Genomic DNA, 112,964 nt, shown 5'->3' with positions numbered 1-112,964 from the left:
AGTAAAGTTTGCGCACCAAATGACGGCACAGCGAGTGTTTGAGACCCCCCGTGTCACAAAACCATACAACGATGCACAGTGGGAGAGCATTGATGCGCTGGGCGCACAGGTGGATGCGCGACTAGTGGCGCAGGACGTTCGACTTACGATGGGAGGAGAGCCAACCTTTGTTTCTGCTCTTGATCGAGATGGCGCGGAGTGGAATACGGATGCGCTAGGTCCGACCAAGCGTGGTTTGGGGCTTGCCTTGATGGGGCGGCTGCAACAACAGTATGGCGCAACGGGCTTTCTTCATTTTGGGCAGGGAAAATGGTACCCCGGTGAGCAACTGCCTCGTTGGACCTTATCGGCATATTGGCGCGCGGATGGCCAGCCGTGCTGGCAGCACCCTGAGCGCTTTGCAGACGAGCGAGAGCCATATCATTACACCACTGCAGATGCTCAAGCGTTTTTGCACATCATTGCGGATCGATTAGGTGTGAGCCGCCAATACATTCAAGCGGGCTACGAGGATACTTTCTACTATTTGTGGAAAGAGCGAACGCTGCCAGTGAATGTGGATCCTTTTGACTCAAAGCTTGATGATGAAATGGAGCGCGCACGCTTGCGTCGCGTATTCGAACATCGTCTTGATGCGCCAGTGGGTTATGCATTACCCCTGTCACGAAAAGAATCCGTCAAGGACGGTACGCAACACGACGTTATGCGTTGGGAGTCGGGGGCGTGGTTTTTGCGCGACGCGCGTTTGTATTTGATTCCAGGCGATTCTCCAATGGGTTATCGGTTGCCATTGGATTCCTTACCGTGGACCAAGCCAATAGATCGACGTTATCCGATTGACCGTGACCCCTTTGAGCGGCGCGATGCCTTGGACGCAGCGCAGCCGTCGACTTCTATCACCCATCAGCAGCGACCCGATCAGCTGGGCACAGACACTGTTGCGCCAGAAAGGTTTGAGTCACGCGCCAACCTGATCCGAACGGCCTTGTGTGTCGAAGTGCGTAACCCAAATCGAAGTAATGGGCCCAAGCTTGAGTTTGTAGGGCCGGAGAGCGCGTTGCTATATGTTTTTATGCCGCCGCTGACGCATCTTGAAGACTATCTTGAGCTATTGAAAATCGTTGAGCAGACAGCTCTGCAACTTGACGTTTGCATCGTACTCGAAGGCTATCCGCCTCCGCGTGATGTGCGCATGATGTTGTTGCAAGTCACGCCTGATCCTGGCGTTTTAGAGGTCAATATTCATCCAGCAAAAAACTGGTCAGAACTTGTTCAACACACTGAATTTTTGTATCAGGCCGCTCATGAAACGCGCCTGAGTTGTGAAAAATTTATGATGGACGGTCGTCACACTGGGACGGGCGGGGGTAATCACTTTGTGATGGGTGCAGCAAGCCCGGGGGATAGTCCATTTTTGCGACGCCCGGATGTATTAGCAAGTTTGCTGACGTTTTGGCACAACCACCCTGCGATGTCTTATCTATTTTCCGGGTTGTTTGTCGGCCCGACAAGTCAGTCGCCGCGTGTAGACGAGGCGCGAAACGATCAAGTGTACGAGTTGGAAATCGCGCTAAAAGAAATTGATATTCAGATGAGCCGTCCTGGCGGGTGCTCGCCGTGGATGATTGATCGGGCACTGCGAAATATTTTGATTGATGTGACGGGCAATACGCATCGTGCCGAGTTCAGCATCGACAAGCTTTATTCGCCAGACGGGCCGACAGGCCGTTTGGGTTTGCTTGAGTTGCGAGGTTTTGAAATGCCTCCTCATGCGCGTATGAGTCTTGTGCAGCAGCTCCTCATCCGGGCGCTCGTGGCATGGTTTTGGAAAACGCCGTACAGACCGTCAGGAAAGACGCGTCTCACACGCTGGGGCACGCAACTCCATGATCGTTTTATGTTGCCCACTTTTATCTTGATGGACTTTCAAGATGTTTTGTCCGAGCTGGAGATGGCAGGGTTTTGTTTTGATATGAAATGGTTTGCGCCTCATGCCGAGTTTAGATTCCCTCTGATTGGTGAGACAGATCTCCGAGAGGTGCATTTGAGTTTGCGTACGGCCCTTGAGCCCTGGCATGTGATGGGCGAAGAAAGTGGCGCAGGAGGAACTGTTCGTCTGGTCGATGCGTCTGTTGAGCGGCTTGAGCTAAAGGTTTCCGGTTATGTGGATAACCGCTTTTCTATTGCCATCAATGGCATCGTGCCGCGTCTTCAACCGACAGGAATTGAGGGTGAATATGTGATCGGAGTGCGCTATCGCGCCTGGAGTCCTCCTTCGGCGTTGCATCCGACAATTGGTGTGCATGCGCCCTTAACATTTGATTTGGTCGACAATTGGCTCTCACGTTCAATGGGAGGGTGTCGTTATCACGTCGTGCATCCTGGTGGTCGAAATTATGACTCGCTGCCCGTCAATTCTTTTGAAGCGGAAAGTCGCCGGCTAGCGAGATTTTCTCGGTTGGATCACACCCCCGGTTCAGTTTCGTTTGAGCCATGCGCCACTGAACCTGAGTTTCCTTATACACTCGACTTGCGGCGCCACCATTGATTGAGTGTTGAATAGTCCATGTCGTTAGAGTCCTCTTCCAAGAAAAATACAGATCACGCCGTCCATGACTCGCTTGAGCGGGTCTTTGCGTCAGTGTGTAGTCTCACCGCAAAAACAAAAGTGGGTCATTACGATGAACTGCGTGATCAAGCAGGAGGCTTGCGTAAGCCATGGAAAACATTTTTTGGCTATCTTGGCGAGACCGGTATTGCTGGCTTGCCCGCAAGTAGCGATACGATTGCGAGACTGATTCAACAAAACGGTATTTCTTATAACGTTTATGCGGACAACCAAGACCAAGCACGACCGTGGTCGCTGAATCCTTTGCCCTTGTTGATTGAGCCTGCCGAGTGGCGTGGCATTTCAAGTAGTCTGGCTCAACGCGCCAAACTTTTAAATGCCATTGTGCAAGATGTCTACGGTCCTCAGACGTTGATTCGTGGCGGTTATTTGCCGAGTGCACTGGTGCTGGGCCATCCTGGTTATTTGCGTCCGATGCAAGGTGTACAGCCGCCAGGCGGGACCCATTTACATGTTGTGGCCTTTGATATTGCTCGCGGACCCAACGGGCGGTGGTGGGTGATTGGACAGCGGACCCAGTCTCCTTCTGGACTGGGATATGTTCTTGAAAATCGGTTGATTGTTTCGCGCTTATTCCCTGAAGCGTATCGTGAAATGCGTGTGCAGCATATCGCTTCGAGCTATAAGCGCCTGCTGGATTCAATGACTGCAGCGGCTGCGCTGATTACGCAAGACACGCCTCGTTTTGCTCTGTTAACACCCGGCCCGTATAGTGAAACGTATTTCGAGCACGCATACTTGGCGCGTTACCTTGGCTTGCCTTTGGTAGAAGGCGCCGACCTCACTGTTCGTAATGACAAGTTGTACTTAAAGACGCTGCATGGCTTACAGCGGATTCATGGTTTGTTACGCCGACTGGATGATGATTTTTGTGACCCTTTAGAGTTGCGTGCAGACTCGAGTCTAGGTGTCCCAGGTTTGTTGCAGGCCGTACGAGCGGGCAATGTTGTGATGGCAAATTCGCTTGGCACGAGTTTTTTAGAGTCCCCCGCAGTGCAGGGCTTCCTGCCAGCAATATCTGAATACCTTTTGGGTGAGCCGCTCAAGATGCCTTCGCTCAACACATGGTGGTGTGGTGAAATCGCAGCGTGGAAAGATATTGCACCCGATTTAGACACACAGGTCATCAAGCCAACATATGCGACGAGTCCCCGCACGAATTTTCAGCCCGCCATCGCAAGTGTATTGAGCGAGCAAGAGCGTAAAAAGTGGCAAGACAGAATTGATCAGCAGCCAGATTTGTACACCACACAAAGCTATTTGCCGTTTTCCCAAGCACCAACGTGGGAGGCCGATTGTTTCACTCCTCGCACGGCAATGTTACGCGTTTACGCGATCGCTTCAGGTAAAGGGGAGTGGCAAGTATTACCTGGTGGAATGACAAGGATTGCGACGCTGGATCCGCACATTGTTTCTATTCAGAGCGGGGGGAGTACGCAGGATACATGGGTCATGACGGAGCAACCCGTTGACACATATTCAATGCTCCCGAGCCGAGAAAAAATTCAGCGCTGGACAGCCTCTGAGCAGCTCGTATCGAGCCGTTCAGCTGAAAACCTTTTTTGGCTTGGGCGATATACAGAGCGCTGTGAGTCGATGGTGCGTCTCGCTAAAGAGGCTTTGGTGCTCGTCAGTACGAATCAACAAGATAGCTTGCCAGTCTTAAACGATGTCATGAGTACGCTGGGCGAGTTGCATAAGCTCATCCCCAAGGAGACTCCGGGCTTGACTGAGTCAGCCGCAGCATTTGGGCGAACGCTGATTAGCGGGCTGGCAAAAAAAGATGAAGGAGGGCTGATCGATAATATTGATGCCCTTGAGCACGCACTGAAGGCTGTCAGAGATCGTCTGCCATCTGAACATGCTGAAATCGCACAGACTATGCGAAAGATGGTGTTAAAGACGCCTGCGAGCACGCCGATCGATACGATCGAAGTGCTTGATGCACTCAGTATCCAGTTGGTAGCACTAGTAGGATTTCAATCAGACCGGATGACACGTGATTTAGGTTGGCACATGTTGACAGTGGGGCGGCTCATTGAGCGGCTAATCAGTTTAAGTGAGGTGCTTTGCGCGTTCTTTTCAAATGCCGCTGTTTATACCCCGCGAGGTTTTGAAACCCTTTTGATTTTGTTTGATAGCTCGATTACTTACCGTACGCGCTATCAGAGGCAGCAAGATGTTTATGCGTTGATGGATCTGTTGGTGACCGATGAGACGAATCCGAGATCGTTTAACTGTATTTTGCGCGGGTTGGCGGACGAGCTTCGACATTTGCCAGATAGTGCAACGTTGATGGAGATTGTTCCCGCCTTTAATCCACACGAAGAAAATATCCTTAAGCAGGTGGACACGATTCGTGCCTTAGGATTGTTTGGCGCACAGCTTTCCGATGAAATTAGCCGTCGATTTTTTGCGTTAGCCGTTGAGAGGCATTTGGCATCATGACGCAAACAACCCTGATTGAGATCGATCACGAAACACGCTACCAATATCAAACAGACGTTGAGTTGGCGCACCATATCGCCTATCTGCGGCCGTTAGACTCGGATTGGCAAAAGGTCTTGAGTACGGAGCTGTTAATTACGCCTTCCCCTGATAATCAGGTTGAGGGAAGAGACGCGTTTGGAAACCAGCGAACATTCTTTACGCTTTCTACTCCGCACAAGGCCTTGGTAGTCAAAGCAAAATCGAAAGTTCAAATTAAAAACAGATACGTTAAGTTTGATCCAAAAGCGACCCCCTCGTGGGGCTTGGTCGCAGAGTCTTTGGCGTATGCACTTGATCGCCCCTATTTAGCTGCAAGTGAGTTTTGTTTTCCAAGCCCGTATGTGCCACGCTTACATGAACTCAAAGAATACGCTCTTGAGTCCTTTACGCCAGGCCGCACGATTGGCGAGGCGAGTGTTCATTTATCGACCCGTATCCATCGTGATTTTGAGTACTCAGCGGCTGCGACGGAGATTCATACTCCGATGTTAGAGGCCTTTGAAAAACGGGCAGGCGTGTGCCAAGATTTTTCGCACATCTTTATTGGTTGTTTGCGGGCGATTGGGTTGTCGGCGCAATATGTGAGTGGCTATTTGTTGACGCATCCAGTACCGGGTCAGGAAAAGCTGCGAGGAGCCGATGCCTCGCATGCTTGGGTATCCATCTACTGTCCCGGGGCACCGGGGCATTGGTTAGAACTTGATCCTACCAACGATCAGATCGTGGGCTTGGAGCATGTGAGTGTTGCTGCGGGCAGAGATTTTGGAGACGTCTCGCCCTTGCGAGGGGTGATCCGAGGCGGCGGCGAGCACACCTTGGATATTGCTGTGACGTCCGAGCGGATGAGTGAGCGCCAATCAGCTTAAGCGCGCCACATTAATAAAACTTTCCTCACGTGCATAGTGTCCAAGATTTTCAAGAAACTTTTCAGCCATACGCTGAAGAATAGCGTCTGAAAAACCCGCTGTATGAGGCGTTGCAATGACGTTGGGCATGTCCCAAAGTGGGGAGTCTGCTGGCAAGGGCTCTTGCGCAAACACATCAAGATATGCACCTGCCAAGCGCCCGCTTTTCAGTGCGCTAATCATCGCAGGCTCGTCGATCACTGCCCCGCGAGAAATATTGACGATGTGTGCAGAGGGCTTCATACGACTCAGTGCGTCAGCGCTGACTAGGTTAGTTGTTTGAGCCGTGAGTGGGCAGGCGAGTACTAGCCAATCTGTTTCTGGAAGAATACTGCTGAACTCGTTGAAGGACACTACGCGGGTGTCGGGGATGGTTGAGCTCGCGGCTTGACGTACGACAATAAGGTTTAGACCAATCGCCTTTAACCATGCGGCTAGTTTTTGACCAATCGGACCCCAGCCAACAATCGTGGCGGTCTGACCTTCGAGATCTGGAGGAAGTCCGACCTTGAAAAAGGGTGCCCAAACATGAGCCCGTTGCGCAGCAGCGAGTTGAGGAAAGCGCCGTGATAGCGAGAGCAATCCTGTCAAGGCCGTTTGCGCCACCAGACTCGCGCTCGCGCCGGACGAACTTGTGACGGTCACGCCTCTTGCCATTAAATCGAGAAAAATTTGTCGATCTACACCAGCCGAGTGTATGTGTACCCATTGCAGCGCTTTTGAGTTTTTAAGCGCATCGTAGACATATTGCGTCTCTGGAATGATGTTCTGCTTGGTCGATGTCGAGGTGATGTCACGCGAAACAAAACAGAAATCGGCATCCGCAATGCCCTCATGCATTTGTTGAGCGGTCACGCGGACGTAGCCATCCACCCCTAGGATTGCCTCAATTTTAGGGGCAAGTTCCTCTGCAGTTTTGTCTGAGAGCAGAATGCGCGGTGGATGACTGAGCTTTTGAATGGACACGTTGATGACCTTGGCAAATACGGAGAGGATGCGTCAAGACTGCGATTGACGTACCTAGAGGTGCGTCAATCGCGTAGGTTTAGTTGCGATAGGAAGTATCTGTGCGATCAAGCTTGCGCAGCAGGGCGGGCCACTCCATCACACCATAAGGACGGCGCGTGCCGGGCTGGTAGTTGTTCCATGTCTCATCCAAGACTTTTTGCGAGACCTTTGACATCGGCGAGTTGCAGGACATCGCACCGATTTGTGCCCGGCAGGACAATTCGAGACGGTGCATCCAGTTGAATGCTTCGCCAATGGTGCGTCCCACAGTCAATGCACCATGGTTGCGTAGAATCATGGCTTCACTATTGCCCAAGTCCTTACACAAAGACTCCTGCTCGGCCTCATCGAGCACGACACCCTGATAGTCGTGATAACTGATCTTAAGAAACCGCATCGCTGTTTGCGTCAAGGGCAATAGTCCGCATTCGAGTGAAGACACGGCCATAGAGGCCCAGCTGTGTGTATGAATCACGCAGCCGACTTCTGGACGCGCATGGTGGACAGCACTATGAATGACAGCGCCCGCTTTATTGATGCCGTAATTGAGATCACCAAAATCTGGTTTGGTCAGGATGTTGCCTTGATGGTCAACCTTCAGCAGGCTGGACGCGGTGATTTCTTCGTACATCAAGCCATAGGCATTAATGAGGTAAGTACCTTCTTCGCCGGGCACGCGGGCTGAAATATGGTTGGCGATCATGTCTGCCATGCCATACATCTCGACGAGCCGATAACAGGCGGCTAAATCGACACGCGTTTGCCACTCAGCATCTGAGACTTTGCCTTTGAGTGAGGGAATCTGCAGTACGCCTTCTTTTGCCATGAGTATGTGCCCCTAAAGTTTTTGTAAGAATAAATTCTATAAGACTAAAGATACCAAGCCGCGTACGTTTTCGCGAGTGGTTCCGTTCGGAATACTCAAAAAATAGCGTTATGCTTAGAGTTGAAGCTGTTTTGTTTGTGTCGATATCAGAGAATATAGATGAAAATGTTGCCCTTTGTCGCTCTTGTGGCTGTTGCTAGCGCTCTCGTTGGCTGTCAGGGCAGTGCTGTCTATTATCATCGCGATCCTGCACGTCAGATCATCGTGCTTGATCAGCGAGAAATCAGCATCATTCCGCTTGGCAATGACAAATGGGAGGCGTTCGGCGGAAAACAAGGCGGCTGGATTAATACAGATTATGACAAGCAGAAAGCGAGACAGATCGAGGCCATAGAAAAAGCCACGGGCTGCAAAGTCATTTCGACAGAGTTTCCTGCAATCAACAATGAAAATAAGTTGTTAATCCACGCAATGGTTGATTGCACTGGGCAACCTGGTCGTTAGTCGCGACCGACTCCTTTACCCGTACGGATGATTTGACTCATTCGCAAGTCTCTTTTAGCGGAATCCGCGACGCTCAAACCTTGCGCAACGCCAGCGCGATCAGCGAGGTCGCGGTTTTGGCTAACCTTCCATTTCGCTTGAATGCGCGTAATCGTCAGCTCAATCCCTACGATGGCATTCAGCATTTTTTCAATGTAATCGGCAGGGGCATCAGAAATTTTCCAGGTACTTTGCCTCGCATTCTCCATGGTCTGAGTCAGATCGGCGACGATCTGTCGCTTGATCGCCTCATCATGCGTCACAGACAATACGCCGTACACATGCACCACGGCGTAGTTGTAGGTGGGCACAACCTGATGGTGAACGTGTTTCGATGGATACCAGTTAGGGGTGATATAGGCTTCAGGTCCTTGAAATATCACTAAAGACTCTTGTGCTGTTAAGTCATTTTTCCAAACGGGATTTCCCTTGGCAACATGGCCGATGAGCTTGCCACCAACCGCGAGGTCACCTTGGACTAAAAAAGGAATGTGGTTGGCTTCAAGGGCGCCGTCTTGATGTGTGACGAGCGCACCAAGAGGATAGGCCTCAAGCAGAGACTTTAATGACTCAAGGTCTTGTTGTTCGAAGTGCTTGGGTAAATACATGTTCAACCACCTGCAATGGCGTCACCGTACGGCGACATAATTTCAGTACATCCCATATTCATTTCTCCGTCGCGCATGACGCCTGCCGGACAAGCAAAAGAATAAGGATAAATATTGCGACGCGTTTGAATCACGGGCATTTCTTTTTCCAACGCAGCAATGATGTCAGGAGATAGCGTTTGATCGGCGGTGATTTTCCCGCTACCGCTGACATCAATACGGGGTGTATGAAAGGCTTCTTCGAGGTCGAGACCATGATCGATCATGAAAGAGCTCAACTGCATCACGGCACCCAGGATTTTCCGTCCACCCGAGGCCCCGATCGCAAAGCGACGGCCTGCAGCATCCTCACCGATCACAGGCGAGTAGTTTGCCAAACACCGCTTGTTAGGACCAAGGGAGTTGGGTTTGCCAGGCTCGGGATCGAACCACATGATGCCGTTGTTGAGCAACATGCCTGTTGAGGGAGACACCACACGCGAACCAAAAATGGAGAGTAAGGTTTGCGTCACCGCACACATATTGCCTTCACGATCAACAACGCTAAAGTGCGTGGTGCATCCGGGCGCAGTGGGCGATTCATGATCACCCATATTTTCAAAGCGCAATTTAAAGGCCGCGTCGAGTGCGCGCGCAAAACCTGCGTAAGTCGCGGCGTCAGGTTTTCCTTTGCTCGGCGAAAGTTCACGCGCGAGTATTTCTAAGGCTTTGCCAAATGTTGGGCCGCCCGTGAGCCCTGGCGTTGCATACACTCGACCACCACGGTAGTTGATCGTCAGAGGTTCGACGATAGACGCCTGATAGTCGTGCAAGTCTTGCACGCTTAAACAGCCGCCTTTTGCGCGAACATCTTTAGCAAGTTGAGTGGCAATGTCGCCTTTATAAAAAGCGTCAGCACCACCTTCGGCAATTTGCATCAGTGTTTGTGAAAAGGCTTTTTGATTGAGATGCTTTTCGGTCAGTGAGGTCCACTCGCCGGCGATCGGCCAATGCCCGTCATCCAGAAACATCTTGGCTGTATCTGTATCTTTGCTGAGTACGCGCGCGTTTGCTGCAGTCACGAGCGTGGTGTACCAGTCGACTAACAATCCTTCGTCTGCGAGCTTTGCTGCAGGCGTGACGAGGTCTTTCCAGGGCATTCGACCAAAGTGTTTGTGGGCGAGGTCCATGCCCGCAACCGCACCCGGCACTGCGACAGCCGTCGCACCCATGACATTACGATCCTCGACTACCGCGGGCCAAGGAAACAAATCTGAAGACTTTCCCGCACCACTTAGCGGGTAGTTGGCTGGATTGAGCTCGCGGGGTGATCGGCAACCAAAATCGATCACGTGCGCTTTGCCTTCTTTGGCGCGCCACACAACCATGGTCCCGCCTGCTGCAGGACCGCTCATCCAGGGCTCTACGACCCCAATGGCAAACGATGTTGCGATGGCCGCATCAATGGCGTCGCCACCCGCATCGAGCACCGCAGCGCCCACTTTGGCGGCTCGGCGGTGCTGCGCGGCGACAACGCCGGCTTTGGTGGCGATGACAGCTTTACGCGTAATTTGTGAACTGGAAAAGTTTTCAAGCATGAGAATTCCGTTAAAGGTGACGTGTGCGCAACCACTCTATGACAAGCGGAACAAAAAGATTCGTACGGGTAACAGGAAAAAAGTGTCCGCCGTGCTCAAACAAATGCAAATCTGCATGATCAAGCATGGTGACGAGCTCTTCTTGCAAAAATGAAGGGACAATCAGGTCGTCACGCGCGCCTACGACAAGTTTTGGGACGGTGATGCGATGTACATCCGCGCTTCGATCAAAGGCAATCAGTGCGTCTAATCGTTCAGAAATAATGTGTTGCGCCTCAGGTGTGACAGGCGCATTGGCGCGCGCGTTCTCCAAAACTTTCCAGTTGTGATTGAGCCAATTCGCATCGTGCCCCATAAAAACGGACGAACAGGCATAGCCAACTGGATCTCTAAAGAGCATTTCGCGGCGCGTTGAAAAGAGTTCTTGTCGGTGTCGGCTGGATTTTCCCCAGGTCGCGCTAAAGATGCAGGCACGTATGCGCTCCGGTGCGATCAGGGCCATGGTTTGAGCGATACAGCCGCCTGTTGAGTGCCCCACAACGATCGCCTGATTCACATCACAGTGATCCAGAACGGCAAGACAGTCTTGCGCCAGTTGATCGATCGTACAGGGGGCCGTGCCACGAGAGCTTTTGGCGATCCCGCGCTGGTCGAGCCTGATCACCCGGTAATGTGCCGCCAGTGCAGGCACACAGGGATTCCAAAAATTTGCTGTGCCACCCAAGCCGCTGATCAGTAAAAGCGTGGGTCCTGTCCCGTCATCAAGGACGTTTAAAGACGCATTATCGTGGAGTGCCACAGTGTGGCTTCGAGAGTGGCTCATTGGAGTTGGCATGGTGTGCGCTTTAAAAATCACCTATGCTGCGTAGTATCGTGTAAACACTGACACTTGCCAACCTAGGATTTCATATGACGCAGAAATTTGCCCTGTTGCAGCGCAGCGATGAGTGACGGCAACCAGATCATTATTCCACCCACATTTATCGCGTTGTTCGTTGAACCTGGTCGAAGCAAGCCAAGTGCGACGCGAGAGCAGATTTATGAACGCTATGACTTGTGTGAGGACTTGGCTAACTTGTTGACGGAACAAGCGTCCAATAAGCTGTGGGAGCTAGGCATTACCGAAGCCGATGTGCTGGAGAGAATTCACCAGGGGCTAGGTGATGTGGATATTGGCTTGTCTGTGGCGGAAGCGCAGTGGGTAATCTTGCGTCTGGCAGAGATCCTTGGCTGGCAGGAAATGTATCCGCCAAGCCAAGGCGAAGTCAGTCAAAAACCTTAGGCTTTGTTTTCTTCTTGGTAACGCTTGAGGCCAGTCAGGATTTCTTGATGCGCCTCAGAGACATCGCCCCAGCCCTGTACTTTGACCCATTTTCCTTTCTCGAGGTCTTTATAGTGCTCAAAGAAATGCTGAATCGCATTCAGACTCATCGGATGAACATCTGACACTTTATTCAAATGATCGTAAAGAGGAAGAATTTTATTTTCAGGAACGGCTAAAAGCTTGGCGTCTTCACCACCCTCGTCTTCCATATTGAGAACGCCCAGTGCACGACAACGTACGACAACACCGGGAATCAGTGGAAAGGGCGTAATCACCAATACGTCGACTGGATCACCATCGCCAGCGATGGTCTTGGGGATATAGCCATAGTTGCAGGGGTAATGCATCGAAGTACCCATAAAGCGATCAACAAAAATCGCGCCTGATTCCTTGTCTACTTCGTATTTGATCGGATCAGCATTCATTGAGATTTCAATGATGACGTTAAAAGACTCGGGAAGATTTTTTCCCGGGCTGACTTTGTCGAGACTCATGTTGACTCCAGATGGACGAAATTGATAAGTAGATACCCTAATCTTAACAAAAATAGCCCCAATCGTATTGGCGACAGCACGGGTTTAGGCCTGAACGGTTAATGCATGACTTCATCTATCGGCGCTGGTTTTCCAAAGAGATAGCCCTGATAGAGCGTGCAGCCTAACTCAAAGAGCTTAGAGCGTTGCGCTTCAGTTTCGACACCTTCGGCGATCACCGAGAGCCCAAGGCTGTTGCCAAGCGTCACGATTGTTTGAGCGATTGCAGTGTCACTCGCACTCGTCACAATGTTGGTGATAAAGCCTTGATCAATTTTGAGTTGGTCCAAGGGTAGGCGTTGCAGGTATGACAAGGAAGAAAAGCCTGTGCCAAAGTCATCCAGAGAAAAGCCGATTCCATGGCCTTTGAGAATCGTCATTTTTGTAATGAGACTTTCAATTTCGCTGACCAGTACGCTCTCTGTCAGCTCAAGCTTGAGGCGATGGCCTGGTGCGCCAGTTCTTTTCAGTGTCGAAAGCACTTGCTCAACATAATCTGTTTCATGGAATTGCATGGCGCTCACGTTTACTGAAATCGTGAGGCGGGACGTTTTGGGGTCATTCGCCCAGCTCGCAAGTTGTTGACAGGCGGTTTCTAATACCCATCGTCCAAGAGGAAGCACTAAGCCACATTGCTCTGCAGCAACAATAAAATTTCCGGGAGAGACTATTCCCCGGGTAGGATGATTCCATCGTATGAGCGCTTCAAAGCCGGTCAGCTGATTGCGAGCATCCATTTGCCGCTGATAGTAAAGAACGAATTCGCCTTTCTTGAGTGCATCGCGTAAATCAGCTTCGAGAGCGACACGCTCACTCACGAGCTCTTGCATCGTTAAATCAAAAAACTTAAGCGCGCCACGGCCTATTTTCTTGGCGTGATACATGGCGAGCTCTGCATGTTTCAATATGGAAGCGCCATTTTCTTGTTCGATGTTCAAGAGTGAGATGCCAATACAACAAGAGCTGTGGTGCTCAGTCTGATGGATATCAAACGGCTGATGAATCGCACTGATAATTTTTCGAGCAATCATCTCAGCCGTACGCGCAGCCTCATCTGGTTGCACACTCAAGCCACTTAAAATAACAGCGAATTTATCACCGCTAATTCGTGCGACGAAATCACTTTTAGGAATAGCATCTTTGATTCTTTTTGATACTTCTTTGAGCCACAGATCACCATTGTCATGACCAAAGGAGTCATTCAGTGTTTTAAAATCATCCAGATCGATGTGAAGCAATGCTCCCAGATAATGAAGATTTTTACGCTCTTCTATCGCAAGGTTTAAGCGTTGCATGAGCAAGCGTAAATTGGCTAAACCTGTGAGAGTGTCAAAGTATTCAAGGTATTCAATTTGATCCGAGGCAATTTTTTTCGCAGTGATATCTTGTGTGACAGATAGAACGCAGACTTCCCCATTGAGGGATATCGTGTTGGCTGAAACAAGCGCATACACAATTCGACCCGTATGTGTCACAAAACGCGTTTCAAAGTGCTCACAAGAGCGGTGTGATTCAAGAATATGCAGGAATGTTTCGCGCTCTGACCAAGACACCCAAATGCCCATATCAAGAGAGGTTTTTCCAATGATATCTTGGCGCTCCCAGCCGAACATCTTGGTGTGTCCATCATTGATGTCGAGAAACCTACCGTCTGCGAGTCTCGTCAGGCTGACCGCATCGGGACTCGTACGAAAAATCGTGCGATAACGCTCCTCGCTTTCTTTGAGCGTCTCTTGTCGAACAGTCAGCTCCTCTAACAGTCTATTAAAGCCGCCGATGAGTTGTCCGATCTCGTCTTGACGGCGGACAGGTAAGGCCTCAAGTTTGGACTCAGGATTGGCAAGCTGTGCAAGTTTGTGAGCGGTTAACTGTAGAGGCCTGAGCTGACGAACAAGTACCCACCAGGTCAGACTACCCGTCAAAAATGTCAGGAGTAATGCCATAAAAAATATACGCCGCTCCATGTTGGCGATAGGCGCGAATGCAATTTGTGTTGGCAGGGCTACCGCGACAAACCAGTTGATACTACTGAGGTGTTTAACACCAGTAATGACTTCGAAACCGAGAGGATTGATAAAAATATCAATCCCTTCAAATCCAGCGACAAACTTATCCAGACTGGCATTCATACGCGCTTCAGGTAGCGATGTCATCTGAAGATTTTTATCGGAACTTGTAACGACAATGCGATGCGTTGCATCAATTAAGCGATAGCTACTGGAGGCATTGACATGATTGCGCTCAATTCGATCAATAAAGTTTGATTCATTCAGATTAATAATCCCTGCAAGTGCCGCAATCACGTTCCCGCCTGGACTTTTGATCGGTACGCCGATGCCAAAGATAGGCGCGTTCACTTGTCGCCCGATGACTGGCCGCCCGATGGTGGGTTCGCCATTTTTTAGGGTGTTGGCGATGTAGTCTCGATCTAGAAAATTGATGCCTAAGCGCTCTAGGTCGACAGGAACAGACGCGAGCGTTTGTCCGTTGCGATCAGTGATGAAGGTACCACCATTAAACATCCCTTGGAAAATCTTACGATCTTCTAGAAATCGCTGGAGTTCGGCCGAGGAGCTAATGTTTTGCTTTTCGATTATTTGTACGATTTGCTGCAACGCTGCAATGCGATTATCAATTTCATCATTGACTTCGGAGGCCATCAAGGCCGCAAAGGCGTATTGCTGCTCGCCTAAAACACGCTGCATATCATGGCGCAAACTATGGCTGATTGCGTAACCGAAAGACCACAGGCTCACTATAAAAATGAGCAGCATTAAAAGAGTAATACGTGTCTTAAGCGAGTTTTGTTGAAAATGACTCTTGTTCATCATGACGCTAACCTACGGTTTTGCTTGGTACAGAATACACCTTATGGGCTATGCGCGCTAAGGTTCAATAAAACTTGACCCTTAAAACTCCGAGTCAGTATTGACCGATAAAATGTAGAGATGTCGAACATTACAAAATCACAGAGGCGCAAAAGCTGATGGCATATTTAAAATCATTCCGTTTATTGTTCGTCTCTATTCTGGTGACTGTCATGCTGACGACTCAGGCAGCAGCACTTGGAGTGGGCGACAATATAAAAATTGATAAGCTTTTGCTGTTGGATGGTCGGCAACTTAATGCTGCTGATATCAAAGGAAAGTATTTGGTTGTACAAGTATGGGCAACTTGGTGTCCATACTGTCGCCGACAAAACGTCAATCTAAAAGAACTTGTCAGGCGCACGCAAGGGGGAAACTTGCTGGTCGTTGGTTTGTCGGTCGATCAGGCACAAGATACTGTTTTGAATTACGTCAAACAAAACGACATTAACTTTCCTATCGCAATGATGACACCAGAACTTGATCGCGCAATTGGCAAGCGTCGAGGCATACCTGAGTTGTATGTGATTGATCCATCTGGTCGTGTGCTGCAAAAAGATGTTGGTCAGATGGTTGATCTGGATGTGTATGAGCTCGCGAGATTTAACCGTCGTTAAGCGACTTACTCGTTTTGAATCGAGATATAGATGTTGTACGCATTCATGCGATTGGCAGCATTAAAAAGCGGTATTTTTGCGTAGCGTGACCAGTCTGTAGCGGCATAGGCTTCATCAAAGGGTTCTAAGTCCCTAGCGGCCTGTTGCATCGCCTGACGAACATAAACAAGATAGTCACGCGTGAACTGTAAGTCTTCTTTTGCCGAGGTGGAGGAGGGACCGTGTCCTGGAACAATGACCTGAGCATCGCGCTTAAGTAATTTGTCCAAGGAGTGGATCCAGCCCAGACTATCTGCCTGTCCAACGTAGGGAATGCGTCCTCGAAAAACAAGGTCACCCGCGAAAAGCACACCTTCGGAAGGAAAGTAGATGGCAAGGTCGTCGGGTGTATGCGCCGGACCCATTTTGATTAAATCCACATCAAGTCCACCTAACGTCATTCGAGTGTCTTCGACAATCCATCTTGATGCAGGTACCAGTCGTGTTTGGTCATTAATCCAAGGCGCAAGCTCAGAACGAGAAGCTTGAAGGCGGAGTTGAGCCGTATCTGAATTCAAATAATCTTTCGCACTCTCTTGCGCGATGACGGTTGCACCGATATCGATAAAGCTCTGAAGTCCGTAAATGTGATCCGCATGATAGTGCGTCGCGATGACAAATTGAATCGGCTTATTCGTGAGTTTGCGAATTTCGTCGATCAGTTGTTGGCCAAGTGTAGGCGAGCCTAGTGCATCGATGACAACGACACCTGTCGGACCAATGACAACGCCTGCATTAGAAATAAAGTTTTTGTTGAGGGGTGAGCCAAGCGCCGAGACACCTTCGGCATAGTAAGCATTTTTGCTGACTTGCGTCAGCGTCAAGACACGTTCGGCTGCATGACTGCTCACGCTCAGCAGAATCAGGCTGAGGGCAAGGGCAAGCAGACGCAATGATTTCGTCATCGCGGTCAACGTCAAGGCTTGATATAAGCGAACTTTTGCTGTGCTTGCAGATCTGCTAGACGAGCAACTCCCGAGGGAGTAAACGTTGCCTCAAGTACAAACTGATCTTTTTTGAGATTTCTATTTTTGAGTGTGATCTCGCACACCTCAAATACCACACCACGTGAGACAAGTGCGGACACGAGTGGTGCGTACTCTGCCTTGGATTTTTTATCCTGTGCACCATCCATCACAAGATCAACACCATTGGCGTGCATGACGACAGTAATTTTGGTGCTTGGCGCGACATCAAGATGATTGCGAATATTTCTGAGACCTTTGAGTCCTTGTGCTTCAGCATCATCAACGTGGTAGACGACCTTGTTTGGCTCAGGGGTATAAGCTTTCTGGGCAAAGATAGGCGCTGACGTTAAACCCAGCACGATGCTGATGCAAAGCGAGAAGAGTGATTTTTTCATGAGTTATCCTGCCATGCCTGGGTTATTGGATGCGCCTTTGATCACAGGCGTGTTGGGCGCTTTTGCTGCGACAGTTTTAATTTGTCGAAGATAAGTGGCCATGACATCCCAGATGGGCTCGCCGCCAGCGTCACGTGCAGCTTCGGAGACAGGTGCCCAGCCAGCAACTTTGTATGTTTTCGAAGCCTCAATTGGCTTGTCACCCAAGCGCATATCCGAAATCCGGTTGCCAGCAGAGGCGGTAGGATCAATGGTGTATTGCATGCCACCGACACGGACCATGTCGCCGCCCTGCTGATAATAGGGGTCTGGATTAAAGAGATTGTCTGCAACGTCTTCGAGTACGGTCTTGATCATTTCGCCACTCATGGGCGTCATGGTGGTGTATGGATAGGTGATGGCTGTCTGATCGAGCAAGTGCTCCATCGTGATCGCTTGCCCAGGCAAAATCGAGGTGCCCCATCTAAAGCCTGGAGAGAACGCGATCTCCGCGCCTTTCATGTTGATCAGGCCATCCACAATCAGTTGATCAAAGGTTCCGTTGAAATTGCCACGGCGATATAAGGTGCCCTCAGCGGTAGCAAGTTTTTCATTGAGCTTGGTTTCAAAGGGGGCACGAATTTTGGTGATGAGCGCATCCATCGGCTTGTCAGCAGGGATGAGATCTGCGAAAACAGGCAAGAGGCGGTATCTAAAGTCAGAGACTTTGCCGTTTTTGACGTCGAAGTCGAGCACGCCTAGGAACTTGCTATTCGAGCCTGCATTGGTGACGAGCGTCACGCCGCCCGGATTGGTGACCTTGACGGGAACGGGGACGCCATCGTGGGTGTGGCCACCCATAATCGCGTCAATGCCGCGGACACGACTCGCCATTTTGAGGTCTACATCCATTCCGTTGTGAGACAGCACGACCACAACTTGAGCACCTTTGGAGCGCGCAAGATTGACCGTTTTTTGCATGTTCTCTTCGTCGATGCCAAACGACCAGTTTTCAACGAGGTAACGTGGGTTGGCGATCGGCGTATATGGGAAGGCTTGTCCGATAATTGCGACAGGGATCCCATTCATTTCACGCATGACAAAAGCATCAAAAACAGGATCTTCAAAATCCGTGGTCTTGATATTTTGCGCGACAAAATTAACTTTGCCGGCGAAATCTTTTTCGACAATTTCCTTTACGCGTTCTTCGCCGAGTGTCATTTCCCAGTGTGCGGTCATGATGTCTACGCCGAGTGCGAGACACGCGTCGACCATGTCCTGACCTTTGGTCCACAGGGCGGTGCCAGAACCTTGCCAAGTATCGCCGCCATCCAACAGAAGCGCTCCGGGACGACTGGCACGGACTTGTTTGACTAAGGTCGCTAAATGCGCAAAACCGCCAACTTTTCCATATTGCAACGCTGCTTTGTCAAAGTCGAGATAGGTCAAGGCATGGGCTTCATGTGTGCCAGGTTTGATGCCATAAAACTTTAGGAACGCATCGCCCACGAGGTGAGGAGGTTTACCAAATTGTGAGTCAAACCCTAAATTGACATTGGGCTCACGAAAGTAAATGGGTTTGAGTTGTGCGTGGCAATCAGTAAAGTGCATCAGATGTACGTTGCCGAACTTCGGCAGGTCATACAAAGTCGTTGCCGCTTGTGCACGACTTGTTCCAGACCCCAGCGAAAGGCCCGCAGCAGATGCGATGGCCATTAGCTGGACAAATTCACGACGACTCATACCCATTTTGTGCTTCCTTGTAGCGTAATACTTGCGAACTCTTTTGTTACTTGTTAACGGGAGAGGCGGGATCTAACAAAAGTGCCATCACGTCTTTCATTTGTTGTTCCGTCAACAAATTGAAATGCGCCATGCGAGGCATATTGCTACAAGCGTTATAGGCTTTCGAATTGTTGATCCGGTTCCAGGTGTAAACCAAGATGGGCTCACTATTGCCACGTGTTTTACCGTAGGCCAAGAGTGAAGGACCAATAGTGCCGTAAGAGATTTCTTCTTTTGTGATTTGGTGACAGTTGTAGCAACCCCCGCCATTCACTGTTTTCAGAGTGTCACTCCACGTGGCACCTCGACCGCTTTGGGCAACCTTTTCGCCTGCCTTCCAGTCTCCGAGATACTTGCCATCCGAAGGTGGTTTGATCTCAGCTAGAGCTGCTTTTTGCAGTGCTTCCGCTTTCTTTTGGCCTTCTGCACTCGTGCGGAATTTCTCATCCGAGCATAACGCCTGGAATTCATCTTGCTTGATGCGATCCAGTTTGGCGATGCCTTGTTCGCGGAAACTGCGATCCATCACGGCTTGTACAGCAGGGTCAATTTGTTGTGCAAAGCTTGCGGGAGCGGCTGATAGCATCAGCAAGCTTGTTCCAATGCTTAGGCCGAGTGTTTTAAATGTTATTTTCATTTCTGTGCTCCCTCGATTAGCGCTTCAAACCGGGCGTCTGAATCGTGCCGCCGTTCGCAGTGTTCGCCATAAAGACCGAAAGTGCGATGGTGGCATCAGAGCCGTAGATTGGGAAAGGCATGCGTTGCTGACGGTAGCAATCATTCAGTCGTTGTTGCATAGTCCAAAAAGTACCACTTGAAACACGGTAGGCAGGCCAGCTACCCCAACCCTCTGCAGCACCTTTCTGTTTGGTCAGGTTAGGCAAATCTTGCATACGGATACGTTGATTGTCGACAGCGTGGCAAGAGGCACAAGAAAAGTCCATAGGACCGCCTTGAAGATAAAAAATCTTTTCGCCTAGTGCGAGCATTTCTTTTTCTTTTGGATGCGTCGCGGACACATTGATTTTCATCCCTTTCGATTGCGTCACGACGTAGGCGACGATTGCCTCGAGGTTTTTGCGAACCCCTTTGCCAAATGAGCCTTTGACGATATCCGCTTCGGGGATACCTTGGAGCGTACTCATGCAAGTCATCAGGCGAGACTCGAGATCCTGTACCCGATCGGTATCTTTAAAGTAGCGCGGCAGCTGAGCAGAGGCGCCGCTGACTACACCTGGGCCCAAACCTAAATCGCACTTTTCTAAGCTGGCATTTTTAGGACCTGCCGGTTTTGCCCACAGCTCTTCGCCTTCGGCTTCGTAAAGCTCAGAAGGATTGCCGTCCGCAAGCATACGACGATACTCAGCCAGCTGGTCAGACGCTGATTGCGCGTAAACAATCGATGTCGCACCGATTAGGCTTGCTAAAAGCCCTGTAAGTACATACCGTTTCATGGAGTGTCTCCTGTATCGCCAACATGCAAAGGATGGCCTCAAGGCTCCTCCTTTGCATCGGCGCATTTGTTATTTGATATCGGTTTTGTCGGTACGGGTTTCGCCCTTGTTATCGACCCAAGTCACGCTCATAGCGTCGCCTTTCTTTGCGGAGCCTTTAAGTTTGAAATGTAGGAAGGGATCTTTTGACACTGCAGGTCCGAACTGTGCGCTGTAAACGACTTTATCGCCAATTTTTGCTTCGACAGTTGAAATAAACCATGCAGGAATGGTGGTGCCTTCGGGTGTCTTGCGTTGACCTGTTTCCATGTCATGTTTCATCAGAACACGGACGTCAACAACGCCATCTTTTTCTGTTGCACGTATGCGCATTGGACTTGCCATGATTAATTCTCCTAGACTATTTCTGTGCCCAGCTTGGGCGAATTGATTTCAATGAGGATGGAATATCAGAGTGGGATGAAAGCAGGTTTAACCGCCACAACCACCAAGAGTGACCTTGACTTCTTTTGAAGCCATCAGCCATTTACCATCAACCTTAGCTAGGGCGTATACGTTTGAAGTTTGTCCCATTTTCACGCGTGTTGAAGCAAAGGCTTCAGCGCCGGCAGGCACAATAAACATTGCAGCCATTGCACTCGGATTTTTTTCAACCAAGATAGCCATTTCCGTTGCTTTCAAGTCTGTCTCCACGCCAACAGGCACGACGGCGCCGTTCTCAGCGATGTCAGGTGCACGCAAGATGACTGCATCAGATTTTTGTGGCGCACCACCACCGAGTACTTTCATGACATCATCAAGTGTCTTGGCTTCGAATGCGGCTTTATTCCATGTCGCGGCTTCAGCTTCGGTCATCAATCCTGCGCTAGCCATTAAGCCAACCAAAGCGGTCATTTGCAGGAGTCTGCGTCGTTGTACGTTCATCATTATTCCTTTGCGGATAGAAATTTAAAAATGTGTTTTTTTATTAAATGGATACTGGATGTTGAGTTTAAGAGCCCGTTAGCATCCATTGCACCAGACGATTGATTTCGGCATCTGGAATTTGGGAATGCGGAGGCATGGGTATTGCGCCCCAAGCACCTGAACCTCCATTTTTAACTTTTGCACTGAGCTTGGCAAGTACATCTTGGTCTTTATACTTTTTGGCTATATCGGCAATCGATGGTCCGACACCTTTTGCTACGGGTGCATGGCAGGCTGCACAATTGTTTTTTGTGAACGCTTGTTGCAGCGCTGCTGAGTCACTTGCTGCCGCAGGTTTTGCTGAAGTTGCCGGTGCAACACCCGTTTGAGCACTCGCCACTTTGGTGACGTAATTCGCGCCTGGTAATGCTTTGAGAGGTGGTTGTGTTGAATCAGCGCCTCGGAAGGGACCAAAAGTACGATTCTGCTCAGCAATATTGTCGTGCGCATTGCGCGCAAAATCAGGCAAGGTCGAGGTGATTTTGACGTCTGTTGCGCAGTTTGTCATGCAAGCTGTGGCCTTGACATCTGGCGTTCCAGAGACCAACCACATGCCATGCTTGGTGGTCATACCGTTGCGATTCGGCATACGCCCTTGAACCTCAGCGATATTTTTGTCGCTGAGTGTGAAGTCCTCAGGCACGATTTCTCCAAGCGCCAAAATATATGCAACAAGCGCATACGTATCATCGGCAGAAAGCGTGCGAGGTGCGTTCCAGGGCATCGCGCGATAGATGTAGTCGTACAGTGTCGAAACAGTCGGGACCTTCATGAGCGTTGTGCGCTGGGGCTGATTTTGAGACGTCAGCGAGGCCACGCGACCTGTTTCTATATCTTTTGCAGATGTCCCGCCAACAATGGGTGTAAACACCTCGTTGGACTCACCAAAAGCGCCGTGACAACTCGCGCATTTTGCTTCCCAGATTTCCTGACCCTGGTCTGCGGTGCCTGAGCCTTTGGGTAGACCTTTGAAGTCAGGTCTGACGTCGATATCCCATGCGGCAACTTCTGCTGGAGTTGCGACGCGGCCAATACCTGTGTATTGAGAAAGATCCTGTGCGTGTACCAGTCCACTTGCTAACGCTAAGGCAGCAAGGCTGGTAATGTTTTTAACCAACTTGTACATTGCTAACCTCTCCGTTTGTGTCGACTTTCCAAGATTGAATGGCATTGTTGTGATAGATGGAGCGTGTGCCGCGCACTTCTCGCAACATTCGAATGGGTGGCTGGACGTACCCTGTTTCATCGATTGCGCGGGATTGCAGGATTGCAGGCTTGCCATCCCATACCCAGTTAATGTTAAAGCGCGTCAGTGCTTTACTCAGGATGGGTGCTTCCATCCGTGCTTCTCGCCAGTTGCGGCCGCCATCGACTGATACATCGACACGTTTGATTTTTCCGCGTCCGGACCACGCAATGCCGCTGATGTTGTAAAAGCCTGTGGTCAGAAGCTGTTGGCCACCTGAGGGGGTGGTGATGACGGATTTGCATTCTTGGATGGAGGTGTACTGTCTGTGCATGCCATCGGGCATGAGATCAATGTAGTGAACCGCCTCATCTTTAGCCGCATACGGCATGTCACCGACTTCAATCCGACGCAACCATTTGACTGAGCTGACACCCTGTACGCCAGGGACCACCAGACGAAGCGGATAGCCATTTTCTGGGCGCAACATTTCACCATTCATCGCCCAAGCAACGATGACATCGTCGCGTGCGATTTCCATGGGAATGGTACGTGTCATGCCTGAGCCATCACCGCCTTCAGCCAGAACGTATTTACCTTTGGTGAAATCCGCGCCGACCATATCGAGCAGTAACGAAAGAGGAATGCCTGTGAACTCACAACAAGAAATCATGCCATGGGTATATTGCACCGTCGGGACGGCAACGTTGCCCCATTCCATACCTGTATTTGCGCCGCACTCAATAAAGTGAATGCGTGAAACAGAGGGCAGGCGCATGAGATCTTCCATGGTAAAAACCATGTCTTTTTTGACAAGACCATTGATCATCAAGCGGTGCTGCGCGGGGTCGATGTCATACCAACCTTGATGATGCCGTTCAAAGTGCAAACCGCTAGGCGTAATCATGCCAAACAGTCCTTGCAGCGGGGTGAAGGCAACTGATGCGGCAGACACGCGTGTCAGTCCTGGTGACTCACGACGTTGCAGATTGGCTTCATATTTTGATGGCATGCCATAAGGCTTGGCAGCAACTGGCTGACCCAGCGTGGTTTGCCAGGGTTGTTTTTGCAAAATGGCTGGGTCGCCTTGTGACGCACGCGCTTGTGGCGCAAGGCTCGTTGCAGCAACGCCCGCAGCCACGGCACCAAAGAAACTATTTCGCAAAAATCCACGACGTGTATCGTCCATGCCTTGCTCTGTCAGTTCAGAAGCAAAGTCCCGCGATAAAAAGTTTTCCGGTGCTTTTTGGAGCTTTCCGGGTTGGAGCGCTAGGTTTTTCGGATTCAGCATAGTGCGTGTTCGCCTGAAACTTTGGTTGGAGTAGGTGTAACCCATTAGCGACAGTCTTATATGGTCTTGTTATAAACTAATGTCGCAAAGTAATAAACAAGTTACTTAATTTTTACTATTAAATAAACTCAGGCATACCCTAATATAGGGAGCAAATAATAGAAATACGCCTTGACAGTAGATAAATATATAACCTTAGTTATAATAATTTAGGAGAGAAGAATGGATTTCGACCATATTCGTGATGTCGAGGCGTTGAGTGGCGTGACACTCCGGACTCGCAGAGAGTTTTTGCGCAACTCCTCTGTTATTGGCATAGGCCTCGGTTTTGCTTCGGTTGCACAACCAACATTTGCTCAGGTTATACAAACCGACTTCACTGGCATCAAAGCAGGTGAGGAAACGATCAAAGATGGGGATATTGAACTATTCGCCTATGTAGCAAGACCGACAAGCAATGCAGATAAATTACCCATTGTCATCATCGCTAGTGAAATTTTTGGTGTTCACGAGCATATTGCGGATGTTGCAAGACGTTTCGCGAAGCTAGGTTATCTTGCGATTGCGCCAGAGTTTTTTACACGAGCGGGTGACCCGACAGCATTGGGCACCATGGCAGAAATCATGACCCAAATCGTTGCTAAAACGCCAGATAAACAAGTCATGGGCGATATTGACATAGCGCTTAAGTGGGCAGGCACCCATGGCGGCGACTTGGGTAGAGTAGGTATCACAGGCTTTTGCTGGGGTGGACGGATCACCTGGCTGGCGTGTGCAAATATTCCACAAATACGTGCTGGCGTTGCGTGGTATGGGCGCCTAGTAGGTGAAAAAAGTGATAATTTTCCAGTCCATCCCGTTGATTTGGCAGCACAAATGAAGGCGCCAGTATTAGGCTTATATGGCGGAAAGGACACAGGGATTAGTTTAGAAACGGTTGAGCAAATGAAAGCTGCTTTGGCTGCAGCAAAAGGTAACAAAGCAGCTGCGGCAAGCAAATTTGAAATCTACCCAGATGCACCACATGCCTTTCACGCAGACTACCGTGCGACGTATCAACCCGGACCGGCCAAAGACGGATGGGCGAAATGCGTTGAATGGTTCAAACAAAATGGTATTTAGAAAAGTCAGATAACGATGTTAAAACGTTAAAAATAAAATGTTGAGGAGTTGGACAATGCGAAAAAAACTTTCACAATCAATCCTGCTGTCTGGCTTGATGGGGCTAGCGCTAAGCGGAGTAGCACAAGCACAAGACATACAAGCCCAGCGTTTGTATAACCAGAGTCTTGCGGCAACGTGTGCAAATTGTCACGGAACGAATGGCGTCAGTGTTCCTGGCGTCACGGTGCCCATGATTAATCAATTGCCTGAGTCAGTCATGTATGAGCGTTTAATGGAATACAAGGCTGGCACACGGACTGGCACAATCATGCCCCAACTCGCCAAAGGCTATACCGACGAACAACTGAAAACGATTGCTAGCGTTCTCGGCAAGAAAAACTAAAGGAGCACAAACATGAATCGTCGACATTTTCTAGGACAAAGCGCAGCGGTTGCAGGTTTGGCTTTTGGTTTAAATGGACAAGCTCAAGCAAGCTCCCTTAAGAGTGCACAGATTGTTGTTGTGGGGGCGGGCTATGGGGGGGCGACTGCTGCCAAGTATCTGAGACTGCTGTCAAACAATACGGCGCAAGTCACTTTGATTGAACCCAATCCCCAGTTCATTTCATGCCCAATGTCCAACTTGGTCGTGGGCGGTTCGCGTCAGTTGAGTGAGCTCTCAGTTCAATACGCGGGCCTTGAAAAAAATCACGGTGTGAAAATGGTCAAAGACTCGGTTGCGAGTATTGATCGTGAAAAGAAAACTGTACAACTCGCTTCAGGCCAGACGGTGAAGTACGACAAGCTTGTTCTGTCACCCGGCATCGGCTTGATGATGGATAAAATCGAAGGTCTCGATGCCGCTAATAAAGCCGGAGTAACACTTCAGGCATGGAAAGCGGGTCCTGAAACTGTCGCATTACATAAACAAATCGCAGAGATGAAAGATGGTGGTGTGTATGCCTTGAGCATCCCGCTCGCACCGTATCGTTGCCCTCCTGGACCCTATGAGCGTGTGTGTCAGGTTGCAAACTATCTAAAGAAAAACAAACCTAAATCAAAGGTGTTGGTGTTCGACGCTAACCAAGACGTGACATCAAAAGGCAAGTTGTTTAAAGAGGCTTGGGCAAAGCTTTATCCAGGCATCATTCAATATATGCCTGAGCACAATGTGACAGCGATCGATGCAAAAACGCGCACCATTAAATTTGAGGTGCAAGATGATGTAAAAGCCGATGTGCTAAATATTTTGCCTCCAATGAGTGCAGGAGACTTGGTTGTAAAGTCAGGCTTGGCTGATGCGAATGGCCGCTGGTCAAATGTCAATTTCTTGAACTTTGAATCTGTTGCCGCAAAAGATATTCATATCATTGGCGACTCTATACAGATTGCACCTGCGATGCCTAAGTCAGGGCATATGGCGAATCAACATGCAAAGGTCACGGCTGCCGCAATCATTGCGGAGTTGAGTGGTTTTGCGATTAATCCACAACCTGTGCTGACCAACACTTGCTACAGTTTTGTCAACGATACAGATGTTGTGCATGTGGCGAGTGTTCACCAATATGTTGCGGCTGAAAAAACGTTTAAAACCGTTCCTGGTTCAGGTGGTTTGTCGCCTGCACCAACCGCACTTGAGGGAACTTACGCCTGGGGTTGGGCAAAAAATATTTGGGCAGATAGTTTGGTTTAAAAACAGACACTTTTAAACCGAAGCCTAAAAAACAAAAAAGCTGTCAGGTGAAAACCTGACAGCTTTTTTAATCTATGGTGCCGGAGAAAGGAATCGAACCCTCGACCTTCTCATTACAAGTGAGCTGCTCTACCAACTGAGCTACTCCGGCATTCAGACCTAAAGGTCAAAAACTTCAACAACGGACAGAATTATAAATGATTTGTGGAAAACGTTCTTGAGATATTCACTATTTGACGATAGAAAGTTTTGGACGCTTATTTTCAGGTGGTTTTGGTCCATCTGTGTCAGGCGAAACAGTCTCGTCTTGTCGAGCAAGATCGAAGCTTTCTGAGGGCTCTATAGATGAAGTTGAAGGTTCAGCTTCAAAGCCCATCCCCGCACCCGTTTCGCGCGCATAAATCGCTACGATATTTGCGATCGGTACGTAGAGATTTTCGGTGATACCACTAAATCTGGCCTGAAACTCAACAGCCTCGTTACCGATTACAAGTCGATTGGTTGCCAGCGCACCAATATTGAGCGTGATCTGTCCATCGCGCACATGTGCGGGCGGGACCAGGGTGTTTGCATCAACCTGCACAACAATCTGGGGAGTGTAGCCATTGTCCGTACACCATTCGTGCAAAGCACGAAGCATGTACGGTTTCGTGGATGATTCAGCCATGATGGAGGCGCTTAACGGCGCATAACCTTTTCAGACGGTGTCAATGCTTCGATGTAAGCCGGGCGGGAAAAAATACGCTCGCCATATTTTTGGATGGGCGCAGCTGTTTTAGGCAACTCAATGCCGTAATGATCTAAACGCCACAAGAGCGGGGCCATAGCCACGTCAAGCATCGTGAACTCTTCGCCGAGCATATATTTGTTTTTGAGTAACAATGGCGCGAGTTGTGACAAACGATCGCGAACAGCGGCGCGTGAGATATTCAGGCGTTTCTCATCACCACGGATAGATCTGTCTTCGAGTGCGGCAACGTGAACAAACAGTTCTTTTTCAAAGTTATACAAGAACAGTCTCGTCCGAGCACGCATCACAGGATCAGCAGGCATCAGCTGGGGGTGAGGAAAACGCTCATCGATATATTCATTGATGATGTTTGACTCATACAAAATCAGGTCGCGCTCAACCAAAATCGGCACCTGACCATAAGGATTCATGACAGAAATGTCTTCGGGCTTGTTGTACAAGTCGATGTCACGGATTTCAAAATCCATACCCTTTTCGAACAACACAAAGCGGCAGCGATGTGAGAAAGGGCAGGTGGTTCCGGAGTAAAGGACCATCATGATGGATATCCGTCCTAAAAATTAATACTGATAGAAAAAGCAAAAAGCCAGCGTCTACGACTGCAGACGCTGGCCCAAGTCAACAACTTATTTAACGTGTTTCCAGAACGAAGCGTTCAGGCGCCAAGCAATCAAGAAAAAGATTCCGAGGAACAGCAACACCCAGACACCAATCTGTTTGCGCTTTTGCTGGATAGGCTCTGCCATCCAAGTCATAAAGCCGGTCAGATCAGCCATGTCACGATCATAGGCGGCTGCACGCTGTGGATCTAGGGGTTTAAATTTGTGCTCAACCGATGGCTTACCAGTGTAATTGGCGAGCGGCTCCGCCTTGGAGGCAACATAACCTGCTGCATCATAGGTCGTCACAATACGCTCCCAGCCTGCTGGTTTGCCAGCTTGTGCAGGTGTTTTGTGTGTGGTGGTCACTGTCATTTCGCGCTGGCCCTGACGCTCCCACAAGACGTGGGGCATGCCTGCATTGGGGAAGGCTAAGTTGTCCCAACCCGTTGGCTTGCTCGTGTCACGATAAAAAGTGCGAAGGTAGGTGTAGATGTAATCAGAACCTGTTGGTCCAGCATTGATGGATTTAGCACGTGCCATCAAGGACAAATCTGGTGGCGCTGCGCCGAACCATGTTTTGCCATCTTTGACAGAAACTGAACCCATCATTAAGTCACCAACTTTTTCACCAGTGAACAACAAGCTTTCACGGATCTGTTGGTCAGTGAGACCAATATCCTTGAGCTTGTTGTAGCGCATGGCGGAAGCGCTGTGACAGTTTAGGCAGTAGTTCACGAATAGCTTCGCACCGTTTTGGAGAGAGGCAACATCGTTGATGCGATCTGGTGCGCGCTCAAGCGGGAAGTCTCCGCCAGCGGCGGAGGCGCCAGTGCATGTGATCACTAGGGCAAGAGCACAAAGCAGCTTCTTGATCATGGTCATTCCGTAAATAAAGTTAAGCTCAATGTGCGTGGAACGTGACACGGTCAGGGACCGGTTTGAATGTTCCAAGGCGACTCCAGACAGGCATCAGCAAGAAGAAACCCAAATAAATGAGTGTTCCGATTTGCGACATCAAATTAAAAATGTCGGTCGGAGCTTGCGTACCCAAATAGCCCAGCACAATAAAGTTTACAAAGAAGATGCCGTAAAGCACCTTGTGCCAGCTAGGACGATAGCGAATCGACTTGACTGGGCTGTAATCGAGCCAGGGGAGGAAGAACAGCAGGACAACAGCGCCGCCCATGGCAACAACACCCCAGAACTTGGCATCGATCGCGCGCAGCAAGACTGCTACAACGAGTAACGCAACTGGAACAATCAGTTTGGCTAAGCCCTTGGTTTTGAAAAACATCACAATGGCTGCCAGAACAGCGGCACCGGCCAGCACCCAAGTAAAGTCGTCCGTTGTCGCACGCAACATCGAATAGAAAGGCGTGAAATACCAGACAGGTGCAATGTGCAGCGGCGTCTTCAGCGGATCAGCAGGCAAGAAGTTGTTGAACTCCAGGAAATAGCCACCCATTTCAGGCGCAAAGAAAATAATCGCCATGAAAATAATAAAGAAACCAGCCACGCCCAAAATGTCATGAACGGTGTAGAAAGGATGGAAAGGGATGCCATCCAAAGGACGGCCATGCTTGTCCTTTTTGGCTTTGATATCCACGCCGTCGGGGTTGTTGGAGCCCACTTCATGCAAGGCAATCACGTGTGCAGCTACCAATCCCAACAGCACCAGAGGAATGGCAATAACGTGAAAGGCAAAGAAGCGATTCAGTGTGGCATCGGACACAACATAGTCGCCGCGAATCCAGATTGAAAGCTCAGGGCCAATAAAAGGGATGGCTGAAAACAGGTTCACGATCACCTGAGCACCCCAGAAGGACATTTGTCCCCAAGGCAGGAGGTAACCAAAAAACGCTTCGGCCATCAGGCACAAGAAAATGCCAACACCAAAAATCCAGACGAGTTCGCGGGGCTTACGGTATGAGCCGTAAATCAGCGCGCGGGTCATGTGCAGGTAAACCACAACAAAAAACATTGAGGCGCCTGTTGAGTGCATGTAGCGGATAAACCAGCCGCCTGGCACTTCGCGCATGATGTACTCGACGGACTGGAATGCAAACTGGGCATCAGGCTTGTAGTGCATGACGAGGAAAATACCCGTCACAATCTGCATGACAAGCACCAGCAGAGAGAGTGAACCAAAGAAATACCAAAAATTGAAATTTTTGGGTGCGTAGTACTCGGACAAATGTGCTTTGTAGCTAGACGTCAGCGGAAAGCGACGGTCTATCCATCCTAGCAGTCCGGTCGTTTCGACGGTTTTTTCGCCAGCCATGAAACGGCTCCTTTACTTAATCAGTGTCGCGATGTGCGTTGTTAATCAAAGACCGATCAGGCCTTGTTGCTTTCGTCCACACCGATAATGATTCGGGTGTCGCTTAGGTACTGGTAGGGCGGAACTTCGAGATTGTCTGGAGCCGGTTTGTTTTTATACACACGACCGGCCATATCAAACGTCGAACCGTGGCATGGGCACAAAAAGCCACCATCCCAGTTGTTGGGCAGGCTGGGCTGCGGGCCCGTTTGAAACTTCGGCGTAGGCGAGCAGCCCAGGTGCGTACAAATGCCTACTGTGACGAAAAGTTCAGGCTTGCGTGAACGCCACTCATTTTTCGCGTAAGGCGGTGTAACGCCTGGACGATTGGAGTCCGGGTCGGCAAGATCTGGGTCGTTTTGCTTGAGCGTACCAAGCTGCTCTTTGGTGCGGTGAATGACCCAGACGGGTTTTCCGCGCCATTCAACTGTACGCATCTCGCCCGGGGCAATGGAGCTGATGTCGAGCTCGACAGGAGCACCAGCAGCGCGGGCCTTTTCAGAAGGCGCAAACGTGCTTACGAAGGGAACAGCTAACGCAGCTCCGGCGACACCACCTACAGCACAGGTTGTGCCGATCCAGAAGCGGCGCGAAGGGTCGGAGGGCAGGGTTGGGGGAACCGCACCATCGTCATCATGCACAATCGAATCCTGACTCATCTTGCTATCCTTATTGCAGCCAACGCGGTCGAGTGCACGCGTTGCAGACTGGTTTACACCAAACTTGTTACAAATTTTCTAACCTCTTATTATAGCCCCACGACGAACACACTTCCATCAGGGGAATCAAGAAATGAGTCAAGCACGTGGATTTTTAAAGGAATTTCGGGCCTTTGCCGTCCGTGGCAACATGGTAGACCTCGCAATTGGTGTCATTGTGGGAGCTGCCTTTAGCAAAATTGTTGATTCTTTAGTCAAAGACATCATTATGCCGATCGTGAACTTTCTGGTCGGTGGCGCGATGGATTTCAGTAATAAATTTTTCGTCCTGTCACGGCCAGCGGACTACGCAGGCCCAGAAACGTACGCGGACTTGACCAAAGCGGGTGCGACTATTTTCGCTTGGGGAAATTTTGTCACGATCGTGATTAATTTTGTTTTGCTCGCATTCGTGATTTTTTGGATGGTCAAAGTCATCAATAAGGCGCGTAGCAAAATGGACCTGGAGGCAGAGGCCGTGGCGCCTAAAATCCCGGAGGATGTCCTACTTTTGCGCGAAATTCGCGATTCTTTAAAGAAATAGGTGGCGGACGGTCTAATTTAGACTGGATTGTCGATGTCTACAAAATCGACTCGAACGCCAAACTCTTTTTCGATGGCAGCGCCGAGCGCTTGCACACCGTAACGCTCAGTGGCATGGTGACCGGCACTGATAAAGCCGACACCTGCCTCGCGCGCCAAGTGCACGGTTGGCTCAGAGATCTCGCCGGTAATAAAGACTTGGGCACCCGCATCAATGGCATGGGTCATCATGCTTTGGGCTGCACCCGTGCACCAGGCGAGTCGATGCGCAGGCATATCAGGGTCTCCGATGATTTGGGGCGTGCGACCTAAGGCGCGTTCAACATTCGCCGCTACCTCTCCAAGGGTCGTGGAGCCGTGCATCTGGCCTAACCAAATCAGGTTGCCAGGTCCAGCGGTCGCTGGCGTAGGGGTGAGCTTGAGAACGCGCGCAAGTTGAGCATTGTTTCCAAGTTCAGGATGGGCATCGAGCGGCAGGTGAAACGCAAGCAAATTAATATTTTTTGACATTAAGCTCGCGAGCCGAGTCTTGCGGATACCTGTAATGCGCGTGTCTTCGCCTTTCCAGAACCATCCGTGATGGACGAGCAAGGCATCTGCCCCTCGCTCGATTGCAACATTGATCAAGGCTTGGCTAGCCGTCACTCCCGTCACGATATGGGAAATCGACGCTGCGCCCTCAACTTGTAAACCATTAGGACAGTAATCGCTAAAAGACGAAACATTGAGCTTGGTATCGAGCCAAGCACAGAGCTCGCGAGTTGCAATCGATTTCATATCATCTCAAATGCAGCAAATGCGAAAGCTTACCCTTGTGTGGGTGAGCCGTCCAATGTTGCATTTGAAGTTTCTTTTGAGTCGGCTGGATGTGCGACAAAAAGATTTTCGGCTTGCGTCAAAAGGGGTTGGCGAATCGAAGGCTGTAAATGATAAAAAACCTCTTGGAGTCGCGCCTCATCCTCATCGGCAGTGTAAAACCAGCTGACAGGCATTTTTAGAATTTCGGCGACTCTACACATGAGCTGGTAGTCAGGGGAGTGTTTGCCCCGCTCGTACTGGTTCATTCGGGCGCTGGCAGACATTGGATCAATTCCGGCCAGCTTGCCGAGTTTTTCTTGCGATAGTCCTGCACGGAGGCGGGCTTGTTTGAGACGGTGAGCGAGCACAGTGGTCCCTTTGGAGTTCTTGCGAAAAGAATATAAAAACAAAATTACAGTTCTACAAGAGATGAAACCCGTAGTGAATGCAAAATTGTTAAATTTGGAATCGCCAAAAGATATACCTTTCCACTCTCCTTCACAACATATTTGTTGTAAGTAAAGTTGAGTACCCATGGTAGGAAAAGGTAAACAAAGGTACTAAACCACACAGATACATACGCTTTAGGCACTATCTCGCGTATGTTTGCAGGAGATAGCAGATCAAACTATTTCAGCTTGTGGAATCAGGGGTATCGGTTTTTGTTTCTTCGGAGCGGGGTTTGATGCCACGCGCCAACAAAATGCCTACTTCGTACAGGACACACAAGGGAACAGCGAGTAAGAACTGGCTGACGACATCTGGCGGTGTCACTACAGCGGCGATGATAAAGGCACCGACAATGACGTAACCACGGGACTGTTGAAGCTGGGCAATCGTGACAATTCCCATGCGGACTAGCAAAATGACAGCGACAGGGACTTCGAAAGTAATGCCAAACGCTAAAAACATAGTCATGACAAAGCCAAGATAAGCTTCGATATCAGGCGCTGGCGTGATGGACTCTGGTGCAAACGAGGCAATAAAGCTGAAAACAGTTTTGAAAACGACAAAATAACAAAAGGCCATGCCCGCTAAAAAAAGCAACGAACTGGAGATAATGAGCGGGAGGGCAAGTTTTTGTTCATGCCGGTAAAGACCGGGGGCTACAAAAGCCCAAACCTGATAAAGCACAACAGGTAAAGAGATGACAAAGGCCGCCATCATTGTGACTTTGACCGGCACCATAAAGGGCGTGATGACCCCTGTTGCAATCATGCGCGTGCCTTCAGGTAAGGAGGCCAGCATCGGGGCAGCCAACAAATCATAAATCACGGATGCGCCGGGATAGATAAAAAGGGCAATGAACACAACCAGCATCGTGCCAACCGCGCGCAAAAGGCGTGAGCGCAGTTCGATGAGGTGTGACATAAAACTATCACCGCCTTGGGCGGTTTCGTGCGATGGGTCTTCAGTGCTCAAGATTTTGATCCGGGCGAAGTCTCTGGAATGGCTGCGCTCGCCTTAGGAGTGACCGAGGTTAGTTCATTTGCGCGCACAGCATCGATTTCAAGTTGAGCAGGTTGCTGTGGAGGCGCGGACACAAGAGGAGTCGAAGCGACCGCAGTCGCGGCAGAGTCGGGATTTGGGAGCGGCGTTGTACCGGGGTCAGGAGTACCGAGTGGTGTTTTGAGCTCGTTGAAGGTCGACATGGTCGACTGTTCAAAGGCTTCAAGCGGTTGGCGCAAGGCGGTCTCAGTATTTTGCAGACTTGACTGAACGCTTTGCGCAGCATCTTGCATCTGCTCTTTGAGTTTGCGCAACTCATCGAGCTCGACCTCGCGTTGAATATCTGACTTGATATCGCCGACATAACGCTGCGCGCGGCCAACGAGGTGGCCGATTGTGCGAGCAACTTTTGGTAAGCGTTCAGGGCCAATCACGACGAGCGCAATCACCCCGATCACGAGTAATTCAGTAAAGCTGATGTCAAACATGGTAGTAACAGGGCCAGATGGACTCAGCTAAAAGGAAAACAAAAGAGGCGTTCAATGTGAGCTAGTTTTTTCTTTAGCTTGCACATCAATCGTTTCGTTTGAAGCCACGCGTTGGGCAGGCGCTGCTTCAGCAGCCGTTGTGGTGGCGTCAGCTTCTTTAGCGTTAGGGTCTTTCATCCCTTCTTTAAAGCCTTTGACAGCACCACCGAGATCAGCACCAATGTTGCGAATCTTTTTGGTGCCAAACACCAACGCAACGATGACTAAAACAATTAACCAATGCCAGATACTAAATGCGCCCATGACGGTTCTCCGAATCAGGCAACGGTAGGTGCAGGCCCTTTCCAAGGCCGACTTCCACCGTAAATATGAAAATGAAGGTGTAAAACCTCTTGACCACCCTCGACACCAGAATTGGTCATCAGGCGAAAGCCGCCAGACGGTCCAGGATTACAACCATTGTCGAGTGCAATTTGAGGCACCTTTGATAGCATTCTACCTAACCAAACGCTATCTTCGGGATTAATCTCTTGCATTGAGACAATATGACGTTTCGGGATCATCAGCAAATGGACCGGCGCTGCTGGGTTGATGTCATGAAAGACCAAGCAATCCTCGTCCTCATAGACGATTTTCGCTGGTAATTCGTGCCGCACAATCTTGCAAAAAATGCAGTGTTCGCTCATGAAATCTTTAGGTCCTCAAGGGGTTTTTAGGCGCGAAGCTTTTTCTTGCAGCCCAGAGATGCCTTCGCGACGTGCTAATTCTGCCATGACTTGCTCAGGACGGAGTCCATTTTCAGTCAACACAACTAAGCAGTGAAACCAGAGGTCTGCCATTTCAGACACAATGCGCTCTGGCTGCTGATCTTTGGCTGCCATGACAAGCTCTGTTGCCTCTTCGCCGATCTTTTTTAGTGCGGCATCAGGACCTTTGGAGAACAGTTTCGCGACATATGAGGCTGTCGGATCACCCCCGCGACTCGGCAGGCGTGTTTCTAAAAGGTCGGATATGCGAGCAAGCACAGCCTCTGAAGCATCAGTCATGGCGTGGTCTTTATTCATTTGTAAATGAGTTCGGGGTCTTTGAGAATAGGATCCACCACGACCCACTGTGAGCGTGGTTCGGCTCCTCGGTCTGAGACACTATCCAATCGACGATAGAAACAACTCGCTCGCCCTGTGTGACAGGCGATGGCACCAATTTGCTCGACCTTCAAGAGCAGGACATCGCCATCACAATCTAAACGTAGCTCCAGGAGTCGTTGAACGTGTCCAGACTCTTCGCCTTTACGCCATAAACGGCTGCGTGAGCGAGACCAAAAAACAGCTCGTCCAGTCGAAACCGTCTCGGCAAGAGCGTCCGCATTCATCCACGCGACCATCAAAATATCGCCAGTTTGCGCATCTTGGGAAATAGCGGGAATCAGGCCTTGTGCGTCAAAGTGTACTTCTTGAATCCACGCAGGCAGTTGAGGTGTGGTCATCTCAGCACATCCTGACAGGGATGCCCTGACGCGCCATGAATTCTTTTGCTTGTCCCACGGTGTATTCGCCGTAATGAAAAATGCTCGCGGCCAGCACAGCACTCGCACCACCCAGGGTGACGCCATCTGCAAGATGCTGGAGATTGCCCACGCCTCCTGAGGCAATCACAGGAACGGAGACGGCGTCCGAAACTAATCGAGTGAGTTCCAGATCAAATCCTGATTTGGTCCCATCGCGGTCCATGCTAGTCAGTAAAATTTCACCTGCGCCGTATTCGGCCATCTTGCGTGCCCATGCGACCGCATCTATGCCAGTCCCACGGCGCCCGCCGTGCGTAAAGACTTCCCAGCGTGGCGTTTCACTGTCGGCCACGCGTCGTGCATCGATGGCCACCACAATGCATTGCGAACCATGGTAATCCGAAGCAGCGCGCACCAGATCAGGATTGGCAACAGCCGCGCTATTCATGGAGATCTTGTCGGCGCCTGCGCTCAGGAGTCGCTGAATGTCACTGACTTGACGCACACCACCGCCAACTGTCAAGGGAATGAAAACTTGCGAGGCTACTTTTTCAATAATCGGGAGGATCAGATCACGGCCATCACTGGTGGCGGTAATATCCAAAAAGGTCAGCTCGTCGGCGCCCTGCTCGTTGTAGCGATGCGCGATCTCCACAGGGTCGCCAGCGTCCATCAGTTGAACAAAGTTCACGCCCTTGACGACGCGACCTGCCGTCACATCCAGACATGGAATGATTCGACGTGTCAGTTCGCTGAGTGTGTTGGGCGTTTGCAGAGCGGTCATGGCTGGAGTTCGTCCGCTCGCTTTTGCGCCGCTTCAAAGTCGAGCGTACCTTCGTAAATGCTGCGCCCTAAAATGGCGCCTTCGACGCCTTCGTCCTGAACGGCGCAAAGCGCATCAATATCACGCAAATCTGTGACACCACCAGACGCGATCACGGGAATGCGCACATGCTGGGCTAAGCGCACGGTGGCTTCGATATTGACGCCAGAGAGCATGCCATCACGACCGATGTCGGTGTAGATGATTGCTTCGCAGCCATAATCTTCAAACTTTTTCGCAAGATCGCTGACATCGTGTTTAGTAAGTTTGCTCCAGCCGTCTGTCGCGACTTTTCCGTCACGCGCATCAAGGCCTACGATGATGTTGCCAGGAAACGCTCCGCAGGCATCATGTAAAAAGCCTGGGTTTTTGACCGCAGCGGTGCCGATGATGACGTAAGAAATACCAAAATCTAGGTAGCGTTCGATCGTATCAAGATCACGAATACCACCGCCGATTTGCACGGGGATATCGTCGCCTACCGCGGCGACGATTGCCTTGATGAGTGCTTCGTTTTTGGGTTTGCCAGCGACTGCGCCATTGAGGTCGACCAAGTGCAGGCGTCGGGCGCCGCGCTCAAGCCAGTGTGTGGCCATTGCTGTCGGGTCTTCGGAGAAAATGGTCGCATCATCGAGATCGCCTTGGCGAAGTCTGACACATTGTCCGTCTTTGAGATCAATTGCGGGGATCAGCAGCATATCGTTTGTGATCAGTCACTGTTAGGTTGTTAAGGTTGCCAGTCTACAAAATTCCTGTAAAGACGCAAACCATGGTCTGCACTTTTCTCAGGATGAAACTGTACGGCAAAGATGTTGTCTTGGGCGACAGCGCAAGTGAAGGGCCCGCCATAATGGCTTTCACCTACTGTTAGCGCAGCGTCAGTTGGTGCTGCGTAATAGCTGTGAACAAAGTAAAAGGGCGTTGCATCAGGAATACCTGCCCATAGTTTGTGCGCGCGCACTTGATGAACAGGATTCCAGCCCATGTGAGGGACTTTTAAGCGATCGGCATGGTCGTTGGCGCCAGAAGTGGGGGCGTCGAACGCAGGCCCTTTAAAGCGGCGAACTTCGCCTTTGAAGAGGCCAAGACTCGTGGTGTTGCCTTCTTCGCTGCGCTCAAACAACATCTGCTCGCCAACGCATACGCCGAGAAGTGGTTTGTTGGCGGCGGCACGTAACACTGCTTGACGCAAACCTGCTTCGTCCAGTGTGCGGATGCAGTCCGCCATTGCGCCTTGCCCTGGAAAGACGACGCGATCGGCCGCGTCAATTTCAGACGCGAGCTTACACAGGCGAATATCAGCTTCTGGAGCAGCATGACGCAGCGCGCGCTCAACAGAGTGATAGTTCCCCATGCCGTAATCGACAATGGCAATCGAGGTCATGACTTAGAGCACACCTTTGGTGGAGGGCACAATACCCGTGCTTCGCGGATCAAGCTCAAGCGCCATACGAAGTGCGCGACCCGTTGCTTTAAAGATAGTTTCACACTGGTGGTGCGCATTGACGCCACGTAAGTTATCGATATGCATGGTGATCAGGGCATGATTGACTAAGCCTTGAAAAAACTCAATGGTCAGATCGACATCAAAGTCGCCAACGCGTGCACGCGTAAAAGGGACATGAAACTGCAAACCGGGACGCCCTGAAAAATCTACGACGACACGAGAAAGTGCTTCGTCCAGTGGAACGTATGCGTGTCCGTAACGACGCATGCCAGCCTTGTCACCGACCGCTTTAGCAAGCGCCATACCCAAGGTAATGCCAACGTCCTCGACAGTGTGGTGGGCATCAATATGCAGATCGCCCTCGGCGTGCACCTCAAGATCGATGAGGCCGTGACGTGCAATCTGGTCCAGCATATGGTCCAGAAAAGGCACGCCCGTATTGAGTTTCTGGACGCCTGTGCCGTCTAGATTGACCGCAACGCGGATACGCGTTTCGTTGGTATTACGGATAATTTCTGCGGTACGCATGATATGGACTCGGATGTACTCAGATCGTAGGAGTGTCTATTGTATGTTGGTCAAGCGATAACGGGCGCTGGCAGCATGCGCATGCAGACCTTCACCAAGCGCCAGTTCGTTTGCCACTTTGCCAAGCGTTTGCGCGCCGGCAGCAGAAACATGAATCAGGCTTGAGCGTTTTTGAAAGTCATAGACGCCTAACGGCGAGGAAAATCGCGCTGTCCGCGAGGTGGGTAAGACGTGATTCGGACCCGCACAATAGTCGCCGAGGGACTCGGAGCTATGTCGCCCCATGAAAATAGCACCCGCGTGACGCAGTGAGGGCAACCATTCATCTGGATGCTCACAGGAGACTTCAAGGTGTTCAGGAGCAATGTTGTTGCTGATCTCGCAGGCCTCTTGGAGGTCACGGACCAAAATCAAGGCGCCACGGTCACGCAGGCTCGTGCGGATGATATCGGCGCGAGGCATGGTCGGTAATAGTTTTTCAATGGAAGCCTCAACAGCGTCCAAATATTGAGCGTCAGGACATAAAAGGATTGCCTGTGCGAGTTCATCGTGCTCGGCTTGCGAGAAAAGATCCATCGCAATCCAGTCTGCAGGCGTTTTGCCGTCGCAGATGACCAAAATCTCACTGGGGCCAGCAATCATATCGATGCCAACCGTCCCGAAAACACGTCGTTTGGCTGCGGCGACATAGGCATTGCCGGGACCAACGATTTTGTCGACCGCTGGGATGGTCGCCGTACCGTAAGCAAGCGCACCAACTGCCTGCGCGCCGCCAATGGCGAAACAGCGGTCTACCCCAGCAATCGCGGCTGCAGCGAGCACCATGGCATTGCGTTGGCCTCCGGGTGTTGGCGTGACCATGATGACTTCGCTGACGCCGGCAACCTTGGCTGGAATGGCGTTCATTAGAACGGAAGAGGGGTATGAGGCTTTGCCACCGGGCACATATAGGCCGACGCGGTCAAGAGGGGTGATTTGTTGACCAAGGCGCGTGCCGTCAGGTTCAGTGTAGGACCAGCTTTCTTGTAATTGGTGCGCGTGATAGGCCCGCACCCGCTGTGCAGCGATTTCCAACGCCTCGCGCTGGGCGGCTGGTAATGTTGCCAGCGCGGACTCCCAGTCGCGGCGAGGAATTTCTAACTCAGGCACGTGATCGACCATCACCTTGTCAAATTGGCGCGTATATCGCAGCAAGGCGGCATCGCCTTCGCGGCGCACCTGTTGCAAGATGCTCGCGGCTGCGGCATCGATGGCGTCATCTTGCTCGGCATCGAAAGCCAGCAATTTGGAAAGGGTAGCTTGAAACTCAGGGTCGCGTGAGTCCAGACGGGTGATTGTGCGCATCATCAAAGAGCCCCTCTTTTGAAGGGGTCATCAAAACAAGTAGGTCACTATCATGCCACAGAGCTTGCGCTTGCACGCTCAAAGGCATCCAGCAAAGGCTGTAATTCGGCATGGCGGGTCTTAAGGGCGGCGCGGTTGACGACCAATCTCGAGGAGATCGGCATGATGTCTTCAACGGCGACTAAGTCGTTGGCTTTAAGCGTATTGCCAGTCGATACTAGGTCCACGATTGCATCGGCCAGACCAACCAAGGGCGCAAGCTCCATGGAACCGTAAAGCTTAATCAGATCAACGTAGACACCTTTTGCAGCAAAGTGCTCCCGGGCTGCAGCCGTGTATTTTGTCGCAACCCGAAGGCGCGCCCCCTGTTTGACCGCCGCAGCATAGTCAAAGCCATTGCGAACGGCTACGGCAAGACGGCATTTGGCGATATTGAGGTCAATGGGTTGATACAGTCCGCCTGGATGTTGAGCGGCATGTTCAATCAGTACATCCTTGCCAGCGATACCGAGATCGGCCGCACCATATTCGACATAGGTTGGCACATCAGAAGCACGCACGATAATTAGGCGCAAGCTCGGATCACTTGTACCAATAATCAGTTTGCGCGACTTTTCAGGATTTTCACTGACAGTGATGCCAGCCGCTTCGAGTAAGGGCAGGGTTTCTTCAAAAATGCGCCCCTTGGACAAGGCCATGGTCAGAGGGCGCGAACGTGCGTCGGTGCTCATGCGGATTCCTTTAGCTAGAGATTCTTTCGATTTGAGCGCCGAGAGCTCTAAGTTTGTGTTCCATGCGCTCGTACCCGCGGTCAAGGTGATAAATCCGCTCCACCAAGGTTTCGCCCTCGGCAGCCAGACCGGCGATGACAAGACTGGCGGAGGCCCGCAAGTCTGTGGCCATCACAGTCGCACCAGAAAGCTTGTTGACGCCGCGCACGACTGCGGTGTGACCATCGATATCGATGTTGGCGCCTAAGCGCAGCAGTTCCTGCACATGCATAAAACGATTTTCGAAAATCGTTTCAGCAATCACCGAGGTTCCGTCAGCGAGGGTATTGAGTGCCATGAGTTGTGCTTGCATATCGGTGGCAAAGCCTGGGTACTCATGGGTGCGGAAGTCAACGGCTTTTGGTCGCGTGTGCATGCTGGCTTGTATCCAGTCTTTGCCTGTTTGAATCGTGAGCCCTGCTTCTTGTAATTTGGATAACGTGGCACCCATCGTGTCGGGGGCGACGCGCCGCAGCATGATGTCGCCGCCAGCGGCACCGACCGCACACAAAAAGCTGCCTGCTTCGATCCGATCAGGAATGACGTCGTGGCTTGCACCATGGAGCGTGGGTACGCCATCAATGATGATGCGATCTGTACCGTGGCCCTTAATGCGAGCACCCATTTTGATGAGTAGCTCGGCGAGATCGACCACCTCGGGTTCACGCGCAGCATTTTCTAAAATCGTCTGACCCTCGGCCAGTACTGCCGCCATCATCAGATTTTCTGTTCCAGTGACGGTCACCATGTCTGTACGAACAAGAGCACCTTTGAGTTTTTTGGCCTTGGCGACGACGAAACCATGTTCGATTTTGATATCTGCACCTAATGCTGCCAAGCCTTGGATATGCTGATCCACAGGTCGCTGACCAATGGCACAGCCACCAGGCAGGCTCACTCGCGCTTCACCAAAGCGCGCCAACAATGGACCGAGCACCAATATCGAAGCACGCATCGTTTTGACCAACTCATAAGGCGCTTCAAGCGCAGTGAGCTGGTTGGCTGTGATGCTGACGGTGTCGTCACTGGCGCGCTCGCAACGAACGCCTAGCTGTCCAAGAAGCTTAAGCGTTGTCGAGATGTCATTGAGCTTTGGGACATTGGTGAGCGTCACGGTGTCCGCTGTCAGTAGACCTGCGCACAAAATGGGTAGCGCAGCATTTTTCGCGCCAGAAATATTGATTTCACCTTTGAGCGCACGGCCACCCGTAATAAGAAGCTTATCCATTTAGCGGTTTCCGTTGAACTCTTCTGGGGTCAAGGTGCGCATAGAAAGTGCGTGAATTTCTTGTTTCATGCGATCGCCCAAAACGCCGTAGACGAGTTGATGCCTGGCGATGGGTCGTTTGCCTGCAAATGAGGCACTGACAATCACGGCCTCAAAGTGCGAGCCGTCGCCCGTGACCTCAAGATGTTCGCAAGGCAGCCCGGCAGCAATGTAGGCACGGATGTCTTCTGGAGTGGGCAACATGGTGAGATCTTTCCTTGGTCTGGTTGTAAGTACGCGGTAATCGTAAAAAAATTGCAGTGTGCATCAGGTTCTAAGCTTGTAGCCAGTTCCAAGCAGGCGCAGGGCGAAGAGGGTGAGGATTATAAAAACGCCACCCACCACGGCTAAGCTCTGCCAGGGTGACACATCGGCGACACCAAAAAATCCATAGCGAAAACCATCAATCGTATAAAAGAGCGGATTCCAATGGGAGACTTTTTGCCAAAACGCAGGCAGTGTGTGCACAGAATAAAATACACCGGATAAAAAAGTGGCCGGCATAATCAGGAAGTTTTGGAACGCGGCAAGTTGATCGAATTTTTCAGAAGTCAGACCTGCAATCAGGCCCAAGATCGCCATAATGCCGCAAGAGAGTACTGCAAACACGAAGGCCCAAACCGGTTCTTTCATACCCAAGGGTACAAAATATAAAGAAACGAGCCAAACACAGGCGCCGACGGCAATGCCGCGCAAAATGCCAGCAAGCATATAGGCACTGAAAAACTCACGGTGTGAAATGGGTGGCAACAAGACAAAGACCAAGTTACCTGTTACCCGACTTTGAATCAGCGAAGAAGAGGGGTTGGCAAAAGCATTTTGCAACATGCTCATCATCATGAGTCCGGGGATGAGAAATGCCGTATATGGAACAGAACCGTAGACCTGTATTCTGTCTTGCAGAACTTGCGCAAAAATAACCAGGTACAGCAATGCTGTGATGACGGGTGCAGCAATGGTTTGAAAGCCAACCTTCCAGAAACGCAGAAGCTCTTTACCTAAAAGGGTAGGAAAGCCAGAGCCTGCGCCGGGGCGAGCGGTCAGTAGGGCGCGAGTCATGGCTGGGTCTCCAGTGTTGTGTGGGTTGGCGCATTCATAATTTGAACAAACGCTTGTTCAAGACTGCCACCGGTCCTCGCAAGGAGTGCCTGTGTGGATTCAAGCGCAACGATTTGTCCACGTTTGAGCATGGCAATCCTTCCACAGAGCGCTTCAGCCTCTTCGAGGTAGTGCGTCGTCAACATGATGGTGTGGCCTTCGCGATTCAGTCGGGAAATAAACTCCCAGAGACTGCGACGCAGATCGACATCCACCCCCGCGGTTGGCTCATCGAGCACAATGACAGGCGGACGATGGACAAGTGCTTGCGCCACCAATACGCGACGTTTCATTCCGCCAGAAAGCGCGCGCATATTTTCATCAGCCTTATCTGAGAGGCCGAGGTGAGCAAGGATCTCATCAATCCAATCGTCATTTTTTCTAAACCCAAAATAACCAGATTGAATACGCAACGTTTCTCGCACAGTAAAGAATGGGTCGTAGACCAGCTCTTGCGGTACAACGCCAAGTGAGCGACGGGCGGCTTGATAGTCCGCCACCACATCATGACCACACACACTGGCCCGACCACTGCTCGCACGACAAAGCCCTGCTAATACGGAAATAAGCGTTGTTTTACCTGCGCCGTTTGGACCCAGCAAACCAAAAAACTCTCCGTGTTCAATGGTGAGCGACACATCGTTCAGCGCTTGAAAGCCTGGACCTTGGGGTTTTTTAAAAAATCCCGCCCAACCGGCGGCACGTGGAGGAAATATTTTTGAAACGTGTTCGAGCGAAACGGCAGACATGATGTTTATTGGGCTCGCTTGTTAAGCGCGGCGATTAACCCGTCGATGCCGTTCTGATTAATCTGCTGCGTAAATTGGTTACGATAGTTTTCAATCAACCACACATTTTCGACATTGATGTCGTAGATTTTCCAGCCTTGCGGTGTTTTTTCGAGGCGGTAGTCCAGAGTAAAAGGTTGCGAGTTTGCACGCTGAGTGACTTGGGACCTCACAACAACATCGTTGGCATTTAAATCACCTCTGAAGGGGAGCGTTTTGATGCTTGTTGAATCACTCACGCGGGTAAAAGCACCGCTGTATGTGCGCGCCAAGGTGCCGCGAAAAGCATTGCTCAGGCTCGCCTTTTGTTCCGCAGTCGCTTCGCGCCAATTGCGACCTGCTGCAAGGCGTGTTGTTTTTTCAAAATTAACGTAGGGCAGAATCATTTCGTCCACGATCTGATTGATACGTTTGATATCACCAGCCCTTGCGGCCGTGTCATTTTTGAGTGCGGCTAAAACTTGATCCGCGACTTGTTGCACGAACTCGTTGGGGGATGCCATTGGGTCCGGTTTTTGTTGTGCCTGAGCGCCAACGGAGAGACCAAAAGCCAGGGCCAGCATGAGATTGAGGCGTACGATCAAACCTAACATCTTTTAATTCCTCGTTAATTTTTAGAAGGGATGCCGAGTGCCTTGCGATCGGCTGGCGCGGCTTCAACGTCTTCGTAACTAGGCAAGCTTTCTGCGTCGGTCAGTGGGCCATTAACCTGAACCGCACGTCGCTTTAAATAGGCGTCTCGGATAAAACTGTAGCGATCCAGTGCTGTGCGATCAATCGTGTCACTCACGGCCAAGAGTGCTTCGCGACGTTGCACAATCTCGAGTCCATAAATTGAGTTTCGGACCGCGATATCGTGCACCTGTTGACCGTAACCAAATTGATTGACATATGCGTCCACGATCAGTCCAGAACCATCTCGCATGGTGCTCGCGCCGAGAATAGGTAGAACAATATATGGGCCTGAACTGATCCCCCAGACGCCAAGTGTGACGCCAAAGTCATTGGGGATGCGCTTGGCGCCTGTTGTGCTGGCAAGGTCAAAACAGCCACCGACACCCAAGGTGGTGTTGAGCATGACACGACCGAATGTATTGATCGCGTCAAGATGACGACCTTGGAGTGAACTATTGACACCTGCCCAGATGTCGCCAATATTGAAAAATATGTTGTTAATGCAAGACCGCACAGGCTGGGGGGTCACGTAGGCATATGCTTGCGCAACAGGTTTAAACACAGCTCGGTCAATCGTGTCATTAAATTCAAAAACAGCTCGGTTAGAGCTCTCCCATGGATCTGCCGCAATAGGCGTTTTCACGGCCTGGGTAGCACAGCCTGCGAGTATCGCAAGCAAGACCAAGATCAGAGGCCTGTAAAAATTGTGCGCGTTCATTTTAACCATCGTCATTAATTTTTGGGCTGATCCGAGGTTGGGGTGGATGGTGTTTCGCTTCCCTGTTTTTCGGCAGTATTAAAGAGGAATTTACTGATGAGGGTCTCAAGGACAATGGCGCTTTGCGTAAACTGGATCGTGCCATGATTGGCTAAGTTAGTTTCGTCTCCGCCCGCCTCAAGCCCAATATACTGCTCTCCCAACAATCCTGACGTCAGAATTTTCGCAGAGGAATCAAGCGGAAACAGAAAGCCTTTTTCCATGTCAAGTTTGACAACGGCTTTGTAGGTTTGAGTATCCAGAGCGATCGATGACACTCTGCCGACGACGACACCTGCGCTTTTGACGGGAGCTCTAACTTTGAGACCGCCTATGTTGTCGAAGATGGCCGAGAGCGTGTAAGTTTGCGCAAAAGAAAAGCTGCTGAGATTGGCTGCCCGAAGCGCCAAAAATGCCAAGGCGATTGCGCCTAGCAGTACAAAGAGCCCAACCCACCAGTCTGTTTTTTCAGTAGACATTTCTATTCCGATATCAGTTGCTGAACATTAAGGCAGTCAGCAGAAAATCAAGACCCAGTACGGCAAGTGATCCTGCAACCACAGTGCGGGTGGTTGCGCGCGCAACGCCTTCGGGCGTTGGGCGGGACTGCCAGCCCTCGTACAGAGCGATTAGGGTAACGGCGACGCCGAACACAACACTTTTTATCACTCCGTTCATGATGTCTTTCCAGACATCTACGCCGCTTTGCATTTGAGACCAGAATGCGCCGGTGTCGATGCCAATTAACAAGACACCCACGATCCATCCACCAAGGATGCCCACCATTGAGAAGACTGCAGCCAAGATTGGCATAGCGATGACGCCACCCCAGAATCTAGGTGCCAGCACCCTGCGGACGGGGTCGACAGCCATGACCTCCATTGCGGCGAGTTGCTCGCCCGCCTTCATCAGGCCAATTTCGGCAGTCAGAGACGTGCCGGCTCGTCCGGCAAAAAGGAGTGCCGTGACAACGGGTCCTAGCTCGCGGGTGAGCGATAAGGCGACCAGTAGCCCAAGCGCTTCTTCAGAGCCGTAGCGGTTAAGTGTGTAGTAGCCTTGGAGGCCCAGCACGAAGCCTACAAAGAGCCCCGACACGGCAATGATCAGTAATGAATAGTTGCCAATGAAATGAATTTGCTGTGAGACAAGTCGTGGCCTGGATAATACGATGCTGCTGCGTTGAAGAAGTAACCAGAAAAATCGAGCAAATGTTCCGAGACCGCTGATGCGGGCACGAACGCTGCGGCCGATGCTTGAGAGAGAAGCGTTCATGGTCATCTCTTACTCTCTTGCTGTGTTAACCAAGCGTCGAATTTCGGCGAGTTGGGATAGTCAAAAGGGACCGGCCCATCGGACTCGCCCTTGAGGAACTGTTGGACATAGGGGTCGGAAGAGTTTCCAAGCGTATCAGGTGTCCCATGCGCCTTGATCACACCTTGACCAACCAAATAGACATGATCTGCGATGGCAAATGATTCGGTGATGTCATGTGTAATGACTACGGAGGCGCAGCCTAAGCGATCTGACAGACTACGAATCAAGCGAGCAGTAATGCCCAGCGAAATTGGATCTAAGCCTGCAAATGGTTCGTCATAGAGAACCAACTCGGGCTCAAGGATCACCGCGCGCGCGAGCGCGACCCGTCGGGCCATTCCGCCAGATATTTCCGAGACCTTGAGGTGAGCAGCAGCGCGCAGGCCGACAGCTTCGAGTGTGTCGAGTACACGCGTCAGCAACTGAGGGAACGCAAGATGAGCGTGTTCGCGAAGGGGAAAGGCAACATTTTCAAATACGTTGAGATCTGTGAAGAGCGCACCTTGTTGAAACAGCACACCCATTTTTTGGCGTAGCGATTGGAGAGCATAACCATCGATGCGAGCCAGATCTTTGTTAAACAAGATGACTTGACCTGCGCGGGCCTTAATTTGGCCGGTTGCTGCGCGAAGCAAGGTCGTTTTGCCAGAGCCAGAGCCTCCCATCAAGGCGATGACTTGTCCGCGTCGAACATCCAAAGAGATATCGCGCAAGATATCTACGTCTCCATAGCCTAACGAGACACCGGTCAGGCGTAAAACAAGATCGTCAGGGGCGGAGGAAAGCGAGGGCATGAGAAAGCCGGTCAGGTCATCGCCAAAAGGCTGGGACGGGTAGGGTTATACCCGGATCCTGCATTGTAGCGCTCGCTGCTCGCCGAACGTGACAGATTGGAGCGTTGCGATGAATAGAGCTTTAATTTAGCTTGATGTCAGCAGATTGAATGACTTTTGCCCACTTTGCTGTTTCAGAGGCAATAAATGCACCGAATGCCTCGGGCGTACCCCCTACAGCTTGGCTGCCGACGCTTGAGATCGCTTTGGCCACATCAGGGTCTTTGAGAATTTCGTTAAATGCCTGATTCAGTTTGGTAATAATAGCGGTGGGTGTCCCTGCCGGCACGATGATCCCTTGCCAGTTGTATGACTCAAACCCTTTTATGCCAAGCTCAGACATGGTCGGCACTTCTGGAAGCACGCTAATGCGCTCCGCTGAAGTGACTGCGATGGGGCGTACGCGTCCTCCCTGAATGGCAGGAAGAGCGGCATATCCCATTTCAAACATCATGTTGAGATGCCCGGCCATGAGGTCTGTCGCAGCCGGCGAGCCACCCTTGTATGGCACATGGGTAATTTCGATCTTGGCAGAGTCACGAAACATTTCGCCCGAAAGGTGGTGAGCGCCCCCTACTCCCGAAGAGCCAAAAGTGAGCTTGCCAGGTTCTTTTTTTGCCAGCGCGATCAGATCACCTAAGGTTTTGACAGGCATGTTGTTGGACACGCTTAAAACAAGAGGGCTGTTCTCAATCAAAATGACGGGCGCCAGGTCTCGGGCGACGTTGTAAGGCAACTTTGGCATGAGGCTTGGGTTGACCGCCAAAGGAGCCAAATTCCCTGAGCCGAGCGTATAGCCATCTGCTGCCGCTTTGGCGACCATCGCAGTGCCAATCACACCACCTGCGCCTCCTTTGTTTTCGACCACCACAGGCTGGCCAAGCTTTTCGGACAGTTTGCGCGCCAAAAGACGCATTCTGGTGTCAGAGAAGCCGCCTGGCGCGTAGGGCACAATCAATGTCAGTCCCTTGCTAGGCCAATTGTCCGCTGTTTGAGACTGTGCTGTGACAGGCGCAAGAGTGAGGGCAGCAAGAAAACTAGCCGTTAAAACGTGCAAGAAGCGTGACATTTTTTTCATGAGTATTCACCGATACCTGTTTAACGTGGAAGTTCGCTGGAACCCATCAAGAATTCATCGACGGAACGTGCACACTGACGTCCTTCGCGAATCGCCCAGACGACGAGTGATTGACCGCGTCGCATGTCGCCTGCTGCAAAAACCTTGTCTACGCTGCTCTTGTAGTCATCTGTATTTGCGCGGGCATTGCCTCGTGGATCCTGGTCAATGCCAAAGGCGGTCAACACATTGCTGACGGGAGCCACGAAACCCATTGCCAACAGTACCAAGTCGGCTTGAATATCGAACTCTGAGCCTTTGACTTCTTGCATGCGCATCTGACCGGTGGCTTCATCTTTGATCCACTCTACGCGCGCAGCGACGAGTTTCTCGACTTTGCCATTTTTGCCTGCAAGCGATTTGCTTGTGATCGCCCAATCTCTCTCTGCACCTTCTTCGTGCGAAGAGGAGGTACGAAGCTTGGCTGGCCAGTATGGCCAGGTCATGGCTTTGTTTTCGCTTTCTGGCGGACGTGGCATGAGCTCAATTTGAGTGACTGATTTGGCGCCATGGCGATTGCTGGTCCCCACGCAATCTGAGCCTGTGTCACCACCACCAATGACAACAACGTGCTTGCCTTTTGCCAAGACTTGGCTGCTAAGCTTGTCACCGGCAACAACTTTGTTTTGAGGCCGCAAAAAGTCCATGGCGTACATCACGCCATCAAGTTCGCGTCCGGCGATAGGCAAATCACGCGGGGTTTCGCATCCACCTGTCAGCACGATCGCATCGAACTCTTTTTTAAGCGCTTCAGGTGTTTTAACAGTGAGACCTTTCTCGCTGATGTCGCTTGCCTGACCTACGTAATGCGAAGGTTTGAACGTCACGCCTTCGGCTTGCATCTGCGCAATGCGCTGATCGATCAGATGCTTTTCGAGTTTGAAGTCTGGAATGCCGTAGCGGAGCAAGCCACCAATGCGGTCACTCTTTTCAAAGACGGTGACATCGTGTCCAACACGAGCCAATTGTTGAGCACAGGCCAATCCTGCTGGACCCGAGCCGATCACAGCCACTTTCTTGCCTGTTTTTTGAGCCGGAGCCTGAGGAACGACCCAGCCTTGTTCCCAACCTTTGTCGATAATTGCGTGCTCAATGGATTTGATGCCGACGGCGTCATCGTTAATGTTGAGGGTGCAAGCAGCCTCGCAAGGGGCGGGACAAATACGACCCGTAAATTCGGGGAAGTTATTGGTCGAGTGCAATACATCTAAGGCACCGCGCCAGTTTTGGCGATACACCAACTCATTCCAGTCAGGAATGATGTTATTCACGGGGCATCCGTTATTGCAGAACGGAATGCCGCAGTCCATGCAGCGCGCGGCCTGCTTGCCTGCTTGCTCGTCATTTAAATGAAGTACAAATTCTTTCCAGTGCTTGAGTCTATTGGCGGGAGGCTCGGAGGCCTCTTGCAAGCGTTTGACTTCGAGAAATCCAGTAATTTTTCCCATCATGATTCCTTAAGCAGCTTTAGGCTGGGGGTTTGCAGCGCGCCACATTTCGCCGAGGGCGCGCTTGTAGTCAACGGGCATGACTTTGATGAATTTAGTGCGAGCACTTTCCCAGTTGCTGACCAGATCGCGCGCGCGGAAGCTGCCTGTGTAACGGAAGTGGTTTTCAATGAGGCGCTTCAAGATGACTTCATCAGTTTCGCGCTCACCACTCCGCGTCATACTGTGCCAGACATCGATCCCTTGTTCTTTGGTTTGAGCGGCCGTGGACAAAACAGGCTCAATCGCCACCATTGTCATGTTGCAACGCTCTGCAAAAGTACCTTCGGGATCCCAGATGTACGCGACACCGCCCGACATGCCGGCTGCGAAGTTGCGGCCGGTGTCGCCCAACACAACGACTGTTCCGCCTGTCATGTATTCGCAACCGTGGTCACCCGTGCCTTCTACGACAGCGGCTGCGCCCGAGTTACGGACTGCGAAACGTTCGCCACCCACGCCATTGAAATAGGCTTCGCCACCGGTCGCACCGTACAGGACGGTATTACCAATGATGATGTGATCGGGTCCAAAACCGCGGAAATCGTTAGGCGAGCGAACAATAATGCGTCCGCCCGACAAGCCTTTACCGACGTAATCGTTGCCTTCGCCTACCAGATCAAGGGTAATACCACGCGCCAGGAATGCGCCAAAACTTTGACCCGCTGTGCCATTGCACTGAATATGAATCGTGTCATCTGGCAAGCCTTCGTCACCGTAGCGAGAGGCCACGCGACCAGACAGCATCGCACCAATCGTACGGTTGCGGTTTCGGACGGGAACGATAAAGGAGACTTTTTCACCGCGCTCGATCGCGGGCAGACTGCGCTCAATCAACTGATGGTCGAGTGCAACATCGAGTCCGTGATCCTGACCTTCGGTGTGACGGCGAGGACTTTCAGTTGTGGGTTGGTAAAAGACACGTGAAAAATCTAAACCGTGCGCTTTCCAATGATCGATACCGGAGCGTGTGTCGAGCATATCAACGCGGCCCACTAAATCATCAAAGTTGCTAATGCCGAGTTGTGCCATGATTTCGCGAACCTCTTCAGCGACAAAGAAGAAGTAGTTCACAACGTGCTCTGGCTTACCCTGGAATTTCTGACGCAAGACAGGGTCTTGTGTGGCAACGCCAACAGGGCAGGTATTGAGGTGACATTTGCGCATCATGATGCAGCCCTCTACGACGAGCGGGGCCGTGGCAAAGCCAAACTCATCCGCGCCGAGGAGCGCACCAATCACTACGTCACGACCTGTCTTCATCTGGCCGTCTGCTTGTACGCGAATTCGGCTGCGAAGCTGATTGAGCATCAGTGTTTGCTGTGTTTCAGCGAGACCAAGCTCCCAAGGTGTGCCGGCATGTTTGATAGAGGAGACAGGCGATGCGCCAGTTCCACCGTCATGGCCAGAGATCGTCACGTGATCAGCCTTGGCTTTAGCGACGCCAGCGGCTACGGTGCCTACGCCCACTTCTGAGACCAGTTTGACGGAAATCGAAGCGCGATCATTTACGTTTTTGAGATCGTGAATCAGCTGGGCCAAGTCTTCGATAGAGTAAATATCGTGATGAGGTGGTGGCGAAATCAGACCCACGCCCGGAACAGAACAACGCAGTTTAGCGATGTATTCGGAGACTTTGTGACCCGGGAGTTGGCCGCCCTCGCCAGGCTTGGCGCCTTGGGCCATCTTGATTTGGATCTGGTCTGCGCTGGAAAGGTATTCTGCGCTGACACCAAAGCGACCTGAGGCAACCTGCTTGATCTTGGAGCGCATGGAGTCACCCTCTTGCAAGGGTACGTCAGCAGCAATGCGATCAGCGCCTAGTTCGCTGGCCAACGTGGCGCCAGCTTTGATGCCACTCTTGCCCGTGCGTAATTCGCTGCGATAACGCAGCTCGTCCTCGCCGCCCTCGCCGGTGTTGGATTTGCCGCCAATGCGATTCATGGCAACAGCGAGTACCGAGTGCGCCTCTGTCGATATCGAGCCGAGTGACATTGCGCCCGTTGCAAAGCGTTTGACGATTTCTTTTGCGGGTTCTACTTGGTCCAAAGGAATGGCGCGTGCTGGGTCGACCTTGAACTCGAATAGGCCACGCAACGTCATGTGACGACGACTCTGATCGTTGATCAGCTGGGCGTAATCTTTGTAAGTGCTGTAGTTGTTGGCGCGTGTGGCGTGCTGTAACTTGGCAATCGAGTCAGGTGTCCACATGTGCTCTTCGCCGCGCACACGGAAGGCGTATTCGCCACCGGTTTCAAGGGCATTTGCCAAGACAGGATCATTACTAAACGCAGCGCGATGCGTGCGCAAAGCTTCTTCGGCTACTTCGAAAATACCAATACCTTCGATTGTGCTCGCTGTGCCTGAGAAGTATTTGCTAACGAGGTCGGTGCGTAAGCCAACAGCTTCGAAAATTTGTGCGCCACAGTAAGACATGTAGGTCGAGATGCCCATTTTGGACATGACTTTGTTGAGACCTTTACCAATAGCTTTGACGTAATTTTTGACTGCTTTTTCTGGATCTTTGCTGATCGCAGCGATACTTTCGATGGCCAGGAAGGGGTGGATGGCTTCGGCACCATAGCCACCCAGCAAGGCAAAGTGGTGGACTTCTCGCGCAGAACCCGTTTCAACAACCAAGCCGGTGTTCGTGCGCAGACCTTCGCGAATGAGGTGCTGATGTACGGCTGACGTCGCGAGCAGTGCAGGGATCGCGACATGATCACTGTCGACATTGCGATCAGTCAACACCAGTACGGTATAGCCACTCTTGACGGCATCCACTGCGCGAGCACACAACGCAGCGAGGCGCGCCTCGATGCCATGGGCACCCCAAGCAGCTGGGTAGCTAATATGGAGTTCAAAGCTACGGAATTTATCGCCAGTCAGCTCCGATATGCCGCGAATTCTTGCCATCTCCTTGTCATCCAGCACGGGTTGATTGACTTCAAGGCGCAGCGGCGGATTGACGTTGTTGATATCAAGCAGATTGGGCTTGGGGCCGATAAAGGACACCAAGGACATGACCATTTGTTCACGGATCGGGTCAATGGGAGGATTGGTGACCTGAGCAAACAACTGACGGAAATAGTTGTAAAACGGTTTTGCACGGTTCGACAGCACGGCAAGTGGTGCATCGTTACCCATGGAGCCGATTGCTTCTTCACCTGTTTCTGCCATCACATCAAGCACAAACTTAAAATCTTCTTGTGTCCAGCCAAAAGCTTGCTGGCGATCAAGCAAGCTAGTGGTCACAGCAGGGAGCGTCGACGTGGCGGGTGCAGGCAGGGACTCTAGCTTGACGCGCAACCGATCAATCCATTGGCGATATGGGCGTGAGTTGGCCAGTTGCGACTTGATTTCGGCATCATCAATGATGCGACCTTGTTCGAGGTCGATCAAGAACATTTTGCCAGGCTGCAAGCGCCATTTTTTGACGATTTTGTTTTCTGGAATTGGGAGCGTCCCGGCCTCGGAGGCCATGATAACCATGTCATCATCAGTGATCAGATAGCGGGCAGGACGTAGACCATTTCGATCGAGTGTCGCGCCTATTTGGCGGCCATCTGTAAACGCAACTGCGGCCGGACCATCCCAAGGCTCCATCATGGCGGCGTGATATTCGTAGAAGGCACGACGGCTTGGATCCATGTGGGTGTGCTGTTCCCAGGCTTCAGGAATCATCATCATCATGGCGTGGGCAAGTGAATAGCCTGAGTTAACTAAGAGCTCCAGACAGTTATCGAATGTTGCAGTGTCGGATTGACCTTCGTAAACGATTGGATAGAGCTTCTTGAGGTCGTCGCCCAAGACTGCTGATTGCATCATGCCTTCGCGCGCACGGAGCCAGTTAAAGTTGCCCTTGACGGTGTTGATCTCACCGTTGTGGGCAATCATGCGGTAAGGGTGGGCGAGAGGCCAGGCCGGGAAGGTGTTGGTGGAGAAGCGTTGGTGTACTAAGGCAACCGCTGAAACAGTCAGTGGGTCTGCTAAGTCGCGATAATAGCGACCGACTTGGTCGGCCAGCAGCAAACCTTTATAAACGATGGTGCGGACTGACGCCGAGGGTACGAAATATTCTTTGCCGTGAGCCAAACCCATGGCCTGGATCGCATGGCTCGCAGTTTTACGGATCACATAAAGCTTGCGCTCTAAGGCGTCAGGCACCATCACATCGGCACCGCGACCAATAAAAAGCTGACGGATAACAGGCTCACAGGCGCGTACGGCGGGCGACATCGGCATATCTGCATCAACGGGAACATCACGCCAGCCAAGCACAACTTGACCTTCGGCGCGAACGGAGCGCTCAAGCTCCTGTTCGCAGGCCAGGCGTGAGGCGATTTCCTTGGGCAAAAACACCATCGCGACGCCGTACTCCCCAGGAGCGGGTAATGTGATGCCCTGCTTGGCCAGATCTTCACGGTAAAAAGCATCTGGAATTTGAATCAGAATGCCGGCACCATCGCCCATCAGCTTGTCGGCTCCGACAGCACCACGGTGGTCGAGGTTTTCGAGAATCTTGAGGCCTTGTTCAATGATGGCGTGGCTTTTTTGACCCTTGATGTGCGCAACAAAACCTACGCCACAGGCGTCATGCTCATTAGCAGGGGTGTAAAGCCCTTGGGCTTTTGGGAGGCCGCCGACTGGCACCGAAGGCGCGGATGAGGCTTTGGACGGATGAAAATTTAGCGGGAAAGTCGACATGTCGTGCTCCAGGAACTGGACTGCTAATGTTGCAGCGCAAGGGCGTAACAATACCCGTGAAAACCCGAGCATGCAAGAAAATAAAAAGGGGTGCGTCCCTATTTAAATGGCTATATTTTTTTATTAAAATTTAATGGGGACGGATCATTTTTCTTTGGGCGTCCACGCGTGCCTGGGCTCACTCGCCGAGTCGCAATTTTTTGTAGCTCGGCAATAAATCCTTGATCGCCGAGTGCCCATTGTCCTCTCAGAGAAAAGGCGATTAGTCGTTCAGAAGAAGTCGGTAGGCCCGCTGTCAACATTCGACGATAATTGGCTTGACGATCAAAGGGGGTATTGCCGCAGAGCCAATAATCAGGATGGGGCTGTAGCCAAGTCAGCGGCGTGCTGGGCACTCCAGTATGCAAGCGGGCAGAGGACCATAGCCATGCTTGGGCATCGTCAACCAAGTTGTCGCGTAACGGTTGCTGTTCAAGCCAAATTAAAGCTGGCAGTACCCAAAGGCCTGGTTGCGGAATCGTGGAGTGGTATCTGCCAGAAAAAACACTACCAGATTGAAGTCGAGCCGCAAACTTACGCCCAAGTGCCTGAACCAAAGAAGGGAGACTGTCTTCTTGTTCGGGCGTGGCGAGAAGGTTAAGCGCGCGAGGGCATATCGACCATCCATGGACTGCAACCTTGTAGGTGGATGCTGCTTGACCCAGCCACAACAACAAATCATGAAAAGGAGGCTCACCGGGCGACTGAAAGGAACGCTGAGCAGGCTCAGAAAAGTCAATGCTGAGAAGCTGGGCATAACCCGCTGCGTAAAGCCGGGGTTGTCTAGCCATGATCGTCCATCAAACGAAAACTCAGGGCTTTTTAAGCCGATAAAAAAGGTTAGGTTCGCTCACGATGTAGAGATTGCCAGCGTCATCTGTGGCAATCCCCTCGGGGCGCGGCATCGGTTTGAGCCCTTTGGGAGAAAGGGAAAGCATGCCACGGCCCTGGCCGCTATCTCCATCTAGCTGAACAATCATTTGAGATTCTTCACTCAGAAGATACACGCGCCCATTAGAAGGATCCGCCTCAACAGAAGACAGGTCGGTCGCAAAAGGAACGTCATCCAACCAATAGCTGATGTTCTCAATTCTAAGGCCGCGGGAGTCAGGTGCCTGAAGATAATTCAGTCCGCTGACTCGATAAAGCGTTCTCGGACTGTGTTCTTTGGAGATATAGAGTCGGTCGCGTTTGAGATCGTAACCAAGGCCGTTAAAACCTTGGTTGGCGTCTTCACCTTCACCAAAGCGTAAAAGTAAGGCAAATGCACGAGTGACATCGAGCGTTTGGGCCGTCGTGGGAATCTCTGTCAATACAACACGGTTACGCTTGCCATTGACAAGCGCAATGCGATTGCCCCCCATCCAGGCAATGCCATTCACATCAGACATGCCTTTGAGAGGATAGGTTGCGAGTAATTGACCATCAATAGAAAGCGCAACGATGGCCGTTGGCTTGTTCACAACGCCTAAAAGTCGCTTTTGAAGCGGGTCATAAGTGAGGCCCGCGAACTTGCCCTCAAGCCCCAGAACAGGGCGAGGTTGATCGGGGGTTGCAAAGCCTGTCAGCGTGTTGCCACCCTCAGCCGTAATCTTCTTTTCCCACTCTGCCTGCTTGGCTGCAAGACCTGAAATCCAGCGATACGCCACTTGTTCGGCATGGTAGTAGCGCACGCCGATGTAGGTCGACCAGCCCACGGCAATGACCAGTAGGCAGGCAAGCAAAATTTTGGAGAGAAACTTGACTAAGTCGGACATACCCAAATCCAGGGACAAACCATGTGGCGAGAAACGAATAATGGCCACGCAAAAACTACCCCTCAGATTAACACTCTAGCGAACAATACGGAACTTTTGACATATAAAACCGTCATATTGGCACTCGCAGCGCTCGAGTGCTAATATCAAGCTTCAGATGGCGCCTCGAATACAGGAGTCTATGTTCATGACAAATACGGCAGCTTTAACCTTGCAACCCAGTCAAATCGCAATGGCCATTTCCAATCCCGGTTCGCTGGGAACGATTGAGGCCTATATTTCGACAGTCAATCGCTTGCCCGTGCTGACGCCGGAGCATGAGAGCGCGCTTGCCCGTCGTTTACGAGACGAACAAGATATTTCTGCGGCGCGTGAGCTTGTGCTGTCGCATCTGAGACTTGTGGTGTCCGTTGCCCGCCAATACCTCGGCTACGGCTTACCTCACGCAGACTTGATTCAGGAAGGTAACGTTGGTTTGATGAAGGCAGTCAAACGCTTTGACCCAGAACGTGGAGTCAGGCTGGTTTCATTTGCCGTTCATTGGATTAAAGCTGAAATCCATGAGTACATCGTGCGTAACTGGCGCATGGTGAAGGTCGCCACGACCAAAGCCCAGCGCAAGTTGTTTTTTAATTTACGCAGTATGCGTCCAGATGGTCAGACGCTTGATTCAAAACAAGTCGATGAGATCGCGGCGCATCTGAACGTGCGTTCTGAAGACGTTCGGGAAATGGAAGTGCGTCTTTCTGGTCGAGAAATGTCTCTCGAAAATCAGGATGATGATGAAGATTCCTATGCGCCAATCGCCTACTTGTCTGACGAGGGACATACAGATCCGACACAGGTTCTCGAGCGCCGCGCCGAAGACTTGATGCGCGGTGCGGGTTTAGATCGTGCCCTGGATGCCTTAGATCCTCGTTCGCGTCGCATCGTTCAAGCCCGTTGGCTGCAAGACGAAGGAGGCGCCACACTGCATGAGCTGGCCGCCGAGTTTGGCGTTTCCGCAGAGCGTATTCGTCAAATCGAAGTCGCCGCCATGAAGAAAATGCGCTTGGCCTTAGCAAACTAAAGTCAAAAATTCGTCAACATCCCTTACCATAAGGTTCTGACGGAATCTGACGGTATGGATATCAATTCATTTGTATTTGGGCTCACGGGGCTACTTGCCCTCGTGTGCTTCATGCCGCCCCTAGCAGGGCGGGTCAAACTCCCTTATTCCGTTTTTCTTGCAATTGCTGGTTGCGTGCTGGGTTACGTCTCGCATGTTCATCAATGGGCACCCCCCGTTTTAGGTGAATTTCTCTCTATTTTGAGCACGTTTGAGGTGTCTTCCGAGACCTTTTTGGTCGTATTCCTGCCAATTCTGTTGTTTGAGGCAGCGCTTGCGATGAACGTGCGCAAATTACTGGATGACTTAGGCCCTATATTGATGATGGCGGTCGTCGCGGTCATTATCAGTACCGTCTTTGTGGGGGCGGTACTTTCCCAAGTTTCTGGCTTCAGTTTGGTGGTTTGCCTGTTGCTCGGCTCAATCGTTGCAACAACAGACCCCGCAGCTGTGATCGGGATATTTAAAGAAGTGGGCGCGCCTGCAAGGCTCAACACACTGGTAGAAGGCGAAAGTTTATTGAACGATGCGGCAGCGATTGCGCTGTATGCAGCATTAATGGGCGTTTTGTCCCACTCGACCGAATTGAGCTTTGGTTCGTTGTCGCAAAATTTCCTATATTTATTCTTAGGCGGAGGGTTGACGGGGTTTCTACTTGCGCGGTTGGCTTGCCTGTCTTTTCCATTGTTGCGCGGTTGGCCTGCTGCAGAAATTTCATTAACGATCTCTGTGGCTTACCTGTCTTATTTTGTCTCTGAACATTACCTTCATGTCTCAGGCGTGGTGGCAACTGTCGTGGCGGGTTTAGTGGTGGGCTCTACGGGCCGAACCCGTATGGCACCTACGACTTTTGTGACGCTGTCTCAATCCTGGCATCAGTTTGGCTTTTGGGCAAACTCACTGATTTTTCTGTTCGCGGCGATGTTGATTCCAAAAGTCATGGAACAGGCGACTTGGATTCATCTTTTTTATGTGCTTTTAGTCTTTATCTCGACGCTGTTGGCGCGGGCGATTGTTGTGTTTGGTTTGGTCCCTCTGCTTTCTTTTTCAGGTCTAGGCGCAAGAATCGGTACCCGCTTTAGAGTGGTGTTGTGGTGGGGAGGTTTGCGAGGCGCTTTGTCGCTTGCACTCGCATTGGCTGTCACTGAGCGAACGAGTTTGCCTATTGAGGCGCGAGAATTTATTGCCATCACGGTCACAGGCTTTGTGCTGGCGACACTTTTTATCAATGGTCTCTCGCTTCAGCCCGTTATTAAAATGTTAGGGCTGAATTTACTGACAAAAAAAGAGCGGGCGCTACGCAATCAGGCTGTCATTGTGGCGACGGCAATGATTCAGCAGGAGACCGACGAGATCGCGCGCGCCGAACAAGTCTCAAGCGCTGCCCGAGAGAGAGTCTATTCCGCGTTTGATAAAAGCATCGAGGAGGGGAGCGATTTACACATCGAACACTTTTCTCTCAAAGAGCGCATTGATCTCGGCCTCACGATCTTGGCCCGCAGAGAGTATGAGCGCTATTTTGATGTGTTGAAACATCAAATTATCGATCGCAACATGGCCGAGCGTTTGTTGGGTCGCGCCGAGCGACTCGAAGAGTCTGTGCGTCTGAGAGGCGTGAGAGGATTTGAATCAAGCACTGTGCGCGCGATGCGGTATCCACGCCGCTTCAGGCAGGCAATGCGCGTGTATGAGATTTTTGGTGTGCAGCGTTGGCTTGCCTATGAGTTGAGTCAACGTTTTGTCGCACTCATGTGTATGCGATCAATCTCGCAGCAGCTGCTGGACTTTGTTGGCAAGAAGCTTCCTGAAATTTTAGGGGAGGAAGCCTCTGCGCGAATAACGGAGCTGCATGCTGAGCGTCTCTCGCAGATTCGCGAGGCCTTGCAAGCACTGGCCCTACAGTATCCAAAGTATTCACTCTGGATGCAGGAGCATTATCTAGGGCGAATCGCCAGACGGTTGGAGCGTGAGCGTTACGGCGAAATGTTTGATCAATCGCTCATTAGCGGTGAGGTCTACGAAAGCCTGTCCGATCAAGTCACCAAGCGATGGGCATTTCTGGATCATGATGCGCCGCTTGATATCGAAATGGGGGCCTCCGAGCTCGTCGCGCGCGTGCCGCTTTTAAGTGGCCTGCCTGTCGATGCGCAGCGTGCGGTGACCAAGATGTTGACGCCGCGTTTATTTTTGCCAGATCAGCTGATTTGGGGCCAAAAGGCACCACCCTTCGGCTTGTATGTTGTGGCCTCCGGGGCGGTCACTATTTTGCTGCCGGATGGTACGCATGTGGAGCTTGGCTCCGGTGAGTTTTTTGGCGAAATGTATTTGCTCAACCACGATGTGCCGGAAAACTTTGAGGTCCGGTCCCTCGGTTACAGCAAAGTATTGTGCTTGCCCGCCAAGGACTTTGATCAGCTTCTGTTGCAGGATCCCGCTATAAAAGATGCGATCGAACTCGTTGCCAAACAACGTTTACGCGCGCTTGAGGTTTGGCGAGCGCATCAGTCTAGTCCGCCGCCCGATTCAGCAAGTCCTCAGTGATGACGATGGACGCCTCAAGAGTAAACGCGTCCTCTTTGAGTAGTTTGTAAAGAGTCTCAGTGTCGAGCAGTTGTATATCCATCACTTCGCCATCGCGGTTGCGTGGTGTGACATGGGGTGCCAGCACGCACTCGCAGGTGAGGACGGCCTCTAGTTGAAAGCCTTCTGGAATCTGGCGCTTCATATGCGCAATGGTGCGCAGAGGGGTGCGCGCAATGATATCTGGCGCATCAAGTCCCGCTTCTTCGTCTGACTCTCGTACAAGTGCGTCGTCCGGATCCTCGAAATTCCCAACCAGTCCTCCGACGAGCGTATCCCACATGCCGGGATCGGTCGCCTTGGTGAGGGCGCGTCGCGCGACCCACAAGCGACCGTCCTCAGACCACCCGCTGAGATGCACGGCTTGTGTCATGAGACCCAGGGGGCGCATGACGCCGCGTTCAATTGCGGCAACACGTTTCTGTGGGTGATTTGGGTGCTTTTCGTCTTGAGCCCAGACATCCAATAACTCGTTTCTCCACCCGGGCGCACACCCGGCCGCCCTAAGCCTTAATGCAATGTCGGCTAAAAAAGCGTCGAGCGGCTCGCCAGCCGGTAGATTTTCGCCAAAATGTGCTGAATTTGAAGTGAGCCGCACGCCTGGCAACCCGGATAGTGCCTGCGCGGCGCCTGGAAAAAGCCAGCCGCAACGCTCAGCACCGATAAACAAAGCCAAAGAGCCTTGGATGGGTGTTTGTGTGGCGCGCGCAAGAAAGCCCTTTAAAAGGGGAAAAAGGCTTTGGCGAGAAAGAAAAAACGCTGACTTTGTCATGTTGGGCATACGCCTGATAGGGTAAAGGGATTGTAGTGCAGCAGGGATGGCAAGCCTGCGCTACAATCACCATCGTTTCTTTGCGATACGTGCTAATCCTAAAGGGTTTTCTCTGGTGGTTAGCCATACAATAATTTTGCGCAGGGCGGTCTCGCAAGCAGTGTTTTACAGCTGTATTGCGCCTGATTCGCCCAACGTGCGATGTGTTTAGAGGTCAGCATGAAGAAGTTGAGAGGGTTACTGGGCGCCTGTGCCATGCTTTTCATGGGCATCGCAAGTGCGCAAGTACAAGACATGCCTGGTGGGCCACGCGTCAATCAGCTCAATCTCCCGGAAGGGGTGAACCAGATCGCTCGCGATGTGGCTTGGCTGCACTGGTTTATGTTGATCATCTGTATGGTGATCTTCGTTGCAGTGTTTGGCGTCATGTTTTACTCGATCTGGGCCCACCGTAAATCACGTGGCGCCAAGCCTGCGACTTTCCATGAGCACATGGGGGTTGAGGTGGCATGGACAGTGGTTCCGTTCCTGATTGTGATTGCCATGGCCTTGCCGGCAACCCGCACGGTCGTTGCCATGAAAGACACTAGCGGCGCAGACTTGACCATCAAAGTCACTGGGTACCAGTGGAAATGGGGCTATGAGTATATCGACGGTCCAGCAACGGGTGTGAAAATCCTCTCCAACCTGTCTACCCCCCGTGCTCAGATCGAGAACAAAGAGCCAAAAGGACAGTTCTATCTGATGGAAGTGGATAATCCTCTGGTTGTTCCAGTGGGTAAGAAAATCCGTCTGGCAGTGACCGCAGCTGACGTCATCCACTCATGGATGGTGCCAGAGCTTGCCGTCAAGCAAGACGCCATTCCCGGCTTTGTGCGCAATACATGGTTCCGCGCCGACAAGATCGGTGAGTACCGCGGTCAATGTACAGAGTTGTGCGGTAAAGACCATGCTTTCATGCCAATCGTTGTAAAGGTTGTGTCTGAGGCGGATTACGCGAAATGGTCTGCAGAACAGAAAAAACTCTTGATGGCTGCAGCGGATGATCCAAGCAAAGAATGGACAGCGGCTGAATTGGTTTCGCGTGGTGAAAAGGTGTATGCGGCTAATTGCGTTGCGTGTCACCAAGGTAGCGGTAAAGGTGTCATGGGTGCTTTCCCTGCGCTGGACGCAAGTGCCCTTGTGATGGGTCCCAAAGCAGCAAACATTGAGATTTTGTTGAAGGGCAAGCCAGGTACCGCGATGGCGTCATTTGCTCCGCAGTTAAATGATGTAGAGATCGCTGCAGTGATTACGTATACGCGTGCTTCCTGGACCAATGCAGGCAAGGGCAAAGACCCTGTGATTTCGCCTGCAGACGTCAAAGCAGCGCGCTAAGTCAGTGCATTGAGAGTGTTATTGGTTAAGTTATTCGGATCAATTCGTATAGATCGTCGACCTCACCTACAAGGTGAGGGAGGCCTAAGCAGGATAGGAGTTCGCCATGAGTAGCATTCCAGCAGATCACGTTGGTGGCCACGGCCACGGTCATGACCACGATCATGCACACGATCACGACCATCACGGTCCGTCGTTGCATGGGTGGCGCCGTTGGTTGTTTGCAACCAACCACAAAGACATCGGCACGATGTATCTGATTTTCTCTTTCACCATGTTGCTCGAAGGCGGCGCTCTTGCGCTGTTGTTGCGCACAGAGTTGTTTGAGCCAGGTCTTCAGTTTTTCCGCCCCGAGTTGTTCAACCAGTTCACAACCATGCATGGTTTGATCATGGTGTTTGGCGCGATTATGCCGGCGTTCGTAGGCTTTGCTAACTGGATGGTGCCGCTGCAAATCGGCGCCTCTGATATGGCATTTGCCCGTATGAACAACTTCAGTTTCTGGTTGTTGCCAGTCGCGGCCATCCTTTTGACTGCTTCGTTTTTTGTTCCCGGTGGCGCAACAGCCGCAGGTTGGACGTTGTACGCACCGCTGACTGCTCAAATGGGTCCTGGTATGGACTTGGCGATTTTTGCCATTCATATTATGGGCGCTTCATCCATCATGGGCGCGATCAACATCGTGGTCACAATCTTGAACATGCGCGCGCCAGGCATGACCTTGATGAAAATGCCTTTGTTCTGCTGGACATGGTTGATTACAGCTTATCTCTTGATCGCTGTGATGCCTGTGTTGGCCGCAGCTATCACGATGGTGTTGACTGACCGTCACTTTGGCACTGGCTTTTTCAACGCCGCAGTTGGTGGTGATCCCGTGTTGTACCAGCATATTTTCTGGTTCTTCGGGCACCCTGAGGTGTACATCATGATTTTGCCGGCTTTTGGTATCGTTTCTGCCATCGTGCCCGCATTTGCCCGCAAGCAGCTGTTTGGTTATGCCTCAATGGTGTATGCCACTGCCTCGATTGCGATTCTTTCCTTCATCGTTTGGGCGCACCACATGTTTGCCACAGGTATGCCTGTGACGGCTCAGCTGTACTTTATGTACGCAACGATGTTGATTTCGATCCCAACCGGCGTCAAGGTCTTTAACTGGGTAGCCACCATGTGGCGCGGCTCAATGACCTTTGAAACACCGATGCTGTTTGCAGTCGGCTTTATCTTCGTGTTTACGATTGGTGGCTTTACTGGATTGATCCTGTCCATGGCGCCGATTGATATTCAAGTTCATGACACGTATTACGTGGTGGCGCATTTCCACTATGTCTTGGTGGCAGGCTCCTTGTTCGCTTTGTTTGCGGGTACATACTATTGGCTGCCAAAGTGGTCTGGCTATATGTACGATGAGCGCCTAGGTAAGTGGCACTTCTGGATGAGCATGATCTCGTTCAACATCACCTTCTTCCCCATGCACTTTATGGGCTTGGCAGGTATGCCACGTCGTTATGCCGACTATGCTGCGCAGTTCACCGACTTCCATCAGATTGCGACACTTGGTGCGTTTTGGTTCGGTTTGTCACAGTTATTGTTCCTCTACATCGTCCTGAAGGCGTATGCCGGCAAGGGTGAGCGCGCACCGGCAAAGCCATGGGAAGGCGCAGAGGGCTTGGAGTGGACTGTTCCATCGCCTGCACCATTCCATACATTTGAGACCCCACCACAGGTCAAATAGGATTTTGAAATGACTCCAGAACAACGTCGTAAGAACAAGCGGGCAGGATGGATTTTTCTAGTGCTTGTCCTCGCGATGTTTGGATGGACGATTGGTAGAAAGTTTTTAGAATGAGTCAGGATTTAAAGAAGTTATCCCAGCGAAAACTAAACTTTTTTCAAACGCTCAAGGCTATTTCTTGGGCTATGTTTGGAGTGAGAAAAGGTAAGGGATACGAAGAAGATATCGCCAAACTGAATCCCGTACACCTTATCGTCGCCGGGTTGTTGTTTGGAGTGATATTTGTGGTGAGTCTTGTTCTGATTGTCAAAATAGCAATCGCAAGTCTCAGCTAGAATAATATTTGATTACTTGTAGTCTGGAGAACAATATGAGTGCATCCCACTCGTCACACGTCAAAGAGGCACCATATTATTATGTGCCAGCGGATTCATCCCATCCAGTGACCGCCAGCATTTCTTTGCTGGTCGTTATGCTTGGAGCTTCGGCGTGGGTAAACAGCATTGAGGCCGGAAAATGGGCTGTTTTTGCTGGTTTGCTTGGTCTGTTTGTGGTGCTGTACAAATGGTTTGGCGACGCGATCAGAGAATCTGAAGCTGGTTTAAACAGCAAGCGGATCGATGCCTCCTATCGCTGGAGCATGAGCTGGTTTATTTTCTCCGAAGTCATGTTCTTTGCCGCGTTCTTTGGCGCACTTTGGTACACGCGCGTTGTGACCATGCCTTGGCTAGGTGATTTAGATCACAAACAGTTGCTCTGGCCTGATTTCAATGCCGTATGGCCAAATCTTGGGCCCGCAGGCGTGGTCGAAGCGTTCGAAACAATGGGCCCCTTCTGGTTGCCTACAATCAACACTGCCTTGTTGTTGGCCTCGGGTGTGACCCTGACGATTTCCCACCATGCCTTGCGTGAAAATCATCGCGGCAAATCGATGTTTTGGTTGTTTGCGACGATTGTGCTTGGCTTCATTTTCGTGGGCTGTCAGGCCTATGAGTATATCTATGCATACTCGTCACTGAACTTACGCTTTGACTCGGGTGCATACGGCTCATTGTTTTACATGTTGACGGGCTTTCACGGCTTTCACGTTTTGCTCGGCGCAACAATGCTGACTGTGATTCTGATCCGCATGCTCAAAGGCCATTTCTCTGCAGATCATCACTTTGGTTTTGAAGGTGCCGCTTGGTACTGGCACTTCGTTGACGTGGTGTGGCTCGGACTGTACTTGTTCGTGTACTGGTTCTAAGCATTGAGTATTCAGCAAGGCAGCAAAATCTGTTGCTAAAGTTAAAAGGGCCAGCGCGAAGCTGGCCTTTTTTATTCAACAAAGGTTTTTTAATCGAAGATTAGCGCTTAAAACCAGTTGTTTCTATCCAGCCCATCCAGTGGGAAAACAGTAGGAATAAAAAGAGAGCAACTGACAAGCCAATCCGTACAGTCAGCGCGTTCACGGTTTTATTTGATGTCCCTTTGTCACGCATAAGATAAAACAGTGCAGAACCAAGACTGCCTAAAATGCCGATGAACGCGAATATGACCAGAATACGCATGACAGTCCTCACTGAAAGTAGAGATTATCGCAGACATGACAAAAGCTTCATCCAATAAACTGACCTTCATTGCCCTAATACTGTTGGGGGTAGTAGCAGTTGTGTGTCTCATGCTGGGTCGCTGGCAGCTAGACCGCGCCGAAGAGCGTCGCCAGATCGCGGCGACCCTGGATGCTGGGCGGCGTGCGGAGCCTTTGGCGTTGACACCGAATATCACAGAAGAGGAGCTAAAGGCCTGGCGACCCGCGACGGTAAATGGGTTATGGCGCAGCGAGTGGAGTGTTTTGCTCGACAATCGGAACCTTGAGGGTCGGCCTGGCTTGTGGCTGGCCACTCCTTTGATACTGGACCAGGATACAGCGGTGTTGGTCTTGAGGGGCTGGATCGAAAGACCCATCGCCAACCGTCCAGTGGCAAAAATACCAACTCCTGACGCTAACGTTCATTTGCAAGGCGAGTTGGCACTCAGAGTACCAAGACTATTTGAGCTCTGGACGAGTCAAGCGAATGCCGCGGCAAGTCTGCCTGAGGGTTGGAGAGGCATCAGCCAGCCAACTGAGGGCGTCATTGATCCTGTGCTTTTACCTAGATTGCAAAACCTTGACCTTGAAGTGTATGCAAAAAGAACGGGTTTAAATTTTTTGCCGACTGTATTGATGCAGCAATCTGGAGAAAATAATGAGGGGCTCAAGCGTGTATGGCCGGAGCCCTCGGTTGATTCAGATAAGAATGTTGGCTATGCCATGCAATGGTTTGGTTTTGCAGGCATTGTCATGGTCGCTTTTGTAGTGGTGGGATGGCGTCGCTTGCGCTCACGTCAATCACCGTAAATGCGTGCTGCTATTCCTGCATATTCATGGAATCGCTGTAAAGTACTGCTTAGAAACTCGTAGATGACTGGAAGATGGAATTGTTGTGACTGAATCCGCCGCAAAAACAAAAGCAACTGCACAAACGACTGTAGGAAACACAAAATTACGGTCTAAAACGCCTCTCATTATCATCATGCTGATGAGTTTGGCACCCGTGATCGCTGCCCTTCTTGTGTATTTCAATCCTGAGTGGCGGCCCGAGGGCAGTGCGGCATACGGTCAGCTCATCGAGCCCCAGCGCCCGATGCCTTCAGCACAAAGCCTCCCCCTGACAACCTTAGATGGCAAGCCTTTTGACTTGAGCTCACTCAAGGGTAAATGGATCATGCTTGCAGCCGATGCTGCCGAATGTCCTGAAGCTTGCGCACGCAAACTCTTTATCGTGCGTAATACCCATGCCAGTCAAGGCAAGCACGTTGAGCGCTTGAGCCGTGTTTGGTTTATCACTGATGATGCACCCGTTCCAGAGAAAGTGTTGGAGGCTTACAAGGGTACGGTCATGGTGCGTGTCAATCCAGTCGTGCTCCAGCAGTTTTTGCTGGGTGGTGCACCAGGCTCAATGACCCCTGAGCAAGCCCGCAATGCTCTAGCTCCACTGATTTGGGTCATTGATCCGCTGGGCAACCTCATTTTGCAATACCCTCCCATTGCTGATCCAGAGCTTTTTCGCAAGGACATTCGCAAACTGATCCAGAACTCAAGGATTGGCTAAGTCATGTTGGAAACGCTCACTAGTAAACGCTATCGAAAGATCGTTTTTTTGACCTGGTTTTTGACGCTTGATCTCATTATGTTTGGTGCCTTTGTGCGTCTGACAGACTCTGGCCTTGGCTGCCCTGACTGGCCAGGCTGTTATGGCAGTGTCACGCCCATTGGTGCATTGGACTCAATTAAACAAGCTGTACAAGTGATGCCTGATGGTCCAGTGACCTTGCCTAAAGCATGGATCGAAATGATCCACCGCTACGTTGGTGCTTTACTGGGTTTTCTGATTATTATGATTTCTTGGATGGCCTGGCGCCATCGGAGCAAATTTGAGTACTCACCCAAATTAGCTTTTGTGACATTGGCTGCGGTATGCCTGCAAGGTGCCTTTGGCGCTTGGACCGTCACGATGAAGCTGATGCCCTTGATTGTGACCGCTCACTTACTGGGAGGGATGTCGCTTTTGGCCTTGATGACTTGGCTGGCCGCCCGTGAGCGTGCATACCCTGCAGTGTCACAGGCCTCATTGCGCTATAAGCCTTGGGTGGCGCTGGGTCTTGTGTTGCTGTTTATGCAGATTGCACTGGGTGGCTGGGTGAGCACCAATTATGCGGCACTTGCCTGCATGGACTTTCCAACTTGTAATGGCAGTTGGATTCCACCGATGGATTTAGCGAATGGCTTTTCTCTTATTCGTGGCTTGGGTGAAATGCCAGGTGGCGAGATGATCTCTCAAACCGCGCTAACAGGCATCCATTGGGTGCACCGTAATTTTGCGTTTGTGATTTTTGCTTTTATGGGTGTGCTGAGCTGGCGGTTGATGAAAGATCCCGGATTAAAAGGCCCTGCACAGCTGGTCTTTGCCCTGTTGATTGCACAGCTTTTTACAGGCTTGACCACCATCTTTTTTCAATGGCCGCTATTGATTGCTGTTTTACATAATGGCGGAGCTGCAGGTTTAGTCCTGGCAACCGTGACATTGCTATTCCGCCTTGGGCATACCGCCCGATTAGCGACCAATCCCCAACGATAGGTCATCAGCACGAAGCGGCAGCCGATCATGTGATGGCCGCCGCTTAGGCGAGCTTGCCATTACAATGGCGTACGTTTCATTTAAATAGTGACTATGTCTAGTCTAAGCGCCACACCTCCAAACCTACTGCGTCAGTACCTCGTACTGACCAAGCCACGCGTGACCCAGCTTGCGGTCTTTTGCGCGGTGATTGGTATGTTTTTGGCGACCCCAACCTTGCCTGATATGCAAAAGGTGATCGCGGGCACGATCGGTATTTGGTTGCTGGCGGCCGCCGCCTTTGCGGTGAATTGCCTGATTGAGCAGCGTATTGATGCGCGCATGTTGCGCACAGCCCGACGGGCCACAGCGACAGGCACTATCTCTTCTGCGCAAGTGATGTTGTTTTCAGGCGTGCTGGGTGGCCTTGGGATGTTGGTGTTATATCGTTGGGTCAATCCTCTGACGATGTGGCTAACCTTTGCAACCTTTGTGGGCTATGCCGTGATTTATACGGTGATTCTCAAGCCACGGACACCACAAAATATTGTGATTGGTGGTTTGTCAGGTGCAATGCCACCAGCGCTCGGGTGGGCCGCGGTCGCGGATGCAGTGCCTGCTGAGGCGTGGTTACTGGTGTTGATTATTTTTATTTGGACACCACCACATTTCTGGGCGCTCGCTTTGTACCGGACCCGCGACTACGAAAACTCGGGTTTACCGATGCTGCCGGTGACGCACGGCCAGCAATTTACGCGGCTACATATTTTTCTCTACAGCATTGCCCTCATGGCAACGACTGCCTTGCCCTACGTGATTGGCATGAGTGGTTGGTTGTATTTGCTCTGCGCGATGGTGCTGGGTGCGATGTTCGTCTGGTATGCATGGAAACTTTATCGCCATTACAGCGATGAGCTTTCACGCAAGTTGTTCAGATTTTCGATTTTGTATCTCTCGCTGCTTTTTGCCGCCTTGCTTGCCGATCATTGGTTGATCGTGGTGGTGCGTTAAATGAGAGCGCTACTGTTTGCCTTGTGCGTATGGATCTTGACGGCCTGTGGTGATGCAGGTGATATCAAATTTAAAGGCAGTGACATCACGGGTACTAAGCTTGGTCAAAATTGGACCTTGGTCAGTATGGAGGGCAAAACTGTCACACCAGCCAGTTTTCAAGGCAAGGTGACTCTTGTTTTTTTTGGCTTCACTCAATGCCCAGATGTGTGTCCGACTGCGTTGGCAGAGCTCGCACAGGTGATGAAGCTGCTCGGAGAGCGTGCAGCCCAGGTTCAGGTGCTGATGATATCGGTGGACCCTGAGCGCGACACACCAGAAGTGCTGCGCGCGTATATTTCTGGGTTTGACCCCCGCTTTTTAGGATTGACCGGTTCTGCCGAGCAAATCAAGGCGGCTGCCGGCTCTTTTAAAGCGTATTACGCTAAAGTCCCTGGACCCAAAGGCACGTACTCAATGGATCACAGCTCCTCTTTTTATCTATTGGACAAAAAAGGGGACGCTCGCGTGATGTTGAACAGTACGATGGGTGCGCCTGCGGTGGCGCATGATATCGAAGCGCTGTTGCGCTAGGCGCTATTTTTGCTGCGTGGCAGCTGCATCTCGCCAAGTCTGCAGTGCAATCTGCGCTTTTTCGGACATCAAAGAAATCTCAAGTTGAGATTTTCTTTCAATAATCATGAGCGCGTAAGGGGTCGCAAGGCTAGAAGCTTCTTGGCACAAGCGTAACTCCTCCCCAACGGAAGGACTGCGCTGACGCCAAAAGTTGATGGCGGATTCAATTTCAGGAAGAGTAATAAAGCTTTGCATCTGTCTATTGTCCCAGAATATCGGTTGGACATCCTGTAAAAGCCCGATTTTTATTCGGTATTCGCCCGCCTCGACCGAGGAATCAGGATGCGAGTAATATGTAAGGGTTCTCCCCCATCAAGGGCTCGTGATGACTGCGAATGCAAACAATCCATTTATTTTGCCAGGTCTGGGACAGACCGGTGAAATGGCGTCTAACCCGTTATTCGCCAGCTTAGAAATGATGCGCCAGACGTTTAGCACGTTGTCGGGTGCAAATGGTTTGGCCAAGGGGTTTGCGATGCAGCCGACTCTCGATCCTGCTGAGCTCGAAAAGAAAATTCATGAGCTTAAGTCAGTGGAAAGCTGGTTAAAGCTCAACCTGTCCATGTTGAGCAGCACGATTCAGGGAATGGAAGTGCAGCTTGCCACCATCACAACTTTGCAACAGTTTATGTCTGCCAATCGCGACATATCTAAGCAGAGCTGGCCACATTCTCCGTCTGCGTCTTCAGTGCCCTCTGCGCCTTCAACGCCTGCGCAGGCTCCGGTATCGGAGACTCCAATTCCACCCATCGCAAAAGTACCGAATCCTGATGCGCCAAATGCCGATGCCGCGCAGGCCTGGTGGAATATGCTGACGCAACAGTTTGGTCAGCTGGCGGCGGCCACGACAGCAAGTTTGGCTGCAGCGCCTGGAGGGAAAACAACTAAGGCAGCAAAAACCGTACATGCTGTCAAAAAGGAAAAGTCAGTAGGCGCCAAAACAACCGCCCGCTCACGTAGCAATACAAAAAAAACTGTCATCCGTTCTACCCCCCAGAAATAAAGAACTCGTTTTACTATTTCGATTCATTGATATCGCTTTCGCATCAAATATAAAAATATGCTCAACATCGTGATTCTCGCGGCCGGTCAAGGCAAGCGCATGCAGTCCAACCTTCCTAAAGTGCTTCACCCCATTGCTGGTCGTGCGATGTTGTCGCACGTGCTGGATGCGGCCGAGTCGCTTGGCGCTCAAGGCATCGCTGTTGTCGTCGGGCATGGCGCAGAGCAAGTGCAAAAAGCATACGCAGAGCATGCTGGTTTACAGTTTGCCTTGCAGCAGCCACAGCTTGGGACAGGACACGCGGTGTTACAAGCGGCTCCTTTGCTGAAAGAAGATGGTGATCACGATGTGACGATTGTTCTTTACGGTGATGTTCCACTGGTTCAGCCTGAAACCTTGCATGCACTGCTAGCGGCTCGCGGTGAAGGCTTGGCCGTTTTGACGGAAATTCTCACGGATCCGACAGGCTATGGGCGTATCGTGCGTGATGCGCAGGGGCAAGTTTGTGCCATTGTTGAGCATAAAGATGCGAGTGCGGAACAGAGAGCAATTAAAGAGGTCAATACGGGAATCGTTGCGGCACCTACACGTTTGCTGAAAGCATGGCTTTCTCGTTTGACGAATAACAATGCGCAAGGCGAGTACTACCTGACCGATATTATTGGCATGGCGGTTGCAGATGGCTTGCCTGTCAGTGTCGCGCACCCTGCGGCTGCATTTGAAACCTTGGGTGTGAATAGTCGTGCCCAGCAAGCGCAGCTTGAGCGACTCTGGCAAACAGAGCTGGCTAGGCGTCAGCTTGAGGCAGGTGTGACACTTGCAGATCCCGCACGCTTCGATGTGCGTGGCACCTTGAAGTGTGGCCAAGATGTGTTCATCGATGTGGGTTGTGTATTTGAAGGTACCGTCACGCTGGGAGATGGCGTGCAGATTGGCCCGCATTGCGTTCTTAAAAATGTGACACTTGGTGCACGTACGCGCATTGAGGCGTTTAGCCATTTGGATCAGACACAGGTAGGTGCCGACGCACAAATTGGTCCTTATGCACGCCTACGTCCTGGTGCCGTCTTGTCAGACCAGACGCATGTCGGTAATTTCGTGGAAATTAAAAATTCCGTGATTGGTAAGGCAAGTAAAGCCAATCATCTCGCATATGTCGGTGATGCGGATGTGGGCGAGCGCGTCAATATTGGTGCGGGGACTATTACATGCAATTACGACGGGGCCAACAAGCATCGCACTATTATCGAAGACGATGCTTTTATTGGTTCGGACACGCAACTGGTGGCGCCTGTTCGAGTGGGACGTGGTGCGACCTTAGGTGCGGGCACGACGCTTACGCGCGATGCACCCGCACATCAGTTGACGGTGACACGCACTAAGCAGACATCAATCGATGGTTGGAAGCGCCCCGTCAAAAAAGCAAAAGTATGAGTGAGGAAAAAGTAGAGAAGTCTGCCGAAGCAATTGAAGGATTGCCGCCTGGACGACGAGGCATGGCGGCGCTCGCGTTGGCACTCGGGTTGATGCTGGCCGTGCTGGATGCGACCATGATTAACGTGGGTTTGCCTTCGATCGCTGAGAGTCTCAATGAATCGGCCTCCAGTGTCGTGTGGGTGGTCAATGCTTATAGCCTGACGGTCGCGATGACCTTGTTACCGATGGCGGCGATTGGGGAGCGGATCGGTTTTAAACGTTTGTTTTATTACGGACTGCTGACTTTTATTTTGGCGGCGCTTGCAAGTGCGCTTGCGCCGAATTTGCCTGCCTTGCTCATTAGCCGAATTTTTCAAGGTCTCGGTGGGTCCGCGATCATGTGCTTATTTGGCGCGCTAGTGCGTCATATTTATCCACCTCATTTAATTGGTCGCGGAATTGGACTCAACGCCTTGACTGTTGCGGTGTCTTCCGTGCTGGGACCGACCATCGGTTCATTTATTTTGTCATTAGCGACGTGGCACTGGATCTTTTTCTTTAGCGTGCCGATGGGACTGTTGACATTGTTAGGCGTGCGCTATTTGCCTGATGTCGCTCCACTCAAGTCGCGCTTTGATTGGCAGGCGGCCATGCTGAGCATGACCACGATCGGTTTGTTTATTCTTGGTATCGATTATTTGATTGATGCGACTTGGCACGGTATTGCCCTCATTGCGATTGCTATTTTGATTGGATCGGCGCTGGTCCGTCGCTCGAGTCAGCAAGCTGCGCCGTTGGTGCCGGTCGATCTTTTTCGGATACCCGCGATGCGCTATGCGCTCGCAGCATCAGCAAGTACCTTTGCGGGTCAAATGGCGACCTTGGTATCGCTCCCCTTTTATTTGCAAATCACGCTCGAACGATCGCAGCTATCCGTAGGCTTTTTAATGGCAGGTTGGCCTGCAGGCGCGGGAGTGATCGCCTTGATTGCAGGACGTTTGTCCGATCGTTATTCGGTCGCCTTGCTCAGTGGTCTGGGGGCGGGGACGATGGCCGTTGGTTTGCTCTGTGTGGTGCTGATGCCAGCCTCGATTGCCGATGGATGGTTGTTTGCGGCGATGTTAGTTTCAGGCGTGGGCTTTGGTTTTTTTCAGACACCTAACAATCGTGTGCTGATTGGCTCGGCGCCTCGGCATAGAGCGGGCGCACTCGGTGGTTTGCAAGCGACGACCAGAGTTTTTAGTCAGAGCTTTGGTGCGGCGGTGGTGTCCTTGGTGTTTAGCTTGGGTTTAAGCTGGGGGCCGATGCTTGGACTCTTGGTGGCGATTTTCTTTTCACTGGTTGCGGTGACTGTTAATGTCGTCCGTCACTATCTAGTCCCCAATAGCAAACTGGGTTAATCAAGCGCGAGTCGAGTATCGAACTTGCTGCGGTGTACTGAAAAGAAGGTGCGTACATTCCGTACATTTACCGCAGCCGTCAGCGCGCGATGCACCAATGCATGATAGGCCGGCATATCGACCACTTGGGCGATTAACACAAAGTCCGGGCCAGTTGAGACGCGATAGCACTGCATGATCGCGACTTCGCGCAGCACAATTTCTTCGAATGCTTGCAGCTTTTCGGCCGACTGATTATCCAATGTGACTTCGATGATCGCGGTCAGTGTGCTGCCAAGTTTGGAGGGATCGAGGATCGCGACTTGCTTGGCAATGACCCCCAGCTCTGTCAGTCGACGGACACGTCGCAAGCACGTTGGAGGTGAGGCGTGCACCCGCTCTGCCAATGCTTGATTGGTCAGGTTAGCGTTGTGTTGCAATTGATTGAGGATACGTCGATCAAGGTCGTCCAAAGCGTCGAGTGTCATTTTGGTAGATATATCCTAAGCAACAGGTCAATTCATGAAATTATATTTCATGAATTATATAGATAGTATATTTATTTCATAAATAGATAATAAGTGAAATAATATTTCTAGCCAAATTGGGCACAATAGGTGATTCTCAGGAGAAAGTCTATGTGCGGCATCGTTGGCGCCGTCGCTTCGCGCGACATCACCCCTATTTTGGTTGAAGGTCTCAAGCGGCTTGAATACCGCGGCTACGACTCCTGTGGTGTGGCGGTGTACGACAATGGTGGACTGCGTCGTGCACGCAGCACCGAGCGTGTTGCTGAGTTGGAAACAGACATTAAGACACAGCACATCGCCGGTTTTACAGGAATTGCACACACGCGCTGGGCGACGCATGGCGCGCCAGTTACGCGTAATGCGCACCCGCACTTTTCAGCAGTGGGCAAAGAAGAAGCAAGCATCGCGCTTGTACACAATGGCATTATCGAAAATCACGAAGAATTGCGCGCAGAATTGCAGGCAGTGGGTTACGTCTTTGAAAGTCAGACAGATACAGAAGTCATCGCGCATCTGGTGCGTCACCTTTATGCAGGTGATTTGTTAGAGGCGGTGCAGCAGACGGTTCGTCGTTTGCATGGCGCCTACGCGATCGCCGTGTTTTGTCGGGATGAGCCCCATCGTATCGTGGCGGCACGACAAGGCTCGCCACTCGTGATCGGGCGCGGCAAAGGTGAAAACTTTTTAGCCTCCGATGCACTCGCGCTTGCAGGGACGACCGACCAAATTATTTATCTCGAAGATGGTGATGTGGCGGATCTGCAATTGGGTAACGTCTGGATCATGGATCAGGCCGGAAAGGCTGTTGATCGCAAGATCAACACCGTTCATGTGCATACGGGTGCGGCTGAGCTCGGACCCTACCGTCACTATATGCAAAAAGAAATCTTCGAGCAGCCTCGCGCCGTCGCGGATACGCTTGAGGATGTAGAGTCCATCACGCCAGAGTTGTTTGGTGATCAAGCCTACAAAGTATTTAAAGACATTGATCGCGTGCTGATCTTGGCGTGTGGCACGAGCTACTACGCGGGATCGACTGCAAAATATTGGATCGAGTCGGTTGCAAAAATTCCCGTCTCTGTCGAGATTGCGAGCGAGTATCGCTATCGAGATAGCGTGCCAAATCCAAAGACCCTGGTGGTAACGATTTCGCAGTCGGGTGAAACAGCCGACACACTCGCAGCGCTGAAGCATGCTCGCGGTCTAGGAATGGAGCAGACCTTAACGATCTGTAACGTATCGACGAGCGCGATGGTGCGTGAATGCAAGCTAGCCTACATTACACGTGCCGGTGTAGAAATTGGTGTGGCGTCTACTAAAGCATTTACCACGCAGCTGACCGCACTGTTCATGTTGACCTTGGCGCTTGCGCAAGTGCATGGCCAACTCACTGAAGAGCAAGAGGCCCAGCACGTTAAAGCATTGAGACACTTACCAGTGGCGATCGGTGCTGTGCTCGCACTCGAGCCACAAATTATGGCTTGGGCCGATCGTTTTGCAACGAAAGAAAATGCGTTGTTTCTCGGTCGTGGCATGCACTATCCGATCGCGCTCGAAGGTGCGCTTAAGCTGAAAGAGATTAGCTACATTCATGCTGAGGCTTATCCGGCGGGCGAGCTCAAGCATGGCCCCTTGGCTCTAGTGACGGATCAGATGCCTGTTGTGACGATTGCACCCAATGATGCTTTGTTAGAAAAGCTGAAATCAAATATTCAGGAAGTGCGCGCGCGTGGTGGTGAGTTATATGTGTTCGCGGATGCGGATACCAAGCTTGTCAGCAGCGAGGGCTTGCATGTTATTCGCATGCCTGAAAACTATGGCTTGTTGTCACCGATTTTGCATACCGTGCCGCTGCAGTTGTTGGCGTATCACACGGCGTGTGCGCGAGGCACGGATGTAGACAAGCCGCGGAATCTGGCTAAGAGTGTGACGGTGGAGTGATCAAGCAAGGACCTCTCGCGTCAAGCAGTCGAATTCGCCACTTAAATAGTAAGGACGACATTTATCATGACTATCTTGATGTTCATCATTGGACTCATCGCACTGGTTATCGGTGCTGAGTTACTTGTCCGAGGTGCTAGTCGACTTGCGACAACTCTTGGTGTGTCGCCGCTTGTTGTCGGTTTAACTGTTGTTGCATTTGGGACAAGCGCGCCAGAATTGGCAGTTTCTGTAAATGCCGTCTTATCAGGTACAACAGATATCGCGATCGGTAATGTTGTGGGTAGTAATATTTTTAATGTTCTTTTTATTCTAGGGATATCGGCGCTAATCACACCCCTCGTTGTGCACTCACAGATCATTCGTCAAGAAATTCCTATTTTGATCGGATCATGTCTCTTACTCTTTGTTTTGGCTTCAGATGCACGTATCGCGTTCATTGAATCGCTACTACTGTTGGTAATACTTGTTGCTTACACTGTTTTTTTAATTGTTCAATCTCGTAAAGAAACACGTGAAATTAAAGAAGAATATGCACAAGAAAATAATAAGACCTCTAAATGGGATGCATCTATTTATGTCCAAGTACTTTTGATTCTTTTAGGCCTAGTTCTGTTAGTCCAAGGTTCGGAGTGGTTTGTGGACTCAGCCGTCACTTTCGCTCGCCTCATGGGAGTCAGCGATATTGTTATCGGTCTGACAATAGTCGCTGCGGGGACGTCTATGCCTGAGGTCGCGACTTCAGTCATGGCGGCAATAAAGGGAGAACGCGACATTGCTGTCGGTAATGTCGTTGGAAGCAATACCTTCAACATTCTAGGATGTCTTGGCGTGACCGGGCTTTTCGCTCCAGACGGGCTTATCGTTCCTACATCCTTACTAAACTTTGATTTGTGGGTCATGCTAGCGGTGTCTTTTGCTTGTATTCCTGTTTTTATGACGGGTCGAGAAATTGCCCGCTGGGAAGGCGGTATATTTATCGGCTACTACGTCGCTTATGTTGCTTATTTGATTTTGGCTTCAAAAGAGCACGATTCAATCCCTGTTTTCTCCACGGTCATGATGAGCTTCGTCGTACCGATTACCGTGGTGACACTTGTTGTTGTGCTAATTCGCAAGCCTCAAGGGTAATCTTCACCTTTTTACGGGGACTAAGAAGTAGAGCTATTCGGCCTAGATCGACTTGACTAGAATTCACATATTTGAGTGTTCGAAGAAAGTTATTGAAAGGAGCGGTTTTAATAATTTCATAGTATTGGGTGGTGTAAGTCTGATCACTCACCTGATATTAGGAATTATCATGAAAATGAAAACAGTCAATGGCGCATTGTTATCGCTTGCGCTTCTCGCCTCCTCGGTGGGAAACAGTGTTGCTTGTACCGTATTGGCTATCAGAGACGCCAATGGCAATGTCTATCAAGCTCGGAGCAATGAGTTTGTGGGACAGCAGCCAGACGCCTTATCTTATTATCCGCCTGGAACCAGAATCGAGTCCGTGACTCCAGAGGGTAAGCAAGGTAAAACGTTCAATACAAAGTATGCAATTTTCGGCGCGACCCTCAAAGGGATGACGCCGAATGCAAAGCAAGAAACAATCCATGAGGCGGTAAATGATCAGGGTATGTCCCTCACCACCAACGCATTTATGGGTAATACAACACCAACGCCTACTGCACCGCCGGAAAATATTTTGTCTGTGATGGACTTTGGAACCTGGGCGTTAGGTAGCTTTCAAAATGTAGGGCAGATCAAACAGGCTTTAAAAAATAAAGAAGTGGATCTATGGTTACCTAAAATCGCTTCGATGGGTGATCTTGTAGCACCTTTGCATTTTGCAATGTATGACAAAACGGGCGGAAGCATTGTGATCGAGTTTAACAATGGCATACATGTCTACGACAATCCTTCTTATGTCATGACGAATGATCCTCCGCTCCCGTGGCATCTACAGAACTTGAATGATTATGCAGATTTGACCAACATAGATAAAAACAAGCAGAGCTTTAATGGTTTTGAGGCAAAAGCAGGTTCTGGCGGAATTGCCTTAAGAGGACTGCCTTCGAATCAACTTTCATCCGGCAGGTTTGTAAAGGCCGCGTTTTATTCAAACTTTGCTCGTAAAGCGAAAACACCTGAGCAGGCGATATTCACACTAGGTCACGTGATGAATAATTTTGACAGACCTCTGGATATCTCGGTCGATGAGCCGGTCAAAGGTACGTTCTCGACGGCCTTTTCAATGACAGCCGGTGTGGGATCTGAATCAACTTATTTCACAGTGTTGAATGATTTGTCACAGGGCCACTTTTACCTCCGAACCATTAATAGTCTCAACTTTTCAAAGTTTGATATTAAAAAATTGAGCGGCTTAAAAGAGGTCAAGGTCGTTAAGTTTCAAACAATCAATGATCATAAGAGTTTGGATGCGACAGAGTTATTCTTGAAAAAATCATAATTGCTCTTGATCGACTATTGCGTGATGGTGGAGTAACCTTGCACCATCATGATTTATAGATATTTACTGACACTGATCATTTTGCTCTGTGCGATCAATGCGCAGGCAAGTGATCTGGTGCTTGAACGCGGCTGGGTTGAAGATCCCAGTGGCACGATGACGCTCGCTGAGGCTAAGCAGGCTAAGGAATCCCCTCTAGCGACAAAGCTTTTTTCAAAGGGCTACAGTCAGTCAGCGTTTTGGCTTCGCTTGCGTATCGAGCCAAGTCTCATAGGAGATCCCTCTGTACAACAGTTGATCGTGCGCATTCGGCCACCGTATCAAGATCAAATTTGGATTTATGATCCGCTCGCCACCAAAGATACTGTGCGCGTGACGGGTGATTACTATGATTGGGCGGACGATGAATATCGTTCATTGAATCTGAATTTTGTTATCCCTGTGGGCACAGAGCCCCGCGACATTTGGTTCAGAATCAAGGCGAGTGTGAGTACTTTAACCTTCATTGAGGTGATGACGCCTGAGCAGGTGCGCGCGGCGGATCGCAAGCAAGAAATCATCACGATGCTTTTTCTGTCAGCACTCTTTGTGTGTTTTGGTTGGGCAGTACTGACAAGAATAAACAGAACAGATAAGTTGCTATCGTTTTATTTGATACGAGAAACGGTTGTCATTGTGTATGCCCTCGCGATCTTAGGTTATCTGCGTATTTTCTCGTCGGGTTGGTTACCGCCCGCCTGGATAGACCAACTGACAAATCTCATCGCCTTTACATTTATCACAACACTTATTTGGTTTGACTGGCAGTTGATTCGTGAGTTCAAACCGAACCGATGGATTGCAAGAATGCATGGCAGTTTGGTTTTATTTTTCCCGATTGCAGTGGTGCTCATGCTAATGGGAAAAACAAACGAGGCGGCTCGCTTGAGTTCGTTGGTGGTGGCTGCATACATGTTGCTCGCCATATCTAGCGTCGTCTCTACACAGGCTTGGAAGCAAGCACGACATGCACCGCAAGAGGAGCAGCCCATCTGTTCTAAAGCATTTCTAGTGTTGATTTACGGTTTAGCGATCTCTATTGCTTTTTTACATCGCTTACCCATCATGGGCGCATCATCCGGGAATGATTTATTTTTTTACTTCAATCTAGTCTATCCGCTGTTGACCAGTATTACGCTAATGTTTTTGATTCAAAAGCGTTTGTATCGGTTGTCTCAAAACCAGCAAGAAAAGTCTCGACGGTTAGCGCTTGTCGAAATTGAGGTCGCGCAAGAGCGCGCCCAACGCGAAGAACAAGCAAACTTTCTAAAAATGCTGGCGCATGAAATGAAGACGCCGCTCTCTGTCGTTCGAATGGCTGTGGGAGGCACATCGTTGCCGACCAAAACGCATGAGGTGGTTGAGCGAGCAGTCACGGATATGGACAGCATTATTGAGAGACTTTTACAAGTTGAGCGACTGGAGGACGAGCGCATCGATATTCAGCTGCAGGATATCGATTTGCTCGAAATGGTGAATAGTTTATGTTTATCCATACCCGAAGGCGAACGCATCCATAGGCATGCGCAGGGCGAGTTGAGTCTTCAATCGGACCCGCAGCTCGTGCGCGTGATTCTGTCTAACTTGTTGGAAAATGCCTTGAAATATAGCCCTCCAGCGAGTCCGGTGATGATGACTTTAACGGGTGATCTCACGAAGGTACGTATCGAAGTCGAAAATACAGTGGGTAGCGCTGGTTTTCCAGATCCGCAGCAAGTGTTCAGTAAATATTACCGCTCGGCATTGGCACATCAGCGAACGGGTTCCGGCCTCGGTCTATATCTCGTTCAATCACTCGTCAAATTGTTGGGTGGGAGTGTGAGTTATGAGGCAAAGGCCCAAGGCGCACGCTTTATGTTGGATATTCCTGCTCAGAAATGAAAGTTTAAGAAAGTTTTCTCTGTAACGTTTGACTACATTTCATGCATTGTTAAATGAAGTGAACTCAAAGGTGAGCGTGAAAATGAAAAAAATGATCGGATTTCTGACTGCGATGTCACTTGCTTTTGCCTCGGTCAGCCAAGCCGTAGCGTGTACATCGATTTTGATTACGGATACAGAGGGACGTGCCTATCACGCTAGAACACTGGAATACAGTGCACTTCTTCCAATGGATATGACTTATTTTCCTGCTGGCATGAAAGTCATTTCATTTACGCCATCCGATAATCAAGGGATGACGTTTGACACCAAGTATCCGATTTTAGGCATGACCGGTAAATTCATTGCTTCAGCCAAGCAGCTGACCATCGGTGAGGGTATCAATGATCAGGGACTCAGTTTCTCAGCGAACTGGTTGAACGGAACGGAATCACCCACGGTAGGGAAAGACAACGCAAAGATTTTGGCGGTAAATGATCTGGGCGCGTGGGTACTAGGAAACTTTAAGACTGCACAAGAGGTGAAGGAAGCGCTCAACAGTGGAAAGCTTGAGTTTTGGGTACCGACAAAGAATGCGTTAGCACCTGATACCCCTTTGCCATTGCATTTCTCTATCAACGATAAAAAGGGCGGCTCTATTGTTGTGGAGTTTTTGGGCGGCTCAATGCAAGTCTATGACAACCCAGTGGGAGTCATGACTAACGGTCCTGCTTTTTCTTGGCATTTGGAAAATTTAAATAACTATACGTTTACCAATCTCAATAAAAATACAGGACAGCTTGGTCAGCTTAAGCTTCAGACGCAAGACGCAGGTATTGCTTTGACCAGTTTGCCTTCTGCCGAGACGACGCAAGGACGGTTTGTCAAAGCAGCGTTTTATGCCAATTACGTTCGCAAAGCGAAAACACCAGACGAGGCGATTACTACGCTTGCGCACATCATGAATAATTTTGATCGGCCTTACGATTTGACGGTCGATGCAGCCGGCGGAATGGGCGATGGTGTCACACGTAATAACTCCAGTGAGGTCACGGTGTGGACATCGTTGCAAGACTTGTCCCGCAACCTGTTGTATTTTAGAAGTATCAATGCGATGAATTGGTCCGTCATCGATATGAATAAGCTCAAAGATGTCAAGAAAATCAAATCTATCTCGACCTTTGCTGTGGATCAAGCGGGCGCGGATGTCTTTAAGTTGTTTTATGCAAACTAATCCCTTCATGCTGATAGGCGCATTGCCATGCGAGTAGTGGTTGTTGAAGATCATTTGGATTTACGTCAAGTCTTCGTGGATGCGCTCATTCACGAAGGTATGGATGTCTTGGCTGTTTCCTGTGCTGAAGAGTTAGACGAGTGCATGTCAGCGGGAATGGTTCATTTACTGGTTCTGGATGTGAATCTGCCGGGGGAATCTGGTTTTGATATTGCCAAAAGAATGAGAGCGGCGGATCCCAAGATCAATATCATCATGCTTTCTGCCAGAACCTCGGAGACTGACCGGATCCGTGGATATGAAAGCGGTGCAGATTTTTATTTGTGTAAACCTGTTTCCCCTGCTGAACTTTCTGCGGCAGTCAAGGCTGTCAAAAGGCGTGTTTCTACACCAGAAGCCAGTGTGGATGACTTGGCATTAAGCGTGTCAGGTATGTGTTTAACGTCCGGACACGGCGTGGCAAATCTGAGTCGAATGGACGTGAGTTTGCTTAAGGCCCTCGCGATGGCGCCTGATCACAGATTGCCTTACTGGCGATTGTTTGAAGTCACGGAGCGAAGCGCGAATGAGTTGGCGAAAAATCAATTGGAACTTCAGGTGTATCGACTACGAAAAAAATTAGCGGACATAGATATTCCGGAGAGTTTAATTAAATCGATGCGCTCTGAAGGCTATCAATTAACACAAGCTATTCGGATCGATCCTTGAGTGTTTAAAGTGCTAAGCATGTTCCCTGATTATTACCCGTGGAGTGAAATATGAAATTAAAAATTGCATCGCAGATTCTTTTATCAACGTGTCTTGTCTTTTCCACAGTGGCAAATACTTTTGCCTGTACCGTACTGAGCATCAGGGATGCACAAGGCAACGTCTATCAAGGTCGTACCAATGAGTTTGCAGGTCAGCAGCCTGACACTGTGACATATTTTCCGGCTGGAACGCGCATTGAATCGGTCACACCAGAGGGCAAGCAGGGTAAGACATTTAATACCAAGTATGGAATTTTGGGTGTAACGCTGGTTGGCTTGGCCGCAAATGCGAAACAGGCCACGCTTCATGAGGCAGTTAATGATCAAGGTTTGACCATCACCACCAATGCACTCATTGAAAACAATCCACCCGTACCAAAAGCTTCGGCAGACAAGATTTTGTCTGCCTTAGATCTAGGCACCTGGGCACTGGGCAATTTTCAAAACGTTCAGCAGGTGAAACAGGCGCTGGATAGCAAGGAAGTCGAAGTTTGGTTGCCTCGCGTGCCCAGCATGGCAAACCTGTATGCCCCATTACATTTTGCGATGTATGACAAAGCAGGCGGTTCTATTGTGATTGAGTTTACCGACGGCAAGACCTCGGTCTACGACAATCCCACCGCAGTCATGACGAATGATCCGCCATTTCCTTGGCATCTAAAGAATATGAATAATTATGCTTATCTGACAAACATCGATAAGAATACAGGTCAGTTCAATGCTCTTAAGGTTGCTTCGACGGATAGCGGCGGCAATATGGCCAATTTGCCTTCTGCGGAAACTTCGGTGGGACGTTTTGTGAAGGCGGCCTATTACTCAAACTTTGCGCATAAGGCAAACACACCTGATCAGGCCGTCAAGACACTGTCGCACGTGATGAATAATTTTGATAGACCTAAAGATATTTCCGCAGATTTGCCCGGTACTGCCAGTAAAGCCGAAGCATTTGCGGCGAATAAAATTTCTTCTGAGTCCACGTACTTTACGACGATGAATGATTTGAGCCGCGGTCATTTTTATTTGCGAACAATCAACAGCATTAATTTCGCAAAATTTGATGTACGTAAACTTACTGCGGTGAAACAAACAAAAGTGATTACTTTTAGCGCAATCAATGCCTATGAAAATCTTGATGCGACAGCCTTATTTTTAAAATAAATATCATCCTTGAATGGTCATTAGGAGCCACCACTCGGTGGCTCCTAATGAAGACAATAGATATTGTTTTAGATATATCCCATGTGCAAATTAATGAAAAATATTCGAAGTTTTTTATTTCTATTGCTTTTGTGTATTTCTGGAACCCTAAACGCTCAGGAAAAAAGCAGCAAGATGAGCGAGGCTGCTCGTGAAGGTCAGAAGATGCAAAACAAACTGTATCCTCAGACGCAACTTCCCTTTTCGTATAACTACAGCCAGAAGATCGGTAGTAATAACGGTTCTCAGCAAAGTGAGTTTGCCTTTCAGCCGATTGTCCCCATCAAGCTCGGCACAGATTTGCAGTTGTTGTTAAATCCGATGCTGACCTTTAACCGCAATATCAACTACCCGCAGGCGATCAATCAATTACAGCCGGTACAGCTAGCCACTTTTTTTGCACCAAGATTTGCCGGGGATTGGTATATCGGCATTGGACCTTATTATCAAGCGCCTGCCTCCAATAATTTAAATGGATCCAGGCAAACAGGTGTCGGTGTTTCTGCCGGGGCTTTTTATACGCCTGATAACTGGGTGCTAGGTGTTGCGATGTATAACTCATGGGGAATTGGTAGTGATATGTCTGGTGGTTCCGCCAATATCTTGAATGTTCAGCCAACAGTTTCTTATACAACCAATGATGAGTGGTCCTACAATCTCTCCAGCCAAGTCACATTTGACTATTCAGCTAGAAATACGACGAATCAACTCACATTGAGTGGTGGAAAAACGATCAAAGTGATGGGACAGCATTGGCAGTTTCAAGTCGGCCCGACTTATATGGTCTCTGCAATTCCATCGAGTGCAAAAGGCTGGGGAGCTTTCTTTGGATTGACGACAAGCATTTCTGATTAAATTAATCTGGCAAGATTACTCATAACAGTATTTGACGCGGCGAACCTAATGAAATCGATGGATACGACGGATCTGAATCTTTTAACAGAGCAGATTTTTAGGGATGCAGCTTTTGGTCTGATCGTCCTGACAATTGTTCTCGCTTCAAACGCTTTCTTATTTATTCAAATTTATCTTTGGTACGTCAGGTCTTGTGCAATACTTTTAAACGCAAAGAATTTCAGTTTAATCATGCGTTTTGTTGTCGCGGTCTTACTGATGTCCCTTGTACAAGTGGCATCCATTTTGATCTGGACTGTCGCGTTATTTTCGATAGGATTAATAGAGGATCCTCGCTCCGCTATGCTATTTGCTGGCAGTTGCTATACGACACTTGGTATTTTTTCAGACTTACTTCCCCAGGGATGGAAATCAGTTGCATTTTATATTGCGTTTTCGGGTCTATTTTCTTTTGCAATTGCAACGTCATCCATGATCTCGATGATTTCGATTATTACTAAAAAAATCTATAAGACAGTGAAAAAAGTATAAAAATGGAATGAGATAAATCGCTCGGTTAATGACTTCTCCGCATCAAAATATCAAAGTGATCACTCGCAGAGGATGTTCTAAACACCTCACAGAAGCCCTCACATATTAAAAACTTGACGACGTCCTGATCTGCATGACGATTCGCATCAATCTCGATGTAGATATGAGTGATGCGATGCCAAAAATGAGTCAGTTTTAGCTGAGCAATAACGATGGGTTCATAACCTTCTGTATCAATTTTGATCAAGACCTGTTCGTCGTCGATCACTTCAATTATGTCGTTGAGGTCGACTCCTGAGATGCAATGAATAGTTTCGGTGATGCTGGCATGGTGATCATCCATGAGTGATGAGCCGCCTGAGTGGTTGGGTGTGATGCCGATGACCTGGTCTAGATTAGACCGACTGATTGCACACCTAATGCCTTGTACTTTATTGAATTGCTTGTTTAAAGAAATGTTTTTTATCAACATTCCATACGTGCTCTTAACGGGCTCGAAGGCCCATGCTTTTCTGCATAGTGGGTTGCGAGCGGCAATGAGAGAAAATAATCCTTGATTCGCACCGATATCTAAAAAGATAAAAGGTAATTTTTGATTATTTAGAAAATTAGAAAATTGATATCCATAGGTGCCTTTTAGGCAAAATCGAAAAGTTTGATCAGAGAAATTTGGGGTAAGTTTAATTTTATAAATTGAATGCAGACTTTTCGTATTGAGTAATTGACAGATGAACCAGTAAAGTTTGAAGGGAAGTTTATATAATTTTTGGAAAATAATTCTGAAAATATTCATGAGTCCGTGATGATGAAAACGTGAAACTTAAGGGCATCTGCGGACATCCGATTAAAGATCTTTAGGTGCAACAGGTTAAATATTCAGTGATTGGGATTAAGGGTAAGTGGAAGTGAAATCTTGGCACCAAGGCCACCAAGTTCTGAGGTAAATAAAATGAGTTCGCCGTCATAGACGGAACACAACTCTGATGCGATAGACAAGCCTAACCCACTGCCAGGCACGCGCTCATCCGCACGAATGCCTCTTTGCATGATTTTGTAGAGCTGGTCTGCTGCTACGCCTTTTCCATCATCTTCAATAGCAATACACAGCTGCTGGTTTTCGATATAAATTTTGATGCGGATTGTTGTCTGCGCCCATTTGCTAGCGTTATCAATAAGGTTGCCAATTATTTCCTGCAAAGTGTTTTTATCAATAGGAACGCAAATTGTGAGATCCTCTTGCATCACAACAAAATCTATATGCCGATCAGCATGCATTTTTTTGATCACACGAATGATTTGTTCGATGACAGGTGCGATAGGTGTTTGAACATAAGATCGTAAAGACACTGCATCGGTGCGGGCGCGCAATAACTGCTGATCTATTTGATTCTTTAACAATTCAATTTGCTCATTCATCAGTAGGGCGAGCTCAGACGGATGCTTTTTCTTTTGGAGCTCAGCTGTCGCTGCATTTGCCAGTACAGTGAGCGGTGTTTTCATCGCATGCGCAAAATCACCTGCGCGATTTTGAGCCTTGATAATCATCGAGTCCTGATGGTCTAGTACTTGATTGAACTCTTGCACCAAGGGTTGAACTTCGGCTGGAAACTCGCCTTCGAGGCGTTTGGTTTGTCCTGCGCTAAGTGCAATGAGCGCCTGCTGCAAATTACGTAAAGGTGTCAGAGCCAACATCACTTGAGCAATCGCAGCAAGGATGAGCGTCAACAGCAAGATGCCTAAAAAGATCACGAGTAAGCGAACCCAGTCCTGTATGGCTTGATCTAAATTTTTTGTTTCAGCGGCAACGCTGATACGCCAGACCTTCCCTGGCGCTTCTGATAATTTCACGACTTGTTCAAGCAGACGGATCGATTCTGCATTCGGCCCAACAGCCGTTCTGACTAGCTGTTTGCCGGCTTGATCCAACTCGGGTGAAACGTCTAGCGTGGAATCCCATAGTGATCGGGAACGTAGTACATCATGATGATGGTTGTCACTGATCTGCCAATACAGCCCCGACAGTGGTTGATTAAAGCGTGGTTCTGCTGGTTGCGTCTTGAGAAATGCTTTGCCGTCAGTGCTGACATCTAAGTTTGCAACAAGCTGAATGAGATATGTGCGTAGTTCTTGATCAAACTGCTTGGTGGCATGCGTTTTAAAAAGAATGGTGAGTACAGTACCCGTGATGATTAAGGCAATCGAAATCCAAAGGACTGTACCCAGCAACAGACGGGCACGCAAAGACTGATGCGCGCCACTCAACATGGAGCGAGAAAGACGTAGAGGAGCGTTCAAGATGGGCACACCAAGCGGTACCCGCCGCCGCGAACAGTTTCGATACTCCCGGGTGGCAGTTTCTTTCTGAGGCGACCGATGAATACTTCAATCGTATTGGAGTCTCGGTCAAAATCCTGTGCGTAAATGTGTTCGGTTAATACCGTACGACTGACTAATTCCTGTTGATGATGCATGAGGTAAGACAGGACTTTGAATTCATGACTGGTCAGAGAGATCGTCAAACCATCCACACTCACTTTGCCCGTTTTGGTATGTAGTTCAATCGTTCCACAACTTAATACAGGTGTTGCATGCCCCGCGGCGCGTCTGATGATGGCGCGCAAGCGGGCGAGCAACTCCTCCATGCGAAAGGGTTTCGCTAAGTAATCATCGGCACCTGCATCAATGCCGATTACTTTTTCGTTCCAGTTATCTCGTGCGGTCAAAATAATCACAGGTGTTGTGATCGCGGCATCGCGCCAGCTCTTGAGGACGCTGATGCCGTCCATGTGAGGAAGTCCAAGATCAAGAATGATGGCGTCATAGGGCTCATTCAGACCGAGAAACAAAGCTTGGCGCCCATCGGTTGCGCAATCGACAACGTAACTTTCGTCTTTAAGTGATGCGACAAGTTGAGCATTGATGGTGGGCTCGTCTTCGACGATGAGTATGCGCATGTTGATGTATGTGGGTAGAAGCTATTTGCGTTTATCAGAAATCACATCAGCATTTTTTGCGTCAACTTTGAGTTTTTGACGCAAGCCGTCTTTTTGAAGCAATTTAATTTCGTACATCCACCGCCCTTTTTCACGTTCAAGCTCGGCCTCAACGATTTGACCAGGATAGTCTTTTTCGAGCCTGGTCAGAATAGTGCTAAGTGGGAGGATTTCTCCAGATGCCAAGGCGGCACGAGCGAGGTCGTGATCATTGGAGCTTGCCATGACAAAACCGCTCGCGAAGGGAGCCATCATCAGTAGGAAGGCAAGATGCACAATCCAGTACTTGAACTTATTTTTCATGTCGCGATGGAGGGCGCTAAAGCCCGCTAGTCTCGGTAGGTGAAGGGCCCATTATGACCCAGCCAAGATGAACGTACGCTGAATGTTTTGTTCACTCCAGGTACAGGACGCAACGCGCATCATGCATATATCTCAACGAAACGCGTTCTTAGCCATGAAAAAAACTAACATCTTGATCGCCTTTTTAGCAGTGCTTGTCGTGTCTGCCGCTCAGGCTGCAGACACGACACCTCAAGCGCAACTCGAAAAGTGGACCACCGCCGCGGGTAGAGCAGGCGATGTGAGTAAAGGCGACCTTGTTTTTAATCAAAAGCATGGTGATGTCTGGTCTTGTGCTTCTTGTCACAACAGTCCTCCCACCTCTGCGGGTAAGCATGCCTCGACGTCTAAGCCCATCAAACCGCTGGCGCCCGCTTTTAATACTGAGGCGTTCACGGATACAGCAAAAATTGACAAGTGGTTTAAGAGGAACTGCCGAGATGTCATGAAGCGTGAATGTACGCCTGAAGAAAAAGTTGATGTACTGGCCTATTTGCTCAGCCTCAAAAAGTAATTGAAGGAATAACAAATGAAGATTAGAAATTTCTACTTATATTTTTTAGGCTTGATATTGAGTGCGAGTCTACAAAGTACGGCGTTCGCCGGCAGCGTAAACCTATTGCCCGCAACAGTTTCACCGAAGTATCAGCAAGAGTGTGCGGCGTGTCACCTCGCCTATCCTCCCGGCTTATTACCACGTCGCTCGTGGATCAGACTGATGAACAATTTGGAGTCGCATTTTGGTTCTGATGCCTCGATTGATCTCAAGGAGGTTCAAGAAATCAGTGTTTGGCTTGACGCCAATGCAGGAACGTATAAGCGTGTTCGTGCTGAGCCAAAGGATGACAGATTGACGGAGTCTGACTGGTTTGTTCGAAAGCACCGAAAAATTGAGGCGGAAGTTTGGTTAAGGGACTCTGTCAAGAGCAAAGCAAATTGTGCTGCTTGTCATACGCAGGCAGAACGCGGCAATTATGACGATGATGCCGTCATGATTCCGAAATGAAGGAGAGCAAAATGAGAAAAGTTGTTGATGCGGCGACGCGCACATACCACTGGTTATTTGCTGCGAGCTTTGTGGGCGCCTATATCTCCGCTGATAGTGAAAAATTTCGACTTTTACATGTCACCTTGGGCTATACGATGATCGGTTTGTTGGCCTTTCGTCTGCTCTGGGGAATCTTTGGTCCGCGGCATATGCGGCTAAGTGGAATGTTTAGAAAGCTGCAAGGATTTAGAACGCTGGTTGAGGCATTACGTTCGGGGCAATGGATGCAGACGACTCAGCTCAAGCAGAGTGCCAATTTGATGATGACGTCAATTATTGTGCTGTTGTTATTGTCTGTGATTCCACTCACACTAAGTGGATACGCGGTTTACAACGAGCTCGCCGGAGGGTGGTTAGAAGATGTGCATGAGTTCTTTGGCGAATTCATGCTGTTTTTGGTGCTCACGCATTTAGTGATGATTGCGCTTGTGAGCCTGCTAAGGCGTAGCAACTTAGCGAGATCGATGATCACAGGATATGTAGCAGGCCCGGGGCCGGACTTAATCAAGAGCGACTATAGAGTTGTTACAGCGACTTTGCTGTTGGGTGTAACAGCGTGGATGACATGGTATATTTTTTTTAATGAATGATTGGGCATTGAATTTATTTATTCAGGCAGACGCTCCATCAGTGCAGCACCGTAACCTGCGACATCAAGCTTGATCGCAGATACGGCCGCTTTGACGTCATGCCGTTGAAGTGCATCAATCAACTGCACATGCGGGTGCTCTTTGCCAAGATGAATAAATGGCTTTCGGTACAGAAAGGTTAATGAAGGGCCCGTCTGTGTCCAAAGTCCTTCGATGATGGCAAGTAAGTGCGGCATGTTGGCTGCTTGATATAGCGCGAAATGAAACTCATAATTTTTGGCTAGCGTTCCAGCCATATCTTCATTCAGTTTGTGGCGCATCATTTCTTTGTGCAGAGTGACAAGTTTTTTTATCTCTGTTTTGGTGATGCGCGGTGTTGCGTTTTCAACCGCCATTACTTCTAGATTTAAACGAACGGCTCTAAGCTCTTGAAGCTCTTCCCTACTGAGAACTGGAACTTGCACAGACTTTCCAGGTGTCATAGCGAGTGCGCGTTCTGATACTAATTGAAGTAGCGCCTCTCGAACGGGTGTTTGGCTCACCCCGAGACTTTCACTTAGCAAACGTAGTGTCAGTGTTTGACCGGGTAGAAGCTCGCCAATCATCAGGCGCTGCTTAATCTGGCGATAGATCGTGCCCGCCATATTTTCACGCGCCATGGGTGTTAAGAAAAAGGTCATGTCGACAGCCGAGCTGATAAGCGTGAGCAAATAAATAGTGTACTAGATTGTTTTTTTATACTTTATATTTTATAAAGTATAAATTGTGAATTGAATAGAATGGAATAAAAATGACAAGTTCTTTGTCCCCCCTGCGATCCTCAGGCCTGATGGTGCATGATACGGGTGCTCACGCCGTAGTGCGTGCGTTGAGACGCCATGGCGTCGATACGATATTTGGCCAGAGTTTGCCGAGTATGGTGCACCTTGTTGCGGAGAAGCAAGGTATCAGACAGATTGCATACCGTACAGAAAATGCTGGTGGCTATATGGCCGATGCCTACGCAAGAGTGAGCGGGAAAATCGGTGTGGTGACAGCGCAAAATGGACCTGCGGCAGCGCTCTTAGTGCCACCTCTCGCTGAGGCCCTGAAAGCATCAATACCCATCTTGGCCTTAGTGCAAGATGTGAGTGCTGAGCATACCGACCGCAATGCGTTTCAAGACCTCGATCATATCGGGATGTTTACAGCCGTCACAAAATGGGTGCGCCGAGTAGCTGATGTGTCGCGTATCGAAGACTATATTGATCAAGCCATGACTGCCGCATGTACAGGACGACCTGGGCCAGTCGTACTGATGTTGCCTGCTGACATTTTGTTGCAGCCCTACGGTGCCGCCAAGAGATCATATGAACTTGGTTACTACCCACTGGACCGTGTTGCAGCCTCACCTGAGCGCATTGCGGAGGCTGCTGAATTGCTTGTCAAGGCAAAAAACCCCATCATCATTGCCGGTGGAGGTGTGCATTTATCTCAGGCGCATCAAGCACTCGCAGCATTACAAGAACACTGCCATTTGCCAGTTGCAACAACGGTGATGGGGAAAGGTGTTGTTGATGAAACACATCCGCTTTCAGTGGGTGTCATGACATACTTTTTGGGTCCGAACGGCTCAGGACGATTTCAACGTCCACTCATTGAAAATGCGGATGTGGTGTTGCTGGTTGGTACCCGAACGAATCAAAACGGTACTGACTCATGGAAGCTATATCCAAAGGGTGCGATATATATCCATCTCGATATCGATGGTAACGAGGTGGGTCGTAATTACGAAGCAAAGAGACTGGTCGGTGACGCAAAACTGACCTTGGCGGCATTGAAAGACGCAATTGCAGTACTCAACAGTACCGTTAGAAAAAATGCACGAGAAAGCGTAGAGAAAAAAATCGCTGAAGGACGTGCAGCTTACATGAAAGAGTCCGAAGTGGTTAGAACTTCTGATGCTACGCCGATCCGGCCAGAGCGGATCATGCACGAAATCCAGTCCCAGTTAACTGAGGAATCAATCGTTGTCGCAGATGCGAGTTACTCGTCCATATGGATTGCAAACTTTCTAGTTTCACTCAAAGCGGGAATGCGTTTTATCACGCCGCGTGGCTTGGCTGGGTTAGGCTGGGGTTTTCCCATGGCGCTTGGTGTAAAGGTCGCACAACCACAGAAAGAAGTGTTTTGTGTGGTGGGTGATGGCGGTTTTGGTCACGTATGGTCAGAGCTTGAAACGGCAGCAAGAATGGGAGTAAAAGTCACGCTGATCCTCATCAACAATGGAATCTTGGGTTATCAGAAGCATGCTGAAAATGTGAAATTTGGCGATCACACTTCGGCTGTACATTTCACGCCTGTTGATCATGCTGCCATTGCGCGCAACAGTGGGTGTAATGGAATTAGAGTGACCGATCCGCAAGAGCTGGCAGGAGCGCTTGCGCAAGCCAGGAACAATACAGGCACAACCCTGATTGAAGTGCTGTGCGATGAAAATGCATTTCCTCCTATCACTTTCTATACGCCTGATGCAGTGGTGATCAAATGACGTCAAAGCGAATCGCAGTGGTGACGGGTGCGCGACAAGGCATTGGGCTTGAAACATCGAAAGCATTGTTAAACAGCGGACATTTCGTTGTGATGGTGGATCGTCAACCGTTTGATGGAGCTGCGCTCGCGGGAGCTAACCATGGAGCAAACATCTTGACGTACACCTTGGATGTGACGGACGACAGTGGCATATCAAGCCTGCATCAGACAATCAGTACGACTCTTGGAAAAGTGTCTGTGCTCGTGAATAACGCAGGGATTTCTCCCAAGCAGCCCGATGGAAAATCAAGTGGGATTTTGCAACTCGATCCTAAAGAGTGGGCGAAGGTAATCGAGGTCAACTTGACCTCTGTGATGCGGATGTGTCAGACGTTTATTCCGGATATGCAAGAACTGAAGTACGGAAGAATTGTCAGTATTTCATCGCTTGCAGGACGTTCAAAATCAGTGGTCGCGGGCCCAAGTTATATGGCGTCCAAAGCAGGTGTACTGGGGCTGACGCGTGCGATTGCCACGGAAATGGGGCCCTTCGGAATTACGGCAAATTGTGTCGCACCAGGTCGGATTTTGACAGAAATGGCATTGCAAGCTGGCGAAGAGGTCAATCGTCGTTATGCGGAGCAGATTCCCGTGAGACGAATCGGCACACCCGAGGAGGTGGGTCAGGCTGTCGCTTTTTTATGTGCAGAAAGCAGTGGGTTTATTAATGGCGCCACGATCGATATTAATGGTGGCTTTTTCATGTCTTAAGCGATGGCTGATATCGTGATACTTATAACAACGGAGCAAACATGATTCATAAAATAAAATTAGCGCTAGGTGGATTCGCATTGTTAGCAAGTGCGGGTATGGTGAGTGCTCAAAGCTTTCCGCAGCGCGAGGTGACATTGATCGTCAACTTTGGCGCAGGTGGTGCGACGGATGTGGCGTCGCGCGCGTTGGCTCAAGGCATGGAGGCGCCGCTTGGAAAACCTGTGATCGTGCAGAACAAGCCCGGTGCATTAGGCACCTTAACGCCCGCATATATCGCCAAACAAAAACCTGATGGTTATCAAGTGGGTGTTGTGACGTACTCAACAGTCGCCATCATGCCGCATTTAATGAACCTAACCTACACGATCAACGATTTTGAATTTGTGGCGGGCTTTGGTCGCTTCCGTTACGGCGTCGCAGTGCGCGCTGATTCTCCTTACAAAAACTTGCAGGACCTCGTCGCTGCAGCGAAGACAGGCAAGGGCATTTTCTTTGGTGCACCCTCTGCCCCAAACAATCTTGCCATGTTTGAGTTGGGTCGCGTCGCAGGCGGAAAGTTTGAGCAGATTAGTTACAAGTCTGGGACTGAAACTGTGACAGCTTTGTTGGGCGGCCAAGTGGAAGTGATTGTTCAAAACCCTTCTGATATCTTGCCACACATCACCAGTGGTAAGTTGCGCTTACTGGCTTCCGCCAGCCCGATGCGTTGGGTTGAACAGCCTAATGTGCCCACGATGAAAGAGCAGGGGTTCAATGTGGAGATTGACTCATGGATGGGGCTTGCCGTACCGAAAGGAACGCCAAAAGATGTCGTCGATAGGCTTCAGGCTGCAGCGCTCGCATCAGTCAAAAATCCTGATGTCGCAAAGCGCCTTGAGAGTCTCGGTGTAGATCCCTCTCCCTTGACGGGCAGGCAGTATGAGGAGACTTTGCAGACAGGATATGTAGAGATGGGTAAGGCGATTAAAGCTGCGAATTTACCTAGAATTAATTAAGAAGCAATGTATACGCGTGTGATAACTCACACGCGTATGACGACCTTAAGTGTTAGTCAAGTGTAGCGCCCGATTGCTTGACGATATCCGCCCACTTTTTTGCTTCGCTTTTATTGAAAGCCGCGAATTCTGCTGGCGTGGATCCCACAGGCTCAGCCCCCATTTTTTGATAAGCCTCGATGACTTGCGGGTTTTTGAGCGCAGCTTGTACATGCTTGGCCAATGTTTCAAGCACCGCAGGCGGTGTGCCTTTGGGTGCCCAATACCCATACCAGGTACTTATGTCAAAATTTGGGTAGCCACTTTCTGCAATCGTCGGGAGGTCAGGACGAGCCTTTGCCCGGTTGAGTGTCGTGACGGCAATCGGACGAAGTTTGCCTGCATCAATCAGTGCAGTAGCCGATGGCATTGAGTCGAACATGAGATCAATTTGCCCACCAGCTAAATCTTGAAGCGCAGGCGCGCTTCCCTTGTATGCAATGTGCTGCATATCAATGCCTGCCAAGCGCTTAAAAGACTCTCCAGCTAAATGCGGAGCAGAGGCAACACCGGAAGAACCAAAATTCAGCTTGCCACCCTTTTGTTTAGCATAAGCAACTAAGTCACTGACGCTTTTGATCGGGGAGTTGACGGGTACAACCAACACCAAGGGCACTTGGGCCAACTGTGAAATCGGCACAAAGTCATCAATCGCATTAAAGGTCATTTTTTTGTAGACACTGGGATTGATGACATGAATAGAGGCATTACCCAAAATAGTGTAGCCATCAGGCTCTGCGCGTGCGACCGCCTCTGATCCTATCATCCCACTCGCGCCGGCACGATTGTCAACCACGACGGACTGACCAATTGTTTTGCCCATCTCTGCGGCAACAACGCGAGCCGTTAAGTCGGTCGGGCCTCCTGGAGGATAGGGGACGACCAAACGGATTGAGCGATCTGGGTACTTGGATGCGCTTTGTGCGTTAGCTGTACCGACACTGAGCCCTAGAGAAAATGCCAATAGAGTGACTGCTAAAACGCAACGTCTTGTTGGTTGAATCATGATTTGTCTCCAGAAATTTTTATGGCTAGTTTGTGTAATACCTGCCGAGAATGTAAATCATTCAATGCTTGAGGTAACGCCTCCATTTCGTAAATATTGCTTGTCGTCGGGAATATTTTTCTCTCAAGAGTCAAGCGTTGGAGTGTGTCCATCATGCGCCGCATCTGAGGTTCGTGCAAAAGACGCTCATCGTTTGGGGTCCAGCCGATGTAACGACCGTAGTAAAACCCGTGGAGCGATAAGTTTTTAACCAACATGATATTTTGTGGTAACTGTGGTGGTCGACCAGCAGCGAAGCCGATACTCAAAATTTGTGCGCCATGAGAGGTTGCGGAGAGTGAGGTCTCCATGAGCTCCGCACCGACAGGATCGACGATGAGGTCGACACCACCCCGCACGAAAGCTTTAATTTTTTTAACCAACGCTTCATTTGGTGCCAGGACAAGTTGAGCGCCATGTGCGGCGGCAAGTGCACGCTTTTCTTCAGTGCTCGCGCAGGCAATGACTGTCGCACCTGTTGTGCTTGCAAGTTCAACGGCTGCAAGACCAACACCTGAGCCAGCACCAAGCACCAGTACGGCGTGAGAGGGCTGTAACCCAGCTTTCCAGAACAGTGCGGTGTAGGCTGTCCCATAAGAGAGTGTGAGCGGCAAGGCCTGAAGCCAATCTAAAGCAGGCAGTATGGGGTAGACCGTGTGGTGCGAAACGTTAATCTGCTGGGCGTAACACCCCCAGCGTGCAACACCCATGACGCGATCGCCGACTTTGAGGTGTTGAACGTGTTGGCCACAGGCTAAGACTGTGCCGACGAACTCTGTCCCAGGGGTGAAGGGCAAGGGCGGATCAGACTGATATTTTCCTCTGATCAGTAAATCAATGGCATGGCTGACCGTTGCGTAAGCCACTTGTACGGTGACTTCATTGTCTTTGGGAGGCGAAGGGTGACCAATATGCCTCACGCCGGCAACTTTGCTAGGATCCCCAAATTGCTCGCAGACAATGGCTTTCAATATTTGACCTCTAGAGGTGTCATTGTGCGTTGGGAAACTAAGCGCAACTCACAATCAGATTATTCATCTCAAGCTCTGCCATGTCGGTCATCTTGAGCAGGTTGTCTGCTAGATCAGATAATTCATCACTACGGAGTGCGGTGCTATCTTCCATATTGACGATATCGGTGTACATCTGGACGAGCTCTTCGAGAATATCGAGACTGTCGCCGATGTCTTCATCAAGCTCTAGGTTTTCCTGATCTTGAAAAAAACCGGTTAGAAATGCATCGAGCTCTTCGCCACGCAACTTAGCGTGCGCTTTCAGTTCGTTCAAGGATGTTGCTTTGTCTAAAGCAGTCAGGCTGAAGGGTTGCTCTGCATCGTCTTTGCCATGCGCTGCGAGTAAGCTCCAAAAATCTTCAAGAAAAGTTTTGGTGACTTCGTCGAGTTTTTCTTGTGAGGCAAGCTCTGGAAACTCTCCGTCCCACAAGGCATTTAATTCAAAGAGTGGATCGACGACATAAGGGCTTGCGATCGCCCCCATGAAGGCCGCCCGAACTTCATGAAATTGATAAGGACACTGATACTCGCTCAGCAGCGACTGAACGTGTTGATGAATAGAAACTGCTGAGCGTTGCATCATATATGTCCTAGTAGCCTACGGCTTCGCCGTCACGGCGGTGATCAGAACCTGCGACATAGGCGTAGGGCGCTTGATCTCCCTCGCCCGCGAGGCGTGAGATCAATTGCGCACTGCCGAAGTCAAGGCTGTCTGCAGGCGCGACGATAGGCTTGTGACCCATCGCACGCAAAGCATCGACGACAGCAGGGCTGACTGCAGCCTCGATCGTCAATTCGCCAGCATCGTTGATACGCCAGCGTGGCGCGTCCGAGCAGGCCTGTGGGTTGTGACCCTCAGAGATGTGACGCAACACCATTTGCATGTGACCCTGTGCCTGCATATTGCCGCCCATCACGCCAAACGCCATGGATGGCTTGCCATCACGTGTGATGAACGCGGGGATGATGGTGTGCATGGGGCGCTTGCCGCCGCCAACCAAGTTTGGATGTCCGGGGGTGGTGACAAAGCCCCAGCCACGGTTCTGCAGGGCGATGCCAGTCTTGGGGACGACGACGCCAGAGCCAAAGCCTTTGAAGTTTGATTGGATGTAGGACACCATGCGGCCTTCGGCGTCCGAGGTGCACAAATAGATCGTGCCGCCCGAAGGTGGCTGGCCTGGACCATAGGTGCCCGCCTTGTTGGGGTCGATCAGTTTGGCGCGCTCTTTTGCATAGGATTTGCTGAGCAACTCTTTGGCGGTGACTTTCATGAAGTCAGGATCTGCGACGTGTTCAAACAAGTCAGCAAAGGCGGCGCGCATGCATTCGATTTCAAGGTGCATACGCTCGGCTGACCCGGGCTTGGTCTGAGCGTAGGGCAGGTGCTCAATCAAGTTAAGGGCGAGCAGTGCGGTCAGACCCTGACCATTTGGTGGGATCTCATGAACGTCAACGCCTTGGTAGTTGGTCGAGACTGTACCGACCCAGTCGCAACGGTGCGCCGCCAAATCGGCTTCGTTGAGCACCGCACCGTTTTCACGGGCAAAGTCAGCAATCATTTTTGCCAGACGACCGCGGTAGAACGACTCGCCTTTGGTGCGTGCAATGTCTTCAAGCGTATCGGCTTGATCCGCGAATTTCCAGATTTCGCCCGCGGCAGGTGTGCGACCATCTTTCATAAAGGCTTCTTTGAAGCCCGGCTGAACGTGCAATTCTGCCGCTTGATCTTTCCACTGACGCGCAATCACAGGACTGACGGGGAAGCCTTCGCGCGCATGACGGATTGCGTCTTTAAACAAGTCTTCGAAGGGCAAATTGCCGAACTTGTTTGACAACTCAACCCATTGTGAAACGACACCCGGGACGGTCACGGACTCCCAGCCACGATGGGGCATGGTGGCCATACCCTTGAAACGCTCAGGCGACCAGGCAGCAGGCGCGCGGCCAGAGGCGTTGAGGCCATGTAGTGCTTTGCCGTCCCAGATGATCGCGAAGCCGTCACCGCCAATACCGTTCATCGTAGGCTCTACAACAGTCAGCGTGATCGCTGCGGCGAGTGCGGCATCAATGGCATTGCCTCCGCGGGCAAACGCAGCTGCACCTGCTTGTGAGGCGAGAGGCTGCGACGTAGAGACGAGATTGCGAGCAAGGACGGGTTGACGACCGGATTGGAAGGGCAGTTGCCAGTTCATGAGACGAGTGATTCCAGAAAAGTGAGATAGAGGAAATTATAAAGGGGCGCTCAAGGCGCCCCTTTGCTTGCGACCGCCTGTGTTAGGCGGTTTCGTGCAATGCTTTCTTGACTGTCGAGAAGATCTCTTCGATCTGACCTTCGCTGACGATCAGTGGTGGTGAAAAGGCCATGATGTCGCCAGTGAAGCGCGCCAACACACCTTTTTCCAAGCACTTGAGGAAGACGTCGTAAGCACGCGCACCCGGTGCACCGTCACGTGACTCCAACTCAACCGCGCCCATCAAGCCGAGGTTGCGAATGTCTTTGACATAAGGCTCGCCGCGCAGCGCGTGGATTTCTTTTTCGAACTTCGGTGCGAGGGCCAAAGAACGATCAAACAGTTTTTCACGGCGGTAGATTTCCTGAGTCGCCAAGCATGCTGCAGCAGCAGCAGGGTGGGCGGAATAGGTGTAGCCGTGGAAGAACTCAATTGCTGTACCTGGGCCTGCATTGACAATGGCGTCATGCACATGGCGGCTAGCGGCAACACCAGACATCGGAATCGCAGCATTGTTCATGGCTTTTGCCATCGTGATGATGTCAGGCGTCACGCCGAGCAATTCGCTGGCGGTCGCTTTGCCCAAGCGGCCAAAGCCGGTGATGACTTCGTCAAAAATCAACAGGATGCCGTGCTTGGTGCAGATTTCGCGCAAGCGCTGCAGATAGCCTTGTGGTGGCACCAGTACGCCTGTTGAACCAGCAACAGGCTCAACAATCACGGCTGCAATGGTGGAAGGATCATGCAAGGCGCACAAACGCTCGAGGTCATCAGCTAGGTGGGCGCCCCAAGCAGGCTGACCCTTGCTATAGGCCATTTCAGCCAAGTTGTGGGTGTGTGAAATATGATCGACACCGGGGATCAGCGCGCCTGAGTAGGCCTTACGGTTAGCCAAAATGCCGCCAACAGAAATGCCACCAAAACCGACGCCGCTATAGCCGCGCTCGCGACCAATCAGGCGCGTACGCTGTCCATCGCCACGGGCACGGTGATAGGCCAGCGCAATTTTCAAAGCAGTATCAACAGCTTCAGAGCCAGAGTTTGCAAAGAAGATGCGGTCGAGACCGGCTGGCATCACCGCTGCGATGGCTTTGGCCGCTTCGAAAGCAATGGGGTGCCCCATCTGGAAGGGAGGGGCATAGTCCAGTTCCATCATCTGCTTGTGCACGGCTTCGGTGATCTCTTCACGGCAGTGGCCAGCGTTGACACACCAGAGTCCTGAACTCGCGTCGAGTACTTTCTTGTCATCGACGGTCGTGAAATACATGCCTTTAGCACTTTTCAGAATACGGGGAGTTGCCTTGAACTGCTTATTGGCAGTAAAGGGCATCCAGAAATTTTCCATGTCCACTTCTTTGGACAGGCTGACGTTTTCGGTGATGGTGTTCATGGAAATCTCCAGTTAACGAGCGAATATCTCACTGTAACGGTTCTGCAGAGAAAATTGCCAGTACAGTTACGGCGATTTGTGGCAAACTGTATTGAGTTTCGGGTGTATCCGCCCATAACTGTACTGGTTTGTAACGGAATAACAGGCATGGCTACTAGTTTTTCGCTCACGCTCGACCGTCAGTCCTCCCGGACGCTGGTGGAGCAGATTGTGGAGTCAGTCAATCTGGCGATAGAGCGTCGAACCTTGCGAGTCGGTGACGCGTTGCCATCGGTGCGTGCGTTAGCCGCTACACATACTTTGAGTGCCTTTACCGTGGCGGAGGCCTATCAGCGGTTGGTGACAGCAGGGCGACTCAGCGCGCGCCGAGGTTCAGCTTATCGCGTTGCAGATTTGCGCACGGTATTGCCGACGGTCTCTCCCGTCTGGTCTGCCCCTAGTCTGAATGCAGCATGGCTATTGTCTGACGTGTTTGCAGATCACTCTGTCCCCACTAAGGCAGGTTGTGGCTGGATACCGGGTGAGTGGATTAACGAGAGCGGCCTGCAGCATGCCCTACGTGCGTTGAGTCGGGTGCCTGGTCCGCGCTTTGGTGGCTATGGCCACCCCTTTGGAATGGCTTCTTTGCGTGAACAAATCGCCACTTCCCTCAGACGCATTTCTTTACCGGCTGAAGCTTCAAATATTTTGATGACGCAGGGCGCGACGCAAGCACTAGATCTAGTGGTGCGCACGCTGTTGCGACCCGGTGACACAGTAATTGTTGAGGACCCATGCTATTGCAATTTGTTACAGATTTTGCAGTTGGCGGGTCTCAAGGTGATTGGCGTGGCACGTACGGCAGATGGTCACGATTTTGAACAGCTTGAGCGCGTTCTAAAAGAGTCTCGGCCTAAAGCGATTTTTATCAATACTGTATTGCAAAATCCTTCAGGCTCATCTTTGTCGACGGCCAGTGCCACACGCTTGCTTGAGATGGTGGCGCGTGATGGTGTGTGGGTGATTGAGGATGATATTTATCGAGAACTCGCACCACCCGAAGCGCCTTGCTTGGCAGCCATGGAGGGTTTAAATCGCGTGATCTATATCTCCGGGTTTTCTAAAACGATCACGCCCACCTTGCGCGTTGGCTATGTTGCCGCCCATGCGGATGTGCTGGCAGATCTCGCGCGCACCAAGATGGCGGTCGGTTTAACCTCATCAGAAGTGACTGAACGTATCGTATCGAATGTCTTGAGTGAGGGGCATTACGAGCGGCATCTCGATTTTTTAAAAAATAAGTTACACATTGCGCACACCCACGTTGTTGAAAAAATGCAGTCGCTCAACATGAAGATTTTTGAACAACCGGCGGCAGGATTGTTTCTCTGGGCGCAGCTACCCATTGCTGCGGAGCAAAGTGCTGGCGTTGCGACGCGTGCGCTGGCCCGTGGGATTTGGCTTGCGCCAGGATCGTACTTTCATCCTGGAGACCGGCTTTCAAATTGGTTTCGCTTCAATGTGGCCACCTCCGACAATGACGTCCTGTGGGAGTTTGTCCGAACGCTCGAACGGACTTAGCGATCAACGGCCAGATAAAGTGTTTCTTTGATTTCTTCCATCACCACGTAGCTTCTGGACTCGGCAGAGCCTGGCAGGCGCTTGAGGATTTCACCAAGCAATTGCCGGTATTTATTCATCTCGGGGAGCCGGGCTTTGATGAGGTAGTCAAAATCGCCAGAGACGAGGTGGCATTCCATCACTTCGGGCACATAACTGAGCTCTTTCTTTACTTTTTCAAAGACATCGTCAGACTTGGCCGAAAGTTTAATCTCAAGGAATACAAGTAGATTTTTTCCAAGCGCTGCTGGGTTGACCCGGGCGTAGTAGCCCATAATCACACCTTCACGCTCGAGTCTGCGCACTCTCTCGGAACACGGTGTTGCGGATAAGTTGACGCGCTCAGCGAGGTCGGTCATTGAAATGCGACCATCGCGTTGCAGGACATCTAGAATCTTGAGGTCAATCCGATCAAGTTGGCGCATAGTGCCTCCTAAGAGCTTCTATTTTAGTGATTTTCTCTGGAAACCTGTCAAAATTAAGCGTTCAGTTCCTTTATCCCTTTCTTTACTAAGAGAGCACCCATGTTTTTCAAAAACGCCCCTGAAGTCAAAGCCGCTGAAGTCTTCACGGAAATGCCTGCAGTCTTGCGACGAACCGGTGTGCGCTCGGAGTGGGCCGATGTCAACCGCGGCGGTGTGGCCATGGACTCGTTTTTGGAGGGGCCGGTGTTTGATGTGGCAGGCAACCTCTATGTCACGGACATTATTTTTGGCCGCGTGTTTCGGATCGACCCCCAAGGAGCTTGGACGCAAATTATTGAGTATGACGGCGAGCCAAACGGCATGAAGTTTTTGTCAAAGACAGAGTTGCTGATTACCGACTACAAAAATGGTCTGATGCGTCTCAATATTCAAACGGGCGATATCAAGCCATACCTGACAAGGCGCAATACAGAAGGCTTTAAAGGCCTCAACGACCTGACCTTCGACTCGAAGGGCAACTTGTATTTCACTGATCAGGGCCAGTCCGGCTTGCATGATCCAACGGGGCGTGTCTATCGCTTGCGCCCCTCGGGCCAATTGGATTTGTTGTTGAGTAATGTACCGAGTCCGAATGGTTTGGTGTTGTCTTTGGATGAGCGGGTGCTCTATGTGGGAGTGACGCGCGGCAATTGCGTTTGGCGCGCGCCACTGATGCCGGACGGGGGCGTGGCCAAGGTGGGCCAGTTCTTTACTTCTTATGGGCCCAGTGGTCCGGATGGCTTGGCGATGGATGCCGCGGGTAATTTGGTGGTGGCCAATCCGGGTCTAGGCTATGTCTGGCTGATCAACCCAAGGGGCGAGCCGATCGCGGTGTGGTCAAGTCCGAAATCCTCTGCCGTTACGAATATCGCTTTTGGAGGCGCGGACCGTCAAAGTCTCTTTTGTACAGAGTCAGAATCCGGCTCAATTTTGACCATGCGGATGCCCTATCCGGGCGCCATCGTGCATCAGCCCGAATAGCCTGATTTTTTCTACGTTTGTTTGTCGAAAGCATGCATGCTTTTTAGTGCGCCTGTGCGAAAATAGAGATTCATATTCCCCCTCTATTTTTAGCCGCTGGCAGCACATGAACATTGATCTTTTTATTCGTCGTTCCCTAAGTATTTTCGCGATCACGGCAGCGGCCTTTGTGGGGCACTTGCCCGCGGTGTCGGCCAAAACAGACGCGCCCATCCTCGTGCTGAATTCACTCAACGCCGATGTGAGTGTGATCGACCCCAAGACGTGGACAGAGATCAAGCGTGTGCCTGTCGGCAAAGAGCCTCACCATCTATACCTGACACCAGACGAAAAGTCGGTCATGGTGGCCAATGCCGAGGGCGATTCCATCACATTTCTCGATCCCATGACGGCCCAAGTGCAGCAGACGATGACTGGGATTGTGGATCCGTATCATCTACGCTTTTCGCCTGATATGAAGTGGTTTGTGACGGCGGCGAACCGCCTGAATCACGTTGATATTTATACCTGGGATAACAAAGGCGGGACATTCAAGCTCAACTTGGTCAAGCGCATTCCTGCTGGTAAGACGCCGAGTCACATTGCCATCGATAGCAAAAGCAAAATTGCTTACATTTCTTTGCAGGATAGTCATGAGCTCACCGCGATTGAGTTAGCCACGCAAAAGCGTCTCTGGACAGTTAAGGTCGGTAAAACACCTGCCGATCTATATTTGACCCCTGATGATAAAACGTTGCTGATCGGTTTGACCGGTGCCGCGGAAGTCGAGGCCTATGACGTCTCGAACGGAAAGGCGGTTCTTAAAACACGTATTCCAACAGGCAAGGGCGCACATGCCTTTCGTTCACAAGGTGACAAACGCCATGTGTTTGTGAGCAATCGCAGCGCGAACACCATCAGTCGCATTGATTGGAAGACGCTCAAGGTCGTGGATACGTATCGCACGCCTGCTGGCCCTGACTGCATGGAGATGATGGCTGACGGCAAGACCTTGTTGGTGACCACGCGCTGGGCAGGTAAGCTGTCGGTGATTGATCTGGAGAAAAAGGCCGTCGTCAAACAAATACCGGTCGGTAAGTCTCCGCACGGTGTGTGGACGCTCAATCATGCGAGCCGCGATTAAACATTTTGCGTCTTGGCTGTGCGTATTGTTGTTGAGCGCGCTTGCGCTCACGGCCGTCGCACAAACAGAGGGAGAGCAAGGTCACGCATTAGTGCTCGAGGCTTTAGTCGAGCCTGCAGCGGTTCCTGTTTCGCCAGTGTCTGTTGACGCTGCAGCTGACGCGGCATTAGCACCTCAACCCATTCCGGACTCAGTGCCGGGTACGAAGTCCCTGACCAGCGTATTACTTGAAATGCCTCCAGTGTGTGCCAAACCGCTGTATCTCACATTCGATACTGGGCATATGGAAATCGCACCTCTCGTGGAGGAAGTGCTATCAAGACAAAAGGTTCGCGCGACATTTTTTTTGGCGAATGAGCGCACGCGGACTGGCGGCGGAAGTCTCGATGAGGTTTGGGCGCCTTGGTGGAAAAAGCTCAGCCAGCAAGGCCATATGTTTGCATCGCACACGTACGATCATGTGTACTGGCAGGCTGATTTGCCAGACGGCAATTTCAGAGTGCGGGCAAGTGCAGGTCCTCTAGAGGGAAAGCTGCAGACTTGGTCTGCTCAGGACTACTGTCGCGAGTTAAAGCGCCCTGTTGATCGGTTTATGCAAATGACCGGTCAACAGATGTTGCCACTTTTTCGGGCCGCGGGGGGGCGTACGTCGCCAGCTTTACTCAAAGCTGCTGCCGAGTGTGGGTATGCGCATGTGGGTTGGTCGCCAGCAGGGTTTTTAGGTGATGAATTGTCCAGCGAGAAGTATCCTAACCAAATGCTGCTTGAGCGCGCTTTGCGCAACATTCGCAGTGGTGATATTTTGCTCGCGCACCTTGGGATCTGGTCACGTAAAGACCCATGGGCACCGGTCGTGCTGGAGCCTCTTATTCAAGGCTTAAAAGAAAAGGGATTTTGTTTCGCAACAATCGACACGCATCCGGCTTTTCGGGCTGTCTCTCAATTACCTAAGTGAAAGCAATGATCAATACTGCAATTGAAATGTTTGATTCCGCCCAGCAATGGCTGTTTGAGCTGATTGTCCAGCCCACTCTTTTTGCCTTGGGGCTGAGCGGTTTTATCGAAGATGCCTATGACGGGACCATGTGGTTATTGATTGGCTTACTGCAAATCGCATTAATTGTCGTGGTGTTCGGTGCGTTGCAGAGGTGGCGCCCTGTAGAGCCTCTGGTGGATCGTCACCAAGTTCGTATCGATATTTTGTATACCCTGATCCATCGCCTTGGTTTGTTTAGAGTGATTTTGTTCTTTTCGATTCAGCCCCTTTGGGATGCGTTGGCTGGGCAGGCAAGTGTCTCTGGTTTCTCAACGTTTCACATCGATCAGATATGGCCAGGCGTGACAGACATTGCCTGGGTCAGTTTTATCATGTATTTGTTAATTTTCGATGCGGTTGATTATTTCTATCATCGCGCGCAGCATCGATTTGCTTGGTTTTGGAGTTTGCATGCTGTGCACCACAGTCAGCGACAAATGACGATGTGGAGCGACAATCGTAACCACATCCTGGATAGTGTTTTGCGCAGCACGGTATTTGTTTTGGTGTCCAAGTTAATTGGTGTGCCACCCGGACAATTTATTTTGATTGTGGTGTTGAGTCAGTTGGTTGAAAGTTGCTCGCACGCAAATATCCGTATGTCTTTTGGCAAAATTGGCGAGCGTTTGCTGGTGAGTCCAAAATTTCACCGCTATCATCATTCGATTGAGTATGACGAGTCGACAGCAGGACGGGCGCATGGGCACAATTTTTCCGTACTGTTTCCGATCTGGGATATCTTGTTTGGCACGGCGCGTTACAACACCGCCTATGTCAAAACTGGCATTCACGACCAAGAGCCCGAAGGCGGGAACAGAGATTATGGGCGCAGTTTCCTTTCTCAGCAGTGGCTGGGTTTGCGACGAATGTTTGGCTCTAAGACGGCAGGTTTTGAGAGTAGCCAGCAAAGATAAGCCTTCAGTTGTTTGACAAAAAAAAGCGGTGTGGATCTTTCGATCCACACCGCTTTTTTTACCAAGTACGTTTAGTCAGAGCCAAGCGATAACTTGTTGGGCATACGCTTTTCAATGGAGGACTTGAGCAGCGCTGCACAGCGATAGAAGCCATGCGCGAACTTACCGTAAGGCATCGTGAGGAACAGAGCCATCACAATGCCAAGGTGGATCGCCAACAGCAGTGCCATCGCGCCGGTGTCGCGCCAAATCAAAAGCGCCAAGCCTGTCAGGCTTGTCAAGAAGAGCAAAGCGATAAAGCCGCGGTCCATCGGTTTCTGCGCAGCATCGCCGTGCAAGGGTGAGCGCTTAAGGTTGAGCGAGAGCAGGCCGATCGGGCCAATCAACAGACCGATACCGCCGACAGTCCCAAGGATCACTGGGATGCTGGTGTAGTCATAGGGTGCTTGCCAGCCAAAAACGTAGTGATAAAGCGTGGCGACGGAAGTTGAAGCAAAACACAACATAAAGCCGTAAAAGGTCAGATGATGATAGCGGCGGCGACGCAGCGTAAAGCGGTCATCCTCGTCGTTACAGCCTTCACCGTGGCCGCCGTCAAGATACTTGAGCTTGAGGGCGTAATGGGCTGCTTCACCGACTGCAACACCGCTTGCTTGACCTGGGGTAATTTCGCGCCAGAAGCGGATGACACCTATGAGTATGGCAAGGATTGAAAAGCCAAAGACTGACCCAAAGAGGACAACTAAGGTGTTGTGTGGGAACACTGCGTAAAAGTTGCCTGCCAAAGGCTCATGCCAAAGCGAGCCTGTTGAGAGCAGCGCCAACACTAAGAAAAGCGCTAAACCGAATGCCATCGACATGGCGACAGTGAGTCCGTTGCGCTTGTACAAGGAGCCCAATGCCGCCGGCCAAGCAAAGTCGGTGTAGGTCTCCAGACGCACCTTTGCCATGGCTTGTGGCACGTTCACCATGAACTCATGCGGGGGTGCGTACTGACACGCGTGCAGACAGGCGCCACAGTTGTGACACAGGTTAGCCAAGTAGTTGAGGTCTGCCTTGTTGTCAAAACTTAGGCGGCGAGTCATTGCAGGGAACACCGCACAAAAACCCTCACAGTAACGGCACGCGTTACAAATTTGCATTTGACGTGCGACTTCAGCTTCGTTTTCAGTGATACCTTTTTGGTGCCACTTGATGGAGTGCTCAGACGCACCCGCCAGATTTTGTGCTTCGCGGGTCAGTGATTCAAGCTGCTGCATGCTGTACTGCTCCTTCTTTCATTTTTTTTGCGGCGAGTGCGGCTTGTGTGCCGGCGATTCGACCAAATGCTGTACCGATCGACATGCCGACACCTGCCGTGTAGCCCTTGCCCAAAACGTTGCCGGCGTTGATTTCACCTGCTGCGAACATGTTGGGACTTGCTTTGCCGTCAAAGAACACGCTGGCTTTTTCGTCGGTGGTCAGTCCGAAATAAGTAAACGTCACGCCAGGGCGTACGGCGTATCCATAGAACGGTCCTGTATCGATTGGTCGCGCCCAGTGGGTTTTCTCTGGTTGCACGCCCTCAGTGTGACAGTCGTCCTGAATCGTATGATCAAAGGTGCCCACCTTACAGGCGGCATTAAAGCCGTTCACTGTATTCATAAAGGTGTCCACGTCAAGCCCAAGTTTGCTGGCCAGTTCGGGCAATGTGTCGGCTTTGACGCCGTCAAACACGGGAGGCATAAAACGACCAACTGATTTGGCATCGATGATTGAGTAGGCAATTTGTCCGGGTTGCATCGCAACCAGACGGCCCCACAGTGCATAGCGCTTGGGCCAGAAATCCTCACCTTCGTCGTAGAAGCGCTTGGCTTCGCGGTTGACGACAATGCCGAGCGATACGCAATCAATGCGTGTACAGATTCCGCCGTCATAGAGCGGCGCTCTGGCATCGATGGCCACGCAGTGAGCTTGGGTCATGTCACCCATAGTATCTGCGCCTTCGCGCATCATGACTTTAAGGACGACACCCATGTTGTAGCGAGTACCGCGAATCAAAAAGTTGTCGGCAGGCCATTCGCCGCGCTCGTTTTGACCCCAGGCTTCACGCAACCATTCACGGTCAGACTCGAAGCCTCCACAACCCAGTACGACTGAGTGACCCTCGTAACGTTTGTTACCCACTTTTGCTGCGATGAATTTACCGTCTTTAATTTCTAAATCGTCAACGGGTGAGTCATACAAAATATCAATGCCGAGATTTTCTGCGCTGCGGTAATACGCGTTCACTAAGGCCTTTCCGCCACCCATAAAAAAGGCGTTGGTTCGGGCAACGTGGAGGGTGCCGGACAACGATGGCTGGAAACGCACGCCGTGCTTTTGCATCCATGGCCGGCAGGTCGAGGACTCGCGGATCACCATCCGGGCGAGTTTTTCGTTGGTGATGCCGCCGGTGACCTTTAGCAAATCTTGCCAATATTCTTCTTCGGGGTAGGCTTCAACCAGGACGTCTTGTGGCGCGTCATGCATGCAACGCAAGTTGCGTGTGTGCTGAGAATTTCCGCCTCGCCACTCTTTGGGCGATGCCTCTAGGATCAAGACGCTTGCACCCGCCTCACGGGCCATCAAAGCGCTACACAGGGCGGCATTGCCACCTCCAACTACGACTACGTCCCACATGTTCTTGCCTCGCGGTGTTTTTTGTTCGCGTTGAGATTGAATAAAAACGTGGCACATTGTAGGGGAATGTGGGGGTGCCGTGGAGGGGGGGCTATGGGTTTTGGGGTATTAGGTAATAAGCAACCAGGTGCGGCTTGTTGCGTGGGCGGCGGCGGACGGGTGGGCTTTGCCCACTTCCCTCGTTGTACGCTTGCTGGCTGATCGGCCCCGAACTCGGCCCTTTGGGCCTCAGACAGACGGAGCCGATTTGTTGCCAGCTGTGCGTAATACTCGGCCTTTCCTTGACGCTCCCCCACGCAACAAGCCGCCCCAGTTTGCTTGGTCTAGAAATACTTAAGTTAGAGGCACGTCAGGACGAGCCTCAAAATATGTCTGCAGAGGCAAGATCGACTCCGCTTGTTTGAGGCCCGTTCGGGCCGAGTTCGGAGTCGATGCGTCTGCAGGCATATTTTGAGGGAAGTGGGCAACGCCCACCCGTCCACCGGGCCTCTAACTTAAGTATTTCTAGAGCAACCTAAACAGAGAGATGTTTGCGTACCGACTCGCTATCCATTTCTGAGCGATCGCCAGAAGCCACCACTTCGCCTCTCGACAACACCACAAAGCGATCGGCCAGCTCCCGGGCAAAGTCAAAATATTGTTCACATAAGAGAATTGCAATATCTCCCCTGTTGCGCAATAAATTAATGACGCGTCCGATATCTTTGATGATGGAAGGCTGGATGCCCTCGGTGGGCTCGTCAAAGATAATCAGTTTGGGGTCTGAGACAAGAGCCCGCGCGATAGCGAGTTGTTGTTGCTGTCCCCCAGACAGGTCTCCGCCACGACGTTTGAGCATGGTGCGCAATACTGGAAACAGATCAAATACCTCTTCTTTAATATCATGTGCCTCGCGACTAGGTTTGGTCGCCATGCCCATCAGGATATTTTCCTCGACGGTTAGCCGCGCAAAAATCTCCCGCCCCTGAGGAACGTAAGCCATGCCGAGTTTCGCTCTGGCGTGAGGCGGCAAACCACTAATGTTTTGACCTGAAAATGAGATAGAGCCAGAGGAGATGCTTTGAACACCCATCAAGCATTTTAAAAGCGTTGTTTTCCCGACGCCGTTGCGACCCAACAACGCCATGCACTCGCCTTGTTTAACGGAGAGGGATATGCCGCGAAGAGTGTGGCTGCTGCCATAAGACTGATGAATATTTTGTATGTCCAGCATGATGCTACCGCCCTAGATACACTTCAATGACCCGCGGATCTTCTTGAACTTGCTGCATCGTGCCCTCAGCAAGCACTGAACCCTCGCACAACACAGTGACTTTGCCGCCTTGGGCGATTTGGGTCACAAAGTCCATGTCATGCTCGACAACCACGAGGGAGTGCTTGCCGCGCAATTCATTTAACAGCTCCCCGGTTCGCTCTGTTTCCGCATCTGTCATGCCAGCAACAGGTTCATCCAGTAAAAGTAATAGAGGCTCTTGCATCAGGAGCATGCCAATTTCAAGCCATTGTTTTTGGCCGTGAGACAACAGTCCGGCAGCGCGATATTGCTCAGCACTGAGACGAAGCATGTCGAGTGTTGCTGCAATTTTGTCGCGCTCTGTGCTGTTGAGTCGCGCAAAGAGGGTAGACTTGACTCCCTTGTTGGCCTTCATCGCCAGTTCAAGATTTTCAAAAACAGAGTGATGTTCAAAAACGGTTGGACGTTGAAATTTTCTGCCGATTCCTGCGTCAGCGATTTGCGCTTCGCTGAGTATAGAGAGATCGTAATTTTGTCCGAAAAATGCAGTACCGGAGGTCGCGCGTGTTTTGCCGGTAATCACATCCATCATGGTTGTTTTACCGGCACCGTTTGGGCCAATAATGCAACGCAGCTCGCCCACCCCAATATCGAGTGACAAATTATTGAGCGCCCTAAAACCATCAAAGACGACACTGATGGAATCTAAATACAAAATCGCACCATGCGTGGTATCTACCCCACTATGTTTCGGGCGACCATAAGACACCGCTCCGCCCGCGCTTCCGTGCTGCAGTGTTTCGTCTTCGGTCATGACAGATGCTTGAGTTGTCATGATTTCAATCTCTTGAAGCGCTGTCCTAGCTGCCGAGCCAGTCCAACAATACCTTGTGGAAGAAAAAGCGTCACCAAAACAAAAATAAGACCAAGTGCATAAAGCCAAAACTCAGGAAAGACGCTTGTAAACCAAGTTTTTAGGCCATTGATAGTGCCCGCTCCAATAATCGGACCAATCAAGGTACCTCTTCCGCCAGTCGCAACCCAAATCACCATTTCGATAGAGTTTTCCGTCGACATTTCGTTAGGATTGATGATGCCGACTTGAGGCACATACAAGGCGCCTGCGATGGCACAGAGGATGGCCGAGACGGTCCAGATGAAGAGCTTAAAACCGAGAGGCTCATAACCTAAAAATCGCAATCGACTTTCTGAATCGCGGATCGCAGTGAGGACACGTCCTAACTTTGATTGTGTAATGGCGCGCGCAATGATCAAAGAGGCCAGCAGCACAGCAAGGCTCACCCAATACAACACTGCGCGCGTGTCTGCTGCAGTAATGTCGAAGCCAAGAATTCGTTTGAAATCAGTAAAGCCGTTATTTCCGCCAAAACCGGTTTCATTACGAAAGAACAACAGCATGGCTGCGAAAGTTAACGCTTGGGTAATGATTGAAAAATAAACACCTTTAATCCGTGAACGAAACGCAAAATATCCAAACAGAAAGGCGAGTAACCCTGGCACGAGGACAACAAGCAGCATGGCGTACCAAAAGTGTTCGGTGAACGACCAGAACCACGGGAATGTTTTCCAGCTAAGAAAGCCCATAAAGTCAGGCAACATCTCGGGAGATGCTTTGGCCGCTCGCATGAGATACATGCCATGCGCATAGCCACCCAGCGCGAAAAATAAACCATGACCCAGCGACAGAATACCCGTATAGCCCCATACGAGATCGAGCGCTAAGGCCGCAAGCGCATAGCATAAAAATTTACCAATTAAGGCGATCGCAAAGGACGAGATATGTAAGGGATGTCCAGCGGGGAATAGTAAGTTCAGCGCAGGCAAGCTGGCTAATAGGGCAACGACGATCGCAATGCCTGTCCAAGCTTTCCGGGAATAGAGGGCGGGAGGCTGCTGCTGAGAAGTATTCATCATTAAAGAACTCATTCTGCGCTCCTGCCTTTTGGAGCAAAGAGCCCCTGCGGACGCTTTTGAACAAACAAAACGATGAACAATAGAATCGCGATTTTGGCGATCACGGCACCCCAAAAAGGCTCGATTATTTTGTTTAAAACTCCTAGACCGAGCGCTGCGACAACAGTGCCAGCTAGTTGACCGACACCGCCAAGCACCACCACCATAAATGAGTCCACGATGTAGCCTCTGCCAAGGTCGGGGCCAACGTTGCTGAGCTGTGACAATGCGACGCCGGCGAGACCAGCAATGCCAGAACCCAGGCCGAAGGCCAGCATGTCGATGCGGCCAGTTGGCACACCCACACAATCAGCCATGCGTCTATTTTGTGTGATGGCACGCACAAACAAACCTAAGCGTGTGAAATTCAAGACTAACCACACTGCGACCACGATACAGAATGCAAAGCCGATAATGACGAGACGGTTGTAGCTCAGTGTCAGGTCGCCCAATATGGTGATGCCGCCACTCATCCAGCTGGGATTGGCGACCTCGACGTTCTGCGCACCGAAAATGCTTCTGACCGCCTGCATCAACATTAAGCTGATACCCCAGGTCGCCAGTAATGTTTCAAGCGGGCGACCGTAAAGCCATCGAATCACCGTACGCTCAAGGGCCATACCGACGAGTGCAGTCATTAAAAAAGCGACCGGTAAGGCGGCCAACACATACCAATCAATCCATCCTGGCAGCCATTGTTTGAACAAACTCTGCACAATATATGTGGCATACGCACCGATCATTAGCAGTTCGCCATGTGCCATGTTGATCACCCCCATTAACCCAAAGG

General features: G+C 50.6%; 115 protein-coding genes and 1 tRNA gene (2 of these 116 only partly in view). 45 read left to right on the top strand and 71 right to left on the bottom strand.

Going from position 1 to position 112,964, the window contains the following annotated elements; all coding sequences use genetic code 11:
• The 3 genes in view from WBJ47_RS07500 to WBJ47_RS07490 are tightly spaced (at most 18 nt apart) and all read left to right on the top strand, a layout consistent with a single transcriptional unit that may run on beyond the window.
• Positions 1-2,548: the 3' portion of a DUF2126 domain-containing protein gene (locus tag WBJ47_RS07500; RefSeq protein WP_422242961.1), read on the top strand. The gene continues 836 nt to the left of window position 1, outside the view; the window shows 2,548 of its 3,384 coding nt (coding positions 837-3,384); its start codon lies beyond the left edge, outside the window; the stop codon is at positions 2,546-2,548.
• Positions 2,549-2,566: 18 nt separating this feature from the next.
• Positions 2,567-5,077: a circularly permuted type 2 ATP-grasp protein gene (locus WBJ47_RS07495; RefSeq protein WP_422242960.1), complete on the top strand. Its 2,511-nt coding sequence runs from the start codon at positions 2,567-2,569 to the stop codon at positions 5,075-5,077.
• Positions 5,074-5,985 (top strand): transglutaminase family protein, encoded by a 912-nt coding sequence (locus tag WBJ47_RS07490; RefSeq protein ID WP_422242959.1) that lies wholly within the window; start codon positions 5,074-5,076, stop codon positions 5,983-5,985. The genes WBJ47_RS07495 and WBJ47_RS07490 overlap by 4 nt, the downstream gene beginning before the upstream one ends.
• On the opposite strand, the gene WBJ47_RS07485 is transcribed toward WBJ47_RS07490, so the two are convergent.
• Complete coding sequence (locus tag WBJ47_RS07485; RefSeq protein ID WP_422242958.1) at positions 5,977-6,990, bottom strand: D-2-hydroxyacid dehydrogenase; 1,014 nt, start codon at positions 6,988-6,990, stop codon at positions 5,977-5,979. The two genes, WBJ47_RS07490 and WBJ47_RS07485, sit on opposite strands and share 9 nt — an antisense overlap.
• 79 nt (positions 6,991-7,069) lie before the next feature.
• On the bottom strand, positions 7,070-7,858 hold the full coding sequence (locus WBJ47_RS07480) for a class II aldolase/adducin family protein (protein ID WP_422242957.1): 789 nt from the start codon (positions 7,856-7,858) through the stop codon (positions 7,070-7,072).
• Between the two features lie 159 nt (positions 7,859-8,017).
• On the opposite strand from WBJ47_RS07480, the gene WBJ47_RS07475 reads away from it, so the two are divergent.
• On the top strand, positions 8,018-8,362 hold the full coding sequence (locus WBJ47_RS07475) for a hypothetical protein (RefSeq protein WP_422242956.1): 345 nt from the start codon (positions 8,018-8,020) through the stop codon (positions 8,360-8,362).
• Here the strand turns inward: WBJ47_RS07475 and WBJ47_RS07470 are convergent.
• From WBJ47_RS07470 to WBJ47_RS07460, 3 genes are read right to left on the bottom strand one after another with little or no spacing between them, the layout of a single operon-like run.
• Positions 8,359-9,009, bottom strand: a complete 651-nt coding sequence (locus WBJ47_RS07470) for an FMN-binding negative transcriptional regulator (RefSeq protein WP_422242955.1) — start codon at positions 9,007-9,009, stop codon at positions 8,359-8,361. The two genes, WBJ47_RS07475 and WBJ47_RS07470, sit on opposite strands and share 4 nt — an antisense overlap.
• Before the next feature lie 2 nt (positions 9,010-9,011).
• Positions 9,012-10,586, bottom strand: coding sequence for a gamma-glutamyltransferase family protein (locus tag WBJ47_RS07465; RefSeq protein ID WP_422242954.1), 1,575 nt, complete (start codon positions 10,584-10,586; stop codon positions 9,012-9,014).
• A gap of 10 nt (positions 10,587-10,596) precedes the next feature.
• Positions 10,597-11,421 (bottom strand): alpha/beta fold hydrolase, encoded by an 825-nt coding sequence (locus tag WBJ47_RS07460; protein ID WP_422242953.1) that lies wholly within the window; start codon positions 11,419-11,421, stop codon positions 10,597-10,599.
• A gap of 108 nt (positions 11,422-11,529) precedes the next feature.
• On the opposite strand from WBJ47_RS07460, the gene WBJ47_RS07455 reads away from it, so the two are divergent.
• Complete coding sequence (locus WBJ47_RS07455) at positions 11,530-11,868, top strand: ATPase with chaperone activity (protein WP_422242952.1); 339 nt, start codon at positions 11,530-11,532, stop codon at positions 11,866-11,868.
• Here the strand turns inward: WBJ47_RS07455 and ppa are convergent.
• Positions 11,865-12,404, bottom strand: a complete 540-nt coding sequence (gene ppa, locus WBJ47_RS07450; RefSeq protein WP_422242951.1) for an inorganic diphosphatase — start codon at positions 12,402-12,404, stop codon at positions 11,865-11,867. The two genes, WBJ47_RS07455 and ppa, sit on opposite strands and share 4 nt — an antisense overlap.
• A gap of 98 nt (positions 12,405-12,502) precedes the next feature.
• A complete protein-coding gene (locus tag WBJ47_RS07445) occupies positions 12,503-15,274 on the bottom strand; it encodes a bifunctional diguanylate cyclase/phosphodiesterase (protein ID WP_422242950.1) in 2,772 nt (923 codons plus the stop codon).
• 155 nt (positions 15,275-15,429) lie between these two features.
• Here WBJ47_RS07445 and WBJ47_RS07440 point away from each other — a divergent pair, with 155 nt between their 5' ends.
• Positions 15,430-15,927, top strand: coding sequence for a TlpA disulfide reductase family protein (locus tag WBJ47_RS07440; protein WP_422242949.1), 498 nt, complete (start codon positions 15,430-15,432; stop codon positions 15,925-15,927).
• Positions 15,928-15,932: 5 nt separating this feature from the next.
• Here the strand turns inward: WBJ47_RS07440 and WBJ47_RS07435 are convergent, their stop codons facing one another.
• The 9 genes from WBJ47_RS07435 to soxC all read right to left on the bottom strand — a co-directional run bounded on the left by WBJ47_RS07435 (position 15,933) and on the right by soxC (position 23,990).
• Positions 15,933-16,871 (bottom strand): MBL fold metallo-hydrolase, encoded by a 939-nt coding sequence (locus tag WBJ47_RS07435; RefSeq protein ID WP_422242948.1) that lies wholly within the window; start codon positions 16,869-16,871, stop codon positions 15,933-15,935.
• Between the two features lie 11 nt (positions 16,872-16,882).
• Positions 16,883-17,329: a DsrE family protein gene (locus WBJ47_RS07430; protein WP_422242947.1), complete on the bottom strand. Its 447-nt coding sequence runs from the start codon at positions 17,327-17,329 to the stop codon at positions 16,883-16,885.
• Between the two features lie 3 nt (positions 17,330-17,332).
• The gene (soxB, locus tag WBJ47_RS07425; protein ID WP_422242946.1) at positions 17,333-19,051 is read right to left on the bottom strand and encodes a thiosulfohydrolase SoxB; all 1,719 of its coding nucleotides are present in this window, start codon (positions 19,049-19,051) and stop codon (positions 17,333-17,335) included.
• A 46-nt stretch (positions 19,052-19,097) separates the two neighbouring features.
• Complete coding sequence (gene soxX / locus WBJ47_RS07420) at positions 19,098-19,730, bottom strand: sulfur oxidation c-type cytochrome SoxX (protein WP_422242945.1); 633 nt, start codon at positions 19,728-19,730, stop codon at positions 19,098-19,100.
• Positions 19,731-19,746: 16 nt separating this feature from the next.
• Complete coding sequence (gene soxA / locus WBJ47_RS07415; RefSeq protein ID WP_422242944.1) at positions 19,747-20,547, bottom strand: sulfur oxidation c-type cytochrome SoxA; 801 nt, start codon at positions 20,545-20,547, stop codon at positions 19,747-19,749.
• Between the two features lie 69 nt (positions 20,548-20,616).
• Positions 20,617-20,931 (bottom strand): thiosulfate oxidation carrier complex protein SoxZ, encoded by a 315-nt coding sequence (soxZ, locus tag WBJ47_RS07410; protein ID WP_422242943.1) that lies wholly within the window; start codon positions 20,929-20,931, stop codon positions 20,617-20,619.
• An 87-nt stretch (positions 20,932-21,018) separates the two neighbouring features.
• The gene (gene soxY, locus WBJ47_RS07405) at positions 21,019-21,471 is read right to left on the bottom strand and encodes a thiosulfate oxidation carrier protein SoxY (protein WP_422242988.1); all 453 of its coding nucleotides are present in this window, start codon (positions 21,469-21,471) and stop codon (positions 21,019-21,021) included.
• A 67-nt stretch (positions 21,472-21,538) separates the two neighbouring features.
• The gene (locus tag WBJ47_RS07400) at positions 21,539-22,639 is read right to left on the bottom strand and encodes a c-type cytochrome (RefSeq protein WP_422242942.1); all 1,101 of its coding nucleotides are present in this window, start codon (positions 22,637-22,639) and stop codon (positions 21,539-21,541) included.
• The gene (gene soxC, locus WBJ47_RS07395; protein ID WP_422242941.1) at positions 22,623-23,990 is read right to left on the bottom strand and encodes a sulfite dehydrogenase; all 1,368 of its coding nucleotides are present in this window, start codon (positions 23,988-23,990) and stop codon (positions 22,623-22,625) included. The genes WBJ47_RS07400 and soxC overlap by 17 nt, the downstream gene beginning before the upstream one ends.
• Positions 23,991-24,212: 222 nt before the next feature.
• Between soxC and WBJ47_RS07390 the strand changes: the two genes are divergently transcribed.
• Genes WBJ47_RS07390 through WBJ47_RS07380 form a run of 3 tightly spaced genes read left to right on the top strand, consistent with a single transcriptional unit; the run spans position 24,213 to position 26,787 of the window.
• Positions 24,213-25,112 carry a dienelactone hydrolase family protein gene (locus tag WBJ47_RS07390; RefSeq protein ID WP_422242940.1) on the top strand — a complete coding sequence of 300 codons (900 nt, stop codon included), beginning with the start codon at positions 24,213-24,215 and terminating at the stop codon, positions 25,110-25,112.
• A 55-nt stretch (positions 25,113-25,167) separates the two neighbouring features.
• On the top strand, positions 25,168-25,497 hold the full coding sequence (locus WBJ47_RS07385; RefSeq protein ID WP_422242939.1) for a c-type cytochrome: 330 nt from the start codon (positions 25,168-25,170) through the stop codon (positions 25,495-25,497).
• 12 nt (positions 25,498-25,509) lie between these two features.
• Positions 25,510-26,787, top strand: coding sequence for an FCSD flavin-binding domain-containing protein (locus WBJ47_RS07380; RefSeq protein WP_422242938.1), 1,278 nt, complete (start codon positions 25,510-25,512; stop codon positions 26,785-26,787).
• A gap of 75 nt (positions 26,788-26,862) precedes the next feature.
• Here the strand turns inward: WBJ47_RS07380 and WBJ47_RS07375 are convergent.
• The 6 genes from WBJ47_RS07375 to petA form a co-directional block, all read right to left on the bottom strand.
• Positions 26,863-26,938: transfer RNA gene (locus WBJ47_RS07375), tRNA-Thr, on the bottom strand.
• A gap of 78 nt (positions 26,939-27,016) precedes the next feature.
• Positions 27,017-27,454 (bottom strand): ClpXP protease specificity-enhancing factor, encoded by a 438-nt coding sequence (locus WBJ47_RS07370; RefSeq protein WP_422242937.1) that lies wholly within the window; start codon positions 27,452-27,454, stop codon positions 27,017-27,019.
• Between the two features lie 11 nt (positions 27,455-27,465).
• On the bottom strand, positions 27,466-28,077 hold the full coding sequence (locus tag WBJ47_RS07365; RefSeq protein WP_422242936.1) for a glutathione S-transferase N-terminal domain-containing protein: 612 nt from the start codon (positions 28,075-28,077) through the stop codon (positions 27,466-27,468).
• Between the two features lie 87 nt (positions 28,078-28,164).
• Positions 28,165-29,022, bottom strand: coding sequence for a cytochrome c1 (locus WBJ47_RS07360; protein ID WP_422242987.1), 858 nt, complete (start codon positions 29,020-29,022; stop codon positions 28,165-28,167).
• A 19-nt stretch (positions 29,023-29,041) separates the two neighbouring features.
• Positions 29,042-30,421: a cytochrome b gene (locus WBJ47_RS07355; RefSeq protein ID WP_422242935.1), complete on the bottom strand. Its 1,380-nt coding sequence runs from the start codon at positions 30,419-30,421 to the stop codon at positions 29,042-29,044.
• 56 nt (positions 30,422-30,477) lie between these two features.
• Complete coding sequence (gene petA / locus WBJ47_RS07350; protein ID WP_422242934.1) at positions 30,478-31,119, bottom strand: ubiquinol-cytochrome c reductase iron-sulfur subunit; 642 nt, start codon at positions 31,117-31,119, stop codon at positions 30,478-30,480.
• Positions 31,120-31,252: 133 nt separating this feature from the next.
• Between petA and mscL the strand changes: the two genes are divergently transcribed.
• Positions 31,253-31,702, top strand: a complete 450-nt coding sequence (gene mscL, locus WBJ47_RS07345; RefSeq protein WP_422242933.1) for a large conductance mechanosensitive channel protein MscL — start codon at positions 31,253-31,255, stop codon at positions 31,700-31,702.
• 17 nt (positions 31,703-31,719) lie between these two features.
• Here mscL and WBJ47_RS07340 read toward each other — a convergent pair whose 3' ends face one another.
• The 28 genes from WBJ47_RS07340 to WBJ47_RS07205 all read right to left on the bottom strand — a co-directional run bounded on the left by WBJ47_RS07340 (position 31,720) and on the right by WBJ47_RS07205 (position 56,694).
• On the bottom strand, positions 31,720-32,478 hold the full coding sequence (locus tag WBJ47_RS07340) for a Nif3-like dinuclear metal center hexameric protein (RefSeq protein ID WP_422242932.1): 759 nt from the start codon (positions 32,476-32,478) through the stop codon (positions 31,720-31,722).
• 29 nt (positions 32,479-32,507) lie between these two features.
• Positions 32,508-32,867, bottom strand: a complete 360-nt coding sequence (locus WBJ47_RS07335) for a helix-turn-helix domain-containing protein (protein ID WP_422242931.1) — start codon at positions 32,865-32,867, stop codon at positions 32,508-32,510.
• 265 nt (positions 32,868-33,132) lie between these two features.
• Positions 33,133-33,870 (bottom strand): twin-arginine translocase subunit TatC, encoded by a 738-nt coding sequence (tatC, locus tag WBJ47_RS07330; protein ID WP_422242986.1) that lies wholly within the window; start codon positions 33,868-33,870, stop codon positions 33,133-33,135.
• A 47-nt stretch (positions 33,871-33,917) separates the two neighbouring features.
• Positions 33,918-34,436 (bottom strand): Sec-independent protein translocase protein TatB, encoded by a 519-nt coding sequence (gene tatB, locus WBJ47_RS07325; protein WP_422242930.1) that lies wholly within the window; start codon positions 34,434-34,436, stop codon positions 33,918-33,920.
• A 51-nt stretch (positions 34,437-34,487) separates the two neighbouring features.
• Complete coding sequence (tatA, locus tag WBJ47_RS07320) at positions 34,488-34,739, bottom strand: Sec-independent protein translocase subunit TatA (RefSeq protein WP_422242929.1); 252 nt, start codon at positions 34,737-34,739, stop codon at positions 34,488-34,490.
• A 14-nt stretch (positions 34,740-34,753) separates the two neighbouring features.
• A complete protein-coding gene (locus tag WBJ47_RS07315; RefSeq protein ID WP_422242928.1) occupies positions 34,754-35,122 on the bottom strand; it encodes a histidine triad nucleotide-binding protein in 369 nt (122 codons plus the stop codon).
• 15 nt (positions 35,123-35,137) lie between these two features.
• Positions 35,138-35,482 (bottom strand): phosphoribosyl-ATP diphosphatase, encoded by a 345-nt coding sequence (locus WBJ47_RS07310; protein WP_422242927.1) that lies wholly within the window; start codon positions 35,480-35,482, stop codon positions 35,138-35,140.
• A 14-nt stretch (positions 35,483-35,496) separates the two neighbouring features.
• Positions 35,497-35,922: a phosphoribosyl-AMP cyclohydrolase gene (gene hisI, locus WBJ47_RS07305; RefSeq protein ID WP_422242926.1), complete on the bottom strand. Its 426-nt coding sequence runs from the start codon at positions 35,920-35,922 to the stop codon at positions 35,497-35,499.
• Position 35,923: 1 nt separating this feature from the next.
• Positions 35,924-36,727, bottom strand: a complete 804-nt coding sequence (gene hisF, locus WBJ47_RS07300) for an imidazole glycerol phosphate synthase subunit HisF (protein ID WP_422242925.1) — start codon at positions 36,725-36,727, stop codon at positions 35,924-35,926.
• Positions 36,724-37,464: a 1-(5-phosphoribosyl)-5-[(5-phosphoribosylamino)methylideneamino]imidazole-4-carboxamide isomerase gene (gene hisA, locus WBJ47_RS07295; protein WP_422242924.1), complete on the bottom strand. Its 741-nt coding sequence runs from the start codon at positions 37,462-37,464 to the stop codon at positions 36,724-36,726. The genes hisF and hisA overlap by 4 nt, the downstream gene beginning before the upstream one ends.
• 29 nt (positions 37,465-37,493) lie before the next feature.
• Positions 37,494-38,150 (bottom strand): imidazole glycerol phosphate synthase subunit HisH, encoded by a 657-nt coding sequence (gene hisH / locus WBJ47_RS07290; protein WP_422242923.1) that lies wholly within the window; start codon positions 38,148-38,150, stop codon positions 37,494-37,496.
• Between the two features lie 3 nt (positions 38,151-38,153).
• The gene (gene hisB, locus WBJ47_RS07285) at positions 38,154-38,741 is read right to left on the bottom strand and encodes an imidazoleglycerol-phosphate dehydratase HisB (RefSeq protein ID WP_422242922.1); all 588 of its coding nucleotides are present in this window, start codon (positions 38,739-38,741) and stop codon (positions 38,154-38,156) included.
• Between the two features lie 36 nt (positions 38,742-38,777).
• Positions 38,778-40,085 carry a histidinol dehydrogenase gene (gene hisD, locus WBJ47_RS07280; protein WP_422242985.1) on the bottom strand — a complete coding sequence of 436 codons (1,308 nt, stop codon included), beginning with the start codon at positions 40,083-40,085 and terminating at the stop codon, positions 38,778-38,780.
• A 50-nt stretch (positions 40,086-40,135) separates the two neighbouring features.
• Positions 40,136-40,816, bottom strand: a complete 681-nt coding sequence (gene hisG / locus WBJ47_RS07275) for an ATP phosphoribosyltransferase (RefSeq protein ID WP_422242921.1) — start codon at positions 40,814-40,816, stop codon at positions 40,136-40,138.
• A 10-nt stretch (positions 40,817-40,826) separates the two neighbouring features.
• Positions 40,827-42,083 carry a UDP-N-acetylglucosamine 1-carboxyvinyltransferase gene (gene murA / locus WBJ47_RS07270; RefSeq protein WP_422242920.1) on the bottom strand — a complete coding sequence of 419 codons (1,257 nt, stop codon included), beginning with the start codon at positions 42,081-42,083 and terminating at the stop codon, positions 40,827-40,829.
• A complete protein-coding gene (locus WBJ47_RS07265; RefSeq protein WP_422242919.1) occupies positions 42,084-42,326 on the bottom strand; it encodes a BolA family protein in 243 nt (80 codons plus the stop codon).
• A gap of 63 nt (positions 42,327-42,389) precedes the next feature.
• Entirely contained in the window at positions 42,390-43,181 is a 792-nt protein-coding gene (locus WBJ47_RS07260) for an ABC transporter permease (RefSeq protein ID WP_422242918.1), read from the bottom strand.
• A complete protein-coding gene (locus WBJ47_RS07255) occupies positions 43,178-43,969 on the bottom strand; it encodes an ABC transporter ATP-binding protein (RefSeq protein ID WP_422242917.1) in 792 nt (263 codons plus the stop codon). Before WBJ47_RS07255 ends, WBJ47_RS07260 begins: the two co-directional genes overlap by 4 nt.
• Before the next feature lie 5 nt (positions 43,970-43,974).
• On the bottom strand, positions 43,975-44,601 hold the full coding sequence (locus WBJ47_RS07250; RefSeq protein WP_422242916.1) for an MlaC/ttg2D family ABC transporter substrate-binding protein: 627 nt from the start codon (positions 44,599-44,601) through the stop codon (positions 43,975-43,977).
• A gap of 14 nt (positions 44,602-44,615) precedes the next feature.
• Positions 44,616-45,401 carry an MlaA family lipoprotein gene (locus tag WBJ47_RS07245; RefSeq protein WP_422242915.1) on the bottom strand — a complete coding sequence of 262 codons (786 nt, stop codon included), beginning with the start codon at positions 45,399-45,401 and terminating at the stop codon, positions 44,616-44,618.
• A 14-nt stretch (positions 45,402-45,415) separates the two neighbouring features.
• On the bottom strand, positions 45,416-45,919 hold the full coding sequence (mlaD, locus tag WBJ47_RS07240) for an outer membrane lipid asymmetry maintenance protein MlaD (protein ID WP_422242914.1): 504 nt from the start codon (positions 45,917-45,919) through the stop codon (positions 45,416-45,418).
• A gap of 13 nt (positions 45,920-45,932) precedes the next feature.
• The gene (mlaE, locus tag WBJ47_RS07235) at positions 45,933-46,712 is read right to left on the bottom strand and encodes a lipid asymmetry maintenance ABC transporter permease subunit MlaE (RefSeq protein ID WP_422242913.1); all 780 of its coding nucleotides are present in this window, start codon (positions 46,710-46,712) and stop codon (positions 45,933-45,935) included.
• 2 nt (positions 46,713-46,714) lie between these two features.
• Positions 46,715-47,548, bottom strand: a complete 834-nt coding sequence (locus tag WBJ47_RS07230; RefSeq protein WP_422242912.1) for an ABC transporter ATP-binding protein — start codon at positions 47,546-47,548, stop codon at positions 46,715-46,717.
• Between the two features lie 121 nt (positions 47,549-47,669).
• A complete protein-coding gene (locus tag WBJ47_RS07225; protein WP_422242984.1) occupies positions 47,670-48,656 on the bottom strand; it encodes a Bug family tripartite tricarboxylate transporter substrate binding protein in 987 nt (328 codons plus the stop codon).
• Positions 48,657-48,685: 29 nt separating this feature from the next.
• Positions 48,686-50,152 (bottom strand): glutamate synthase subunit beta, encoded by a 1,467-nt coding sequence (locus WBJ47_RS07220; RefSeq protein ID WP_422242983.1) that lies wholly within the window; start codon positions 50,150-50,152, stop codon positions 48,686-48,688.
• A 9-nt stretch (positions 50,153-50,161) separates the two neighbouring features.
• On the bottom strand, positions 50,162-54,898 hold the full coding sequence (locus tag WBJ47_RS07215; RefSeq protein WP_422242911.1) for a glutamate synthase-related protein: 4,737 nt from the start codon (positions 54,896-54,898) through the stop codon (positions 50,162-50,164).
• Between the two features lie 110 nt (positions 54,899-55,008).
• Positions 55,009-55,728: a hypothetical protein gene (locus WBJ47_RS07210; RefSeq protein WP_422242910.1), complete on the bottom strand. Its 720-nt coding sequence runs from the start codon at positions 55,726-55,728 to the stop codon at positions 55,009-55,011.
• A gap of 21 nt (positions 55,729-55,749) precedes the next feature.
• Positions 55,750-56,694 (bottom strand): SdiA-regulated domain-containing protein, encoded by a 945-nt coding sequence (locus tag WBJ47_RS07205; protein WP_422242909.1) that lies wholly within the window; start codon positions 56,692-56,694, stop codon positions 55,750-55,752.
• A 187-nt stretch (positions 56,695-56,881) separates the two neighbouring features.
• Between WBJ47_RS07205 and rpoH the strand changes: the two genes are divergently transcribed.
• Positions 56,882-57,763 carry an RNA polymerase sigma factor RpoH gene (rpoH, locus tag WBJ47_RS07200; protein ID WP_422242908.1) on the top strand — a complete coding sequence of 294 codons (882 nt, stop codon included), beginning with the start codon at positions 56,882-56,884 and terminating at the stop codon, positions 57,761-57,763.
• Positions 57,764-57,817: 54 nt separating this feature from the next.
• The gene (locus tag WBJ47_RS07195; protein ID WP_422242907.1) at positions 57,818-60,343 is read left to right on the top strand and encodes a cation:proton antiporter; all 2,526 of its coding nucleotides are present in this window, start codon (positions 57,818-57,820) and stop codon (positions 60,341-60,343) included.
• Here the strand turns inward: WBJ47_RS07195 and WBJ47_RS07190 are convergent.
• A complete protein-coding gene (locus WBJ47_RS07190) occupies positions 60,309-61,154 on the bottom strand; it encodes an NUDIX hydrolase (RefSeq protein ID WP_422242906.1) in 846 nt (281 codons plus the stop codon). The two genes, WBJ47_RS07195 and WBJ47_RS07190, sit on opposite strands and share 35 nt — an antisense overlap.
• A gap of 219 nt (positions 61,155-61,373) precedes the next feature.
• Here WBJ47_RS07190 and coxB point away from each other — a divergent pair, with 219 nt between their 5' ends.
• From coxB to WBJ47_RS07165, 5 genes are all read left to right on the top strand, one after another.
• Positions 61,374-62,531, top strand: coding sequence for a cytochrome c oxidase subunit II (gene coxB / locus WBJ47_RS07185; protein WP_422242905.1), 1,158 nt, complete (start codon positions 61,374-61,376; stop codon positions 62,529-62,531).
• Positions 62,532-62,637: 106 nt separating this feature from the next.
• The gene (gene ctaD / locus WBJ47_RS07180) at positions 62,638-64,263 is read left to right on the top strand and encodes a cytochrome c oxidase subunit I (RefSeq protein WP_422242904.1); all 1,626 of its coding nucleotides are present in this window, start codon (positions 62,638-62,640) and stop codon (positions 64,261-64,263) included.
• Between the two features lie 9 nt (positions 64,264-64,272).
• Positions 64,273-64,377, top strand: a complete 105-nt coding sequence (locus WBJ47_RS07175) for a cytochrome oxidase small assembly protein (RefSeq protein ID WP_424585380.1) — start codon at positions 64,273-64,275, stop codon at positions 64,375-64,377.
• The gene (locus tag WBJ47_RS07170; RefSeq protein WP_422242903.1) at positions 64,374-64,598 is read left to right on the top strand and encodes a DUF2970 domain-containing protein; all 225 of its coding nucleotides are present in this window, start codon (positions 64,374-64,376) and stop codon (positions 64,596-64,598) included. The genes WBJ47_RS07175 and WBJ47_RS07170 overlap by 4 nt, the downstream gene beginning before the upstream one ends.
• A gap of 35 nt (positions 64,599-64,633) precedes the next feature.
• Positions 64,634-65,509, top strand: a complete 876-nt coding sequence (locus tag WBJ47_RS07165; RefSeq protein WP_422242902.1) for a cytochrome c oxidase subunit 3 — start codon at positions 64,634-64,636, stop codon at positions 65,507-65,509.
• 100 nt (positions 65,510-65,609) lie between these two features.
• On the opposite strand, the gene WBJ47_RS07160 is transcribed toward WBJ47_RS07165, so the two are convergent.
• Positions 65,610-65,813: a twin transmembrane helix small protein gene (locus WBJ47_RS07160; RefSeq protein ID WP_422242901.1), complete on the bottom strand. Its 204-nt coding sequence runs from the start codon at positions 65,811-65,813 to the stop codon at positions 65,610-65,612.
• A gap of 35 nt (positions 65,814-65,848) precedes the next feature.
• On the opposite strand from WBJ47_RS07160, the gene WBJ47_RS07155 reads away from it, so the two are divergent.
• The 5 genes from WBJ47_RS07155 (at position 65,849) to WBJ47_RS07135 (ending at position 69,986) form a co-directional block, all read left to right on the top strand.
• A complete protein-coding gene (locus WBJ47_RS07155) occupies positions 65,849-66,643 on the top strand; it encodes an SURF1 family protein (protein WP_422242900.1) in 795 nt (264 codons plus the stop codon).
• Positions 66,644-66,818: 175 nt separating this feature from the next.
• Positions 66,819-67,397 (top strand): SCO family protein, encoded by a 579-nt coding sequence (locus WBJ47_RS07150; RefSeq protein WP_422242982.1) that lies wholly within the window; start codon positions 66,819-66,821, stop codon positions 67,395-67,397.
• A gap of 3 nt (positions 67,398-67,400) precedes the next feature.
• On the top strand, positions 67,401-68,423 hold the full coding sequence (locus WBJ47_RS07145; RefSeq protein ID WP_422242899.1) for a COX15/CtaA family protein: 1,023 nt from the start codon (positions 67,401-67,403) through the stop codon (positions 68,421-68,423).
• 93 nt (positions 68,424-68,516) lie between these two features.
• On the top strand, positions 68,517-69,413 hold the full coding sequence (gene cyoE, locus WBJ47_RS07140; RefSeq protein WP_422242898.1) for a heme o synthase: 897 nt from the start codon (positions 68,517-68,519) through the stop codon (positions 69,411-69,413).
• The gene (locus tag WBJ47_RS07135; protein ID WP_422242897.1) at positions 69,414-69,986 is read left to right on the top strand and encodes an SCO family protein; all 573 of its coding nucleotides are present in this window, start codon (positions 69,414-69,416) and stop codon (positions 69,984-69,986) included. It abuts the gene before it with no gap.
• A gap of 3 nt (positions 69,987-69,989) precedes the next feature.
• Here WBJ47_RS07135 and WBJ47_RS07130 read toward each other — a convergent pair whose 3' ends face one another.
• The gene (locus tag WBJ47_RS07130) at positions 69,990-70,223 is read right to left on the bottom strand and encodes a DUF3717 domain-containing protein (protein WP_422242896.1); all 234 of its coding nucleotides are present in this window, start codon (positions 70,221-70,223) and stop codon (positions 69,990-69,992) included.
• 130 nt (positions 70,224-70,353) lie between these two features.
• Here WBJ47_RS07130 and WBJ47_RS07125 point away from each other — a divergent pair, with 130 nt between their 5' ends.
• The 3 genes from WBJ47_RS07125 to WBJ47_RS07115 are packed head-to-tail and all read left to right on the top strand — an operon-like array spanning position 70,354 to position 73,847.
• The gene (locus WBJ47_RS07125) at positions 70,354-71,031 is read left to right on the top strand and encodes a PhaM family polyhydroxyalkanoate granule multifunctional regulatory protein (RefSeq protein WP_422242895.1); all 678 of its coding nucleotides are present in this window, start codon (positions 70,354-70,356) and stop codon (positions 71,029-71,031) included.
• Positions 71,032-71,088: 57 nt separating this feature from the next.
• Positions 71,089-72,465, top strand: coding sequence for a bifunctional UDP-N-acetylglucosamine diphosphorylase/glucosamine-1-phosphate N-acetyltransferase GlmU (gene glmU / locus WBJ47_RS07120; RefSeq protein WP_422242894.1), 1,377 nt, complete (start codon positions 71,089-71,091; stop codon positions 72,463-72,465).
• Positions 72,462-73,847 (top strand): MFS transporter, encoded by a 1,386-nt coding sequence (locus tag WBJ47_RS07115; protein ID WP_422242893.1) that lies wholly within the window; start codon positions 72,462-72,464, stop codon positions 73,845-73,847. Before glmU ends, WBJ47_RS07115 begins: the two co-directional genes overlap by 4 nt.
• Here the strand turns inward: WBJ47_RS07115 and WBJ47_RS07110 are convergent.
• The gene (locus WBJ47_RS07110) at positions 73,844-74,314 is read right to left on the bottom strand and encodes an Lrp/AsnC family transcriptional regulator (RefSeq protein WP_422242892.1); all 471 of its coding nucleotides are present in this window, start codon (positions 74,312-74,314) and stop codon (positions 73,844-73,846) included. The genes WBJ47_RS07115 and WBJ47_RS07110 overlap by 4 nt on opposite strands.
• Before the next feature lie 150 nt (positions 74,315-74,464).
• On the opposite strand from WBJ47_RS07110, the gene glmS reads away from it, so the two are divergent.
• The 9 genes from glmS (at position 74,465) to WBJ47_RS07065 (ending at position 85,217) form a co-directional block, all read left to right on the top strand.
• Positions 74,465-76,297: a glutamine--fructose-6-phosphate transaminase (isomerizing) gene (glmS, locus tag WBJ47_RS07105; protein ID WP_422242891.1), complete on the top strand. Its 1,833-nt coding sequence runs from the start codon at positions 74,465-74,467 to the stop codon at positions 76,295-76,297.
• A gap of 66 nt (positions 76,298-76,363) precedes the next feature.
• Positions 76,364-77,428 (top strand): calcium/sodium antiporter, encoded by a 1,065-nt coding sequence (locus WBJ47_RS07100; protein WP_422242890.1) that lies wholly within the window; start codon positions 76,364-76,366, stop codon positions 77,426-77,428.
• Positions 77,429-77,597: 169 nt separating this feature from the next.
• Positions 77,598-78,752 carry a linear amide C-N hydrolase gene (locus WBJ47_RS07095; protein WP_422242889.1) on the top strand — a complete coding sequence of 385 codons (1,155 nt, stop codon included), beginning with the start codon at positions 77,598-77,600 and terminating at the stop codon, positions 78,750-78,752.
• A 48-nt stretch (positions 78,753-78,800) separates the two neighbouring features.
• The gene (locus WBJ47_RS07090) at positions 78,801-80,672 is read left to right on the top strand and encodes an ATP-binding protein (RefSeq protein ID WP_422242888.1); all 1,872 of its coding nucleotides are present in this window, start codon (positions 78,801-78,803) and stop codon (positions 80,670-80,672) included.
• Positions 80,673-80,754: 82 nt separating this feature from the next.
• Positions 80,755-81,885: a linear amide C-N hydrolase gene (locus WBJ47_RS07085; RefSeq protein ID WP_422242887.1), complete on the top strand. Its 1,131-nt coding sequence runs from the start codon at positions 80,755-80,757 to the stop codon at positions 81,883-81,885.
• A 27-nt stretch (positions 81,886-81,912) separates the two neighbouring features.
• Complete coding sequence (locus tag WBJ47_RS07080) at positions 81,913-82,593, top strand: response regulator transcription factor (protein ID WP_424585379.1); 681 nt, start codon at positions 81,913-81,915, stop codon at positions 82,591-82,593.
• A 50-nt stretch (positions 82,594-82,643) separates the two neighbouring features.
• Positions 82,644-83,792, top strand: coding sequence for a linear amide C-N hydrolase (locus tag WBJ47_RS07075; protein WP_422242885.1), 1,149 nt, complete (start codon positions 82,644-82,646; stop codon positions 83,790-83,792).
• 93 nt (positions 83,793-83,885) lie between these two features.
• Positions 83,886-84,686, top strand: a complete 801-nt coding sequence (locus WBJ47_RS07070) for a hypothetical protein (protein ID WP_422242884.1) — start codon at positions 83,886-83,888, stop codon at positions 84,684-84,686.
• Positions 84,687-84,734: 48 nt separating this feature from the next.
• Positions 84,735-85,217 (top strand): hypothetical protein, encoded by a 483-nt coding sequence (locus tag WBJ47_RS07065; protein ID WP_422242883.1) that lies wholly within the window; start codon positions 84,735-84,737, stop codon positions 85,215-85,217.
• Between the two features lie 25 nt (positions 85,218-85,242).
• Here the strand turns inward: WBJ47_RS07065 and WBJ47_RS07060 are convergent, their stop codons facing one another.
• From WBJ47_RS07060 to WBJ47_RS07045, 4 genes are all read right to left on the bottom strand, one after another.
• Positions 85,243-86,010: an FkbM family methyltransferase gene (locus WBJ47_RS07060; protein WP_422242882.1), complete on the bottom strand. Its 768-nt coding sequence runs from the start codon at positions 86,008-86,010 to the stop codon at positions 85,243-85,245.
• An 83-nt stretch (positions 86,011-86,093) separates the two neighbouring features.
• Positions 86,094-87,512, bottom strand: a complete 1,419-nt coding sequence (locus WBJ47_RS07055) for a sensor histidine kinase (protein WP_422242881.1) — start codon at positions 87,510-87,512, stop codon at positions 86,094-86,096.
• Positions 87,509-88,171 carry a response regulator transcription factor gene (locus WBJ47_RS07050; protein WP_422242880.1) on the bottom strand — a complete coding sequence of 221 codons (663 nt, stop codon included), beginning with the start codon at positions 88,169-88,171 and terminating at the stop codon, positions 87,509-87,511. The genes WBJ47_RS07055 and WBJ47_RS07050 overlap by 4 nt, the downstream gene beginning before the upstream one ends.
• Positions 88,172-88,192: 21 nt before the next feature.
• Positions 88,193-88,513, bottom strand: coding sequence for a PepSY domain-containing protein (locus tag WBJ47_RS07045; RefSeq protein WP_422242879.1), 321 nt, complete (start codon positions 88,511-88,513; stop codon positions 88,193-88,195).
• A 154-nt stretch (positions 88,514-88,667) separates the two neighbouring features.
• On the opposite strand from WBJ47_RS07045, the gene WBJ47_RS07040 reads away from it, so the two are divergent.
• From WBJ47_RS07040 to WBJ47_RS07030, 3 genes are read left to right on the top strand one after another with little or no spacing between them, the layout of a single operon-like run.
• Entirely contained in the window at positions 88,668-89,066 is a 399-nt protein-coding gene (locus WBJ47_RS07040) for a DUF1924 domain-containing protein (protein ID WP_422242878.1), read from the top strand.
• A 15-nt stretch (positions 89,067-89,081) separates the two neighbouring features.
• Entirely contained in the window at positions 89,082-89,558 is a 477-nt protein-coding gene (locus tag WBJ47_RS07035; protein ID WP_422242877.1) for a diheme cytochrome c, read from the top strand.
• A gap of 11 nt (positions 89,559-89,569) precedes the next feature.
• Positions 89,570-90,190 (top strand): cytochrome b/b6 domain-containing protein, encoded by a 621-nt coding sequence (locus WBJ47_RS07030; protein ID WP_422242876.1) that lies wholly within the window; start codon positions 89,570-89,572, stop codon positions 90,188-90,190.
• 17 nt (positions 90,191-90,207) lie between these two features.
• Here WBJ47_RS07030 and WBJ47_RS07025 read toward each other — a convergent pair whose 3' ends face one another.
• Positions 90,208-90,870 (bottom strand): GntR family transcriptional regulator, encoded by a 663-nt coding sequence (locus tag WBJ47_RS07025; RefSeq protein ID WP_422242875.1) that lies wholly within the window; start codon positions 90,868-90,870, stop codon positions 90,208-90,210.
• Positions 90,871-90,980: 110 nt separating this feature from the next.
• Here WBJ47_RS07025 and WBJ47_RS07020 point away from each other — a divergent pair, with 110 nt between their 5' ends.
• From WBJ47_RS07020 to WBJ47_RS07010, 3 genes are read left to right on the top strand one after another with little or no spacing between them, the layout of a single operon-like run.
• Positions 90,981-92,720, top strand: coding sequence for an acetolactate synthase catalytic subunit (locus WBJ47_RS07020; protein WP_422242874.1), 1,740 nt, complete (start codon positions 90,981-90,983; stop codon positions 92,718-92,720).
• A complete protein-coding gene (locus WBJ47_RS07015; protein ID WP_422242873.1) occupies positions 92,717-93,472 on the top strand; it encodes a 3-oxoacyl-ACP reductase in 756 nt (251 codons plus the stop codon). Before WBJ47_RS07020 ends, WBJ47_RS07015 begins: the two co-directional genes overlap by 4 nt.
• Before the next feature lie 41 nt (positions 93,473-93,513).
• The gene (locus WBJ47_RS07010) at positions 93,514-94,470 is read left to right on the top strand and encodes a Bug family tripartite tricarboxylate transporter substrate binding protein (RefSeq protein WP_422242872.1); all 957 of its coding nucleotides are present in this window, start codon (positions 93,514-93,516) and stop codon (positions 94,468-94,470) included.
• A gap of 52 nt (positions 94,471-94,522) precedes the next feature.
• Here WBJ47_RS07010 and WBJ47_RS07005 read toward each other — a convergent pair whose 3' ends face one another.
• The 5 genes from WBJ47_RS07005 to WBJ47_RS06985 form a co-directional block, all read right to left on the bottom strand.
• Positions 94,523-95,515 carry a Bug family tripartite tricarboxylate transporter substrate binding protein gene (locus WBJ47_RS07005; RefSeq protein ID WP_422242871.1) on the bottom strand — a complete coding sequence of 331 codons (993 nt, stop codon included), beginning with the start codon at positions 95,513-95,515 and terminating at the stop codon, positions 94,523-94,525.
• Positions 95,512-96,525, bottom strand: a complete 1,014-nt coding sequence (locus WBJ47_RS07000) for an NADPH:quinone oxidoreductase family protein (RefSeq protein WP_422242870.1) — start codon at positions 96,523-96,525, stop codon at positions 95,512-95,514. The genes WBJ47_RS07005 and WBJ47_RS07000 overlap by 4 nt, the downstream gene beginning before the upstream one ends.
• Before the next feature lie 37 nt (positions 96,526-96,562).
• Complete coding sequence (locus WBJ47_RS06995; RefSeq protein WP_422242869.1) at positions 96,563-97,150, bottom strand: hypothetical protein; 588 nt, start codon at positions 97,148-97,150, stop codon at positions 96,563-96,565.
• A gap of 7 nt (positions 97,151-97,157) precedes the next feature.
• Entirely contained in the window at positions 97,158-98,759 is a 1,602-nt protein-coding gene (locus WBJ47_RS06990; protein WP_422242868.1) for a gamma-glutamyltransferase family protein, read from the bottom strand.
• Positions 98,760-98,841: 82 nt separating this feature from the next.
• On the bottom strand, positions 98,842-100,188 hold the full coding sequence (locus tag WBJ47_RS06985) for an aspartate aminotransferase family protein (RefSeq protein WP_422242867.1): 1,347 nt from the start codon (positions 100,186-100,188) through the stop codon (positions 98,842-98,844).
• Between the two features lie 147 nt (positions 100,189-100,335).
• Between WBJ47_RS06985 and WBJ47_RS06980 the strand changes: the two genes are divergently transcribed.
• A complete protein-coding gene (locus WBJ47_RS06980; protein ID WP_422242866.1) occupies positions 100,336-101,748 on the top strand; it encodes a PLP-dependent aminotransferase family protein in 1,413 nt (470 codons plus the stop codon).
• Here WBJ47_RS06980 and WBJ47_RS06975 read toward each other — a convergent pair.
• Complete coding sequence (locus WBJ47_RS06975) at positions 101,745-102,212, bottom strand: winged helix-turn-helix transcriptional regulator (RefSeq protein WP_422242865.1); 468 nt, start codon at positions 102,210-102,212, stop codon at positions 101,745-101,747. The genes WBJ47_RS06980 and WBJ47_RS06975 overlap by 4 nt on opposite strands.
• A 99-nt stretch (positions 102,213-102,311) precedes the next feature.
• On the opposite strand from WBJ47_RS06975, the gene WBJ47_RS06970 reads away from it, so the two are divergent.
• From WBJ47_RS06970 to WBJ47_RS06955, 4 genes are all read left to right on the top strand, one after another.
• Positions 102,312-103,232, top strand: a complete 921-nt coding sequence (locus WBJ47_RS06970) for an SMP-30/gluconolactonase/LRE family protein (RefSeq protein ID WP_422242864.1) — start codon at positions 102,312-102,314, stop codon at positions 103,230-103,232.
• Positions 103,233-103,338: 106 nt separating this feature from the next.
• Positions 103,339-104,355, top strand: coding sequence for a YncE family protein (locus tag WBJ47_RS06965; protein ID WP_422242863.1), 1,017 nt, complete (start codon positions 103,339-103,341; stop codon positions 104,353-104,355).
• A gap of 232 nt (positions 104,356-104,587) precedes the next feature.
• Positions 104,588-105,310 (top strand): polysaccharide deacetylase family protein, encoded by a 723-nt coding sequence (locus WBJ47_RS06960; protein WP_422242981.1) that lies wholly within the window; start codon positions 104,588-104,590, stop codon positions 105,308-105,310.
• Between the two features lie 5 nt (positions 105,311-105,315).
• Positions 105,316-106,305: a sterol desaturase family protein gene (locus WBJ47_RS06955; RefSeq protein ID WP_422242862.1), complete on the top strand. Its 990-nt coding sequence runs from the start codon at positions 105,316-105,318 to the stop codon at positions 106,303-106,305.
• A 71-nt stretch (positions 106,306-106,376) separates the two neighbouring features.
• Here the strand turns inward: WBJ47_RS06955 and tcuB are convergent, their stop codons facing one another.
• The 6 genes from tcuB to urtB all read right to left on the bottom strand — a co-directional run.
• Complete coding sequence (gene tcuB, locus WBJ47_RS06950) at positions 106,377-107,564, bottom strand: tricarballylate utilization 4Fe-4S protein TcuB (protein ID WP_422242861.1); 1,188 nt, start codon at positions 107,562-107,564, stop codon at positions 106,377-106,379.
• Positions 107,551-108,966, bottom strand: a complete 1,416-nt coding sequence (tcuA, locus tag WBJ47_RS06945; RefSeq protein WP_422242860.1) for an FAD-dependent tricarballylate dehydrogenase TcuA — start codon at positions 108,964-108,966, stop codon at positions 107,551-107,553. The genes tcuB and tcuA overlap by 14 nt, the downstream gene beginning before the upstream one ends.
• Before the next feature lie 514 nt (positions 108,967-109,480).
• Positions 109,481-110,179, bottom strand: a complete 699-nt coding sequence (gene urtE, locus WBJ47_RS06940) for an urea ABC transporter ATP-binding subunit UrtE (RefSeq protein ID WP_422242859.1) — start codon at positions 110,177-110,179, stop codon at positions 109,481-109,483.
• A gap of 4 nt (positions 110,180-110,183) precedes the next feature.
• A complete protein-coding gene (urtD, locus tag WBJ47_RS06935) occupies positions 110,184-111,014 on the bottom strand; it encodes an urea ABC transporter ATP-binding protein UrtD (RefSeq protein WP_422242980.1) in 831 nt (276 codons plus the stop codon).
• 17 nt (positions 111,015-111,031) lie between these two features.
• Positions 111,032-112,135, bottom strand: a complete 1,104-nt coding sequence (gene urtC / locus WBJ47_RS06930; RefSeq protein WP_422242858.1) for an urea ABC transporter permease subunit UrtC — start codon at positions 112,133-112,135, stop codon at positions 111,032-111,034.
• 8 nt (positions 112,136-112,143) lie between these two features.
• Positions 112,144-112,964, bottom strand: the 3' portion of a protein-coding gene (gene urtB / locus WBJ47_RS06925; RefSeq protein WP_422242857.1) for an urea ABC transporter permease subunit UrtB. It continues 805 nt past the right edge of the window; the window shows 821 of its 1,626 coding nt (coding positions 806-1,626); the start codon falls outside the window, past its right edge; it ends in the stop codon at positions 112,144-112,146.

The sequence above is a fragment of the Zwartia sp. genome (assembly GCF_049655405.1).
Lineage (GTDB): Bacteria > Pseudomonadota > Gammaproteobacteria > Burkholderiales > Burkholderiaceae_B > Zwartia.
This window is presented reverse-complemented; position numbering and strand designations above follow the sequence as displayed.

Bases quoted from the DNA above. Each gene is read 5' to 3' on its own strand.
- WBJ47_RS07495 (WP_422242960.1), top strand. From the start codon at position 2,567: ATGTCGTTAGAGTCCTCTTCCAAGAAAAATACAGATCACGCCGTCCAT.
- WBJ47_RS07490 (WP_422242959.1), top strand. From the start codon at position 5,074: ATGACGCAAACAACCCTGATTGAGATCGATCACGAAACACGCTACCAA.
- WBJ47_RS07480 (WP_422242957.1), bottom strand. From the start codon at position 7,858: ATGGCAAAAGAAGGCGTACTGCAGATTCCCTCACTCAAAGGCAAAGTC.
- WBJ47_RS07475 (WP_422242956.1), top strand. From the start codon at position 8,018: ATGAAAATGTTGCCCTTTGTCGCTCTTGTGGCTGTTGCTAGCGCTCTC.
- WBJ47_RS07470 (WP_422242955.1), bottom strand. From the start codon at position 9,009: ATGTATTTACCCAAGCACTTCGAACAACAAGACCTTGAGTCATTAAAG.
- WBJ47_RS07465 (WP_422242954.1), bottom strand. From the start codon at position 10,586: ATGCTTGAAAACTTTTCCAGTTCACAAATTACGCGTAAAGCTGTCATC.
- WBJ47_RS07460 (WP_422242953.1), bottom strand. From the start codon at position 11,421: ATGCCAACTCCAATGAGCCACTCTCGAAGCCACACTGTGGCACTCCAC.
- WBJ47_RS07455 (WP_422242952.1), top strand. From the start codon at position 11,530: ATGAGTGACGGCAACCAGATCATTATTCCACCCACATTTATCGCGTTG.
- ppa (WP_422242951.1), bottom strand. From the start codon at position 12,404: ATGAGTCTCGACAAAGTCAGCCCGGGAAAAAATCTTCCCGAGTCTTTT.
- WBJ47_RS07445 (WP_422242950.1), bottom strand. From the start codon at position 15,274: ATGATGAACAAGAGTCATTTTCAACAAAACTCGCTTAAGACACGTATT.
- WBJ47_RS07440 (WP_422242949.1), top strand. From the start codon at position 15,430: ATGGCATATTTAAAATCATTCCGTTTATTGTTCGTCTCTATTCTGGTG.
- WBJ47_RS07435 (WP_422242948.1), bottom strand. From the start codon at position 16,871: ATGACGAAATCATTGCGTCTGCTTGCCCTTGCCCTCAGCCTGATTCTG.
- WBJ47_RS07430 (WP_422242947.1), bottom strand. From the start codon at position 17,329: ATGAAAAAATCACTCTTCTCGCTTTGCATCAGCATCGTGCTGGGTTTA.
- soxB (WP_422242946.1), bottom strand. From the start codon at position 19,051: ATGAGTCGTCGTGAATTTGTCCAGCTAATGGCCATCGCATCTGCTGCG.
- soxX (WP_422242945.1), bottom strand. From the start codon at position 19,730: ATGAAAATAACATTTAAAACACTCGGCCTAAGCATTGGAACAAGCTTG.
- soxA (WP_422242944.1), bottom strand. From the start codon at position 20,547: ATGAAACGGTATGTACTTACAGGGCTTTTAGCAAGCCTAATCGGTGCG.
- soxZ (WP_422242943.1), bottom strand. From the start codon at position 20,931: ATGGCAAGTCCAATGCGCATACGTGCAACAGAAAAAGATGGCGTTGTT.
- soxY (WP_422242988.1), bottom strand. From the start codon at position 21,471: ATGAACGTACAACGACGCAGACTCCTGCAAATGACCGCTTTGGTTGGC.
- WBJ47_RS07400 (WP_422242942.1), bottom strand. From the start codon at position 22,639: ATGTACAAGTTGGTTAAAAACATTACCAGCCTTGCTGCCTTAGCGTTA.
- soxC (WP_422242941.1), bottom strand. From the start codon at position 23,990: ATGCTGAATCCGAAAAACCTAGCGCTCCAACCCGGAAAGCTCCAAAAA.
- WBJ47_RS07390 (WP_422242940.1), top strand. From the start codon at position 24,213: ATGGATTTCGACCATATTCGTGATGTCGAGGCGTTGAGTGGCGTGACA.
- WBJ47_RS07385 (WP_422242939.1), top strand. From the start codon at position 25,168: ATGCGAAAAAAACTTTCACAATCAATCCTGCTGTCTGGCTTGATGGGG.
- WBJ47_RS07380 (WP_422242938.1), top strand. From the start codon at position 25,510: ATGAATCGTCGACATTTTCTAGGACAAAGCGCAGCGGTTGCAGGTTTG.
- WBJ47_RS07370 (WP_422242937.1), bottom strand. From the start codon at position 27,454: ATGGCTGAATCATCCACGAAACCGTACATGCTTCGTGCTTTGCACGAA.
- WBJ47_RS07365 (WP_422242936.1), bottom strand. From the start codon at position 28,077: ATGATGGTCCTTTACTCCGGAACCACCTGCCCTTTCTCACATCGCTGC.
- WBJ47_RS07360 (WP_422242987.1), bottom strand. From the start codon at position 29,022: ATGACCATGATCAAGAAGCTGCTTTGTGCTCTTGCCCTAGTGATCACA.
- WBJ47_RS07355 (WP_422242935.1), bottom strand. From the start codon at position 30,421: ATGGCTGGCGAAAAAACCGTCGAAACGACCGGACTGCTAGGATGGATA.
- petA (WP_422242934.1), bottom strand. From the start codon at position 31,119: ATGAGTCAGGATTCGATTGTGCATGATGACGATGGTGCGGTTCCCCCA.
- mscL (WP_422242933.1), top strand. From the start codon at position 31,253: ATGAGTCAAGCACGTGGATTTTTAAAGGAATTTCGGGCCTTTGCCGTC.
- WBJ47_RS07340 (WP_422242932.1), bottom strand. From the start codon at position 32,478: ATGAAATCGATTGCAACTCGCGAGCTCTGTGCTTGGCTCGATACCAAG.
- tatC (WP_422242986.1), bottom strand. From the start codon at position 33,870: ATGTCACACCTCATCGAACTGCGCTCACGCCTTTTGCGCGCGGTTGGC.
- tatB (WP_422242930.1), bottom strand. From the start codon at position 34,436: ATGTTTGACATCAGCTTTACTGAATTACTCGTGATCGGGGTGATTGCG.
- tatA (WP_422242929.1), bottom strand. From the start codon at position 34,739: ATGGGCGCATTTAGTATCTGGCATTGGTTAATTGTTTTAGTCATCGTT.
- WBJ47_RS07315 (WP_422242928.1), bottom strand. From the start codon at position 35,122: ATGAGCGAACACTGCATTTTTTGCAAGATTGTGCGGCACGAATTACCA.
- WBJ47_RS07310 (WP_422242927.1), bottom strand. From the start codon at position 35,482: ATGACTGATGCTTCAGAGGCTGTGCTTGCTCGCATATCCGACCTTTTA.
- hisI (WP_422242926.1), bottom strand. From the start codon at position 35,922: ATGACCACACCTCAACTGCCTGCGTGGATTCAAGAAGTACACTTTGAC.
- hisF (WP_422242925.1), bottom strand. From the start codon at position 36,727: ATGACCGCTCTGCAAACGCCCAACACACTCAGCGAACTGACACGTCGA.
- hisA (WP_422242924.1), bottom strand. From the start codon at position 37,464: ATGCTGCTGATCCCCGCAATTGATCTCAAAGACGGACAATGTGTCAGA.
- hisH (WP_422242923.1), bottom strand. From the start codon at position 38,150: ATGACCTCGATTGCCATTGTCGATTACGGCATGGGGAACTATCACTCT.
- hisB (WP_422242922.1), bottom strand. From the start codon at position 38,741: ATGCGTACCGCAGAAATTATCCGTAATACCAACGAAACGCGTATCCGC.
- hisD (WP_422242985.1), bottom strand. From the start codon at position 40,085: ATGCGCACAATCACCCGTCTGGACTCACGCGACCCTGAGTTTCAAGCT.
- hisG (WP_422242921.1), bottom strand. From the start codon at position 40,816: ATGAGCACCGACGCACGTTCGCGCCCTCTGACCATGGCCTTGTCCAAG.
- murA (WP_422242920.1), bottom strand. From the start codon at position 42,083: ATGGATAAGCTTCTTATTACGGGTGGCCGTGCGCTCAAAGGTGAAATC.
- WBJ47_RS07265 (WP_422242919.1), bottom strand. From the start codon at position 42,326: ATGTTGCCCACTCCAGAAGACATCCGTGCCTACATTGCTGCCGGGCTG.
- WBJ47_RS07260 (WP_422242918.1), bottom strand. From the start codon at position 43,181: ATGACTCGCGCCCTACTGACCGCTCGCCCCGGCGCAGGCTCTGGCTTT.
- WBJ47_RS07255 (WP_422242917.1), bottom strand. From the start codon at position 43,969: ATGTCTGCCGTTTCGCTCGAACACGTTTCAAAAATATTTCCTCCACGT.
- WBJ47_RS07250 (WP_422242916.1), bottom strand. From the start codon at position 44,601: ATGTTAGGTTTGATCGTACGCCTCAATCTCATGCTGGCCCTGGCTTTT.
- WBJ47_RS07245 (WP_422242915.1), bottom strand. From the start codon at position 45,401: ATGAACGCGCACAATTTTTACAGGCCTCTGATCTTGGTCTTGCTTGCG.
- mlaD (WP_422242914.1), bottom strand. From the start codon at position 45,919: ATGTCTACTGAAAAAACAGACTGGTGGGTTGGGCTCTTTGTACTGCTA.
- mlaE (WP_422242913.1), bottom strand. From the start codon at position 46,712: ATGAACGCTTCTCTCTCAAGCATCGGCCGCAGCGTTCGTGCCCGCATC.
- WBJ47_RS07230 (WP_422242912.1), bottom strand. From the start codon at position 47,548: ATGCCCTCGCTTTCCTCCGCCCCTGACGATCTTGTTTTACGCCTGACC.
- WBJ47_RS07225 (WP_422242984.1), bottom strand. From the start codon at position 48,656: ATGTCACGCTTCTTGCACGTTTTAACGGCTAGTTTTCTTGCTGCCCTC.
- WBJ47_RS07220 (WP_422242983.1), bottom strand. From the start codon at position 50,152: ATGGGAAAAATTACTGGATTTCTCGAAGTCAAACGCTTGCAAGAGGCC.
- WBJ47_RS07215 (WP_422242911.1), bottom strand. From the start codon at position 54,898: ATGTCGACTTTCCCGCTAAATTTTCATCCGTCCAAAGCCTCATCCGCG.
- WBJ47_RS07210 (WP_422242910.1), bottom strand. From the start codon at position 55,728: ATGGCTAGACAACCCCGGCTTTACGCAGCGGGTTATGCCCAGCTTCTC.
- WBJ47_RS07205 (WP_422242909.1), bottom strand. From the start codon at position 56,694: ATGTCCGACTTAGTCAAGTTTCTCTCCAAAATTTTGCTTGCCTGCCTA.
- rpoH (WP_422242908.1), top strand. From the start codon at position 56,882: ATGACAAATACGGCAGCTTTAACCTTGCAACCCAGTCAAATCGCAATG.
- WBJ47_RS07195 (WP_422242907.1), top strand. From the start codon at position 57,818: ATGGATATCAATTCATTTGTATTTGGGCTCACGGGGCTACTTGCCCTC.
- WBJ47_RS07190 (WP_422242906.1), bottom strand. From the start codon at position 61,154: ATGACAAAGTCAGCGTTTTTTCTTTCTCGCCAAAGCCTTTTTCCCCTT.
- coxB (WP_422242905.1), top strand. From the start codon at position 61,374: ATGAAGAAGTTGAGAGGGTTACTGGGCGCCTGTGCCATGCTTTTCATG.
- ctaD (WP_422242904.1), top strand. From the start codon at position 62,638: ATGAGTAGCATTCCAGCAGATCACGTTGGTGGCCACGGCCACGGTCAT.
- WBJ47_RS07175 (WP_424585380.1), top strand. From the start codon at position 64,273: ATGACTCCAGAACAACGTCGTAAGAACAAGCGGGCAGGATGGATTTTT.
- WBJ47_RS07170 (WP_422242903.1), top strand. From the start codon at position 64,374: ATGAGTCAGGATTTAAAGAAGTTATCCCAGCGAAAACTAAACTTTTTT.
- WBJ47_RS07165 (WP_422242902.1), top strand. From the start codon at position 64,634: ATGAGTGCATCCCACTCGTCACACGTCAAAGAGGCACCATATTATTAT.
- WBJ47_RS07160 (WP_422242901.1), bottom strand. From the start codon at position 65,813: ATGCGTATTCTGGTCATATTCGCGTTCATCGGCATTTTAGGCAGTCTT.
- WBJ47_RS07155 (WP_422242900.1), top strand. From the start codon at position 65,849: ATGACAAAAGCTTCATCCAATAAACTGACCTTCATTGCCCTAATACTG.
- WBJ47_RS07150 (WP_422242982.1), top strand. From the start codon at position 66,819: ATGCTGATGAGTTTGGCACCCGTGATCGCTGCCCTTCTTGTGTATTTC.
- WBJ47_RS07145 (WP_422242899.1), top strand. From the start codon at position 67,401: ATGTTGGAAACGCTCACTAGTAAACGCTATCGAAAGATCGTTTTTTTG.
- cyoE (WP_422242898.1), top strand. From the start codon at position 68,517: ATGTCTAGTCTAAGCGCCACACCTCCAAACCTACTGCGTCAGTACCTC.
- WBJ47_RS07135 (WP_422242897.1), top strand. From the start codon at position 69,414: ATGAGAGCGCTACTGTTTGCCTTGTGCGTATGGATCTTGACGGCCTGT.
- WBJ47_RS07130 (WP_422242896.1), bottom strand. From the start codon at position 70,223: ATGCAAAGCTTTATTACTCTTCCTGAAATTGAATCCGCCATCAACTTT.
- WBJ47_RS07125 (WP_422242895.1), top strand. From the start codon at position 70,354: ATGACTGCGAATGCAAACAATCCATTTATTTTGCCAGGTCTGGGACAG.
- glmU (WP_422242894.1), top strand. From the start codon at position 71,089: ATGCTCAACATCGTGATTCTCGCGGCCGGTCAAGGCAAGCGCATGCAG.
- WBJ47_RS07115 (WP_422242893.1), top strand. From the start codon at position 72,462: ATGAGTGAGGAAAAAGTAGAGAAGTCTGCCGAAGCAATTGAAGGATTG.
- WBJ47_RS07110 (WP_422242892.1), bottom strand. From the start codon at position 74,314: ATGACACTCGACGCTTTGGACGACCTTGATCGACGTATCCTCAATCAA.
- glmS (WP_422242891.1), top strand. From the start codon at position 74,465: ATGTGCGGCATCGTTGGCGCCGTCGCTTCGCGCGACATCACCCCTATT.
- WBJ47_RS07100 (WP_422242890.1), top strand. From the start codon at position 76,364: ATGACTATCTTGATGTTCATCATTGGACTCATCGCACTGGTTATCGGT.
- WBJ47_RS07095 (WP_422242889.1), top strand. From the start codon at position 77,598: ATGAAAATGAAAACAGTCAATGGCGCATTGTTATCGCTTGCGCTTCTC.
- WBJ47_RS07090 (WP_422242888.1), top strand. From the start codon at position 78,801: ATGATTTATAGATATTTACTGACACTGATCATTTTGCTCTGTGCGATC.
- WBJ47_RS07085 (WP_422242887.1), top strand. From the start codon at position 80,755: ATGAAAAAAATGATCGGATTTCTGACTGCGATGTCACTTGCTTTTGCC.
- WBJ47_RS07080 (WP_424585379.1), top strand. From the start codon at position 81,913: ATGCGAGTAGTGGTTGTTGAAGATCATTTGGATTTACGTCAAGTCTTC.
- WBJ47_RS07075 (WP_422242885.1), top strand. From the start codon at position 82,644: ATGAAATTAAAAATTGCATCGCAGATTCTTTTATCAACGTGTCTTGTC.
- WBJ47_RS07070 (WP_422242884.1), top strand. From the start codon at position 83,886: ATGAAAAATATTCGAAGTTTTTTATTTCTATTGCTTTTGTGTATTTCT.
- WBJ47_RS07065 (WP_422242883.1), top strand. From the start codon at position 84,735: ATGAAATCGATGGATACGACGGATCTGAATCTTTTAACAGAGCAGATT.
- WBJ47_RS07060 (WP_422242882.1), bottom strand. From the start codon at position 86,010: ATGAATATTTTCAGAATTATTTTCCAAAAATTATATAAACTTCCCTTC.
- WBJ47_RS07050 (WP_422242880.1), bottom strand. From the start codon at position 88,171: ATGCGCATACTCATCGTCGAAGACGAGCCCACCATCAATGCTCAACTT.
- WBJ47_RS07045 (WP_422242879.1), bottom strand. From the start codon at position 88,513: ATGAAAAATAAGTTCAAGTACTGGATTGTGCATCTTGCCTTCCTACTG.
- WBJ47_RS07040 (WP_422242878.1), top strand. From the start codon at position 88,668: ATGAAAAAAACTAACATCTTGATCGCCTTTTTAGCAGTGCTTGTCGTG.
- WBJ47_RS07035 (WP_422242877.1), top strand. From the start codon at position 89,082: ATGAAGATTAGAAATTTCTACTTATATTTTTTAGGCTTGATATTGAGT.
- WBJ47_RS07030 (WP_422242876.1), top strand. From the start codon at position 89,570: ATGAGAAAAGTTGTTGATGCGGCGACGCGCACATACCACTGGTTATTT.
- WBJ47_RS07025 (WP_422242875.1), bottom strand. From the start codon at position 90,870: ATGACCTTTTTCTTAACACCCATGGCGCGTGAAAATATGGCGGGCACG.
- WBJ47_RS07020 (WP_422242874.1), top strand. From the start codon at position 90,981: ATGACAAGTTCTTTGTCCCCCCTGCGATCCTCAGGCCTGATGGTGCAT.
- WBJ47_RS07015 (WP_422242873.1), top strand. From the start codon at position 92,717: ATGACGTCAAAGCGAATCGCAGTGGTGACGGGTGCGCGACAAGGCATT.
- WBJ47_RS07010 (WP_422242872.1), top strand. From the start codon at position 93,514: ATGATTCATAAAATAAAATTAGCGCTAGGTGGATTCGCATTGTTAGCA.
- WBJ47_RS07005 (WP_422242871.1), bottom strand. From the start codon at position 95,515: ATGATTCAACCAACAAGACGTTGCGTTTTAGCAGTCACTCTATTGGCA.
- WBJ47_RS06995 (WP_422242869.1), bottom strand. From the start codon at position 97,150: ATGATGCAACGCTCAGCAGTTTCTATTCATCAACACGTTCAGTCGCTG.
- WBJ47_RS06990 (WP_422242868.1), bottom strand. From the start codon at position 98,759: ATGAACTGGCAACTGCCCTTCCAATCCGGTCGTCAACCCGTCCTTGCT.
- WBJ47_RS06985 (WP_422242867.1), bottom strand. From the start codon at position 100,188: ATGAACACCATCACCGAAAACGTCAGCCTGTCCAAAGAAGTGGACATG.
- WBJ47_RS06980 (WP_422242866.1), top strand. From the start codon at position 100,336: ATGGCTACTAGTTTTTCGCTCACGCTCGACCGTCAGTCCTCCCGGACG.
- WBJ47_RS06975 (WP_422242865.1), bottom strand. From the start codon at position 102,212: ATGCGCCAACTTGATCGGATTGACCTCAAGATTCTAGATGTCCTGCAA.
- WBJ47_RS06970 (WP_422242864.1), top strand. From the start codon at position 102,312: ATGTTTTTCAAAAACGCCCCTGAAGTCAAAGCCGCTGAAGTCTTCACG.
- WBJ47_RS06965 (WP_422242863.1), top strand. From the start codon at position 103,339: ATGAACATTGATCTTTTTATTCGTCGTTCCCTAAGTATTTTCGCGATC.
- WBJ47_RS06960 (WP_422242981.1), top strand. From the start codon at position 104,588: ATGCCTCCAGTGTGTGCCAAACCGCTGTATCTCACATTCGATACTGGG.
- WBJ47_RS06955 (WP_422242862.1), top strand. From the start codon at position 105,316: ATGATCAATACTGCAATTGAAATGTTTGATTCCGCCCAGCAATGGCTG.
- tcuB (WP_422242861.1), bottom strand. From the start codon at position 107,564: ATGCAGCAGCTTGAATCACTGACCCGCGAAGCACAAAATCTGGCGGGT.
- tcuA (WP_422242860.1), bottom strand. From the start codon at position 108,966: ATGTGGGACGTAGTCGTAGTTGGAGGTGGCAATGCCGCCCTGTGTAGC.
- urtE (WP_422242859.1), bottom strand. From the start codon at position 110,179: ATGCTGGACATACAAAATATTCATCAGTCTTATGGCAGCAGCCACACT.
- urtD (WP_422242980.1), bottom strand. From the start codon at position 111,014: ATGACCGAAGACGAAACACTGCAGCACGGAAGCGCGGGCGGAGCGGTG.
- urtC (WP_422242858.1), bottom strand. From the start codon at position 112,135: ATGATGAATACTTCTCAGCAGCAGCCTCCCGCCCTCTATTCCCGGAAA.